Source organism: Schaedlerella arabinosiphila, from assembly GCF_003885045.1.
Taxonomy (GTDB): Bacteria; Bacillota; Clostridia; order Lachnospirales; family Lachnospiraceae; genus Schaedlerella; species Schaedlerella arabinosiphila.
Map to the genome: position 1 here is coordinate 2,708,736 of NZ_RHJS01000002.1, position 115,343 is coordinate 2,824,078.

Annotated in this window: 107 protein-coding genes and 4 pseudogenes (1 of these 111 only partly in view); 31 read left to right on the forward strand and 80 right to left on the reverse strand. The window is 47.4% G+C overall.

The features are described from left to right. Positions 1–293 precede the first annotated feature (293 nt). From EBB54_RS13145 to EBB54_RS13210, 14 genes are all read right to left on the reverse strand, one after another. Entirely contained in the window at positions 294–1,199 is a 906-nt protein-coding gene (locus tag EBB54_RS13145) for a DUF5688 family protein (protein WP_125127738.1), read from the reverse strand. 14 nt (positions 1,200–1,213) lie between these two features. Further along, entirely contained in the window at positions 1,214–1,579 is a 366-nt protein-coding gene (locus tag EBB54_RS13150; RefSeq protein WP_125127739.1) for a hypothetical protein, read from the reverse strand. Positions 1,580–1,922: 343 nt separating this feature from the next. Next, the gene (locus EBB54_RS13155) at positions 1,923–2,930 is read right to left on the reverse strand and encodes a hypothetical protein (protein ID WP_125127740.1); all 1,008 of its coding nucleotides are present in this window, start codon (positions 2,928–2,930) and stop codon (positions 1,923–1,925) included. A 67-nt stretch (positions 2,931–2,997) separates the two neighbouring features. Then, positions 2,998–3,924, reverse strand: coding sequence for a YqaJ viral recombinase family nuclease (locus tag EBB54_RS13160; RefSeq protein WP_125127741.1), 927 nt, complete (start codon positions 3,922–3,924; stop codon positions 2,998–3,000). After that, positions 3,921–4,322, reverse strand: a complete 402-nt coding sequence (locus tag EBB54_RS13165) for a DUF3848 domain-containing protein (protein WP_243127659.1) — start codon at positions 4,320–4,322, stop codon at positions 3,921–3,923. The genes EBB54_RS13160 and EBB54_RS13165 overlap by 4 nt, the downstream gene beginning before the upstream one ends. Then, complete coding sequence (locus tag EBB54_RS13170) at positions 4,310–5,242, reverse strand: DUF932 domain-containing protein (RefSeq protein WP_125127743.1); 933 nt, start codon at positions 5,240–5,242, stop codon at positions 4,310–4,312. Before EBB54_RS13170 ends, EBB54_RS13165 begins: the two co-directional genes overlap by 13 nt. A 336-nt stretch (positions 5,243–5,578) precedes the next feature. Continuing rightward, positions 5,579–6,598: a YARHG domain-containing protein gene (locus EBB54_RS13175; protein ID WP_125127744.1), complete on the reverse strand. Its 1,020-nt coding sequence runs from the start codon at positions 6,596–6,598 to the stop codon at positions 5,579–5,581. 54 nt (positions 6,599–6,652) lie between these two features. Next, the gene (locus EBB54_RS32490; RefSeq protein WP_125127745.1) at positions 6,653–6,853 is read right to left on the reverse strand and encodes a zinc-ribbon domain-containing protein; all 201 of its coding nucleotides are present in this window, start codon (positions 6,851–6,853) and stop codon (positions 6,653–6,655) included. A gap of 49 nt (positions 6,854–6,902) precedes the next feature. After that, complete coding sequence (locus EBB54_RS13185; protein ID WP_125127746.1) at positions 6,903–7,778, reverse strand: hypothetical protein; 876 nt, start codon at positions 7,776–7,778, stop codon at positions 6,903–6,905. A 71-nt stretch (positions 7,779–7,849) separates the two neighbouring features. Next, positions 7,850–8,674 carry a hypothetical protein gene (locus EBB54_RS13190; protein WP_125127747.1) on the reverse strand — a complete coding sequence of 275 codons (825 nt, stop codon included), beginning with the start codon at positions 8,672–8,674 and terminating at the stop codon, positions 7,850–7,852. Positions 8,675–8,766: 92 nt separating this feature from the next. Further along, positions 8,767–10,299 (reverse strand): hypothetical protein, encoded by a 1,533-nt coding sequence (locus EBB54_RS13195; protein ID WP_243127660.1) that lies wholly within the window; start codon positions 10,297–10,299, stop codon positions 8,767–8,769. A 20-nt stretch (positions 10,300–10,319) separates the two neighbouring features. Then, positions 10,320–11,852, reverse strand: a complete 1,533-nt coding sequence (locus EBB54_RS13200; RefSeq protein ID WP_125127749.1) for an AAA family ATPase — start codon at positions 11,850–11,852, stop codon at positions 10,320–10,322. 22 nt (positions 11,853–11,874) lie between these two features. Then, positions 11,875–12,528: a hypothetical protein gene (locus tag EBB54_RS13205; protein ID WP_125127750.1), complete on the reverse strand. Its 654-nt coding sequence runs from the start codon at positions 12,526–12,528 to the stop codon at positions 11,875–11,877. Beyond that, the gene (locus EBB54_RS13210; protein WP_243127661.1) at positions 12,528–13,226 is read right to left on the reverse strand and encodes a hypothetical protein; all 699 of its coding nucleotides are present in this window, start codon (positions 13,224–13,226) and stop codon (positions 12,528–12,530) included. The genes EBB54_RS13205 and EBB54_RS13210 overlap by 1 nt, the downstream gene beginning before the upstream one ends. A 356-nt stretch (positions 13,227–13,582) precedes the next feature. Between EBB54_RS13210 and EBB54_RS13215 the strand changes: the two genes are divergently transcribed. After that, on the forward strand, positions 13,583–13,930 hold the full coding sequence (locus EBB54_RS13215; RefSeq protein ID WP_125127752.1) for a helix-turn-helix domain-containing protein: 348 nt from the start codon (positions 13,583–13,585) through the stop codon (positions 13,928–13,930). Between the two features lie 159 nt (positions 13,931–14,089). Here EBB54_RS13215 and EBB54_RS13220 read toward each other — a convergent pair whose 3' ends face one another. The 6 genes from EBB54_RS13220 to EBB54_RS13245 form a co-directional block, all read right to left on the reverse strand. Further along, positions 14,090–14,365 (reverse strand): hypothetical protein, encoded by a 276-nt coding sequence (locus EBB54_RS13220; RefSeq protein ID WP_243127662.1) that lies wholly within the window; start codon positions 14,363–14,365, stop codon positions 14,090–14,092. A gap of 251 nt (positions 14,366–14,616) precedes the next feature. Further along, positions 14,617–15,534 (reverse strand): hypothetical protein, encoded by a 918-nt coding sequence (locus EBB54_RS13225; RefSeq protein WP_125127754.1) that lies wholly within the window; start codon positions 15,532–15,534, stop codon positions 14,617–14,619. Positions 15,535–15,751: 217 nt separating this feature from the next. Continuing rightward, complete coding sequence (locus EBB54_RS13230) at positions 15,752–16,021, reverse strand: hypothetical protein (RefSeq protein WP_125127755.1); 270 nt, start codon at positions 16,019–16,021, stop codon at positions 15,752–15,754. A gap of 15 nt (positions 16,022–16,036) precedes the next feature. After that, positions 16,037–16,369 (reverse strand): LPD28 domain-containing protein, encoded by a 333-nt coding sequence (locus EBB54_RS13235; protein WP_125127231.1) that lies wholly within the window; start codon positions 16,367–16,369, stop codon positions 16,037–16,039. A gap of 293 nt (positions 16,370–16,662) precedes the next feature. Further along, positions 16,663–17,277 (reverse strand): relaxase/mobilization nuclease domain-containing protein, encoded by a 615-nt coding sequence (locus tag EBB54_RS13240; protein ID WP_125127232.1) that lies wholly within the window; start codon positions 17,275–17,277, stop codon positions 16,663–16,665. Then, the gene (locus EBB54_RS13245; protein WP_125127756.1) at positions 17,259–17,591 is read right to left on the reverse strand and encodes a hypothetical protein; all 333 of its coding nucleotides are present in this window, start codon (positions 17,589–17,591) and stop codon (positions 17,259–17,261) included. Before EBB54_RS13245 ends, EBB54_RS13240 begins: the two co-directional genes overlap by 19 nt. A gap of 522 nt (positions 17,592–18,113) precedes the next feature. Here EBB54_RS13245 and EBB54_RS13250 point away from each other — a divergent pair. Continuing rightward, the gene (locus EBB54_RS13250) at positions 18,114–18,302 is read left to right on the forward strand and encodes a helix-turn-helix domain-containing protein (RefSeq protein WP_125127234.1); all 189 of its coding nucleotides are present in this window, start codon (positions 18,114–18,116) and stop codon (positions 18,300–18,302) included. Positions 18,303–18,507: 205 nt separating this feature from the next. On the opposite strand, the gene EBB54_RS30685 is transcribed toward EBB54_RS13250, so the two are convergent. The 10 genes and pseudogenes from EBB54_RS30685 to EBB54_RS13305 all read right to left on the reverse strand — a co-directional run. After that, positions 18,508–19,488, reverse strand: a complete 981-nt coding sequence (locus tag EBB54_RS30685; RefSeq protein ID WP_193554359.1) for a transposase — start codon at positions 19,486–19,488, stop codon at positions 18,508–18,510. Between the two features lie 605 nt (positions 19,489–20,093). Then, on the reverse strand, positions 20,094–20,372 hold the full coding sequence (locus EBB54_RS13260) for a hypothetical protein (protein WP_170178094.1): 279 nt from the start codon (positions 20,370–20,372) through the stop codon (positions 20,094–20,096). A 14-nt stretch (positions 20,373–20,386) separates the two neighbouring features. After that, on the reverse strand, positions 20,387–21,574 hold the full coding sequence (locus tag EBB54_RS13265; RefSeq protein WP_125127758.1) for a ParB/RepB/Spo0J family partition protein: 1,188 nt from the start codon (positions 21,572–21,574) through the stop codon (positions 20,387–20,389). A 5-nt stretch (positions 21,575–21,579) separates the two neighbouring features. Continuing rightward, a complete protein-coding gene (locus tag EBB54_RS13270) occupies positions 21,580–22,404 on the reverse strand; it encodes a ParA family protein (protein ID WP_125127759.1) in 825 nt (274 codons plus the stop codon). A 269-nt stretch (positions 22,405–22,673) separates the two neighbouring features. Next, positions 22,674–23,398: pseudogene (locus EBB54_RS32225) on the reverse strand (hypothetical protein). Positions 23,399–23,689: 291 nt separating this feature from the next. Next, positions 23,690–24,565: a hypothetical protein gene (locus tag EBB54_RS13285; protein WP_125127760.1), complete on the reverse strand. Its 876-nt coding sequence runs from the start codon at positions 24,563–24,565 to the stop codon at positions 23,690–23,692. Positions 24,566–24,876: 311 nt separating this feature from the next. Next, entirely contained in the window at positions 24,877–25,893 is a 1,017-nt protein-coding gene (locus EBB54_RS13290; protein ID WP_125127761.1) for a hypothetical protein, read from the reverse strand. Positions 25,894–26,066: 173 nt separating this feature from the next. Continuing rightward, entirely contained in the window at positions 26,067–27,830 is a 1,764-nt protein-coding gene (locus EBB54_RS13295) for an IS66 family transposase (protein ID WP_125126564.1), read from the reverse strand. A gap of 24 nt (positions 27,831–27,854) precedes the next feature. Further along, entirely contained in the window at positions 27,855–28,220 is a 366-nt protein-coding gene (locus tag EBB54_RS13300; protein ID WP_125126563.1) for a hypothetical protein, read from the reverse strand. 313 nt (positions 28,221–28,533) lie between these two features. Next, a pseudogene (locus EBB54_RS13305) lies at positions 28,534–28,809 on the reverse strand (DEAD/DEAH box helicase family protein); the annotation flags it as partial. Positions 28,810–29,453: 644 nt separating this feature from the next. On the opposite strand from EBB54_RS13305, the gene tnpB reads away from it, so the two are divergent. The 9 genes from tnpB to EBB54_RS13350 all read left to right on the forward strand — a co-directional run bounded on the left by tnpB (position 29,454) and on the right by EBB54_RS13350 (position 35,961). Then, positions 29,454–29,765, forward strand: a complete 312-nt coding sequence (gene tnpB, locus EBB54_RS13310) for an IS66 family insertion sequence element accessory protein TnpB (protein ID WP_125127763.1) — start codon at positions 29,454–29,456, stop codon at positions 29,763–29,765. Between the two features lie 424 nt (positions 29,766–30,189). Next, entirely contained in the window at positions 30,190–30,558 is a 369-nt protein-coding gene (locus EBB54_RS13315; protein WP_162307131.1) for a tyrosine-type recombinase/integrase, read from the forward strand. 369 nt (positions 30,559–30,927) lie between these two features. Then, complete coding sequence (locus EBB54_RS13320; protein ID WP_334295284.1) at positions 30,928–31,125, forward strand: helix-turn-helix domain-containing protein; 198 nt, start codon at positions 30,928–30,930, stop codon at positions 31,123–31,125. Next, positions 31,118–31,810 carry a response regulator transcription factor gene (locus EBB54_RS13325; RefSeq protein WP_125127765.1) on the forward strand — a complete coding sequence of 231 codons (693 nt, stop codon included), beginning with the start codon at positions 31,118–31,120 and terminating at the stop codon, positions 31,808–31,810. The genes EBB54_RS13320 and EBB54_RS13325 overlap by 8 nt, the downstream gene beginning before the upstream one ends. Positions 31,811–31,813: 3 nt before the next feature. Next, on the forward strand, positions 31,814–32,767 hold the full coding sequence (locus EBB54_RS13330) for a sensor histidine kinase (RefSeq protein WP_125127766.1): 954 nt from the start codon (positions 31,814–31,816) through the stop codon (positions 32,765–32,767). Between the two features lie 110 nt (positions 32,768–32,877). Further along, a complete protein-coding gene (locus EBB54_RS13335) occupies positions 32,878–33,801 on the forward strand; it encodes an ABC transporter ATP-binding protein (RefSeq protein ID WP_125127767.1) in 924 nt (307 codons plus the stop codon). After that, on the forward strand, positions 33,794–34,582 hold the full coding sequence (locus EBB54_RS13340) for an ABC transporter permease (RefSeq protein WP_125127768.1): 789 nt from the start codon (positions 33,794–33,796) through the stop codon (positions 34,580–34,582). The genes EBB54_RS13335 and EBB54_RS13340 overlap by 8 nt, the downstream gene beginning before the upstream one ends. A 1-nt stretch (position 34,583) precedes the next feature. Beyond that, complete coding sequence (locus EBB54_RS13345; protein ID WP_125130790.1) at positions 34,584–35,363, forward strand: ABC transporter permease; 780 nt, start codon at positions 34,584–34,586, stop codon at positions 35,361–35,363. Positions 35,364–35,487: 124 nt separating this feature from the next. Further along, positions 35,488–35,961 (forward strand): hypothetical protein, encoded by a 474-nt coding sequence (locus EBB54_RS13350; protein WP_125130792.1) that lies wholly within the window; start codon positions 35,488–35,490, stop codon positions 35,959–35,961. A 98-nt stretch (positions 35,962–36,059) separates the two neighbouring features. Here the strand turns inward: EBB54_RS13350 and EBB54_RS13355 are convergent, their stop codons facing one another. The 6 genes from EBB54_RS13355 to EBB54_RS13380 form a co-directional block, all read right to left on the reverse strand. Next, complete coding sequence (locus tag EBB54_RS13355; RefSeq protein ID WP_243127663.1) at positions 36,060–38,795, reverse strand: DegV family protein; 2,736 nt, start codon at positions 38,793–38,795, stop codon at positions 36,060–36,062. A 44-nt stretch (positions 38,796–38,839) separates the two neighbouring features. Further along, positions 38,840–41,437, reverse strand: coding sequence for a hybrid sensor histidine kinase/response regulator (locus tag EBB54_RS13360; RefSeq protein WP_125127770.1), 2,598 nt, complete (start codon positions 41,435–41,437; stop codon positions 38,840–38,842). A gap of 2 nt (positions 41,438–41,439) precedes the next feature. Then, positions 41,440–41,724, reverse strand: coding sequence for a hypothetical protein (locus EBB54_RS30690; RefSeq protein WP_044989968.1), 285 nt, complete (start codon positions 41,722–41,724; stop codon positions 41,440–41,442). Between the two features lie 75 nt (positions 41,725–41,799). Next, the gene (locus tag EBB54_RS13370) at positions 41,800–41,955 is read right to left on the reverse strand and encodes a maltose acetyltransferase domain-containing protein (RefSeq protein WP_125127771.1); all 156 of its coding nucleotides are present in this window, start codon (positions 41,953–41,955) and stop codon (positions 41,800–41,802) included. Positions 41,956–41,970: 15 nt separating this feature from the next. Continuing rightward, entirely contained in the window at positions 41,971–42,411 is a 441-nt protein-coding gene (locus tag EBB54_RS13375) for an FMN-binding protein (protein WP_125127772.1), read from the reverse strand. Beyond that, entirely contained in the window at positions 42,408–44,378 is a 1,971-nt protein-coding gene (locus EBB54_RS13380) for a methyl-accepting chemotaxis protein (protein ID WP_243127664.1), read from the reverse strand. The genes EBB54_RS13375 and EBB54_RS13380 overlap by 4 nt, the downstream gene beginning before the upstream one ends. Before the next feature lie 408 nt (positions 44,379–44,786). On the opposite strand from EBB54_RS13380, the gene EBB54_RS13385 reads away from it, so the two are divergent. From EBB54_RS13385 to EBB54_RS13395, 3 genes are all read left to right on the forward strand, one after another. After that, entirely contained in the window at positions 44,787–46,106 is a 1,320-nt protein-coding gene (locus EBB54_RS13385; RefSeq protein WP_004070972.1) for an ABC transporter substrate-binding protein, read from the forward strand. A 158-nt stretch (positions 46,107–46,264) separates the two neighbouring features. Continuing rightward, positions 46,265–47,146: a carbohydrate ABC transporter permease gene (locus tag EBB54_RS13390; RefSeq protein ID WP_125127774.1), complete on the forward strand. Its 882-nt coding sequence runs from the start codon at positions 46,265–46,267 to the stop codon at positions 47,144–47,146. Between the two features lies 1 nt (position 47,147). Next, positions 47,148–47,996 (forward strand): carbohydrate ABC transporter permease, encoded by an 849-nt coding sequence (locus EBB54_RS13395; RefSeq protein ID WP_125127775.1) that lies wholly within the window; start codon positions 47,148–47,150, stop codon positions 47,994–47,996. Positions 47,997–48,152: 156 nt separating this feature from the next. Here the strand turns inward: EBB54_RS13395 and EBB54_RS13400 are convergent, their stop codons facing one another. From EBB54_RS13400 to EBB54_RS13410, 3 genes are all read right to left on the reverse strand, one after another. Then, positions 48,153–49,448, reverse strand: coding sequence for a 4Fe-4S dicluster domain-containing protein (locus EBB54_RS13400; protein WP_004070975.1), 1,296 nt, complete (start codon positions 49,446–49,448; stop codon positions 48,153–48,155). 149 nt (positions 49,449–49,597) lie between these two features. Continuing rightward, positions 49,598–50,059 (reverse strand): hypothetical protein, encoded by a 462-nt coding sequence (locus EBB54_RS13405; protein WP_125127776.1) that lies wholly within the window; start codon positions 50,057–50,059, stop codon positions 49,598–49,600. Beyond that, a complete protein-coding gene (locus EBB54_RS13410) occupies positions 50,056–51,582 on the reverse strand; it encodes a Y-family DNA polymerase (RefSeq protein WP_004070977.1) in 1,527 nt (508 codons plus the stop codon). Before EBB54_RS13410 ends, EBB54_RS13405 begins: the two co-directional genes overlap by 4 nt. 349 nt (positions 51,583–51,931) lie before the next feature. On the opposite strand from EBB54_RS13410, the gene EBB54_RS13415 reads away from it, so the two are divergent. Next, a complete protein-coding gene (locus tag EBB54_RS13415) occupies positions 51,932–52,294 on the forward strand; it encodes a helix-turn-helix domain-containing protein (RefSeq protein WP_125127777.1) in 363 nt (120 codons plus the stop codon). Positions 52,295–52,325: 31 nt separating this feature from the next. On the opposite strand, the gene ytvI is transcribed toward EBB54_RS13415, so the two are convergent. From ytvI to EBB54_RS13480, 13 genes are all read right to left on the reverse strand, one after another. Next, positions 52,326–53,468, reverse strand: coding sequence for a sporulation integral membrane protein YtvI (ytvI, locus tag EBB54_RS13420; RefSeq protein ID WP_125127778.1), 1,143 nt, complete (start codon positions 53,466–53,468; stop codon positions 52,326–52,328). Positions 53,469–53,565: 97 nt separating this feature from the next. Further along, positions 53,566–54,165 (reverse strand): ribosome biogenesis GTP-binding protein YihA/YsxC, encoded by a 600-nt coding sequence (gene yihA / locus EBB54_RS13425; RefSeq protein ID WP_004070982.1) that lies wholly within the window; start codon positions 54,163–54,165, stop codon positions 53,566–53,568. A 16-nt stretch (positions 54,166–54,181) separates the two neighbouring features. Beyond that, positions 54,182–56,500: an endopeptidase La gene (gene lon, locus EBB54_RS13430; RefSeq protein ID WP_125127779.1), complete on the reverse strand. Its 2,319-nt coding sequence runs from the start codon at positions 56,498–56,500 to the stop codon at positions 54,182–54,184. A gap of 217 nt (positions 56,501–56,717) precedes the next feature. After that, positions 56,718–57,989 carry an ATP-dependent Clp protease ATP-binding subunit ClpX gene (gene clpX / locus EBB54_RS13435; RefSeq protein ID WP_004070984.1) on the reverse strand — a complete coding sequence of 424 codons (1,272 nt, stop codon included), beginning with the start codon at positions 57,987–57,989 and terminating at the stop codon, positions 56,718–56,720. Between the two features lie 73 nt (positions 57,990–58,062). Further along, positions 58,063–58,644, reverse strand: a complete 582-nt coding sequence (gene clpP / locus EBB54_RS13440; RefSeq protein ID WP_004070985.1) for an ATP-dependent Clp endopeptidase proteolytic subunit ClpP — start codon at positions 58,642–58,644, stop codon at positions 58,063–58,065. Between the two features lie 72 nt (positions 58,645–58,716). Further along, on the reverse strand, positions 58,717–60,003 hold the full coding sequence (tig, locus tag EBB54_RS13445; RefSeq protein WP_044989970.1) for a trigger factor: 1,287 nt from the start codon (positions 60,001–60,003) through the stop codon (positions 58,717–58,719). A gap of 220 nt (positions 60,004–60,223) precedes the next feature. Then, positions 60,224–60,772: a DJ-1 family glyoxalase III gene (locus EBB54_RS13450; protein ID WP_125127780.1), complete on the reverse strand. Its 549-nt coding sequence runs from the start codon at positions 60,770–60,772 to the stop codon at positions 60,224–60,226. Between the two features lie 98 nt (positions 60,773–60,870). Continuing rightward, on the reverse strand, positions 60,871–62,358 hold the full coding sequence (thrC, locus tag EBB54_RS13455) for a threonine synthase (RefSeq protein WP_004070989.1): 1,488 nt from the start codon (positions 62,356–62,358) through the stop codon (positions 60,871–60,873). 20 nt (positions 62,359–62,378) lie between these two features. Then, positions 62,379–62,867 carry a 3-isopropylmalate dehydratase small subunit gene (locus tag EBB54_RS13460; RefSeq protein WP_004070991.1) on the reverse strand — a complete coding sequence of 163 codons (489 nt, stop codon included), beginning with the start codon at positions 62,865–62,867 and terminating at the stop codon, positions 62,379–62,381. Continuing rightward, on the reverse strand, positions 62,864–64,141 hold the full coding sequence (leuC, locus tag EBB54_RS13465) for a 3-isopropylmalate dehydratase large subunit (protein ID WP_125127781.1): 1,278 nt from the start codon (positions 64,139–64,141) through the stop codon (positions 62,864–62,866). Before leuC ends, EBB54_RS13460 begins: the two co-directional genes overlap by 4 nt. 247 nt (positions 64,142–64,388) lie before the next feature. After that, entirely contained in the window at positions 64,389–65,672 is a 1,284-nt protein-coding gene (locus tag EBB54_RS13470) for a TRAP transporter large permease (RefSeq protein WP_125127782.1), read from the reverse strand. After that, a complete protein-coding gene (locus tag EBB54_RS13475; RefSeq protein ID WP_125127783.1) occupies positions 65,669–66,265 on the reverse strand; it encodes a TRAP transporter small permease in 597 nt (198 codons plus the stop codon). The genes EBB54_RS13470 and EBB54_RS13475 overlap by 4 nt, the downstream gene beginning before the upstream one ends. 10 nt (positions 66,266–66,275) lie before the next feature. Beyond that, entirely contained in the window at positions 66,276–67,283 is a 1,008-nt protein-coding gene (locus EBB54_RS13480; protein WP_125127784.1) for a TRAP transporter substrate-binding protein, read from the reverse strand. 289 nt (positions 67,284–67,572) lie between these two features. Between EBB54_RS13480 and EBB54_RS13485 the strand changes: the two genes are divergently transcribed. Both EBB54_RS13485 and EBB54_RS13490 read left to right on the forward strand, forming a co-directional pair. Then, on the forward strand, positions 67,573–68,595 hold the full coding sequence (locus tag EBB54_RS13485) for a zinc-binding alcohol dehydrogenase family protein (protein ID WP_125127785.1): 1,023 nt from the start codon (positions 67,573–67,575) through the stop codon (positions 68,593–68,595). 63 nt (positions 68,596–68,658) lie between these two features. Continuing rightward, positions 68,659–69,336 (forward strand): GntR family transcriptional regulator, encoded by a 678-nt coding sequence (locus EBB54_RS13490; protein ID WP_125127786.1) that lies wholly within the window; start codon positions 68,659–68,661, stop codon positions 69,334–69,336. 46 nt (positions 69,337–69,382) lie between these two features. Here EBB54_RS13490 and EBB54_RS13495 read toward each other — a convergent pair whose 3' ends face one another. The 13 genes from EBB54_RS13495 to EBB54_RS13560 all read right to left on the reverse strand — a co-directional run bounded on the left by EBB54_RS13495 (position 69,383) and on the right by EBB54_RS13560 (position 85,817). Then, positions 69,383–73,687 (reverse strand): VaFE repeat-containing surface-anchored protein, encoded by a 4,305-nt coding sequence (locus EBB54_RS13495; protein WP_125127787.1) that lies wholly within the window; start codon positions 73,685–73,687, stop codon positions 69,383–69,385. A gap of 876 nt (positions 73,688–74,563) precedes the next feature. Then, on the reverse strand, positions 74,564–75,817 hold the full coding sequence (locus EBB54_RS13505; RefSeq protein WP_408640797.1) for a TRAP transporter large permease: 1,254 nt from the start codon (positions 75,815–75,817) through the stop codon (positions 74,564–74,566). 25 nt (positions 75,818–75,842) lie between these two features. Then, positions 75,843–76,349, reverse strand: coding sequence for a TRAP transporter small permease (locus EBB54_RS13510; RefSeq protein ID WP_004071001.1), 507 nt, complete (start codon positions 76,347–76,349; stop codon positions 75,843–75,845). A gap of 17 nt (positions 76,350–76,366) precedes the next feature. Continuing rightward, positions 76,367–77,437 (reverse strand): C4-dicarboxylate TRAP transporter substrate-binding protein, encoded by a 1,071-nt coding sequence (locus tag EBB54_RS13515; RefSeq protein ID WP_125127789.1) that lies wholly within the window; start codon positions 77,435–77,437, stop codon positions 76,367–76,369. A 50-nt stretch (positions 77,438–77,487) separates the two neighbouring features. Further along, the gene (locus tag EBB54_RS13520; protein ID WP_125127790.1) at positions 77,488–78,510 is read right to left on the reverse strand and encodes a zinc-binding alcohol dehydrogenase family protein; all 1,023 of its coding nucleotides are present in this window, start codon (positions 78,508–78,510) and stop codon (positions 77,488–77,490) included. A gap of 36 nt (positions 78,511–78,546) precedes the next feature. Beyond that, positions 78,547–79,335, reverse strand: coding sequence for an SDR family NAD(P)-dependent oxidoreductase (locus EBB54_RS13525; RefSeq protein WP_044989974.1), 789 nt, complete (start codon positions 79,333–79,335; stop codon positions 78,547–78,549). Then, complete coding sequence (locus tag EBB54_RS13530; protein ID WP_125127791.1) at positions 79,326–80,546, reverse strand: UxaA family hydrolase; 1,221 nt, start codon at positions 80,544–80,546, stop codon at positions 79,326–79,328. Before EBB54_RS13530 ends, EBB54_RS13525 begins: the two co-directional genes overlap by 10 nt. Before the next feature lie 9 nt (positions 80,547–80,555). Continuing rightward, positions 80,556–80,888, reverse strand: coding sequence for a UxaA family hydrolase (locus EBB54_RS13535; RefSeq protein ID WP_125127792.1), 333 nt, complete (start codon positions 80,886–80,888; stop codon positions 80,556–80,558). Positions 80,889–80,900: 12 nt separating this feature from the next. Continuing rightward, positions 80,901–81,563, reverse strand: a complete 663-nt coding sequence (locus EBB54_RS13540; RefSeq protein WP_125127793.1) for an RraA family protein — start codon at positions 81,561–81,563, stop codon at positions 80,901–80,903. Positions 81,564–81,762: 199 nt separating this feature from the next. Further along, on the reverse strand, positions 81,763–82,404 hold the full coding sequence (locus tag EBB54_RS13545) for a GntR family transcriptional regulator (protein WP_125127794.1): 642 nt from the start codon (positions 82,402–82,404) through the stop codon (positions 81,763–81,765). Between the two features lie 98 nt (positions 82,405–82,502). Further along, positions 82,503–83,588: an aspartate-semialdehyde dehydrogenase gene (gene asd / locus EBB54_RS13550; protein ID WP_125127795.1), complete on the reverse strand. Its 1,086-nt coding sequence runs from the start codon at positions 83,586–83,588 to the stop codon at positions 82,503–82,505. A gap of 45 nt (positions 83,589–83,633) precedes the next feature. Further along, the gene (argH, locus tag EBB54_RS13555; RefSeq protein WP_125127796.1) at positions 83,634–85,013 is read right to left on the reverse strand and encodes an argininosuccinate lyase; all 1,380 of its coding nucleotides are present in this window, start codon (positions 85,011–85,013) and stop codon (positions 83,634–83,636) included. 171 nt (positions 85,014–85,184) lie between these two features. Further along, complete coding sequence (locus tag EBB54_RS13560) at positions 85,185–85,817, reverse strand: epoxyqueuosine reductase QueH (RefSeq protein WP_125127797.1); 633 nt, start codon at positions 85,815–85,817, stop codon at positions 85,185–85,187. A 311-nt stretch (positions 85,818–86,128) separates the two neighbouring features. On the opposite strand from EBB54_RS13560, the gene EBB54_RS13565 reads away from it, so the two are divergent. From EBB54_RS13565 to EBB54_RS32230, 6 genes and pseudogenes are all read left to right on the forward strand, one after another. Further along, positions 86,129–86,581, forward strand: coding sequence for a DUF2975 domain-containing protein (locus EBB54_RS13565; RefSeq protein WP_125127798.1), 453 nt, complete (start codon positions 86,129–86,131; stop codon positions 86,579–86,581). A 25-nt stretch (positions 86,582–86,606) separates the two neighbouring features. After that, a complete protein-coding gene (locus EBB54_RS13570; RefSeq protein ID WP_125127799.1) occupies positions 86,607–86,849 on the forward strand; it encodes a helix-turn-helix domain-containing protein in 243 nt (80 codons plus the stop codon). Positions 86,850–87,061: 212 nt separating this feature from the next. Next, on the forward strand, positions 87,062–88,756 hold the full coding sequence (locus EBB54_RS13580; RefSeq protein ID WP_125127800.1) for a DUF4153 domain-containing protein: 1,695 nt from the start codon (positions 87,062–87,064) through the stop codon (positions 88,754–88,756). Positions 88,757–88,970: 214 nt separating this feature from the next. Then, positions 88,971–89,501, forward strand: coding sequence for an RNA polymerase sigma factor (locus EBB54_RS13585; protein ID WP_125127801.1), 531 nt, complete (start codon positions 88,971–88,973; stop codon positions 89,499–89,501). A 112-nt stretch (positions 89,502–89,613) separates the two neighbouring features. Next, positions 89,614–91,098 (forward strand): DUF4367 domain-containing protein, encoded by a 1,485-nt coding sequence (locus tag EBB54_RS13590; RefSeq protein WP_125127802.1) that lies wholly within the window; start codon positions 89,614–89,616, stop codon positions 91,096–91,098. 161 nt (positions 91,099–91,259) lie between these two features. Further along, positions 91,260–91,406: pseudogene (locus EBB54_RS32230) on the forward strand (spermidine/putrescine ABC transporter ATP-binding protein); the annotation flags it as partial. 51 nt (positions 91,407–91,457) lie between these two features. Here EBB54_RS32230 and EBB54_RS13600 read toward each other — a convergent pair. From EBB54_RS13600 to EBB54_RS13655, 12 genes are all read right to left on the reverse strand, one after another. Then, positions 91,458–93,173, reverse strand: coding sequence for a recombinase family protein (locus EBB54_RS13600; RefSeq protein WP_125127803.1), 1,716 nt, complete (start codon positions 93,171–93,173; stop codon positions 91,458–91,460). An 85-nt stretch (positions 93,174–93,258) separates the two neighbouring features. Beyond that, entirely contained in the window at positions 93,259–93,462 is a 204-nt protein-coding gene (locus EBB54_RS13605) for a hypothetical protein (RefSeq protein WP_125127804.1), read from the reverse strand. A gap of 240 nt (positions 93,463–93,702) precedes the next feature. After that, positions 93,703–94,182, reverse strand: coding sequence for a hypothetical protein (locus EBB54_RS13610; protein ID WP_125127805.1), 480 nt, complete (start codon positions 94,180–94,182; stop codon positions 93,703–93,705). 90 nt (positions 94,183–94,272) lie between these two features. After that, complete coding sequence (locus EBB54_RS13615) at positions 94,273–94,929, reverse strand: DUF4125 family protein (RefSeq protein ID WP_125127806.1); 657 nt, start codon at positions 94,927–94,929, stop codon at positions 94,273–94,275. A 4-nt stretch (positions 94,930–94,933) separates the two neighbouring features. Further along, complete coding sequence (locus EBB54_RS13620; RefSeq protein ID WP_162307132.1) at positions 94,934–95,824, reverse strand: DMT family transporter; 891 nt, start codon at positions 95,822–95,824, stop codon at positions 94,934–94,936. 40 nt (positions 95,825–95,864) lie between these two features. Continuing rightward, entirely contained in the window at positions 95,865–96,800 is a 936-nt protein-coding gene (locus tag EBB54_RS13625; protein ID WP_125127808.1) for a DUF4037 domain-containing protein, read from the reverse strand. Further along, entirely contained in the window at positions 96,787–97,653 is an 867-nt protein-coding gene (locus tag EBB54_RS13630; RefSeq protein WP_125127809.1) for a tetratricopeptide repeat protein, read from the reverse strand. Before EBB54_RS13630 ends, EBB54_RS13625 begins: the two co-directional genes overlap by 14 nt. Further along, entirely contained in the window at positions 97,631–98,866 is a 1,236-nt protein-coding gene (locus EBB54_RS13635) for a MalY/PatB family protein (RefSeq protein WP_330554513.1), read from the reverse strand. The genes EBB54_RS13630 and EBB54_RS13635 overlap by 23 nt, the downstream gene beginning before the upstream one ends. Positions 98,867–98,898: 32 nt before the next feature. Then, entirely contained in the window at positions 98,899–100,110 is a 1,212-nt protein-coding gene (locus tag EBB54_RS13640) for an iron-containing alcohol dehydrogenase (RefSeq protein WP_125127810.1), read from the reverse strand. 88 nt (positions 100,111–100,198) lie between these two features. After that, complete coding sequence (locus tag EBB54_RS13645; protein ID WP_125127811.1) at positions 100,199–101,314, reverse strand: YkvI family membrane protein; 1,116 nt, start codon at positions 101,312–101,314, stop codon at positions 100,199–100,201. Positions 101,315–101,405: 91 nt separating this feature from the next. Beyond that, positions 101,406–103,775 (reverse strand): glycyl radical protein, encoded by a 2,370-nt coding sequence (locus EBB54_RS13650; RefSeq protein WP_125127812.1) that lies wholly within the window; start codon positions 103,773–103,775, stop codon positions 101,406–101,408. Between the two features lie 65 nt (positions 103,776–103,840). Further along, the gene (locus tag EBB54_RS13655; RefSeq protein WP_125127813.1) at positions 103,841–104,785 is read right to left on the reverse strand and encodes a glycyl-radical enzyme activating protein; all 945 of its coding nucleotides are present in this window, start codon (positions 104,783–104,785) and stop codon (positions 103,841–103,843) included. 322 nt (positions 104,786–105,107) lie between these two features. Here EBB54_RS13655 and EBB54_RS13660 point away from each other — a divergent pair, with 322 nt between their 5' ends. The 4 genes and pseudogenes from EBB54_RS13660 to EBB54_RS13675 all read left to right on the forward strand — a co-directional run bounded on the left by EBB54_RS13660 (position 105,108) and on the right by EBB54_RS13675 (position 108,182). Then, the gene (locus EBB54_RS13660; protein ID WP_125127814.1) at positions 105,108–106,001 is read left to right on the forward strand and encodes a LysR family transcriptional regulator; all 894 of its coding nucleotides are present in this window, start codon (positions 105,108–105,110) and stop codon (positions 105,999–106,001) included. 57 nt (positions 106,002–106,058) lie between these two features. Beyond that, entirely contained in the window at positions 106,059–106,703 is a 645-nt protein-coding gene (locus tag EBB54_RS13665; RefSeq protein ID WP_125127815.1) for a helix-turn-helix transcriptional regulator, read from the forward strand. A gap of 56 nt (positions 106,704–106,759) precedes the next feature. Continuing rightward, positions 106,760–107,392, forward strand: a pseudogene (locus EBB54_RS13670) (ABC transporter ATP-binding protein); the annotation flags it as partial. After that, positions 107,385–108,182, forward strand: a complete 798-nt coding sequence (locus tag EBB54_RS13675) for an ABC transporter permease (protein WP_125127816.1) — start codon at positions 107,385–107,387, stop codon at positions 108,180–108,182. The pseudogene EBB54_RS13670 and the gene EBB54_RS13675, both read left to right, overlap by 8 nt. Positions 108,183–108,432: 250 nt before the next feature. Here the strand turns inward: EBB54_RS13675 and EBB54_RS13680 are convergent, their stop codons facing one another. Next, positions 108,433–109,077: a hypothetical protein gene (locus EBB54_RS13680; protein ID WP_125127817.1), complete on the reverse strand. Its 645-nt coding sequence runs from the start codon at positions 109,075–109,077 to the stop codon at positions 108,433–108,435. A gap of 25 nt (positions 109,078–109,102) precedes the next feature. Continuing rightward, positions 109,103–110,848 (reverse strand): GBS Bsp-like repeat-containing protein, encoded by a 1,746-nt coding sequence (locus EBB54_RS13685; RefSeq protein WP_162307133.1) that lies wholly within the window; start codon positions 110,846–110,848, stop codon positions 109,103–109,105. 429 nt (positions 110,849–111,277) lie between these two features. On the opposite strand from EBB54_RS13685, the gene EBB54_RS13690 reads away from it, so the two are divergent. Continuing rightward, positions 111,278–111,607 carry a helix-turn-helix domain-containing protein gene (locus EBB54_RS13690; RefSeq protein WP_004073797.1) on the forward strand — a complete coding sequence of 110 codons (330 nt, stop codon included), beginning with the start codon at positions 111,278–111,280 and terminating at the stop codon, positions 111,605–111,607. Between the two features lie 69 nt (positions 111,608–111,676). Here the strand turns inward: EBB54_RS13690 and EBB54_RS13695 are convergent, their stop codons facing one another. Continuing rightward, entirely contained in the window at positions 111,677–112,237 is a 561-nt protein-coding gene (locus EBB54_RS13695) for a hypothetical protein (RefSeq protein WP_125127819.1), read from the reverse strand. A gap of 301 nt (positions 112,238–112,538) precedes the next feature. On the opposite strand from EBB54_RS13695, the gene aroB reads away from it, so the two are divergent. The 3 genes from aroB to EBB54_RS13710 form a co-directional block, all read left to right on the forward strand. Next, positions 112,539–113,594, forward strand: coding sequence for a 3-dehydroquinate synthase (aroB, locus tag EBB54_RS13700; protein ID WP_125127820.1), 1,056 nt, complete (start codon positions 112,539–112,541; stop codon positions 113,592–113,594). Positions 113,595–113,748: 154 nt separating this feature from the next. Then, positions 113,749–114,612 (forward strand): shikimate dehydrogenase, encoded by an 864-nt coding sequence (aroE, locus tag EBB54_RS13705; protein WP_125127821.1) that lies wholly within the window; start codon positions 113,749–113,751, stop codon positions 114,610–114,612. 109 nt (positions 114,613–114,721) lie between these two features. Continuing rightward, positions 114,722–115,343, forward strand: the 5' portion of a protein-coding gene (locus EBB54_RS13710) for a polysaccharide deacetylase family protein (protein ID WP_125127822.1). Its footprint extends 248 nt past the window's final position; only the first 622 of its 870 coding nucleotides appear in the window; its start codon is at positions 114,722–114,724; its stop codon lies beyond the right edge, outside the window.

Sequence of the window (115,343 nt, forward strand, 5' to 3'; positions counted from 1 at the left end):
CAGATCATCATAGCCCCATACCCTGAATCTATTCTGACCAGAGTATGGACTATTATTTGAAAGTAGTAAGAATACGTTTTATTTCTACAAGCATCAGGGCATTTTCCGTAGTTCGAATCGAACACACTTTATACTTTAAATCTATTCAGCAGAAAACATTAGTCCTACTTTGCCAGTTCCAATCTATTTGTGCTGTTTCTTCTATAATAAATATAATTTCTCTGATAGAAAATCCACGCTTTCTGTTTTCATTGATTCTGTGAATTTAGGCATTAACAAGACATTTCTTCCATCTATTCCGGGATTAATTCTACTGCTCCTGTGCTTCTCCTGAAATAGTATACTTCATCTGACAGCCGTTCCTCCTCTTGCACTTCCTTTTCATTGATATCCTGTACGATTCTGCGAAGCTCTGCTGCATCTTCATCATCCATGGTCGGAAGCAATATCACTTCATGGACTGATGATGGCAGAATGATCAGATCACTCTCCTGCGCTTTGGCGAACCGGTCTAGCAAATCGGTACGGAGCATTGCAGCAGCCCCTTTTATTCTGCTCCGATTGGTAAAGATATACATCCACTCATGAAATTCGCTCTCTTCCTTTACGTCTATGAGCTCTTCTATCATATCCTGGACTGCCTGGTACCCTCCTATGATCTCAAACTCCTCCTTCTGCAGATTGGCAAGCGCCGCCTCATACAGTTCTTCTTCGGTGATCTTCCAGTGCTCCATCATCTTATTTGTTACCGTTTGGACTGCATCTCCGGACTTGCATTCCCACATCTTAAGCCGGTAAATGACTGCCAGATCCAGAAATGCTCTATACGGGAGCTTCTCTAGCAGCTCCCGATTCCAGGCTTCCTTGACCAGTTCCACGACGATCCGTCCTTTTGCGCTTTCCCAGGAACCCATCAACTGATCTTCATGGATTCTTTTCACATTTTTCAAAACAGAAAACGCCTCCTCCACGCACCAGCCCATTCCGTATACCTGATACTCCTGATACAATTCTTTCAGCTGGATGGAGGGAAACAGGTTATAGTTTGGGTCTATATATGTCAGGTTCTCACTCTTGGTCTGGTTATTCTTTATGATCTGAACTATTTCGACTTTCATATCACTGTCCGACTTCTCCTGGACCAGATTTTTCAGGGCTTCTTTAAATTCTATATACTCCATTTTTTTCGTATTCTCCATTCATTGATCCTCTCTTAATCTTCAAAAAGTTCCATTATAAGATGTACCGCATCTTTAAATCCAAGACTGTATGCAATCCTGCCATACTGGGAATCGTAATAATTGCATATAGACAATGCCTCGTCTACTGCGTCTAACTGTTCCTGATCCAGTCCCATCCGGTTTATTTTTCTTAGAACTTCTTCTATTTTTCTTTCTGATTTCTGGTAGATCTCATCCTTCTTTAAACAATCTTCCAGCGCATGGTGTGACCTTGTTTTAAAAAGAATATCTAACATTGACTTTGTTCCTGATTTACTGGTGAAAGATTTCTTATGTACTTTATATTTTTTTAGAAGTGGACACTGCACATCCATATTCGTTTTTTTCTTCCTATCCATAGATTCCTCTTTTCGTGATAATAGTTATCTGCAAGCGATTGATTCCGTGATCCAGCTTCGATGCAAGAATCGGGGGATGTCACCTAGTGTAATTCAAAAATACTGTGTTCTTTGTATGAAGCATCAATTCCTATGGTGCTCCATGGTATTCGTTTCTAACACAAATAACGCCTTATTTTTTTATAGAAGGAACTGCCATAAAATCACGTTCATATTCTGACTTTCTGAATCCTTTTACAGCAGTTCCTGACTGGTTTTGTTTTCATCCAAAGATCTCTGTGAGCGTTCATGTAAGTTTTTATTACAATGATATTCCCATTGTGTTCGTTTCGAACCACTTACTTTATGCGGCATCTTTTGTCTTTTTCAGCCCGTTCATCGCCCTTGAATAAATATCCTCTGTCATCTGCTCCACACCTGTCAGGTGGTATCTGGATAATACTGCCTCCATGGAGATTCCGGTTCGTTTCAGTTCTTTTTCAAGCAGCATGAACTGTTTGTCTGAGGTCGTCTTCTCCTGCGTTTTTGGGTGCTCTTCCGGCTTTTGTTTCTTTCCTTCTGTTTTCCTATTCTTATCCTCCTGTGTCCGATTCTGTTCCTCTGATCTCTGGCTATTTTTCTCCGGTTTTTGATTTTTATTTTCTGTTTTCTGTCCTTGTTTTTGCTCTGGCTTCTGTTTCAGTTCAAATACCTTCTGCCCGTTTTGGTTGATGATCACAAGAGCGGATATCTCCCTCTGATGGTTGTAGCCTATGGAATGCACAAAGAACTTATTAGTAGTAGTATAACGGTCGCCTTGCCTCTGGATATTTACTTTTGTTGCCGGGACCCAGATAAACGGCGCTGTATAAAGCTCCCTTCCAAGCCCCCAATTAAAGCAGGCCCGCTTAAAGGAATCGGATGCCTGCCCCTTTTCTTTTTCGGAATAGCTGGTCGTGCCCACATCTTGCTTCGCAATCCACTGTCCTTTTTCTTCGTCCCAGATTTCTACGGTGCAGTACAGGTTACCGTCAATGCACTGGTGGGTCCTTTTCCATCCGAACGGCGTAAATGTCTCGTCCAGAATCCGTTGGTCTACACGGGCATCCTTGAAAAGAAACAGACTCAGCCCTTTTTCATTGATCGTGGATACCCGGCACTCGATCTCGTCCGCTCTCAGCAACCGGATGACTCTTTTATCACTATCTGAAATTATCATGGCATCTGAATCCGACTCCGATATCTGTACCTGTTTTTCTGGTTCCGGTGTCTGTTTCTCTGGTTCCGGTATCTGCACCTGTTCCTTCGGCTGTTCCCCTTTGATCGCTCCGGCTTTCTTTGCCAGTTCTTCTTTTATATTTTGCTTTGCCAACGTCTATTTCTCCTTCAACAAAGTTTTGATCGCCCAATATAAAAGCCGTTCTCTCCAGCTCATTTTTTTACGCCGCTTTTACCATGAGCCGCCTGCTCTGGATCACCTTCTGGTACTGTGCATAAATCTCAGGCTGTTCTTCTTTCAGACGTGATTCATCGACCCGGCTGCTGGAAACGGATTTCCAGGAGACTCTGTACTGTTCATTTTCTGCCTGCTCCGCTTCTCCGAGGTAGAGCTTCAATTCCTGCTCGATCTTCTTTTTCTCCCTCTCCATCTGTTCCATATCCTCTTTCAATTCCTGACGGCGTCTTAGTTTATCATCAAATCCTTTGAGCGGCAGGATCTCTGCCACGGAATTTTTATAATATTCCGCTATTACACTGTCCGCAAGTTTGGAACCATCCGGCTCAGGAAGGATTCTCTTCTGCACATGGTTCTCCCAAAAATCCTGTTCGATTCGAACCAGATCTGCCAGCATGGATTCATCCCGTTCCAGCTTATAGTACTTAAATTCCCGACCGTAAATGAGCACGGCGATATACCATGCATCTGCATTGCAGACTGTCATGTAATGATAGCATTGTATCTGATAGGAGAGCGGGATCTTTCCATCCTTCCAATGCTCTGCCATAAATGGGCTTGCAGTCTTGCATTCTAATCCCGCATTTTCACCGACTATCATCCGATCTACGTCGGCAAGCATGAACGGGTGGGCCTCACTGTAAAACATGCTGTTTGCCCTGCGCACCTTTTTTTCTGTGGCCTCCGTAAATCTTCTTGCAACATAATCTTCAAATTCCCGTCCCTGACGCATGGCTTCATTATCGATTTCCTCAATCGTGTCTGAGGTCTTGTCGCTGTATACCTGCATTGCAGTGCGGTAGGGATTCAGGCCGCATACGGCTCCGGCATCGCTCCCTCCGATCCCTTTCTTGCGGTATTTCAGCCATTCCTTTTTATCCAGGTTCAATGTCGATACTAATTTCTTCATGCGATTTCATCCATCCTTTCCGTCCTGTAATAATCTTTCAGGGATTTCAGTTCTTTATCAATGTTTTTCAGTGCTTCCAGCTCCTGATCAATACAGTCCTGTAGATCCTCCGCATAGGAATCCCCATATTCAAGCCACCTGCCATACAGGAAATGCAGAAGTTCCGGAATTGTGACGGCAATGATAAGGAGTTCCTCTTTCATTGTCCGGCACATTTCTATCAGCAGTTCATACAGATGAATCATGCTGTCAATCTGATAAGCGGCATGATAGATCTCCTCTTTCTCCTTTTGAAGGATGCCATACCGAAAGGCGCTTAACTCTGCGCTGATCTTAAAACGAAAAATCTCTTCCAGTTCTTTATGTTCCAGTTTCATCCCGTCACCTACGCTGCGCATACCATCTGGTATGCCTTGTCAATCATCGGATTCCCTTCCATTGTCCTTGCAAACAGGTTCTCCTTGTAATTCGCAGTCTTTCGAAGCGGTTCTGCATGGGTGGCAAAATCAGATACCGCATTCACGAAGCGGTACGCATTCTTTCCTACATGCTGCAGATCCGGCGCGTCAAAATAGCGCATCTTCATGTCCTCCCTCAGCTTCCGGATGTTCTTGGTCTGCTGCGGGGTGGAATTATCTTCCAGCGGGAGAAGGATTTCAATGTATTCCGTCACCTGCCTGTCCGAGAGTTTCTTCATGCGGAGGTTTTCAAACTCCTGCCCCAATTCCTGCATATAATTTTCTGCCCTGAGCAATGTGTCTCTGGCCTCCTGCATCTTTTCATGGATATCCCCGGTGTGGATCATGGACCAGCAGCGATTCGCCTTCGCCAATGCCAGATTCAGCGTGTTCTGACATACCACACGGATCGGCGTCAGAGCGACCTTGATCGCGCCGGAACCATCGTGGGTGTTAGAAAATACCAGATAGGGGCTGATCTGTTCCCCGGAAATAATGTACTCCTGGGGCATATGTGCCAGTAACCAGACTTTTTTTCCTCCCTGCAGGCTTCCGGCTGTCTCATACCGGACTCCTTCGCCTAATAATTCATCTGTGAAGGCAAAGGCTTCATTATTTTGGATGACCTTGTATCGGTCAGTCACCACGCCCAGGGCTTTCCTGTCCGAATCACGGATATTGACCTTGTAGCCCTCAATCGGTTCACTTGCGGCTGTGAAGATCGGCTCCTGGAGCACCTGCCAGTTTAAGCCGGCCAGGATCAGTGCGTCATTGGATGCGGGAGCCTCCTTTACCTTTGTTCCCAGGCCATGCCACGGTGTTTCCCTTACATAAAACATACTCTCAACGTTTGCTGCCATAATAAAATCCTCTCTTTCTTTTGTTTTGATCTGCATTGCGTAGTTGCAGATGCAGGAGATAAGCGGCTATACCTGATCATCTTCTATGATTTCCTCGAGTACGATAGCCGCAACAGCTATCAGTGCCTTTAAGATCTTTCCCATTAAATCCCTCCTTTTCCAGTACTAGAAAAGGGCAGAACCCGGTTGTTGGGTTCTGCCCTGTGTGTAGTGTGCATATCGCAGGTATCAATATTATAATATACAATTGTAATACTATATTTTTTCAGGGAGTCAGAATGACAATTCACAAGGGATGTTCTAAAAGAACACCCGTATTTCTGTAAAATAGTATCATTACCAACGGTTAAACTCCGTAGACCATATATATCCCATTCCAGTTGTTATTTCCATAATTGTCCCTGAGTCCATCCCTGTAAGCTCTCCTGCACTTGTCACATACATATTTTCTGCATCAGACCATGTGAATGTAATTTCATAACCATAAAGGTTGGCTTGGGCTGTGTTATTGCCCGTTATCAGAGCTTCCTCCGTTACGATTGCCTGTGGCATCTCCAACGCGCCTAATGAATACTGAATAGAACTGTCTCCAACAGATAAAATCTCTATTTTTCCAGTAAAGGATCTAGGGGTGGTACAAATATATACTCCTCTACTTCCAATAAATTGTCCTGGAACATTACTTGTCCCAGCCACTTCATCCTCAATCCTTTTAATCAACTCCGCATTCTTTTTCTCAAAATCATTAAAAACCGCATCTGCATTAAACTGTTCTGCCGTCACGGTTCCTGAGTACCATGGCATACTATTAAAATGCTGCTGCAGTCCCTCGTCCTGAAACAGGTATCCGTGCCTTGCGAATATTTCATTCCGTCCGATAAAAAGCCTGTCAGTTTCTACACCCCTTACCTCTTCTTCGGAAAGATACCGGCTGTTGCTGTCGGGGAAGATATACTGTGCCCGCATCTGTTCTTCCCTGGCCTGCCTGTAATTTCCGATTTCTTCATCCGACAGGAAACTGACATTGATATTGGCAACATTGTTCCCATTTAATCCGCAGACTACATTCCTCTTTGTATCAAGGTTCATAAACTGTATGCTTTCCCCGGAATCAACAATCTCAGGATAAGCGTCACTCATCTTACCTGCCGCTTCTTCCTTTGGCATTCCGATTCTGATTCCATGGAAGGACGGCCCTTCTTCTCCGCTGCTCTGGATCACAATGTTTACGAGATTCCCTTCCTGATACACGGCTTGTACACTGCCATCCAGTCCCGTATAAGCCGGATTCCCTTCTGAATTTTTCAGTCCGAGTTCTACCGCGTAGTCCTCTGGCTGTCCTAACAGCGTTTCCATATCAATACCGGAAAATCTGCTGCTTTTTCCTCTTTCTTTGGTTCCGTTCTATTTTCATCCTTTGTTCCTTTTTTGGACAGAATGCCTATGCCCCAGCACGATGGTTAAGAGCAGGATCGCCACCCAGAACCATCCGTTTTTATATATGGCTTTTTTCTTATGCTGGGCTGACTTTTGTACTCCGGTCGGTGATCCGCAATTTGGGCATATCTTCCAACTGCTTTCTAAGGAGGCTCCACATTTTTTACAATTCATTTATTGATTCTCCCTTCATACGATTGCCTGATAACCTCTTATAATTCTGCTAATCTGTTTTCAAATCAAGAGCAGGCAGGTTGTTAAACAGCGCTGACAGCTTTTCAATGTCCTTTTCCCAATCTTGCATATTTGCTTTGAAATCCGCAATATTCTGCGGTGTTAAATCATCGCAAAGATGTTTTTCGATAATATCCAGCAGATTCCTCATGCTTTCTATTTCTGCAATATTATATTTCAGACGTAATTTTTTAGTATTTTCATAATAGTTTTTTTCTTTACAATCCTCATATGCCTCTTGTATCCACCCAAGTACAACAGTTGAAGAACTCCCAAACAGTGACCGTGAGTTTGAATAATAAGTGTTATCATACTCTGATTTAATCACCTTTCTTTCGCTAATAATATCAGGTTCATTTACTCCCCTAAAAGATATATGAATCCAAAAGCAAAATTCCCAGTGTTTCAATTCCTTTTGAAGCATTTTAATATCTTCCTCATTAATCTTGTCCAGACGAGCTAATTTGGGCCAATATACTGTACAAAAATGGTATACAGCAATTTTTAGAAAAAACTTTGCTAAGGCTTTCAGCATTTCAACAGATGTATCGTCCAGATAACTCATAAAATGCGAACTCTTTCTTTGATTATCAATTTCTGCTATCCATTCCTCTGGAGCTTCTATCATGCCTAGCCTTTTCTCTTTCTTAGTTAAAACCCTTCTATTTCTTCTAATGTCTATTTCTTTTATAGACATAATTTTAGCGAGTACTTCTTCCGAATTTTCAAACATTTTCATCATCTTTTTTGTTTCTTCCACTTCTTCATAATGCCACTCTCCACTTACCACCATGCAAATATTTTCTAAAATTATTACTTCCTCTGGTTCCAGACTATTCATTTCAACGTATTTATAATAGGCCATCCTCATTTTTCTCCTTCGTTTTATCGCCAACTATATTTCTTTCTTCATAGAAGCTAACTTTTACAATGCCATCATTTGTCTAAGACTGCCTGTTTCAAATCAAGATCAGGCAGATTATTAAGCATCTCTGACAGCCTTTCAATATCCTTTTCCCAATCCTTCACATTTTCTTTTAAATTCGCAATATCCTGTAGTGTTAGTTTGTTAGAAAGATGCCTATTCATAATATCCAGCAGGTTCCTCATGTTATCTATTTCTTTCGTATTTTGTTCACCTTGCTCTTCTATCAATTCAATCACAAATTGGTCAAGTCGTCCAAAACCTGCCTTTTGTTCTTCATCAATAAGATTAATAATAGCTCTTATAACATCCTCTCCGATGATGATATTTTCTAAAATCACTTTATTGGCTTCTTTTTTGAGAATAATATACTCGTGATAAATTGTACTATATAATCCCATCCATTTTAGCATATATCTTAAGCCACTTTTTCTTTCTTCTTCCAACCTATTTCTATAATAGCTTTCCCACTTTTCACCATCAAGTGCTGCACCAAGAGAAGCGTACTTTTTAATTTTAGATGAACTCATTAAAAAATCGTCTACGTTAGTTGGATTAATTCCAACTTTTAGCATTGCTTCTGTACATAATAAAGATACCCTGCTTCCCTTTGTATTAGACTCATGCTCATATCTATACGGAAAATCAAAATTCATGAAAGTTTCCTTGTCAATGATACCATCTAAATCCCATTCCGGTTCTTTTTGTTTTTCTACTACCTGTCCAGTAACAATCGATTCCGTCGATGATTTTTGCTGATTATTCTCAGTATCAGTTCTAAAAGATACTCCTTTACTTTTTGCATATTCTAAATATGCATCCATCATCTTTACCATTTTTCACCTGTCCTTTCTTCCTCAATTCGCTTATTAATAGGTATCCAATATTTCCCATCTGCATCAGCCGCCATTTGTATAATCAAACTATATTACCACGGGAGCAATGACCTAACGCCAGATGCAAAACTTTTTACTCCTTCAACCGCCTTTGAAGCAACCTCCTTCACCTTTCCGGCAATCTTCTTTGCCCCATTGTAAACTTTCTCCCCAATCTTACTCCCTGCCGTATATCCTGCCATACCACCGATAAGCCCTCCAGCTATCGGGCCTGCAATGGGAATCCATCCAAGGGCTGCTATGCCTACCGCGGCTCCTACACCTGCACAGCATAATCCCGCAGTCATAGATGTACTCGTCCGTCCCATCTGTTCTAATGCTTCGCTCATAGTGATTTCACCCTTTGCTGCTTTCCATAGAACCTTCACATTCTCCACTCCTACACAGGCAATCTTCACAATCGTACCGGGCGGCGTACCAGGTGGAATAATGGGCAGGATGCCTTGCTGCGCCGCTACGGTCAATGCACCCCCTGCCGCCGCTTTCACGCCTGTATCTGCTCCGGTCATCAATGCGGTTTCTACTACCTCACCGCCGTCTATCTCTTCCCCGCTCATGGCACGCCCTGCCAGTTCAATCCCTGTTGACAGCAAGACCGCCTGTATCCCGGCTGCCCCGGCCTGCTTCCCAAGGTTGACCGCCAGCTCTTTCGTATTATAGATATTCCAGTCTGTCCTCGGAATTTTTCCGCTCTCCTGAACTTCCAACTGCAGTTTTTTGATCTCTCCCTTTGTCAGTGAATCTGACCGGATATCCACTTTATCCGTACCGCCAATATAATCTGTGACTGTTTTATTTGGGAATGCCGCCTGTACCTCTTCCACTTGGTCGCTGGGAACTACCAGTCTCTGGTTATCATAATCCCCTCTTCTTAACAACTGCTCCGTTGCCTTTGCATCCTTCCCGAATTTCAACTGATACTGGTGTACAATTCCCGGCTCGTTTCTTTTTCTAATCACCACGTCAAAAGAATTTTTTCCGAACGCTTCCCCTTGTTTTGGTATCTCCGCATAAAAATCCGATTTTTTCAGCGCCGCCTTTGCATTGAAACTATTTACATGGTACTGCTCCGCAATAAAGCCGTCCAGATTGATGCACTCCTTCACCCCGTTGTCCTGACGCAGGACAGTCCGCATCATTTGGCGGTTTGCTTCATCCATAACGGTATGGATCTGGTTCAGATAATCTCCATACGCATTGACAGCCACCCCTTTTGCAGCATCTTCCACCCTTTCAGCAAACCACCTTTCTTTTGTTTTCCCCTTTTCAACGTTTGCTGTAAGGTCTTGCAGGCTGGCATCATATTCACGGATGGAGTCAATAATCTCTTCTTTCATCCTACGGATTTCTTCCCCGGATTTTTCCGGGAGTTCTTCTCGAAGCTGTTTTTCTAACCAGAGAAATTCTTCCTGCTCTTCCCCGCTTTCCTGATATGACTTTATAAAACGCTTCCAGATTTCCCTGACTTTCCCAGCTTCTTCAACGGTCAACCCCTCTACAGTGATTTCCCCTTCTTCCAATTCCCTGCCAAGTTCCTTCTCTTCATACTTTCTATTTTCATCCATTCTGGTTTCCTCCTGTTCACTTACTTGCTTCTGGAAGCACATTTGAACTTCCTTTCCTTATATTCCTTTTCTAATTTTTCAATATCCTCCCTCATGACCTCATTCAATGAATGCGTCTCGCTGACAGCCGTTAAGATGTCCTCCGTATCGACGCAAGGCTTTCCTTTCACATAAGCGTTCTCAATCCCGTCCTTTACAACGCCCTCAATATCTGCCCCGCTGTATCCGTCCGTCTTTTCTACCAGTTTCCCTATATCGAGATTCTGCAAATCTCCCGGCCTGCGTTTTCTGATGTGGATTTCAAATATTTTTCTCCGCTCTTTCTTTTGCGGCAGCTTCACATAAAATATTTCATCGAACCTGCCTTTCCGTACCAATTCCGGCGGGAGCTTCATGATATCGTTTGCTGTCGCCACAACAAATACCGCACTTTTCTTTTCCTGCATCCACGTCAGGAACTGCCCGAAAAGCCTTGTTGTCACTTCCGCTCCGCCTCCGTTTCCCCCGATTCCCGCAAATGCTTTTTCCAATTCATCTACCCACAGGACACATGGCGCAATCGCCTCTGCAAGCAAGATTGCCTGCCGCAGGTTCGCCTCGGACTCCCCCACATATTTCCCCATGAGCCGCCCCATGTCCAGTTTCAGCAGGGGAACCTCAAACAGCTTTGCCGATGCTTTTGCATTCAGGGATTTTCCACACCCCGGAATCCCAGCGATCAATACTCCTTTGGGCAGTTCTACTCCATACTTCTTTGCCTTTGCCATATCCTTTAATATCACGGCCTTCTTTTCCAGCCATTCTTTCAGGTTATCAAGCCCGCCGATATCTTCGAGCCCCTCACTGACCGGGATCATTTCCAAAATCCCCGCTTTACGGATCATCTGCTGCTTCTGCTCCACGACAAGCTGGATCGTATCCCTGTCCACCTTCCCCCTGGAAGAAACATCCAGTGCAAGGATTGTTTCGATTTCTAACTCGGAAAGTCCTTTAAAGGCGACCACGATTTCATCCAGAAGCCTCTCATACAAGCTCCCCAAGTCATTCTCTGACATAAAGCTGGAAATTACCCTCCGTATCTCTCCCTCGTCCAGAAAATCCTCTCTTAAAAGCACCATATATTTTTCCAGTTCTTTCGGAACCCTGACAATAGGTGAAATAAAAATAAATGTGGTTTCCAATACCCCAGCCTCTATTCTTAAACAGGCATTTTTCAGCAGCGCAACCAATTTAGGGTCTTCCAGATATGTATGGATATCTTTTATGATCAATATTTTCCTGTCAAATTCCTCTTCTCTCACCCCATACCGAATCCACTCATACAAGTTTTTCTCAGCGTCAAGGCTGCTATGGATGCTGGTATATTTCCCATTTTCAACTTTCTTACGGTCTACACAGCCATCCATCTCATTCCATTCCCACACCCTGCGGCTCCCTGTCACCTGCAGGATTAATTCATCAATTTTATTGTCATCAAAGCTGTCAATATAAATAATGGGAACCTGCGCGTCAATATATTCCCTTAACCTCACCTCAAACCGGTCTTCCCTCATGGCGTTTTTCCTCCCTGTCCCTCTATTCCATTGATTTTTCTATCTTTGACAAATATAATTTAAAGGCATCCAGCATGTTATAGTAAACCGCTGTCTCTGCACTTCCCATTGCCGCCTTTTTCATCTCTTCCGTTGCAAATTCCACGTTCCGCAATTTTATTTTCTTCTTTTGAAACTCTTCCCTGCTGCAAAGCTCCAGATCAACCATTGGATTGTTGATTCCGATAAGTTCTATATTGCACATCCATTCCAATATGGAAAATGTTTTCCCGAATAAATATACACGACTGCCCCCTGACTGTACGATCCTCTCCAGTTCCTCCTGCGTATCTGCAATATGTTCCATTTTCTCTAATTTTTCTTCACTGACATAGGGCTTTAGCTGTTCCCTCAACTCTGTCCGCTTCATGATGCTTTGGAGGTTGATTTTTTCCATACCGTTCCATTCGGCTCCAAGCGCTTCTGCCAGAAGTTCGCCAAAATCATCCTCTTCTCCGGTCAGTTCTCGGACCGTTTCCAAAATATCGTCATAATAATTATTTTCCAGCCACCGCTCCAATTTTCCGTTTGAATAATATTCTGCGGCAGACTCAATGTCAAAATTTTCCCGGAGGGCTTCAATGTCCCTGGCCTCTTCTCCGTTTTTCATCACCAATGGAAATTTTATCTTCTTCATCAATCTTTTCTCCTTTGTTCTTCTAAGTTTTTCAAAAGTTCTTTCCCTTCCTGGTAACTGTATCTCGCCAAAATCTCCTTACCATATTTCTGTAAAGTCATCTGGAATGAATCAATCTCATCCAATTCAAATGCTACAAGTTCCTGTTCTTCTTCCGGTCGGTAACCCAAAAGGTAGAATCCTGAAAAATGATATTCTACTGCGACAGGAAAGAATTTGACCTGACTCTGCTTCTCACATCCTTCTTTGAGTTTTAGCCGGATGATATTCTGGTCAGTGATACATTTCAGCAAATCCCCGAGCAGCTTCATAAAAGCCTTCATCCCAGTTTTTTCTTCATACTGGCCCATCTCGTTCAGAACAAATTTCCTCGCCTCCTCCCTTTCCCCCTTTTCAGCTACAGACTGTAAACTCCTCATGAGTCCCTCATACTCCCCCTTTTCCAATACCTGATCACTTTTCAATATTTTAGCGATTATCTGCAGTTCCAGCAGAGACAGTGTCCCTCCTTCCCCGCTGCTGGGAATCTGGTAACTCCCCCGGTCAAAATGGTACTGTACATCCTCCCCGCTGTATTCCTCACTTAGGAACAGCCTGATTTTCTCAATATCCCTGTCAAATGTACGTCCGCTTATTCCATGCTCGGTGCAAAATGGGACTTTATGGATCTCCCGCCCCTTACGTAACGATTCATACATTTTTAATATCCGGATTGCCCGATCTTTATTTTCCATGCCACCACCCTTCCGTTTCAGCTATACCATACTACATTGGTTCGACATCTTCTGACGTTGCTGAAAAATTTGTTTAAAATTTTTCTATGTATAGTATCTGCAGCCGTATTAAGATCGCCCTGAATAGAAACGCTGGAAAATATAAAAAATAAAACCCAAAAATAAAAAAGTCGATTTTCCAATCATTATATCTGTAAATATATCTGTTGGCAACATATTTCTATTTATTATAGCAATTGGATAGTGTTTCTGTGTGGATAAAAGATATATTTTGTAACAAGTAAGAAAATTATTCTGAATAGCAGGAGAAAGAGGGCTATATGAATTTAGATGAAATCGGAACAAGAATCAAATCTGCACGGCATGAAGCCAGATTGACTCAGGAACAGTTGGCAGAGCTCATTGACGTCTCACCACACTATATCTATGAGATAGAACGAGGCTCTAAAGCCATGTCCATACAGACATTAGAAAAACTGTCTATCGCATTGCATCAGTCCATAGATTTCCTTTTCTGGGGAAATTCCATGCCTTACTCAAAAGACAGCCATTCTCGTGAAGATCGGTTATTCATGCTTACCAATAACTTACCGAAAGAGATCAGGGATGCGCTGGCTGATATTTTAACCGTCCTGATTCCCTACCTAAAGGCTAAAAAAGAGAAGTAGAATGGACAATCTACTTCTCTGTAAAAACAGCACTTGATCTTTTATTTAAGGAATGTCAGCAGACTTCGAATCCATCAGCAGAGTATGGAATGGTTATTTTAATCGCGGATTTTACTGGCTTCCTTTAACTTGCTCCTTTTATAATATGGACATCTGCGCTTAAACATTAGCATATAATGAACTCTCTGCTTTTTTATATTCCGCCTCTGTATATCCCATAGATAATAACTGCGCTCTTGTAATATTCGCTTTGATCATTCTCTTGATGGCATTTAAGCGCTCACGCCTTATACTTCTTTCTTCAATATTCTCTGACAAATTACACATAATCTGGATTCTCCCTTCTAACTCAGCAGTCATTATCATTCCATACTCATCTGCTAATATACGTTTCTTTTCTACAGCATCTTTCTCAGAAAGCAATTCTTCGACCATAGATATCAACACGTTTTGAGATTTCTTTTTGCCATCGCTGGGATTATCGTTCTCTCCATTCTGTATATTAACAATAATGCCTTTCATCAAATCCGTATGGTATTGATTTTCTTATTCCCGAAAACCGTTTTTCTTTCTAATCCAATTTCCTCAATGGAATCTTCTGTTTCATCATTATCCATACAAATTCCCAAGTTCTGCAGAAGGTATATCCAAAAAGTGCATGGCTGCCTGATCCAATTTAAGCTGTTCTACACTGTTTGAAGTCCTGCAAGCTGTTCTACTTCTGAAACACTAAGTTCTGTATCCTCTGCAATTTCTTCAACCGTTAGTTTTCCTCTTTTCAGCAATTTAAGCGCTGTTTTCTTTTTTGTTTCATTTTCTGCTTCATTCTTTAATCTTCTTGCACTTGTTTCAATCAATGCTCCGCCCATCATATCACCTACACCCTTCTGCACATTCTCATATTTTTGTGCTAGCTCTTTAACCACATCACCGGAAAGTTCTATAATTGTACGCTTGTCAAATGCCCCAATCACTCCCTGCTGTTCCAGTTCATCAAGCCTTTCTAAAATGATCCGATACTCTGCTTTTAATTCCGCAAGTTTCTGCTCATTACTATTATACTCCGGAAAACTTTTCTCATGTGAAAAAATGTAAAACGGAATCAGCATCAGCAGACCTTTTTCAAAAATATCATCCAGAGTATACGCCTGCACTTTCATAACCGGCACATCATATTGGACTGTCCCGCCCGGCGTGGCTATAACATACTTCATTTTATTCGGCGTCTTTTTATAAGTCCGAAGATACAAAACAGCCGTATTAGGAAATGTTACAGTCAGTGTTTCCTCTGTAACCTCGCCCTCGTCAAGCGCTATCTGTGCGTCATATTCAAAAAGCCTTATCATGATTTTCCCATCCGGCAGGCTGCTTTCACACTCAATATGATATTTCTTAGGTATCTTTCCAAAAACCGTGAAATTTGTGTCCGTAATCCGTTCTTTATCTGCTTCATCCTGCTGATCTAAAAAATGTTCGTTGGGGAAAAAACGGATTTCTTCTTCTCCTGTATACATTTCCCCGAAAAGCTCATTGATCACAGGGATGATCAGCTTCCGGCAGTCATTTAAGATTGTCCGGAACGCTCCGTCATATATAGTTGCCATATCTTATTCCTTTCCTTTTTGTGTCTTAATCGTATCATTTTTCTGCCTCAAATTCAAGAATTTCACAGCATTCACACTGTTTTTTCCTAAAGTCGTATAATAATATTCCAATAGGCATACATTGGCTTCAAGCCTGTACTGATGCTAAAGTGCATATTATACATCTTTCGGGGTTAGATATAATAAGTATAATTTTTACCGTCCCTTTCAATAACCATCATTGCTTTACAGCCATATCATCCGTCACAAAGCATTCTGCCATCAATAATACAGCATACCGGAACCCTTTCACAAAGCCTGCTTCTTCTGCAATCGAAACGGCCTCAAACAGCTTATTCCGGTATTGCTCATATTCCAGCGGTTCCATCTGGCTTTCCTCTTTTTTTAGTAATTCTTTGAGTTTCTTTTCCATTTCCCTGCTGGTTTCATCTGTAAACTTTGTACGCTGTATCATGGTATTGTAGATTTCTGTAATTTTTTCATTCATAGCTTTCTTCGGAACTTATAAATGTTCCTCTGTCTCCCTCCTCAATACTTCATCTAAAGTGATACTTCTATCTGACATCCAACTCCAGTCCTCTTCCGAAATATAGATAGTCCCCTGCGTTTCTACATCCTCCAATTTCTCTCTGCATAAAAGGCTCCCATAAAAATTCACCAGTATGCCCTCTGCAATCTGTACTGGATTGCCAAATCCATCATCATCATGACGGACTTCATATTGATATAGTCCCTCCGGTACAGAATCCTCTTGTATTCTGTCACAGGTAATAAATGCTTCTTTTTCAAATATCCTTACCCTCTCATAGCGTAATTCCTCTGCATGGTATCTCATTTATTTTCTACTCATAATCATTCCATCCATATAGAACTTCTCTTACATTAACCTGAAATTTATTTGCTCAACCTATCACATTTTTTCTATATATCCAAAAAGTGTTCGGTTTGAACACCTTCATACATAACCATTCAGCCTGACGGTTTGCTATAAGGAAACTCTTGTCTGCTTACTGAAATCTATCGATATCCACACTATTAGCCTATGATATTTCTCCAATTTCAATAAGCAGACAATCTCGTACTCTTTATATTTGAACAAGCCAGATTAAGCACTGTTATTCCGCCGCTTCATTCTTTTAAATATGGGATTCTATTTTCAATCCCAAGCATTTTAACCCATTTATCCTTATATAAATCCACTCCCGTCTCATTCCCGAATCTCACGATCCCATCATAATCCCGATATGTAAAACACTGCAGCGGAATATTATACATTTGCCCAAGTAATTCTGCTATCTTCCATCCTATCCCCTTCCAAGTATCCCTGCATAAACGTAATGTATTTATATTTACTGGATTGACAATCATATGGATATGATGATGGGACATATTGTCCAGATGTAAGAATAATATATTCTGGTATTCTCCAAATAAATAAAGATTTAGAAAACGCATAATTTCCATCATCGTACTTGGATCTACATCTTTCTCCCATCTTTGCGTATCAAAACTTAAGATATAATGTAATGCTCTTGTATTAAGCGACTTTACCCTTCTCCATTGCAGATACATCATTTGATTATAGATGCATTCCATAATCCCTTCTCCAATAGAATATAGATTTTCCATTATCGTATAGCTACTATGGTTATATGCATAAAATAATAAATTCCTCAGATCCTTTTCTGTCCGGTATACAGCCGTCTTTCCATTCTCTTCTGCTGCTATCTTGAATATCGCCATAACTCTTTTACCCCTTCCATGATATCTATAGTAAATGGACGTATCATACATTCCTTATCACATTGACACCTATAACAGTTCTCTGATAAACCTTCTGCTGCAGCAGATATTTTATTCAAAGCATCTGCTGCTTCTGAACACTGAAAATCGTCTTTATCATTTCTTATTAAATACGTAATATAATTTCTTGTGTCTAAATTTCTCTTTTCCTTTCTTTCCTCAAGCAAAGCATAAACCTCATCTGATAGTCTTACATGTATATCCTTCGTCTTTCTTTCCCTGGTCTTTTTCGTTTTATTAACTTGATTCTTCATAATTCTTTTCCTTCCTTTCATCTTTACTATATGATCCAGACATATTAATTTTTTATCTACTTTCCCAATCCAGAAGATAGATTTCTGACTGAATCTAAATTCAATCAACTAATAAGTTTTATAGCATATGACCTTCCTACTGTTCTCTAATAAACATTCAACTCCTCACTATATATTTTCACTTATTCCTCCATGATGCAAAAAAACGAATTACTCATTTCTATGCTTTTTTCTTAGATTAAATAAGGACTTTCATTTCTCATTTAGATTATTAGATTTCTCCTATTTAGACTATAGATTCGTTTTTTTGCATCATTCAGCCAGTATAGCAAAAGTGTACACTTGTGCTATACTGAATGCATTCTCATCGTTAACAGCTTATCCAAGCATCGATTAACTTAATGTTGATTATATTTGATTTTTTATGCGTTGCTAGTCCCTCCCAGTCCCTTTTCGTACTTTAAATTTATTGATATCACTATCAACATTAAGGAAATATATAATCCGAAGGAGGATTCAGTGATGAATGAAGAATCATACCAAGACTTAATAACTGTAGAAGAGCTTCGCGAAACACTTGCAGTCGGAAGGAATACTGCCTACAGACTGTTAAACAATGGAGAGATTCCTGCTTTTCGTATTGGACGAACGTGGAAAATTCCCAGGCAGTCCGTGACCACCTTTATCCAAAAAAGATGTCAGGCCAACTAAAAAAGGACTGTGGTTATCCAGTCCTTTTTCTTATCTGCTTAAAGCAGAATCAAAGTATGTTTCCTTTTTATCTTTCCGATTTCGAAAAGGTCAGAAACGAACACTTCCATATATACTCATGAGCATTAAACCCTGCCAAAATATCGCTGTACTGCATAATAAAATCTGACAGATTGACAAATCATACCGCCAGTCTGTTTAATAATTATACAGCCTGTTTCTTAAACATATTTAGATATTCCTGCGCCTGCTGTAAAGAGATATCCAGTTTTCTCTGCAGCCTTGCCAGAATATCACCTTCTGAAAAGTCAAATTCATATCCTGTTTCAACAATTTCTTTTGCTCTGCCCCTTGCTTCACCCTTTATTTCATTCTCTTTTGCAATCTCATCAAATAAAGAACACATACTCATCTCTCCTTTTTCAAAAGCATTATAATCAATCTTACTGTTCGTTGCGCCTGCAACAGTCATAACCACCGTTTTATCTACCTGATGTTCTTCCCCATATTGTATCGCTTTTTTCTTCGCTTCATTCTTAGGCATCTTTTTATCCAGGATGATCTCCAGCAGGTTAAATAAATCCACGTTGTTCATATTATGCAGCACCAAGTCATTCCGTCTTGCTTCTACCAACAGTATCTTATAATCATTTACATATTTGACGATCTTTTCCGGAATATCCAGCATCCCATGAAGGGTCGTTGCTCCATCCCAGACCTTATCACCATAGTAGATTACTACAGTAATAACAGGTATGAACCTGTCTGTTTTTTTCATACCCGACAGGTATTCATCTTCATCCATTCCGTCTGATGTCTTATATTTTTTTGAATTGCTGTCATACTGTTTTTTGTATGTACCATAATCATATCCCATGACACGCATCGGTATGGCATAGTGGATATGCTGCTGGGATTCATTTCCAAGCAGTACATATTCTACTCCATGGACCATGGATCTCTTTCTGATCTTGATATTGTCTCTGGATGCCTGAATGCTCTCGGCATATCCTTTATGCTCCAGTATAGATGATTCCTCTGTATCTGCGTCTTCCAGTTCCTCCGGCTTAATGACCTGCTCCCCATCAAATAAAACTGCGTTGAATAGATCTGCAAACTGCTCGTTATTGCGCCAGTAATTTTTCAATACTGTATCTGGTTTTAATCTCTGTATTTTATCAGACATTTTGTGATCCTTTCTTGTTTAGTATACTATATCAGTTACGGTTTTTTCAAGGTTTTTAAAAGTATTGATTCATCTGACTTTACTCAGCATACCGCCCCCTTCAAAAAATAATAATAACAGACCCCTTTCTTGTCCTTCTCCCTTTTTAGCAGACAGGACAATCCGTCCTGTCTGCCGCAACATAATATTTTTCAAATTTTTCTGTTTGTGCGTTTGAAATGATACATTGAAAATACAAACGAAACCTTTTTTAATGTTTCTGAAATGTGGATTCTGATTTTTTGCCAATAATCTGACAGAGAAAGGCAATCTGGTGATCCAATACTGAATGTAGATTTGAAATATCTTATGAACAATTATAATGCCCTTTGGCTGGAAATGTCAATTCCAAACGCACATATACGTGTCTGCTTTTACATTTTTTATATGGAGCGCATATCTCCTTCGATTTATTTTTTCTGAATGTTTTGCTGATTGCTGTCGTTATACTGCCCTCCTTTTTGCAGATCCATTTTACAGGAAATTTTTTCCTGCGCTAATCAGCTTGCTTCACATTTATAATATATCATTGAATTTTTGAAGTTTTACGCCACCTGCACAATCCGTCAGTCCATCGTGATCCTTTCGAAAAATGAGTGCGAGATTTCCGCTATTTCAGAGCACAGATCCGTAAAATCCATGCCTTCAGGCAGGTGGCTGTAAATATGGATATCCTTTGCAATTTCGATGATATCCTCCGTTGTGATATTCGGTTTCCTGCATTTGTTCAGCATCTTCCCCAGGCATTCCTCATCGCCCATCGTATACAAGTTTTTATCCGCACATAAATTTTTCAGGTCGTCTACAAAAATCAGACGTCTTTCAATAAATTTTATTCTCTCCATGGTTTCATCCATCCTTATTTCCCTTCGTTCTTTTTCTGACAGCGGCTCATGATATCATGCAGCAGGTACAGATCCTCTTCACTCACCTGGTCTGCCCGGTGCATGATTGCTTTCGTAAGGAATACGGTCCAGTCGATATCCTTCCAGTTTTTCTGCGGTGCGGTGTTCGATTCGGACACCTTTTTTATCGCATCAGCAACCCTTTTTGTTGCGCGGGCAATCACTGTACTCTGCTTCTCCCATTCACGCAGGATTTTCTTATGCTGGAATACTTTCTCCGTATGTGACATTTTTTCCACCGACTTTTCTTCTTCCTGCGGCTTCTGCACCGTGTTCGATTCGAACCCTTCCTTCTGCTTCTCCTTCTGAATTGTCTGTTCTTGGATTGCCTGTTCTGGAATTGACTGCTCTGAAATTGACTGCTCTGAAATTGACTGCTCTGAAATTGACTGCTCCGGTGTGTTCTCTTTTGAGCCGCCTTTATTCCCGCCGTCTTTTTTTGCTGTACGCTTCCCTGCAATCTCTTTCACGGAAATATTTTTACCCTCCGCTGTTTTCTCTGCGACTGCTTTCTGTTCCTCCGGTGACAGCTTTGCCGCCTCATATGCAGCGGATATTCCCATATTCCCGTTTTTAAACTGGTCTTGTATCTCCTGCACTGCGTTGTGGGTAATGCTCTCCATCTTTGCGATATTCGAGCTGCTCTCATTCATCAGGCCCGCGACCACATCCCTCAATTTTCCCGGTATTTCCAGGCCGTCCTCTTTCTTGGCCCTTATTAATGCCTCTTTCAGCCTTTTTGCCTGCTGGGTTTTCTCCCACGCCGTCAGTTCCCGGTTGTATGCGTTTCCCATCAACAGGGAAAGCTCCAGCATGGGCTGGGTCATGTCCTTATACAGATAGCGTACCTGCTGGTATTCCTGATGCCCCCTTTCTATATTCAGGATATTTGCACGGTTTCTCCGGTGGCCGCTTACGATCCAGAACTGGCCGTCCACCTTCCCAAGGACTGTCGGCTGCTGCTGTCCCACCGCAAGGAAGCTGTCCGCAAGCTCCTCGATATTTTCCTGGGCATAAAAGTTACTGTCAGATGGCTTCACCTCGTATGGGTTCAGCCAGATCTCTTTATAATCATTTGCCCCGTCTGCACCGGAAGTTTTGCTCTTGATATCCATAATGTCGTTGATTCCAAATTTTGCCATGTCTCTTACCTTCCTTTCCCTGTATAGTTTGTCACGAACCGCTTATAATCCTGTGCGGCGGCACAGCATGGACTGTACTCATAGATCGGCTTTCTCAGGAAGGAATTTTCCGCAACCTTCCGTGAATATCTGATAATTCCCAGAACCGGATATTTCCGATACAGGCGGCTGTCCGCATTATCCCATTCCCTTTCCAGCCATTCCAAGCCCGCTTTCTCTCCGTCTGTATTCTGGTATGCAGTGACTAAAACGCCACGCAGTTGGAGAGAAGGGTTCAGCGCCTTTGCATCTTCAATCTGCTCTGCAACGATATCCAGCCCTTCCAGAGCGTCCTCGTCAATTTTTACCGGCACAATGACCTCATCCGTAACCGCAAGGGCATTGATTACGTTCAGGCTGATATCCGGCGGGTTATCAATGATGCAATAATCATATCCTGCAGCAAAACCATGATCCGCAGCATTCCCTTCTTTCGGCTCTATGGCTTCCATGAGCTTCTTATATTTCCCTGCAAGATTTTCTGTCTCCTCTCTGATCAGGTTCCAGACCGCACCGAAGAGCGACATATTTGCCGCCACGATATCTATGCCGTTATAATCCGTGGGCTGTATCAGTTGCTTTGGATTCTGCCAGTTTCCGCAGAGAAGGTTTGTGATCGGAGCTATATTCTCAGGGTCATATCTCTGGTATGCCTTGCTTAAATTCCCCTGCTTATCGTTATCCAGAAGTAAGACCTTATAACCCCTGCGCCATAACTCATACGCAATATTCACTGTTGAAAAACTTTTTGCAACTCCGCCTTTTAAATTCAATAAACTGATTGTCTTCATTTTCTTTCCTTCTTTCTACTTTGTATTTGATAAATTTTTACTCCATGTTTTTAATTTTCCATACTAAATTTTAGCCGATGTTCGAAAATAGCACCTTTTTAAAGCATAAAAAAACCGGAGCATCTCTGCCCCGATTCTACTGGTATTCAATATCAATATGACCAATCCATGCTGCGTCCTCCTTTATGGCCAAAAATAGAGCATATAGATTTTCAATTTCTATATGCCTTAACGCTGTTACTATATTTGATTTTGATTGCTATGGTTGATTATGCTAACTGCATAACTTTCATTTCAATTTCTCTTAGTTCTTCAATTGATAATAGTGGGACACATTCCGCAATTTCATCAAGGGTCATTTTCCCTTTTTTTATCAATCTTTCTGCGGTTTCTCTTGCGTTGTTTAATGCCGCTTCATTCCTCATATCTTCCATAATTTTACACATGGTAGCAACTCCTCGTCTTGCTTAAAATATCGTACTTTTTTAGCAAGTATTCGAAATTCATATCATCGGGATTAGTGCATGAAAAATCGTGCATTAGCTTTCCGATTTCATTGTTGCCCCTATATTTCCCATTAACATATAGAATATGCGAACCGTCTCCAAACAATACCTTATTTTCCCCGATAGTGACATATCTCTCTACTGGATATATCGGTTGGTTTCCTTTCATTACATCATTTTCTGTTATGAAAATCACATAGCTGTCGGGAATATCCTCCGTATCATCACCAGACTTTAATATATGTGCATCCAATAAACTACTGTTATGCCTTGCCCTCTTTGCACCTGCTCCTGCGTCTTTCCTCTGAATTTCTACATCAAATTCCTTATCAGTGCTGTCAATCGCATGAACATCTAAAATAGCCGAGTATCAGTTCCACACCCTCAAAATTATCTGCAAGGCAGACAGCCATAAAATCATCGTCCATATATCGGAGTGATTTCAGACGCTCTAAGTCCTGTTGATGTGTCTGCTCCGTTGTATTCAAAAATATCACCTTCTTCCACTGCTTTTATTATACATCGGACAATCCCTTTTGAAAATTGATTTTTTCGTGATTTTTTTCTATAACTCTACATCATTCAGCATTTCACTGACCGCTGCGCTTGTAGGTGCCATGATGATTCCTCCAAACATTTTTTGAAATGTTTACCTCAATCGCTAATAACAGTATATCTGCTTTTTTTAATAAAATCAATGTAATATCCCTATGAAAAAACGTCTTTCAATGAAAAACCTTTTGCAGCTCCGCCTTTTAAATTTAACAAACTGATTGTCTTCATTTTCTTTCCTTCTTTCTACTTTGTATTTTACGGATATTTCGATTCCGATTTTCCTCTTTTGCAACAAAAATATACCTGCCATGCCACCCCTTTATCTCAGAAAAAGAGTATTCTTTATACGGCATCATATGATCGAGAGACTCCAAATCCTCACTGGATGCAAGTGCAGTAAAAACTGTTGAAAGCTCCGCCATAAAATAGTTTCCATCTGAACTGTTTGGCTTTTCAAGAGCTCTTATTTTTTCAACAATCCGCTTTGCTTCTGTCTCAATCCTGCCGATCCGCAGAGATACAATATGCTCCTGAAAATCCCCCTGTTTGAAACGGTCACGATCCTGTTTTTCTTCCCGCAGGATATGTCTGTGTGCATCCGATTCATTTGTCTGGTATTCAGAATACAGGTACTTTCCGAACAGCAGGTCCTCCTCACTGGAAACAGTTTTTGTTACAGGCTGTTTCCTGCTCCCATGATCATAAACTACTCTCACATAGTCCGTGGGAAGCGCTTTATCCTCCACATGCCTGCTATGCTGCCCAAAATCCAGTTCATACAGGTTTCCCAGGATTTTATCATCCTCATCGTGCGTAATCTCTGCCGCATAAGCAAGCACTCCGTTATGGTTTCGGTTTCCAAAGAACTGCCATACGCCATATGCGGGGGAACCTTTAAGAAACACCTCACATTCCCTGAGGCAATGCGTTCCGCAGGGGCGGGAAAGCCACAGGAACGTCCTATCCCTGCCTTCCGGTTCAGACGCCGCCCTCGCCAGGATCTGTCTGTCAATCTCAAAATCGCTCTGATAGAATCCTGTATTTTGCTGCAGGACAGCTTTCAGAGATTGGATCAGATCTACATCCATAAATTTTTTCATCAACTCCACCTTCTTTCTACTTTCTGTAATGCTTTTTGTTTTGTGTTCGAAAATAACACCTTTTCAAGGCATAAAAAAACCAGGACATCTCTGCCCCGGTTCTACTGGTATACCATAAATGATTGCTTCCATTATTTAGTTTTGCATAATAATTACTTATCCTTAAAGTTCCCCGCCATGACCTTAGACAGGACATCCTTATTGCGATATGTAATATCGTTCTTGCTCTTTCTAAAAGACCACGTTGATACAATCCCTTGATTTTTCTGGATTCCTTTAACTTATCTATATTACAACACCAGCATCTGCGTCTAAGCATTTGCAAATAGTTCACCCTCTGCTTTTTCATATTCCGCTTCCGTATATCCCATAGATAATATCTGCTCTCTTGTAATATTAACTCTGATCATTCTCTCAACAGCCTCTATTCTTGCCTCTGTTTTTCCTTCTATTCTTCCTTCTATTCTTCCTTCTATTCTTCCTTCTATTCTTCCCTCTCTTCTTGCCCGTTCTCTAATGCTCTCTGACCAATTACACATAATCTGGATTCTCCTTTCCAATTCAGTAGTCATTGTCATTCCATATTCATCCGCCAATATACGTTTCTTCTCTGATGCATTTTTCCTGGAAACTAACTCTTCCAACATAGCTATCAACACGTTCTTAGATTTTTTTATAACTTTTCCAGAAGGACTATCCGATCCGCTCCTGATATTGACAATTATGCCTTTCATTAGATCCGTATGATATGAATTTCTCTTATTCCCAAAAACTGTTTTACTGTCAAAACCGATTTCTTCAATAGAATCTTCTGTTTCCCCGCTATCCATACATATCCAGATACTTCGAACTTTTTTCAAATTATCAAAGTCACTGTGGAAAAATTCTGTCTGTTTCTGTGCTGAAATCATCCTTGCAAGATAGAATACGATCCTATTCTCCAAGTGGTATCCCAGCTTACCGGAATCTGTTGACTTCTGCGCCTCAATATTGATAAGAATCTTCATCTCTTTTTCCTTGAGGTACGCAGTAAAACGGATGTCATAATAGATAATGCCCTCTCCCGGAATATTATCTTCCGTTATTGTTCCTTTCACCCGTCCGAGATTGGATAGTCCTGCATCAACTGGTCTTGTTCCGATTTCAATATCATCACCAATACAGACAATGATATCTCCAATGTCCATCTCCCGGAACTCTCCAACGGTATACTTCAATATCCTTGACAGTATCTGCTTGTCCGCCAGCAAATATTTTACATTTGTATCATATGCAGAACCAGAGTCGTTCGTTGCATTGACTGTCTGCGCTAAATTTGTCTCTATCATTGTCTCTCCCTTTTTTTAATTATATGCGATATGTTTAATAAAATCAATCTCTTCTCGACGAATCATGGTTACTGGCATGCCCTGTTGTTACTATTCACAGTCCAAATGGCTTTTTTGCAACACAAATGGACCGGTATTTCGCCGGCCATTTGTTTCAAACAGGCTGAATGCTTTTATGGCTGGGATGTTTGAGAGAATATTTCTTCTATAGTATAAGGATTCCCGTTACACAACCTCGTCAATGCGCTCATCTCATTGATCCCATTCCTTCTGCATGTTTCTATATAAGTTCGGATTGCCGCATAATTGTCTGCTGTCCTAGCTGAAGCGAACTGGCCTGACACCTTCATTTTTGTCTTCACACCACGCAACGCCCTCTCACTCAAATTGTTGGTTGTGGGCAACGAAAAATCTTCCACCCATGCAAAAAAATTTTCCCGGTAATCTATAATCCTCGCAATAAGGGCACGCTCAAATGGCCCGGAATAATCGGATGTATTGGCTGCGGCCTCCCCCTCTGCTTTCCCCAGCAGTTCCGTCATCTTTTTGTTAAAGTTTTCTATATACGCCTCCCCAAAGCTTTCCTCCCCCGACAGGATCCGGTCATTTCTGTCCCTGATCGTGCCGGAGACCAGCTGTTTGATCTCAAGTAATACCTTATGCCCTGTTTCGTCCGCACTCTTTTGGAGGTCCCTCTGCAGGTGTGCATTGCATTCCAGATTCATGAATACAAACCTGCTGTTGTAATTGATGGAATTGTGGTCATGCATGACACTTGTCATTTCTGTGAGCGCCTCCAATATCCCGTCTGCCAGTATGCCATCCATGTCCTTTTTGTTATGGGCAACATAATAGGCGGCTGTCTCATCCCCGTAAAAGCGCAGGCATATCCTGGACTTGTCAGCCATCACCACAGTGTCATCCCAATAGAGGATGGGGCGTGTGACCAGGAGCCGGAAAAGATCCTCCCTGAATTGTTTTAAGCCCCTGGCCGCCCTTGGCTGGAGTTTCGCGATATACCCTTCACTGGGACATACCTCCCCATCCGTCAGGCCGCTGATCAGGAGGGGAACCTTGTTGATGGCCGCGTTTGTGGTGTTCATCAGCGAGAGGGACAGCGCCTGGAGAAACGCCCCATACTGGCACTCGGCCCGTAAGGCCGGGTCAATCCCAGTACGGACAATCTGCCCGCAGTTTCTGCACTGGTACACCCAAAATTTATGGAGCCGCTTTATGACTTTGACCTCGATATCAATCTCGTATTTTTCCTCACATTCACCGGTAAAGGTAAAATCCCCGCAGCCGCATTCCGGACAGAATTCCCCGTCGCCCACCGGATGGCTTACTTCCTCGTCCACCTCTTCCGGCCCAGGCTTTTCCAGGGTATGGCGCTCGTGTCCGCGCTGCCCGCCTTTCGGCTTCCCTGTATTCCTGCGGCTGTTCGGGATATGCCTGTCTTTCCACGGGGGTGTCTGGCCGGTTGGGGTGGAAGTATTTGTGCTATCCCTGCCGAGCAGGGCTGCCGCATGGGCGAGCTCTGCCGCCAGCCCATGGATCACGGCATCCTTTTCCGCAAGCTGCCCCTCATAATCCTGGATGATGGCGGCAATCTTATCATCGGATGCTTTCAGGATCTCCCAGTTTTTATCCATCAGTTTTTGGATCTTCTGTTCTTTCTTATTCAATTCGGCCTGGTATTTTTCCCAGTCTGAGTCACATTCCCCAAACCAGATGTTCCGGATGGTAACCGTGGCGGCATGGGCCTTTGCCAATTCTTTTTTTAACCGTTCAATCTCCTTGATATACCCGGCAACCACCTTGTGGTGGTCTGCCTGCAGCTTTTTATATCTTTCCCCGTTCCGGAAAGCTTCTAATTCCCGGCGCATGGCCTTATTCTGGTATTGGAGTGTGGTATATTCTGAAAACAGACGGTCCATGGCTGCCTCCTATAGGTATCCTGTTTACGCTTCCGGTATATGGGAAGCGATTTCTTTTATACGTTCCAAACTGGAACGCAGCAACTGGTTGCGGTGTTCTAAAACTTTGATCCTGGCATCTTTTTCCGCGCATTCCTTTTTTAATGTTTCAGCAAGGAACCGGTAGTCGGTTTCTGGTTTTTTCTTTTTGCTATGGCTGGAATTGTCATCCGGTTCCTTTTTTCTGCCGCGCTTTCCTGACGACGGGATCAGTTCACCTGTCTCCGGATCTTCTGTGCCAAGATATTTCCGGATCGGCCTGGATTGTTTTGTTTCCGGGTCATAATGGGAAGTTGATTCATAGAGGGCAACCCGACCTGTTTTTTTATTCACATATCTTACGATTGACATTTTATCTTCCCCTTTCTACATATTGGTACTATATATTATAACACATACCAATAAAAATATCAATATGTTATTGGTATGTTTTTCAAAAAATACCAATAAACTAACAGGGATGCTGGTTTAATAAGCCAAAGAGGGCCCCAAACCATAGATAAACACTAGGTTTGAGGCTCTCTATTATAATTGGATTTTATACTTTAACCAGACTGTGAATAGTAACGCCCTGTTCATACAGTTCTTACAATCCCCCAAGGCACTATATATATGATTTTGATTTTTAAACCAGTCTATATTTTGTATGTAAATAGTTTTAGTAATAGTAGGAGACAAAATACTCCACCGCATTCTCAGGGAACATCTCCTTGAATTCTCCGTAAAGCTGCGCCGCAAGCGTCTTGTTGTGGGCGATGACCAGCGTCGGCTTCTGCAATTCCTGAATGACATTTGCCATCGTAAATGTCTTGCCGGAACCCGTAACCCCTAGTAAAGTCTGGAATTGATTGCCCTCCTTGAAGCCCTTTACCAGTTCTGCAATGGCCTGCGGCTGGTCGCCTGTGGGCTTGTAGGGGGCATGTAATTTGAACTCTGGCATATGAAAACCTCCAATTTGTGACCGAAAAAAGTTTGCCTATTCGCCCGAAATTCGTGTAATTTGATTTTCGATTCGTGTAAAATGGGCTTGCAAAGCTGGCGAATAAGCGTTGAAATAGCAATTACACGAATGCAGGTCACAAAACTGTATTTTTGAAACGAAACAACACTGAATAACACCAACCAGTACAGATAGTAATATCCAGTCATTTGGTTTTTCATTATAACATATAAGTCAAAAAAAGTACAGACCAAAATCGAACTTTTGTTCTGTACTTTTTTATACCTTATCGGATGGTAGTCCGCCCGCCCCGTCAGGGGCATGTATTACGGGATGCCCGGATGGGTATATCTTTTTATTCGATTCAGTTAGTAAGCGACACAAAACATACCGTAGTGAATCTTCCCCAGTCAATTGATATACTTTCCTTATATCACAAGGATGTATTTCAAATGAACGGATCCGGAAAGAATAGTATCTCCTATGGATTTTGTGGAACCCCCACAGGCACTGCTTCCTCCGCTTTCACTTGAACAGAAGGAATCCTATCCTTTTGAACTATTCTTTCATGGATCGCATCTAAAGATTGCCAGTCATGCACAACTCTCACAGTTAGCAGGGATCCTTAAGATCCTGCAGTCCTCATGCTGAATCTGATCTACAGGGAGCGGAACACATCTATCTTGCCTGCGGGTCCTACAGATTTCCGCAAACAGATCGAAGGACTGGCTGCTCTGGTCAGCCTGAGATATCATCTGGATCCCTATTCCCCTGCCTGTGTGTTCCTATTCTGCAATCGGAAAAAGAACTGTCTCAAAGCCCTGCGTTTTGATAAAGATGGTTTTCTTCTTGCAACAAAAAAACTGCTTCCGGACATGGTCTTTCAATGGCCAAAGTCTAAAGAGGAGATCCGGGACATCACGTCCCAGCAGGTCAGATGGCTGCTGGCCTTGTAAAATCAGCATTTTCAAGCCTGTTTAGGATAGAAAAATGCTGATTTTTCAGAACAAAAAATGGTACCATAAAACCAGAGACCATCCTGAATTACTGGAAGCATATCTTCCCTGGTCTGAGACACTGCCAGAAAGCTGCCGACTCAGGGAACATAGAGCAAAAAAGAAGTGTATGTTTTGATAGAGTATATCACGACATGCACTTCTTTTCATTACGGTGTGTTTTGTATCGCTTACGGTGTATGCCTTGCTTCTGCCAATACCCAATAGCTTTTGAATGTCATCAGCGTCATAAACCTGTTTTTGCAAATTCTTCATGTACACAGTTAAGTCAGTCCCTTCGGACAAAGTGAGTTTTGAAAGCCTTGACAGTCAGGTGATCTCTGATTTTCTTGACTGGCTGGAATCAGTATGCGGATGCAGCATAATGACAAGGAATCAACGTCTGTCTGCACTTACTGCATTTGCGGTATATGCACAGAATCGGGATTTTGGTTCGGCCACTCTTTTCAGGAATAATCTATTAAAAATCCCCAGGAAAAGAGCACAACGCAAAGGAAGAAGTTCGTTCACAAGGGACGAAGTCAAGATCCTGTTTGATCTCCCCGATTCAAGGGCGGAGATTGGATTAAGGGATAAAACACTGTTATGTTTTATGTATGCAAGCGGAATGCGGGCGCAGGAAGTATGCGAACTTACTGTAGGTAACATCCACCCTGACAGATCTGGTATTAATGTCCATGGCAAAGGTCAGAAAATGCACCGTATTGGCATTCCTGCTGTGCAGGTATGCTGAAAAAATATAGAAAGCGCAGAGGTATATCTGGTAAGGATACACGGCATGTTTTTTCCAGCCAGACTCATGAAAAAATGACAGTGTCCTGTATTGAGGAAATATTTGCAACGTATGTAATCGAAGCAAGACATGATAATCCGGGACAGTTTAGGAATCATTACACCCCTCATTTCTGTCTGCAAAATGCTGTCAATGTTCTGCTTGATAATGTCATATTCCCGGACTTTCTTTATGGTTTCCTCTCTTTTTAGATATGTCTACACAGTTCTATCAATTAGCCAAAACAATTCCTATATCCAACAAAAATCGTCTTGAAGTTATTCGGCTGGACGCATATAATTATACTAATAGAGATTAGAGAAAGGGTGAATGAAGATGTTAGAATATATTTCTGCCCCGGAAGCGGCAAAGAAATGGGGCATTTCAGAAAGACGGGTGCAAAAGCTATGTGAGGAAAACCGCATACCGGGTGTAGCAAAATTTAGTCGGCTATGGCTGATACCAAAAGACGCAGAAAAACCAACAGATGCCCGGTTGAAAGCAGAAAGGAACAAAAAACATGAATAACGTTTTAATTATTGATGATGATAGAGCGCTTTGCGCACTAATCAAGCAAAGTATTTTACAAGAGTGTATAGAAGCTGACTGTTGCTATTCTGGGAAATCTGGCTTGCTGCAGCTAAAAGAAAAGGAATACCAGCTTGTCATACTGGACGTAATGATGCCCGGTTTCGATGGCTTTGAAACATTAGAACAGATTAGACAGGAAAGCAGTCTGCCTATTTTAATGTTCACATCAAAAAATGACAGTGCTTCAAAAGTGCGTGGCTTGCGGGCAGGAGCCGATGATTATTTAACAAAACCTTTTGATATGGACGAGCTGATTGCCCGTATTGTTTCATTGATTAGACGCTATACCCGTTTCAACCAAAAAGACGGACAGACACAGAGATTTGAGTTTGACGGGTTGACGATTGATTTTAATAGCCGTTCCATTGTCACAATCAATGGAGAATTTGAACTTCCCCCGAAAGAATTTGATCTTCTTCTGTTCCTTGCTAAAAATCAAGGAAAAATTCTGACAAAACAGCAAATATATGAAAAAGTATGGGGCGAGGAATATGTGTATGATGATAGTAATATTATGGCAATCATTAGCCGTTTGCGGAAAAAAATAGAAGAAAATCCTGGCAGTCCTAAATATATACAGACGGTAAAAGGGATTGGCTATCGTTTCAGTAAGGAGGTATGACCGTTGTATTCAGAAGCTATCATTGTGATTGGAATCGTGATTGTCCTTTTTTCTGTTTGCAGTTCGGCACTGGCCGTCCGACGTGTAAAAAAGCAGATTTCGGAAATATCTGACGCTTTGGAAGATATAAAAAATGGGAATGGAAACAGGCGTATTTTAGCAGAAACACATGAGCTTATTGCCCCCCTTGCTTATGCAATCAACGATATTATCCTGTCTTATGAAAAAAGGCTTTCTGCCTATCGCCAGGCGGACGAAACAAACCGGCAGCTTATGACGAGCCTTTCCCATGATGTAAGGACACCGCTTACCACACTGATTGGGTATTTGGACGCTGCACACAAAGGGATTGTAGACGGAAAAGAACGTGACGACTATATAGAAACTGCCCGCCTAAAAGCGCATGACTTGAAAGAATATATCGACGTGCTTTTTGATTGGTTTAAGTTAGGTTCTAATGAATTTTCCATGAACATAGCGGAGAGTGATTTGACAGAGCTGACACGCAATATACTAATTGACTGGATACCGATATTTGAAGATACACAGGTAGATTTCACGATTGACATTCCAGAACAGCCTTTCCGGGTGCAGATTGACCCGGACGGATATATGCGGATATTAAACAACCTTATACAAAATGTAATCTCCCATAGCCATGCAGATAAAATTGAAATAGCTTTATCGGAACAGAACAGAAATATAAAAATTCTCCTGTCTGATAATGGAATAGGGATTGGCAAGGAGGACTTAAAGCATATTTTTGACCGGCTGTATAAATGCGATAAAGGGCGGTCTGAAAAAGGCAGCGGTCTTGGTCTGTCTATCGTACATGAGCTTGTTGAAAAATTAAACGGAACAATAACGGCAGACAGCACACCGGGAAAAGGAACCATTTTCACCCTGTTTTTCCCTTTGATAGACGAATCAGCTCCCGTCCCCTTATGGCGGGAGTAATTATTTGTAAAAATCTGCCTTCTCCAAACTGCAAGGTTAATGCAAGGTTGGTGCAAGGTTAATGCAAGGTTGGCGTGATAGAATGGCAGACATGAAAAGGAGGTTTCGCAATGAGCAAATATGTTATTGAAACGAAAAATCTTACAAAGCAATACGGAACACAAAAAAGTGTTGCCAATCTGAATATTCATGTTCAAAAAGGGCGTATCTATGGTCTGCTTGGCAGAAATGGAGCCGGAAAGACAACGACCATGAAGATGCTGCTTGGACTTACACAGCCGACTTCCGGGGAAGTGACGATTTGGGGGAAGCCCTTACAAGCAAATGAAAAAAAGCTGTTGCCCCGTATTGGCAGTCTGATTGAATCCCCCGGCTTCTATCCTAATCTCACAGCTACCGAAAATCTGCGCATTTTTGCTACCCTGCGGGGAGTGCCGAACCGAGGCGCAATTAAAAACGCACTTGATTTAGTAGGCCTGCCTTACAAAGATAAAAAGCTGTTTTCCCAATATTCACTTGGCATGAAGCAGCGGCTGGCGATTGCACTTGCCATTATGCACGACCCGGAGCTTTTGATTTTAGACGAACCGATCAACGGTCTTGACCCGATTGGAATTGCAGAAGTCCGTTCCTTTATCCGTGATCTCTGCAATGAGCGTGGAAAAACAATATTGATTTCCAGCCATATCCTTTCCGAAATTGCACTTTTGGCAGACGATATAGGCATTATCGACCACGGTACATTGCTGGAAGAAGAAAGTCTTGCAGAACTGGAAGCAAAGAGCAGCAAGCATATCCGCTTTACTGTTTCGGATACGGCACAGGCAGCAAGAATTTTAGAACGTATCTTCCATGAGAGCCGGTTTACCATACAGGACAACCACAATATACAGGTGCATAATCTTGATTTACCAATAGGAAGAATTGTTACTGCCTTTGTGGAAAATGGTTTAGAAGTATCGGAAGCCGCAACTTCAGAAGAAAGCCTTGAAGATTATTTCAAACGTGTAACAGGGGGTGAGGGGATTGCTTAAACTGGTTATATGTGAATTTGCAAAATTAAAGCGCAAAAAATTTATATGGCTGGTTGTTCTTTCAGCGTTTTTATTTCCCGTGCCGCTGACAGTATTGATGACAATGCCGCAGACAGCAGAACGATATGACAGTAAGATAGCGATTTTCAATGATTACTTTCAGTCGGTTATGGGCTATGGAGTAGAATTGCTTTTACCGTGCATGATCGGGGTGATTGCAGCCATGCTCTTTTTTATGGAACGGGATAATGATACTTTCAAAAATCTACGCACAATTCCCATAACAAGCACACAGATGATTTTGGCAAAGATTATTGTCCTGTTCTCTTTTGGAATTATTTTCAGTCTGACATCGGCTCTTATAACAATCCTTTGCGGCGGACTGATTGCAGAAGTAAACAATATTGCTTACAGATTATTTTTTGCTCTGAAAATGGGGATTTTTATTACAGCCGGGACGCTGCCGTTAATCGTCCTTGTCGTTTTCTTTAGCAAGAACTATATATTTTCTGTTTTATTGTGTGTTTTTTACAGTGTTTTAAGTATGACAGCCGAATCATCTTTTGGCGCACTGCCTAAAGTGATGTGCTGGCTAATGCCAATTCCGCTTACAACCCTGTGGAGCGCAGGAAATTTAACCGCGCATGGCACTATGGACGGTGTGGGGATGTTGGAAAATTTAATTCCGACTACATTTCAGACAATCACTATTTTAGCCGTTATCGCTTTGCTTTCCGTTATAGTGATTGATTATATGTATAAAAAGAGAGGGGATGAATGATATGTTTCGCATGGTTAAGACCGAAATATGGAAATTAAAGCGGTATCATATGATATGGGCAGGTGTTTTCCTAATGCTGCTCTCTGTCGTATTAACGCTTTTTTCCACAACCGCATTGGACGGAACGGTTTGGACATTTGCCTTTTTTACAGAACAGGTAATCAAAAATAATGCCACAACGATTTTCCCCATGTGCATTGCCCTCATTGCCGGATATATCATAGCAAGGGAAGGAAAAGACGATACGCTGAAAAGTATTATGACTATTCCTGTTCCTTATAGCCGCCTTTTGTGTGGGAAACTGCTTGTATGTGCGCTGCTTTCTTTGTTTTTTGGGCTGGTAAGTGCGGCATTCACGGTAATTGCCGTTTTTGTGATGGGATTTTCGGGAATGTCTGCAACATCAGTATTACAGACATTTATTCAGATTATTCTCAACTGTCTGTTTTTGTATATTGCAGTCATGCCTGTAATTGCATTCGCTGCCCGTATACCAAACGGACATATGCTTGGAACAATTATTGCTTTTGTTTATGGCTATGGCGGTATGTTTGCCTCTGGAAATGCTACGTTAGCAAATGTTTATCCTGTTACTGCAAGTTTAGGCTTAATCAGTTACAGAAGCTACGATCCGGCTGTACATTGGAATGTGTTAATCTGTCTGTTTAGTATGATTGCCGTATTGATGATTACTGCTGTTTTCGTATTCACGGCAAAAGGAAACGTGCCAGTCAAGGCAGCAAAAAAACACAAAAAAACAATAACAAAAAAAGGGTGGTAAGCGGTGGATATAGGAATGAAGAAAGAATTTTCTATCGGGATTGCGGTAGTTGTAATTATACAGCACCAACGAGTGAATAAGGGAGGTTACAGGTTTGGAATTAAAAAATAGAAAGGCTGATGATATGTGCTATAAGAGAATACGTTTCCATTTCCTTTCAATAAGTGTTTTGATATTTAGTTTGACACTTGCAGGGTGTTCAAAAGATGAAATCTTAGATCAGTATAATAGTATTGTCCAAATAGCCGGAAATGCAGCACTCACAAGCGATTTTTCACTTAAAGGAAATCGGACATATGGGGAAGATTGCTATACCGGGACGTATACGGCAGATTATAAAGATTTTTCTAAAATAGAATATCTCTTTGGCGGAACTTCTATTAAGCGCGAAAATGGCAAAGATATTTCTGTTTCCTGTGACTTGGAAATTACCGAGGGAACAGCGCAAGTGTTTTGGGTTTCTGGCAGTGATGATCCGATAATCCTGCTTGAAGCAACTGGCAGCTATTCCGAAACAATAACATTGCCGGAAGGCGGAAACTATATTGGCGTTATTGGAAACAACTTTACAGGGCATTTAGAAATGAATATAGAATAGTAATCTGCCGGACGACGGCAAAAAAAGCCCTGAAGCATACCTGCCTCAGAGCTTTCTTTTACTTCTATTCTATTTTATAAGCTTTCCGCCGCATAACCTTACTCCGCTTTTTCTTCGGTCTGCGAATCTGCCTTTGAAGCCTGTGAAAAAGAGATCTCCACATCGTTTTTCTTCATAAACAGCAGGCCGAAGGAGCCCGGGCCGCAGTTGCTGGCAACCGCGGAGGATGCCTTCTGCAGGTAAACCCGCTCGAACGGGCAGTACTGCCGCACCAGTTCCTGAATATACTCCAGTCTCTTCTCATCCATCCCGGAATAGGTGATAAAGAGGACGCGCCGGTCCACGCTTCTGGAATCCCGGAAGACCCTTCGGACGTAGCTTTTCGCGACCCGCGCAAAGTCTCCCACTCCCAGTCCGCCCACCGTCATCTTGCTCTTGCGGAGCACGATGATCGGATGCAACAGCAGCGCGTCGCAGAGAACATGAATCCTTTTCGGCAGCCTCCCTGACTGGCTCATCATATCCGTACTGTCGATGATAAATGCCGAAGAAATATAGTTTCTGAGCCTTTTCACAGTCCTCACGATCTCAGACTTCGGCACATGGTTCTCCGCCAGATGGGCGGCATAAAGCACCGCCAATCCCATACTGCTGGAAAGATGTCCGGAATCAATCACCGTAACATTTTCAAAGGACTTGGCAGCTTCCAGGGCATTATTGTAACCCTCGCTGACATGCTTGGCCATTGTGATATGTATGATGTTCTGGGCTTCGGTCAGTTTTTCAGCAAAGAACCGCTCATAATCCTCCACATCCGGCGGCTGGGAAAATCCTTTCTGCCCCTCTGCCATATACATCAGCAGTTCATCCGCCCTCAGTTCCAGCTCATCCAGAAACCGTCCCTGATCCGTGCAGACGTAGTAGGGGCATACGGCAATGCCGAACTCCTTGAGCAGAGATTCCGGAAGGTCGCATACGCTGTCCGTCGTGATCATGACTGAAAGCCGCTTTGCGTGTTCAAAGATCAGAACGTCCTTCCCGATCTCCGACTCCTTGGCATCTTCGCTCAACTTTACCAGTTCCTTGGGCAGGATACTCAACACAGCCGCCTCAAGCAGCGCGCCGCTGACAGGCTTTGCCAGGTAGCCGCTGAACCCTTCTTTCCTGTATAGAAGCTGATTGTCGCTGCCTGCGTTGGCCGTCAGCGCGATCACCGGCACATCCTGGCACAGTCCCCCAGGCTGCGTGCGCAGCGCATGGAAACACTGGATTCCATCCATCTCCGGCATCAGATGGTCCATCAAAATTCCGTCGTAATACTGATTCTGTGTCAGACTCAGACATTCCGCACCGCTTGACGCCGTATGGATCTGAATCTTTGTCGCAGAGAGCAGCTTACGCACCACAACAAGGTTCATGTCGTTATCATCCACCACGAGTATATGGGCGTCCGGTGCCTCGAAACTCTGCCGGTACTGCTCCGTATCATGGCTTTTTACACGGGAGTCCAACGTAAATGTCCCCAGCTCCTCATTGTCAATGATGTCCTGCTCCAGCATGACGATAAATGTGGAGCCCTTGGTATACACGCTGTTGACGCTGATCTCGCCGCCCATTAGCTGCACCAGCTGCTGGACGATACTGAGCCCCAGCCCTGTTCCTTCAATATGGCGGTTCTTTTCTTCATCCACCCTCCGGAACGCATTGAAAATATATGGGATATTTTCTTTTTTCACCCCCTGCCCGGTATCCTCCACGGAATACCAGACACGCACCCGGTTCAGCCCCATGCGCTCACACCGGATGGATAGTGTGACGGAGCCCTCGCCCGTATACTTCACGGCATTGTTCAGCAGGTTGATCAGAACCTGCTTGATGCGCACCTCGTCGCCGCAAAGCATGCTTGGAATCGAAGGATCCACGTGGAGACGGAAATCCAGCCCTTTTTCCTTGGCCTTGATCCATATCATGTTGACGATTTCTGACAAAAGCTTCCCTGTCTCATAGGAAACATTTACAATCTCCATTTTTCCGGATTTGATCTTGGACAGATCCAGAATATCGTTGATCAGCGTAAGCAGCATTTTGCTGGCCCCCTGGATATTCCTTGCGTTCTCGGCAACCTCGTCCGAAATGTCTCCCCGCAGGATGATCTCATTCAATCCGATGATCGAGTTGATGGGGGTACGGATCTCATGGCTCATGCTGGAGAAAAAGTGGTTCTCCGCCCTGTTCAATTCCTCAATCTCTTTTTTCTGCTGCTTAGCCAGTTCATTTTCCTCTTCATACATCCGGTTCAGAAACATCAGCAGCACGCTGGTCAGCAGCCCCACCATGATCACGGAATTGGCTGAATCAAAAAACGAATGCCTCGGCGTATTGCGCGCCACAGTGTGTGGAAAATAAAATGCAATATAGTAGCACAAAAGCGTCTCTGCCGTACAAAAGAGGAAAAACGCTGCCTTCCGCCTTCCCTCCAGGGTAATGCTTATATAAATGAAGCAGAGCACGAACCATTCCGGCATGCCGCTGTAAAACCCGCCTGCCGTGAAAAAACTAACCGGGAACAGTATTAGGAGCATCACCGCAATGGCTGTTGCCCCCCCATTGATGCATTCCTTCCGGATGCTGTACTTCACGATCATTGCCATAATGACGAGACTGACCGCCAGCAGCAGCCAATTTACAATATTCCTGCCCATGGGCAGTATAAAAAACAATGCAAGCATACTAATGCCTGAAACCACACGGAACATGCGCTCCCGCAGGCTGATCCTGTGGTCAAAGATGAGTTCAAACCATTTTTTGATCACGCAGTGTTTCCTCCTTTTCATAAGCTTGCGGCCGCATCCGCAGGGCACAAAACATCTTCAAAATTCTATAATCCGGCAATACTTTCGCAGACCTCCTCATACATGCGCAGAAGCCCCGGGTGATTCTGCCGGATATATTCTATGTCTTCCTTCTTCCCTGCATGTTCCAGCTTCTTCGCATATTCCGAGAGCTCCTCCGCACCGATGGTCAGCGACGTACTTTTCAGCGCATGCACTTTGACCGCATAGTCCGTCCAGTTTTCTGCCTCATACAATGCAATGATCTCGTCCCTCTTCTCTTCACTCTGCCCGGAAAACATCCGCAGCATTTCCAGATAAAACTCTTCCTCTCCGCAGCAGTAATCCAGCCCCATCCCTACGTTAATGCCGGCCTCCGCAAGACGGGCCAAAGGCAGGGAGGATTCCCCTGATGGTACGGTCACTTCCGGTTCGGCTTCTGCCGGTATAAATTCTGCCGATCCGTCTGCCGCCGGTACTCCGGTATCTGAAAATACCTCCTCTTCGGGCCGCTTCTCTTCATCCTTTGAAACCTCTTCCTGATGTTTTATCCCTTCCGGCAATCCTTCCTGTTTTGCCGGCTCCGAGCCGTAGTGTATGCAGTGCTTGGGCAGCACCCTGCGCAGCACCCGCTCCAGAACCGCCCGTTCGATAGGCTTTGGAATAAATTCTGTGAAGCCCTCGTTTCGGAACATCTCCCGGGCGCCGCTGATGGTGTTGGCAGTCAGGGCAATCACCGGAAGATCCTGATAGATCCCATTGTTGATCTCACGGATGCGGCGCAGTGTCTCCACCCCGTCAAATCCGGGCATCATATGATCCAGAAATACGATGTTGTAGGAATTTGCGGCGCACCGTCCCACCGCTTCTTTTCCGCTGAGGCAGGTATCCACCTGTATCCCATAACTGCCCAGAACGCCCTTTGCCACCACAAGGTTCATCTCCTCGTCGTCGACAGCCAGGGCCCGGACTCCTGAACAGGTAAAGGGTCTGCGGCCTGCGGCCTGGGCTTCCTCAAATCCATATTCCTTCACTTCGCCGTTGAGCAGGTTTACGACAGAGAGCGCGGAAAATGGTTTGTGGATTACAAGCAGTCTGCTCTCCCTGCTCAGAACAAATTCCCTCTCCGCGATCACCACTACCCGGTACGTATCTGCCAGCTCTTCATAATAAGAACGGTTCTCCTCATATTCGGCCTGGGCGATGAATATGTGAGTCAGCTTAAAGGAGCGCTGCAGCTTGAGCAGCCCTTCAAAATTGTGGGCCTGATAACCCTCAATGCCAAGCCCTCCCACCAGATGCAGGATCAGCTTGTCATAAAAGCGCCGTACTTCATCGCAGCTATATTTTTCCGGTCTGAAATAGCAGGCGATGCAAAACTGGTCCGCATTATCCAGCACGATGCAGGGTGTGTCAGACGCTACCCCCTGGGGAATGGTGATGTGTGCCTGAAGCCCCTGCTGTCCCTTGCTCTCAAAATGGACAAACCCGCCCATCGACTGAAGAAGTCCCCGCGCAATGGGAATCCCCAATCCAAGGCCGCCCGCAAACCGACTGCTTCCGGAGTCTGCCTGGTAAAAATCATCATACATCTGGGAAAGCTGGGAAACGGTCATGCCGATGCCTGTATCGTATATGTCGATCAGCATGTTGATGCCGTAATCCTCCTTCCGGTATTCGATACAGACATTGATTCCGCCTTCTTCCGTAAACTTAATAGAGTTTTCCAGCAATATTTTCAGTACATGCGAAATCTTTTCGGCGTCCCCGATCAGCACCGCCGGCATATCGGGATTGATATCAAACACCATTTCCAACTGGTGCCTGCTGTTCTGCATTGCCGCCATCGTGATCACGTCGTTGAGCACGGAAGTGATCATATATTCTTCCTTTGCCGGTGTCAGCGTCCCTTCTACGATCTCCGTGTAGTCCAGCATATTATTGATCTGGTTGGACAGCCGCTTGCCCGCCATCTGTATGGACTGCATATCCGTCCGGATCTCAGGGGAAATGTCCTTCTCCATGGCCACCTCGCTGATTCCGAGCACCATGTTGATGGGCGTACGCAGCTCATGAGACACATTGGATAAAAAAACTGCGTTCTGCCGCCCCGATATCTCCAACTGCGCAAATGCGCTGTCAAATTTTTGCCTCTCCATCCGCCTTCTGTAGATCCGGTATCTCGCAATCTCCACCGCGCCGGCCGTCACTGCGACACCGATCCCCAGGCGCATCATTTCCCGGAATCCCATGTTATAATGGATGGTGTGAAGAACCAGGAAATGGTACAGCAATACTATGGAATACAAGCCGGCTGTCATATACAGCAGCCGGTTTCTGTCCAGCAGTGAAAAAATAAAGATCATGATGCAGGCCACGGCAGGTATATCAAAAAGACTCTCTGTATGTACTCCAAAGAAAAAAAATTCAACCAGCATCAGACTTGCACAGAGATATTCGTATAACATCCCCCTGCTAAATCTTCCGATATGAAGGCACCACACGCCGAAACTTCCGAACGCGATCACCGGAACCATCCACTGTTCCCATGACATCACAATTGTAACCAATATCAGCATGACGCTGAACGCGCTGACAATGCCTGCCAGAAGCAGGTGTATACTTGTCTGCCCTTCTTCCCTCATACTCAACCAAGCTCCTTTGCAATTCGTCTCAATAATTCCCGCGGGTAAAACGGTTTTTTCAGATAGTTGACTGCTCCCAGCCGGATCGCGCTCATTACATTGTCGTCGTCTACTACTAAAATCCGTCTTTCCATACCGCAGTCTTCGGTTCCGCTTTTGGAGATCCTCCCGATCCCCGTAAGCTTTATTTTAAAACAGGATGCAGATAAAATCAAGTAAAACGGCGCTGTACGGCATGTTTTTACTTCTTTTTTTCTGCTGTCCTGGGTTCCTTTAAATAGTGTCATTGAGCGTGTAGCGAAATAAAAGGGCCGTCGGAAAACAAGCTGTTCAGCAGTTCAGCTATTTTCCGACAGCCCTTTTTATATCATTTTCAAAAGCTCTGCGCGCTCATCCATGGCCTCCGGCGGCAGGCTGTTAAACTGATTCACAAGGCTTTTGGCGCGGGCCTGCAGAGCCATATTTTCTTCTTCGTTGCCCCAGAGATATCCTTTTTTCATTTTTTCCTGTTCTGTCATTTCGTACCTCCGTTCTTAATGTAACGTATCCACTAACGCAATACCGGAATCTCCCTTCCTGGCCTGTTCCAGCACGGCTGCGGACAGCTTCTGGAAAGACCCGTACGAGGAGGATGCGCCGGAAATGGCGTCAATCCCGTCCGCATTCTGATCCTCCAAAAGCTGGCCGGCATAGTAGCGTGTATATGCATTGGGATAGGTCCCGTTGGAGTGAAGCATCGTCTGCATATAGGCGTTATCCCAGCTTTTGATGAATCCGCTGGCATTCTCGGCGTTGTACTCCACTGAGACAATGCTCCCTTCTTTGACCATGATCGTGATATATTCTTTCCAGCCATGACTGAACTCGGCCGCCTGAGCCGTATAGTAGCCGTCCTGGAGCTCCGTTTTATCTCCGCAGGCTGTCAAAAGCGCCATCATCAGGCCAACCAGAATCAGACTTCTTATCCGTTTCATCTATCACGTTCCTCCTTCAAAACAAATTTTCTCACCTGGGCCTGGAGGGCCTCCGCCTCCTTCGCCAGCATTCCGCTGGACTGCTCCGTTCCGCCGGCGTTCTGCAGATTCCGGTCCGCAATGGCTGAGATGGTCTCAATCCGCTCTTCCATCGTCGTCAGCGCGCTCTCCTGACCGTGCACTGCCGCAACCAGCCGATCCGAGATCTCATTGATCTGGTCAGAAACAGCGGAAATGGCATGGAGGGAGCCGGCAGTATCCGCGGTCAGCTCCACACCGTTCTGAATGATCGTCCTGGTGCTGCTTACCATGTTTGTAGCGTTCTGGGCGGCCTCGGCGCTTCTGGACGCCAACTGCTTGACCTCATCCGCTACCACTGCGAATCCTTTTCCTGCCTCTCCTACCCGGGCAGCCTCTATGGATGCATTGATGGACAGGATGCTGGTCTGGAATGCGATGTCCTCAATGTCCTTGGCAATCTTTGTGATCTCCTGGGCATTGGCGCTGATATTGTCCATCGCACCGGAAAGCGTGGACATCCTCGTGTTGGCCTCCTGGACGCACTGCGCGATTTCTTCTGTTTTTGCACGGGTCTGCCCGCTGCTCTCGGCAACGCTGGACAGCCGCTCCTTCACATTGGATACCTCCTGAACCAGCGCCTCCGCAGAAAGGTTCTGCTCCATGGACGCCTGGTGAAGCTGTCCGGACTGTCCGCTCAGTTCCTCGGACATATCCGCCAGCCGGGAAGCGGCAGCGCGGAAACCAAGGATCGTATCATTCAGCGACCGGATGATCGTATGAAGGCTTGACTGAATCAGCGTAAAATCTCCTTTATAATCCACCTGGGGCCAAACCTGCAGATTGCCGCCCGCAATCTGGGTCAGTACCTGCTGGATATCGGATATGTAACGGTTGACGCTCCCTACGGTGGCATCCAGTGTCTGGGTCAGCACTTCCAGTTCATCTCCTGTAGAAACCTGGGCCACCTCGGTATGAAGATCCCCGTCGGACAATGAGATCATCCTGTCCGTCACCCCCTTCACCGGACGCGAAATCGAACGCGCCAGGCGCAGTACTACCAAAATGGAAATCACAAGCACCGCCAGGGTAGAAAGGATTGCAACCAGCATCGCCCCGTTGATAAAATGGTTATAATCCGACTTCGGAATCTGGATGACAAGGGACCACTGGGTTCCCCGGACCGGAGAAAATGCTACCAGCATATCCTCACCGTCAACCGGAAATTCTACGGCCCCCGTCTCACCGGTGGTTACACGGCTGATAGCCTCTTCATTGCCGCCGCTGAGCTGGGAAAGCGTACTCCCCGCCAGAACCAGCGACTGATCCGTATGTCCCGTGATGATCCCCTCCCGGTTCGTCATACATGCTTTTCCATGCCTGCCCAGATTGATACCGCTGATCACATCGTTCAGTGTGTCATATTTGTAAACGCCCGCCACATACAGAATGGTCTCCCCCTCTTCCTTCACCGGCATTCCCATCATTATGCCCAGCTTCTCCTGGAAGATGGTAGAGGAACTGGTGGTCAGGTTGTCTGTCTCCTGAAGCAGGGCAAAAAAACTTTCCTCCAGACTCTCCGGTGCGCCGTCAATCCCCTGAATGAGCCTGCCCTTCAGGTCATACAGGGCGATTGTATGGAGCTCATAGATCTCCGCGGCCTCCGTCAGGACTTCCATACGGCTTGCCCTGATCTTTTCTTCATCGCTCCCGGCTGCCTCAGCCCCGCCGTCGTCACCGGCAGCGGGATTCATACGCGGGTCTCCTGCGATTGTCATCATCCGGTCCGCCAGCATATGGATGTTAGCCTCCACGGTTTTGGCGGACTGCCGCGCCATAGGCTGCAGGCTGTCCAGCAGAATATTATTTGCCAGAGACTGCAGGGAAAGTGCCATAATCACGCCGCATATGATAACCAATGTCAAAATATTCAGTATGGTGTTTTTCAATATCCTCCTATTAAGACTCCGTCCGATCCTCCGGCTATGGGAATCTGATTTCTTTCCGGTCACGTTTTTCTCTCTCCTTTTCCTTTTAAATTCTAAAAATATACTATGAATGCCGCCTCCTCTTCCGATATAATTACAGCCTCATTTTATCGGCAGATGAAACGCGCTTTATTGTTTAGTATATCACAAATTTTATGGGAACGAAAGTGATTTTTGTGAAACGATCCGAGAAGTACCGCGGAAATTCTTAACCCCTCCTGACGAGTGTTTCAGGACTCGATTTTTAGTAAAAATGCACAATTTTTTCAAGTTTTCTTTTTTCGCTGCATAAATATTGACCAATTTCATTTTACATGATATACTTCTAACTAACTTCACAGCTAAACCACAAAAAGGAGGATTTCGATTATGAAAAAGTTTGTAGCATTGTTTTTGGCCCTTACCCTGACATGCGGGCTGGCTGCCTGCGGAGGAGGCGGCAACAGCGGCGGCGGAGACAGCAATGATACCGGCGGCAGCGGCGCTTCTACTGAGGAGAGCACCGACGGGGACGAGAAGGAGGACAGCGGGTCCGGCGAAAAGGTTGCCATCAATGTCATTGCTGCCCAGTATGGCCAGAACACCACAAAATGGTGGTCGGATTTTGTAAAAGATTTTACAACCGAATATCCGAACATCGACCTGACCGTAGAAGTGGAATCCTGGAATGATATCTATACCGTAGTGAATACCCGGATCTCCAACAATGACGCGCCTGACATCCTGAACATTGACGTATTTGCCAATTATCAGGCGGACGACCTTCTCCTTCCGGCAGAAGACTTTGTTTCCGATGAGACTTACAAAAAGATGTATCCTGCATTCCTGGAGCAGTCCAATGTGGACGGCACCATCTGGGCGATCCCGGATCTGGCTTCCGCACGTGCCCTGTATGTGAATAAGGACATTCTGGATGCGGCAAAGGTAGAGATCCCGACTACATGGGATGAACTGAAAAAAGCCTGCGAGGCAATCAAAGCTTATGATTCCAAGATTTATCCGTGGGGCATTGACATGACCACTGACGAAGGCCAGGCGGCATTTGCTTATTACACCTGGAACAACGGCGGCGGATTCGTGGATGAAGACAACAACTGGGCGCTGAACAGCGATGAGAACGTAGAAGCGGTTGAGTTCGCGATCAGCCTGGTAAAGGACGGCTATACCAACAGCGATCCTTCCAACGATACCCGTTATGACCTTCAGGATATGTTCGGAGCAGGCCAGGTTGCTATGATGATCGGACCGAACAGCATTCCGACTTACATCGCGGACGGAGGATACAGCGTGAACTATGAGGTAGCCCCGATCCCGACAAACGGCGACAATGAATCTGTCTCCGCAGGCGTTATGGACCGTTTCATGTGCTTCGACAACGGCTATTCCGACGCAGAGCTGGAAGCCATCAAGACTTTCTTTGATTACTTCTACGAGGATACCCGTTATTCTGACTGGGTTCTGATGGAAGGCTTCCTGCCTGCGACTTCCACCGGAGGAGAGATCCTGGCTGAGGCAGATGAAAGTATGGCAAGCTGGGTTGATATCGTAGGAAGCTGTAACTTCTATCCGACCGCTAAGACGGAATGGGATGATGTAAAACAGGGCGTTATCAATGTAGAACAGCAGGCATTGCTGGACGGCAATGTAAAGGAACTCTTAGACGAGCTCCAGGCTGAGATCGCAGAATAGTCTGCTTTTAACAGCTTTTTTGCAATACAACGTATACATAGTGGGCCCGGCTGGCTGCGGCCGGGTCCACTTTTCTATTTATTTATAATAGTAAAACGAGGGCTTTTCAAGCATTACAAGTTTTAACCGGTTTGAGAAAAAATAGGGAGGTGTCCCCCGTGAAAAATAAATCTTTTCGTAAGATAGAACCTTATATCTGGATTCTACCCAGTATTATTCTAATGGCGGTCTTTATTTTGATCCCCATCGTTTTCGTCTTTCGGATGTCGCTCAGCGACGTCAGCAAGGCGGGTATCATCAAGGGCTTTTCCGGCTTCGCCAATTTTACCAAGGTCATGCACAGTTCCGCTTTCAAGCTGGTTCTGAAGAATACCATCGTCTGGACGGTGGCGGTGGTGGTACTGTCCACCCTGCTGGGATTTATACTGGCCCTGATCCTGAACAATGAGTTCCGGGGCCGGAAGATCGCCCGGGCCATCATAGTCTTCCCGTGGGCAACTACACTGGTGATCCAGGCCAGCGCATGGAAGTTCATCATTGACACGGACTACGGTACTCTCAATACCCTGCTGCTCCGCCTTGGGATCATTGAACAGTCCATTAACTGGACGCCGACGGCGGAAGCATACTTTACATGGGAGATCGCCTGCGGTATCTTTGTCACAATCCCGTTTGTCACGTTCTGCGTCCTCTCCGGCCTGCAGAGCATTGATTCCACCTATTACGAGGCGGCTACCGTGGACGGCGCGAACTACTGGCAGAAGCTTTTCCAGATCACCATGCCCCTGGTCCGTTCTTCCCTGACGGTCAGTACGGTACTGAATATCATTTATGTATTCAACTCCTTCCCGATCATCTGGACGATCACCAAAGGAGATCCTGCCAACCATACGGACACCCTGGTTACCTACCTCTACAAGCTGGCGTTCTATAACGGGAAGCAGGGACAGGCGGCTGCAGTTTCCGTGATCGGTTTCATGATCCTGCTGTTGTGCTCCAGTGTATACATGGTCTATACCTTGAAGAAAGGAGATGAATGATATGGCAAAAAAGCAGCTTACTTTAAAAGGAACCCTTCTGCGTGTCCTGCTCTATCTTGTCGTGATCGTGGTCTGCATCGTCACGCTGTATCCGTATTTTGCCATGTTCTGTACCGCCCTGAAGAGCAGGGCCGAGATTTTCTCCATGAACGGCACGATCCTTCCGATCAATGCGCTTTGGTCCAACTTCATTGATATCTGGAGCCGGGCGCCGATGGCAAACTATATGCTGAACTCGCTTCTGATCGCAGGCGGCTCCACACTCATCGCCATGCTCTGCGGCATCCCTGCCGCTTACGCCCTGGCGCGTATGAAGTTCAAGGGACAGACCGCCTTTCTGGGATTTGTCATCGTTTCCCAGATGTTCGCTCCGGTAGTCCTGCTGATCGGTATTTACAAGGTAATGTCGATCTTAAGCCTGACAGACAGCATTCTCGGGCTGGTCTTCATCAATGCCGCGTTTAACCAGGCGTTTACCATCTGGCTGCTGCGCGGAACCTTTATGGGGATCTCCGCGGAGATGGAACAGGCGGCCACCATCGACGGCTGCAACCGCATCCAGGGCATGACAAAGGTCCTGCTTCCGGTAGCGGCTCCCGGGATCGTAACCACACTGATCTTTATCTTCATCAATGCGTGGAATGAATATACCGTTGCCCTGTGCCTGATCTCCACCAGCGAGAAGGAGCCCCTGACAGTCGGTATCAATGTCTTCAACGGTTACAACATGATTGAATGGCAGTATCTGTTTGCCGCATCGCTGTTTGCGATCATTCCTGTCGTGATCCTGTTCATGGGCATTGAAAAGAACCTGGTCAGCGGACTCGCTTCCGGCGGTGTAAAGGGCTGATCCGGCAGACTGCTAAGCTTTACCGGCTGTTTTCGCCTATGTGCGTGAAATGACTGTAAGCAGCAACACATACGATGATAGATTAAGGAGCCTTGCGGCTCCTTTTTTTAATACTATCGTATGCAGAAACACTGCCAGCGGCAGGTTTTCTGTATGTCACTGCTTCTTCTGCATGGACAAAAGCTTATCCAGATAGACCGATTTAAACTGCCTGCTTGCCAGCGCCTGCTTCATGGGCGGAAGCTTTAAGATGGCTCCGAATACGGCTGCCATGGCCCTGTGGTTGGCAAATGCCTGGTTATCGAAGATGAGGTTCTGCAAGGTTCCTTTTTCGATGGCCTGGAGGACAAACCGGTGGGTGCTGTTTACCGGCGTGATCACCTGCACCGGACGCCTGTTCAGCCGGATCGCCTTGGTGGGGCAGTTCCGCGCACAGACACCGCAGCCAAGGCAGATCTCGGTATCGATCACAGGCTGTTTTCCGGCTTTTTCTTCCCCATCCTGCTCCCGCTCTTCCAATTTGACAGCCAGGATTGGGCAGACCTTCGCACATTTCCCGCATCCGATGCATGTTTCCAGAGATACTTCCGGAATATAGTTGGTGGTGGCCACCGGCTGCATGGGACTGAAACGCCTTGCCGCCTGCAGCGCCTCACAGCAGCAGCCGCAGCAGTTGCAGATAAATGCCGGGTGTTCTCTGACATTTTCCCCGATCTGAACCAGATTGCCGGCATAGGAACGCTCCAGGGCATCCTTCGCCTCTTCTTTGGAGATCAGCCGTGCATACTCCCCATGTTCGGCCAGGGAACGGGCCACGTTGTCAAAGGTCAGGCATACGTCCCAAGGCGCGTCGATCTCGCAGGGATGTCCGGCATGGTACATCTTGTGCCTGCAGTAGCAGGTGCCAAGCCCTATATACTCTGCCTCCTCTACGATATGCGCGGCGCGTTCGTAGTCCAGGATGTGGTTGGTCTTTTCGTTGGTCAGCACCGGCTCCTGGACGAACACCCGCCCCAGCCTTGTCTCTGTCGCAAAAAACAGATCCTTGACAAAATCCTCCTCCACATTCATATACTGGTAATACAGTTCGCTCAGATACTTCTGGTCAATATCGCCCCTCGTACGCATCAGCGCGAACTCTATAAATCCTGCCATCGGCGGCGGCATCACGAACTGACGCTGTCCGTGGTAATCCGAATCCACCAGCAGCGCCTTTTCGCAGAGGTGGTCCAGCAGCTTTTCCGCCTTCGCTTCCGTCGTCCCCCAGATCTTCGCCGCCTTTTTCAGGGTGAAGGGTCGGACCGGGAGCAGCGCCACCCACTTTGCCTCCTTCTCCGTGTATAATACCTGCAGGATCTTATATAATGTATCCGACGCCGGGGCTCCCTGGGTAAACCAGTTGATCCTCTCCTCCAGATTCCTGTAGGCATCTCTCGTTGTCAAATGTCCCATCTTTGATTCGCCTCCTGTATTGTGAAGCCTGCCGTCCTGCTTTCGGACAGCCCTGTTGTCCTGTTACTCTGGTAGTATAGCACAGTTTGGCCCTGAAAGGTTACTTTTTTCTCAGTCCCATTCTTTTTGGATCCCAGGCAGGCTCCTGGTCAAGTGCGTCCTGCAGCCTTGGACAGGCTGTGAATTGCGGCGATCTCTTCTATGGGGATCAAGGTTCCGTCCTCCAGCACCAGGATCCTTTCATGCTCCCTGATCCCTTTCACATGTCCAAAGGCATTCACATAGACGCCTCCGGACTTTTTCAGATCCGGTACGAAATAGGTGACGGAAACAGCCGGCCCACTGCCAAGCTGACTTCGGATCTCCTGCAGCTTTCGGTCCAGAATGGCCTTTTGCTCCTCGTCCAGCTCAATCCGCTCTTCTGTCAGGCGGGCGGCTTCCTGTACCGCCTCATGGTGTCCCGTAAGCGCCGCGAAGGGTGCGAACTGCGCCGCCCGGTCCGCCACGGGCATAGGAGGGTGTGTCCTGGATACCGGATGGGGAAGATCGATCATATCCTGGTATTTGTACATCTCCTTCTGGTTCATCATGCCCCGCGCAGCTTCCTTCATGCCCTGTGCCCTCCGATCTGATTATTTCTGTCCATAGCGGTGGCTCCTTCCACCAGGCTGACCCCTTTGAGGAGCGCATTTTTCCCATATCTTTTTTTGATGTCCAGCATGGCCTTCTGCAGCTTCCTCTCCCGCCCCAGCTCCGCCTCCTCTTCCTCCCGTTCCCTCTCCAGGCTGGCATAATCCGTAAACAGGTCAAGCTGTTCAAAGACGGGCGCATGGGACGCAAGGCTTTCCTCTTCCACATGGTTTGCGCTGACTGCAATCCTTCTGACAAGATAGATGGGATTGATGATCCTGTCATACAGCTCTAAGACCGCTTTCACGAGATATCTGGCAGATGAAGTGCTCCGCTTCAGATTCGCGGATCCGTGGGCGTGCTTTGGGAGCTTCCGTCCGTACCGGTCCGTCGTCACCCCGCCGGCTCCCCGATCCTGCGCCATGGGATTGGAGAGGTTCCCGATATCATAGCCCACAGTAAGGATCACCTGGTCTGTCACCAGCCCCTTGTCCACCAGGTCCAGCGCAAGCTGCTCCGTCATCTCCCGGACGACCAGCCTTGCCTTTTCCGCGGAATAGGGACAGTGCAGGACCTGGCCGGAGCCGATACTGCTGTTAGAAGGCTTGTATGCCTTGATGTCTGCCATGGTACAGGGCTCCCACCCCCAGGCATGGTCGATGAGCAATTCGGCATTGATCCCAAACAGCTTATACAGCAGATCTTCGCTGTAGTACTCCCCGGGCTTTCCGATGGAGCATCTGGCCACGTCTCCCATGGTAAACATGCCGTACTCCTCCAGCTTTTTCGCGTAGCCTCTGCCGATGCGCCAGAAATCCGTGATGGGGCGGTGGGCCCACAGAATCCGGCGGTAGCTCTTCTCATTCAGGCTGGCGATCCGTACCCCGCTGCTGTCCGGCGGTATATGCTTTGCCACAATATCCATGGCCACCTTGCACAGATACAGATTGGTGCCGATCCCCGCCGTGGCTGTGATCCCTGTCTCCTCCTGGATCTCCCGTATGATCTTCCCTGCCAGTTCCCGGGCCGACAGGCGGTAGGTGCCCAGGTAATGGGTCACATCCATCATAATCTCGTCGATGGAGTATACGTGGCAGTCCTCCGGCGCAACATACCTCAGATAGATCTGATAGATCCTGGTGCTGTACTCAATATAATGGGCCATCCTCGGCACAGCGACCATATAATCAAGAGCCAACCCGGGGGACGCCCTGAGTTCGGTATCGTCACAGGAAGAACCCTCCAGACGGCGGCCTGGAGCCTGCATCTGACGCTCTGCATTCACCTCCCCGACCCTCCGGATAACCTCGAAAAGCCTTGCCCTTCCGGCAATCCCGTAAGCCTTCAGGGAAGGGGATACCGCCAGACAGATCGTCTTCTCGGTGCGGCTCAGGTCCGCCACCACCAGGTTCGTGGTCATCGGATCCAGACCTCTCTCCACACATTCTACTGAAGCATAAAATGACTTCAGATCAATCGCGATATAGATATGTTCCCCGGACACTGCAGCATGCACCTCCCTGCCGTATATTCGCACCTCTCACTCAAACATCTGTTCTTTTTGTATTATATCAGAACTTATGTTTGTTTTCAATAGGATAAAAATGTATTTTTTTATGAAATTCAGTAAAATATCCTTCCCATTCCCCGTCGTTTCATACATTTCACAATATCAACCTTTATAGTTCTTATATATAGATATACAATCTCGTTTTAAGAAACCTGCTATACCGGTACAATAGAAAGTGCAGAAGCGGTACAATCTGCTTTGGGGCAGGGGAGACCCGGCAGGCCGGAAGGTGTCTGGGTCAGCAACAGACAATGCTCTCATTCAGGACAGGCGGTGAATACTTATGAAAGAAAACAACAGTACCTATACGTTTGACTTCGCTCCCATCGGGCTGGAGATCAAAAAGGCCCGGGAAGCCAGGAAGATCACACGTGAAAAGTTAGTGGAAACGCTTGATATTTCCACACGGCATCTGCAGGCAATCGAAATTGAAGGACGATATCCCAGCTTTGGTCTTCTGGTTCGTCTCATCACAATGTTTGACATTCCCATAGACCAATATATATTTCCCGACCAGGAAGGTCTCAAAAGCGTGGAACGCAAGCGGCTGGATCTGCTTCTCGACAAATTAGACGAGAACGATCTCTCGATTATCGAGGCAACCGCCACGGGACTTTTTCAGGCAAGAAAAAAAACAGAGGACTGACTCCTCTGTTCTTTTTTTGCAGCCGCAGGCTTTACTTGTCTTCATTCTCCCCCGGCTCTTCCCTGAGCCTGAGCACGCCGTCGATCAGAATCCGGGCATCATCAAAAATGTAGTCAAAGGCGCCCGCCTGGTACATGTTGATGATGACCATCCCCACCGGCACGGACAGGATCAGTCCCAGCACACTGCTGACCCGGTAGCCGATATAGAGCAGAACCAGCGTCACCAGAGGGTTCATCCCTATACTGTCCGCCACCAGCTTGGGCTGCAGGATCTGCCGGAGGAGCTGGGTCAATGCGTAGATCACGATCAGCATAAAGGCAGTCTTGTAATCCCCCACCAGAATTTTATACAGCGCCCACGGGATCATGGCGGTCCCGGTTCCAAAAAACGGGAGGAAGTCCAGAAACGCGATGAGAAACGCGATCAATGCGAAATAATGGATCTTTAACAGGGCAAAGCCTGCCATCAGAATCAAAAACACGACTCCCATGATCTTGAACTGCGCTTTAAAATATCCTCCCACCGCATACCGCAGGTTGTCCATCACAAGCGTCATCCGTTTTACAACGGCCTGAGGCATCACTTTTTTGGCCCAGCACAGGATCTCATCCCGCTCCACTGTGAAGAAGTAGGCAGATATAACCGAGACCAGGATGGAGACCAGATAGAATGGCAGGCGCATGGCCAAATTTCCTGCCGCCGTCACCGTAGGCTCCCCGATCTTTGAGATCAGGTCCCCCATATATTCATTCAGGTTGGACATCATGGTCTGGAAGGCGCTGCGAACCTCCTCGGGAAGACGGGCAAACAGTCCGGACATGGAGCTGCCGATCTTCTGCAGCCCGGTGGAGAGCTGGCCGTACAGATCCGGAATATTTTTCAGCAGATCGCCCACCTCCGTCACAAGCCGGCTGAATGCCAGGTAAAACAGCAACACGATCAGCCCGATGACCAGCACCACGATCAGGGCCGACCCCAGCTTTTTCACAATTTTAAAATGCTTTTCCAGCCAGTTTACGACCGGCGCCGCAATGGCCGAAATACACCATCCGATTACAAACGGCATAAAGAAAACGATTGCCTTCACTCCTATGATGATAAATGCAGCAGTAGCCAGAAGACTGAACACCAGACTCACCGCCACCTGCCAGTATGGCCGCTTATTTTCCATGAATCTACACACCTCTGTCCTGTTTAACGTCCGGATTGCTCCGCCTGATTTTCCCTACCTGTGCCGCTCTTTGGAATCCTCCGGCTGCGGCTAAAGTTCACTCCTCCTGTCCCAGTTCCGTACATGCCTCGATGACTTCCCATATCTCATCCCGTCCCTGTTTTGTGACGGAAGAAAATGGGATCACCTTTGTTCCGGGAACCAGATCCAGCCCTTCCTTGACCACCTTGATCTGCTTCTGTACCTGGCTGCGCTTCAGCTTGTCCAGCTTGGTCAGGATCATGATCGGCTGAAATCCCTTGTCCAGAATCCATTCATACATCATCCTGTCGTTTGCCGACGGCACATGCCGGATATCAATCAACAGAAAGACGGCTTTCAGCCGGGGCGAGCCGTGGAGGTAGCGTTCCACCAGCTTTCCCCACTGGATCTTTTCTTTTTCCGAAACCTTCGCATAACCATATCCTGGAAGGTCTACCAGGTACATGGCATCGTTGATATTGTAAAAATTGATGGTCTGGGTTTTTCCCGGGGTTGCCGAGATCCGGGCATAGGATTTCCGGTTCATCAGCCCATTGATCAAAGAGGATTTTCCCACGTTGGATTTTCCCGCAAAGGCCACCTCCGGCTTCTCATGCTCCGGAAGCCTGCTGGTAATTCCGCATACGGTTTCCAGATTTACACTTTTGATTACCATACGTTCCTCCTGTCTGTTATTGGACAAGCGCTTTCTTTAGCACCTCGTCCATATGTTCCACCGGAAGGATCTCCAGCCCTTTTGTAATCTTTGCCGAAAGTTCTTCCACATCCACTTTATTTTTCTCCGGAACCAGGACCGTCCTGATTCCCGCATTTTTGGCGGCCAGGAGCTTTTCCTTGAGGCCGCCGATGGGGAGCACGCGTCCCCGCAGCGTCACTTCTCCTGTCATGGCAAGATCCGAGCGCACCTTCCGGCCCGTGATGGCGGAAAGCATTGCCGTAGCCATGGTAATTCCGGCTGACGGCCCGTCCTTGGGAACCGCACCCTCCGGAATATGTACATGGATATCATGTTTTTCAAAAAAATCTTCCCCGATGTCATAGCGGCTGCTGATTGAACGGATGTAGCTGATTCCTGTCCTGGCAGATTCCTTCATCACATCGCCGAGCTGTCCGGTCAGCATGATCTCGCCCTTTCCGGGCATAACGTTCACTTCGATCTGCAGGGTATCCCCTCCCACGCTTGTCCACGCCAGCCCCCGGACAATCCCGACCTCGTCCGACGCATTTGCCATCTGAAAAGAATACTTCTCTTTTCCCAGATATTTCCCCAGGTTTTTCTCTGTGACCGCAATCTTTTTCTTGTCCTTTGTCAGAATCTCCTTTGCGGATTTCCGGCAGATATTTCCGATCTCCCGTTCCAACTGCCGGACTCCGGCTTCCTTTGTATAGTTCTTCGCCATTTTCCAGATCGCCTGCCTGCTGAATGTGAGACGATCCTGGGTCAGCCCGTGCTTCTCAAGCTGCTTCGGGATCAGGTGCTCCACGGCGATATGAAGCTTTTCGTTTTCCGTGTAGCTGCTGACCTCCACCACCTCCATACGGTCTAAGAGCGGCCGCGGGATCGTCTGCAGCGAATTGGCCGTGGCCACGAACAGCACCTCCGACAGATCCAGAGGTACTTCCAGGTAATGATCCCTGAAACGGCTGTTCTGTTCGCTGTCCAGAACCTCCAGAAGGGCGGAAAAGGTATCTCCCTTATAGTCTGTACTGATCTTATCAATTTCATCCAAAAGCAGCAAAGGATTTTTTACACCCGCCATGCGGATGCCGTTGGCGATTCTTCCCGGCATGGCTCCCACATAGGTTTTCCGATGCCCCCGGATCTCCGCCTCGTCCCGCACGCCCCCCAGAGAAATCCGGACATAAGGCTTTTTCAGCGCCCTGGCCAGCGACTTCGCGATGGAGGTCTTGCCTGTTCCAGGCGGCCCTACCAGGCAGAGTATGGGGCTTTCCCCCTTCTTTGTCAGGGTACGCACGGCAAGAAATTCCAGCACCCTCTCCTTCACCTGCTCCAGCCCGTAGTGGTCCTCCTCCAGAACCCGCTCTGCAAAGGCTATGTCCTGGCTGTCCTTGGCCGCCTTGTTCCAGGGCATCTCCAAAAGCGTCTCGATATACGTGCGGATAACGCCGCTCTCCGCCGGAGAGTTCAGGGAGCTTTTAAAGCGGCTGATCTCTTTTGCCAGCTTGTCCTTGACCTCCTTCGATGCCTTCAGTTTTTTTGCCGCCTGTTCAAACTCTTCCGCATCGGTCAGTGTGGTGTCGTCCCCCAGCTCCTCCCGGATCAGTTTTAGCTGTTCCCGAAGAATATATTCCCGCTGGTGCTTATCCACACGTTCCTTGACCTTTGCCCGGATATCATCCTTGATATCCATAATCTGCACTTCATTGACCAGCTTAAATGCCAGCATCTCATACCGCTTCCAGAAATCCGTCTGGTTGAGGATCTCCTGCTGGTCGGTATAATAGAGCGGAATATTGGCTGAGATCTCGTCCACCAGTTCCTTGAGATCCTTGATCTCCAGGATGCGTCCCACCCCTTCCTTGGACATTTTCCCGTTTTTTGCGGCATAGTCCACGAAAATGTCCTTCAGGCCGCGTATCATGGCCTGGCCGTTCAAGTCCTCCGGCGACTGGAAATCCGATTCATCCAGGATCTCCACCTCCGTCCGCAGATAGGGCGTCTTATATTCGATACTTTTCAATATCCCTCTCGTCTCTCCGGCGACTAAGACCCGGAGGATCTTCTTCGGCAGCTTGATGATCTGCCTGACGGAAGCCACCGTTCCGACCTCATACATCTCCTCCAGCCCCGGATCCTCCGCGTCCTGATCCCTCTGCAGTACAAGAAAGATTTTCTGATCCTCCACCATGGCCTCCTGCACCGCGGCAATCGACCGTTCCCGGCTGATGTCGAAATGCACGACCATCTCCGGCATGATCGTCATGCCCCGGAGGGCAACCGTGGGGAGACTTTTTATTTCACTTTTCATGTATTCCTTCTCCTCGCTTAAACCTGTTGGCACAGTCAGCACCCAGTCCTGTCTCTGACCGCTGCTGATACTCTGCAAGATTGTACTCCATATGAAAAAGGCAGGTACATGGTTCATCCATAATACCCGCCCCAATCTTATACCTTATTAAACGGCCGAATGGCCATAACGGGATGCCCTTGGGTATACCTTATCAAACGGCCGAATGGCCATAAAGTCATGCACTCTGGGAGGTCAGAAACGACCTGCGTTCCTCTCCGTCGCATTCATAGAGCGGCTCTCCGGTTCCCGTCACCACATCCTTTGTGATCCTGCATTCCTTGATCGTCTCATCCGAAGGCACCCGGAACATGGTATCCATCATGATTCCTTCCATGATCGCCCGCAGCCCTCTTGCGCCGGTCTTTCTTGAGAGTGTTGTCTCCGCAATGGCAGTCAATGCTTCCCTGTCGAATACAAGGCGGACGCCGTCCAGCTCCAGAAGCTTCTGGTACTGCTTCACGATGGCGCTCTTCGGCTCCGTCAGAATCCGGATCAACGCCTTTTTATCCAGCATTTCCAGGGATACCGTCACCGGAAGTCGGCCTACCAGCTCGGGGATCAGGCCGAATTTGACCAGATCCTGAGGCAGCACCTCCTTGAGCAATACATCCACGTTATACTCATGCTTCGTCATGATCTCCGCATTGAAACCGATGGACTTTCTGTCCAGACGGGTCTCGATGATCTTGTCAATTCCCTCAAACGCACCGCCGCAGATAAACAGGATATTGGTCGTGTCGATCTGGATCAGCTCCTGATGGGGATGCTTTCTCCCTCCCTGGGGGGGAACTGAAGCAATGGTTCCCTCTATGATCTTCAGAAGCGCCTGCTGTACGCCTTCCCCTGACACGTCCCGGGTGATCGACGGATTTTCCGACTTTCTTGTGATCTTGTCGATCTCATCGATGTAGATGATGCCGTGCTCCGCACGCTCAATATCCCCGTCCGCCGCCTGGATCACCTTCAGAAGGATGTTCTCCACATCCTCCCCTACATATCCCGCCTCCGTCAGAGCCGTAGCGTCAGCAATGGCAAACGGAACGTTCAGAACCTTCGCAAGGGTCTGCGCAAGAAGGGTCTTTCCGCAGCCCGTAGGACCCAGCATCAGGATATTGCTCTTCTGCAGCTCCACGCCCAGATCCTGTTCCGCCAGGATTCTTTTATAATGGTTATATACCGCAACCGAAAGTACTTTTTTTGCTTCCTCCTGGCCGATCACATAATCATCCAGAAATGCTTTCATCTCTTCCGGTGTAAGCAGATTGATGTCAGCAAAAGGATTTCTCTCATCGTATTCCAGCTCTTCCTCAATAATCTCGGAGCAGACGTCCACGCACTCGTCGCATATATACGCCCCGTTGGGTCCCGCGATCAGCTTGCGGACCTGGTTCTGCGATTTATTGCAGAAAGAACATCTTACAATTTCCTCCATTACTTTTCCTGCCATTCTATTTTCACCTCATACTATAATTGGGCATTCGTAACTGTTCGGTCTCCTTACAGATACGACCTGTCTTTTATTAATGTTTTGCGATGACCTCATCCACCAGCCCGTATTCCTTCGCTTCCTGCGCGGACATGAAATTATCCCGCTCCGTATCCACCTGGATCACCTCAATGGGCTGCCCCGTATTGGCCGCCAGGATCTCATTCAATCTCTTCCGCGTGCGCAGAATGTGTTCCGCCGCGATCTGGATCTCCGTCGCCTGCCCTCTGGCCCCGCCGGATGGCTGGTGGATCATGATCTCCGCGTTGGGCAGGGCGAAACGCTTGCCCTTTGCGCCGCCGGACAGCAGGAAGGAGCCCATGCTTGCGGCCATGCCGATACATACGGTGGACACGTCGCACTTGATATACTGCATCGTATCATAGATTGCCAGGCCGGCGGTCACAGAACCGCCCGGGCTGTTGATATAGAGCTGGATATCCTTGTTGGGATCATCCGCTTCCAGAAATAAAAGCTGTGCAACGACGATGTTCGCCGACACGTCGCTTACTTCCTCTCCCAGAAATATGATCCTGTCCTTTAATAATCTGGAATAAATATCGTAGGAGCGTTCCCCTCGGCTTGTCTGTTCAATGACATAAGGTACTAAACTCATTTGAAATTCTCCTTTTTTGAATTGGCCGCCGATCTCCGGGATCAACGGCCTGCGCTTAAGCGCGCATCCTTTTTATGCTTCTACTGCTGCATCCGCGATCAGGGTGATGGCATCCTGCACCGCAATGCTTTCTTTCATCTCTTCGATCCGCTTCTCGCCCATCTGTTCCTTAAGCGCTTCCACCTCACGTCCATAGGTTTCCGCCATCTTTTTCAGTTCTTCTTCCAGACGTTCCTCTGAAACGACGATATTCTCCGCTTTTGCAACTGCTTCCAGAACCAGCCTTGTCCGGATGGTCTTTACTGCCTGTGCTTCCATATCCTGCTTCATCCGATCTTCGGTCAGCCCGGTCATCTGGAAGTACATCTCCTTTGTCATGCCCTGCATCTGGAGACGGTAACCCATATCATCCTCCATCTGCCGTACCTGCAGATCAATCATCGGCTGGGGAATATCCATCTGAGCATTCTCCGCCGCCTGATCTACAGCCTGGTCTTCGATCTGCTCCCGGGCCTGGGTCTGCTTTCTCTCCGTCAGCTTCTTCTCCACTTCCTGTCTGTACTCCGCCAGAGTCTCGCACTCGGATACGTCGGATGCAAATTCATCATCCAGTTCCGGCAGTTCCTTCTCCTTGATCGTGTGTACAGTACACTTAAATACAGCTTCCTTTCCTGCCAGTTCCTTGGAGTGGTACTGCTCCGGGAAGGTCACGTTCACTTCCATTTCCTGGCCGATCTCAGCGCCGATCAGCTGATCTTCGAATCCCGGGATAAATGCGCCGGAACCAATGGTCAGCGGGTAATCTGTCCCCTTGCCGCCTTCGAACGCCTCTCCGTCCACGAATCCTTCATAGTCCAGAGTAACCATATCATCCTTTTGCACGCTCCGGTCTGTCACCTCTACGGTTCTTGCGTTGCGCTCAAGCTCCCGTTTAATCTCCGCGTCTACATCCTCTGCGGTCACTTCCACAGGAACCTTATCTACTTTCAGCCCTTTGTATTCTCCCAGTGTCACTTCCGGCTTTGTAGCCACTTCCGCCGTAAAAATAAAGGGCTTGCCCTTCTCCATCTGTACTACGTCTACTTCCGGCTGGGATACGATATCCAGCCCGCACTCATCGTAAGCCTGGCTGTAAGCCGTCGGGATCATACGGTTGATGGCATCCTCATAAAAGATCTCCACGCCGTACATCTTCTCAATCATCTGCCGCGGTACCTTCCCCTTACGGAAGCCTGGGATGGAGAGCTTCCCGCGCTGCTTGAGATATGCAGCCTGGATCGCCTTCTCCACTTCATCCGCGCCGACCTCGATTGTAAGCTTTGCCATATTATGCTCTAACTTTTCTACCTGTAGACTCATTTTCATTTCCTCCTTAATTTGTAGTTGCCCGGCCATGTGCGGCCTCTATATTTTTCTATATGATCCGCCTGCCGAAACGATGAAAATGGCCGTTTGTCGTAAAGATCATATATCTGCAGTTCCTGTTGATACCTCATGGGTGTTCACAGTCATTAAACAAGTATAGCATAAGAATCCCCTGATTTCCAGCACTTTTTATACGAATCCTTTCCTTTATCCATCAGGAAAATAGGATGGACCGGCTGATCTCATCTGCCTTCTCTTCGCCGCACAGCAGCGCGGTCAGCTTCAGCGCAAACGGAATGGCTGTTCCCATCCCCCGGCTCGTGATGATATGTCCGTCCACGCTGACCGGCTCCTGTACCACCTCCGCGCCCTCCAGCTTTTCTTCAAACGAGGGATAGCAGCAGGCCCTGCGCCCCTTTAAAAAGCCAAGCCTGCCGAACACGCTGGGGGCCGCGCAGATCGCCGCAATGTACCGGCCCTTTTCATGATATGCCCGGAGAAGCTCCTGCAGTCCCTTATGGTTCATCAGATTCCGGGTCCCGGGCATTCCTCCCGGAAGCACCAGCATATCAGTCTCTGAAAAATCCATTTCCTCGAACAGGCAGTCCGCCTGCACGTCAATCTGGTGGGAGCCGCGGATGGTCCGCTCTCCGGTAATAGACACCGTATCTACCCGAAGTCCCGCCCTGCGCAGGATATCCACAACGGTAAGCCCTTCGATCTCTTCAAATCCGTCTGCCAGAAATACACTGATCTGTTTCATGCTCTGTCCATACTCCTTTCCAGGGGCAGAAGTCCTTCCTGACGATCCCCGGCCGGATCTCTGCCCTCTGCCATACATCCACTGCCGCCTGTCCGGGATCAGATCCCCAGCAGCTCCTTTACCGTCTCTTTCATTTTGTCCGCTCCGCACTCCCTTGTATGCAGGATCTGTGCGCTGCGGATCTCCTCGATGGCTTTGGGAACAGGCGTGCCGGAAACCTTTTCCAGTTCCTCAATCAGCGCAAATTCCTCCATGCCGCCGTATTTTTCATCAATGGCCGTCATCACGCTTTTTACAAATTTGTATGGGCTTGCGGTGGACGCCAGCAGATGCTTCCGGCCATCCCCGCTGTCCTCCCGGTACTTCCGGCACACATGGGCCGCAACAGCCGTGTGTGTATCCATCACATAGCCTGTGGAACGGTAAGTATCTCGAATGGCAGCCCGGGTCTCCTCTTCGGTGGCAAAGCCGCCGGCAAAATCCGAAAGCTGGGCTTTCATCTCCGGGGTAATCTCATATCTACCCTCGGTTCTCAGCCCATCCATCAGTTCCTGGTCCTTCTCTGCGTCCGCTCCCGCGATGGTGTAGATCAGACGTTCCAGATTGCTGGAGATCAGGATATCCATGGAGGGGGAAGACGTCAGGACGAATTCCCGGTTCCGGTCATAAGTCCCGGTCTGAAAAAAGTCAAACAGCACTTTATTCTCATTGGACGCGCAGATCAGCTTTGCGATGGGCACTCCCATCTGCTTCGCATAATAAGCCGCCAGGATATTTCCAAAATTCCCGGTGGGCACGGTTACGTTGATCTCCTCTCCGGACGCGATCTCTTCATTCTGCAGAAGCTTCGCGTAGGCGTATACATAATAAACCACCTGTGGAACAAGGCGTCCGATGTTGATGGAATTTGCAGAAGAAAACTGGAATCCCTTTTCCGCCAGTTCCCGCTCCAGCTCCTTGTCCTCAAACAGAGCCTTCACGCCGTTCTGCGCATTGTCAAAGTTTCCGTGGATGGCTACGACAGCCGTATTGTCCCCCTTCTGGGTCACCATCTGGAGCTCCTGCACCCGGCTCACCCCGTTTTTCGGATAAAACACGATGATCCTTGTCCCCGGCACATCCGCGAAACCGGCCAGCGCGGCCTTTCCCGTGTCTCCGGAGGTAGCCGTGAGGATGACGATCTCCCGGGTCACCTGGTTCTTCTTCGCCGATGTGGTCAGAAGGTGTGGCAGGATGGACAGCGCCATATCTTTAAACGCGATGGTGGCCCCGTGGAACAGCTCCAGGTGGTAGGTATCCCCCACCTTCACCAGCGGCGCGATCACCTCCGTGTCAAATTTGGAATCGTAGGCGCATGCAATACAGTGCTTTAACTCTTCCTCTGTAAAGTCTGTCAGGAACTGCTTCATAACGGCATAGGCCGTCTCCTGGTAGGACATATCCTTGAGTTCCTCCATGGTGACATCCAGCTTCGGCACGGAAACCGGAACGAATAATCCGCCGTCCGGGGCCAGCCCTTTGAGGATCGCCTCGGAAGCCGTAACCGTATGCTCTGCGTCCCGTGTACTTTTATATAGTAGATTCATCTCTTCAGCCCTCTTCTTTTTCACTTTCTGCTGTTGGTGTACTTCACCAGCCCGCCTGCGGCGATCAGCTTCTGCATAAATTCCGGGAACGCCTGCCCCTGAAATTCGGTGCCTTTCGTGCGGTTGTAGATCTTTCCGCTGTCAAAATCTACCTCCACCTCGTCTCCTGCCTCGATCCCTCTTGCCGCCTCCGGGCATTCGATGATGGGCAGTCCGATATTGATCGCATTTCTATAGAAGATACGGGCAAAGGTCTCCGCGATGACGCAGCTCACCCCCGCCGTCTTCAGGCAGAGCGGCGCGTGCTCCCTGGAGGAACCGCAGCCGAAGTTTTTATTTGCCACGATCAGGTCTCCCGGCTGCACCTTGTGCGCAAATTCCGGATCAATATCCACCATCGCATGGCTTGCCAGCTCCTGCGCGTCAAAAGAATTGAGATATCTTGCCGGAATGATCACATCCGTATCTACATTATCCCCATATTTAAAAACGTGTCCCAGTGCTTTCATGATCTTTCACCCACTTTCTCCGGATTTGCGATGCATCCTGCAATCGCGCTGGCCGCCGCCACTTCCGGGGAAGCCAGATAGATCAGGGAATCTACGTGTCCCATCCGTCCCACAAAATTGCGGTTGGTGGTGGAGACGCACTTCTCCCCTGCTGCCATTACGCCCATATGTCCGCCCATGCAGGGGCCACAGCTCGGCGTATTCACCGCGCAGCCCGCGTCGATGAAGATATCCACCAGTCCCTCCGCGATGCACTGCTTATAGATCTTCTGGGTCGCCGGAACTACCATCACCCGCACGTCCCTGTGTACGGTATGCCCTTTCAGGATGGCCGCGGCTTTGCGCATATCCTCCATCCGTCCGTTGGTACAGGAGCCGATCACCACCTGGTCGATCCAGATGGGCTCCATCGCCTCTATCTCATCGATGGTCTTTGCATTGCCCGGCAGGTGGGGAAACGCAACGGTGGGGCGGACCTCGTCTAAACGGATCTCCACCACCTGGTCATATTCTGCGTCCGCATCCGCGGTATAAATCTGATATTCCTTTTTGGAATGCTCCCTGATGTAAGCCTCCGCCTGTTCGTCTACCGGGAAGATCCCGTTCTTGGCTCCTGCCTCAATGGCCATGTTGGCCATGGTGAAGCGGTCGTCCATGGACAGGTTCCCAATCCCGTCCCCGGTAAATTCCATGGACTTGTACAGAGCGCCGTCCACACCGATCTTTCCTATAATATGGATGATGATGTCCTTGCCGCTGACATACGGCCCCGGTTTCCCGGTGAGCACAAACTTGATGGCCGAGGGCACCTTGAACCACAGTTCCCCGGTTGCCATCCCGGTAGCAATGTCGGTTGTCCCCACGCCGGTAGAAAATGCCCCCAGCGCCCCGTATGTACAGGTGTGGGAATCCGCTCCGATGATGCACTCTCCGGCAGTGACTACCCCCGCCTCAGGCAGAATGGCATGCTCGACTCCGGACTTGCCCTGTTCGAAGAACCAGCTTAAGCCCTGCTCCTTTGCGAACTCCCGGATCGCTTTGGAGTTTTCGGCCGACTTGATATCCTTATTCGGTGTAAAATGATCCGGAACCAGAACCACCTTGTCTTTATCATATACTGTTTCTGCCATCTCACGGAAAATCGGCAGCGCCATGGGGCCGGTAATATCATTTGCCATGACCACGTCCAGCTTCGCTTCAATCAGCTGGCCGGCCGAGACAGAATCCAGTCCCGCATGAGCCGCCAATATCTTCTGCGTCATTGTCATTCCCATTGTGACAACCTCCTTCAATTTGCTTTCTGCGGATCTGTTCAGCGCCTTCCAGTGTTCTGAACAATCGCTTTCTGACTGCTATTCTAACACACAATATCTCGAAAGAAAAGATGTAATTTTATTGACCGGACGCTCCGTATCCAAAAAAGGAGCCCCAAACTCTGCAGCCCCTTTTGCTTCTATATAAATATGTATCTGCCCTGGAAGCAGCGGACCTCCCTCTGATCCGCTGCGGAAATCCACTTCGTCAGCCTCCCATAAAGAACTGCATGGGAATGGTCACGATTGCCGGACAAAGCACCATCAAAAGCAGGATAATTGCCTCTGCCAGAAGGAACGGCCACACGGATTTTACGATCCGTTCCATGTTGATCTTTCCCGCGCTGCAGGCCACGTTTAATACGGTTCCTACAGGCGGCGTCAGAAGTCCCATCACCGTCATCAGGATAAATGTCACGCCAAAGTATGCCACGTCAATCCCCGCCGCTTTGATGGCCGGCAGAAGCACCGGCGTCAGGATCATGATGGTAGGCGTAACATCCATGGAGGTGCCCACCATGAGGACGATCAGGCTGATCACCAGCATCAGGATCGTCGGATGTTCAATAAACGGCGCCAGTATCCTGGTCACAATCGCAGGTACGTTGGCAACGGTCATCATCCAGGAGGATACCATGGCCGCAGACGCCAGGAACATAATAACAGATGAAGATTTCGCAGCGGATACCATGCAGTCCATCAGCATGCCGATCTTTAATTCTTTATAGACAAACATCCCTACAAACAGCGCATAGACCGCCGCGATCACCCCGGCCTCCGTAGGTGTAAACTTACCGCTCCTCAGGCCGAAGAGGATAAACAATGGAAGCAGCAGCGCCCAGAGCCCGTCTGTCAGAGCCTTTGCCACTTCGCGCAGGCTCTGGCGCTCCGCCTTCGGAAGCTGGTCTTTTTTTGCCACAAAAAACCAGAGCACGCACAAGGATACGGACATATACACCGCCGGAGCGATACCACCCATGAATAATTTTGTTACGGAAACCCCGGCCTGTACGCCGAAGATGATCATAGGCACGGAAGGAGGCATGATGGGCGACAAAATATTTCCCGCCGCGATCAGCCCGGTACAGGTGTCCCTCTTATACCCCGCCTTCACCATCATCGGGATCAGGATCGCCCCGAGAAATGCCGTGGAAGCTACCGCGGAGCCTACCATGCTGGCAAATACCAGGATAGCCAGGATGGACACATACCCAAGCCCTCCGCGGACATGTCCCACCAGCGCGTTGGCAGATCTTACGATCCGCTTTGTAATGCCTCCCCGGTTCATAAATTCGCCTGCCATGATAAAGAATGGAACCGCCATCATGGAAAAGGAATCCGCGCCGGAAAACAGGTTCTGGGATAAGATCTGCGCGTTGAACCCATCCAGGTACAGCATCATACAGACGCCGCTGAACAACAATGAAAAACAGATCGGCAGTCCGATGAGCATTCCTCCGATCAGAGCCGCCAAAAATACCACTAATGTCATGTCACTTTCCTCCCTCTCAAACGTCTTGCATATTCCTCATCGGAGAGATTTTCAGCTCCCTCTTTCGCATCTGCCGCAATATCGTCATCATCCGACGTGCTCATCGTCACAATGTCCGCGATCTCCGACGGATGCGTCAGCGCATAGATGATATTCGCTGCGGCCATCACCGCAATGGAAACCCCGGTGATGATCCCCGCAAAATACAGGATGGAATAAGAAATTCCCAGGGCGGCTGTTTTGGAAGCCGTATTCTGAATCACCATCCGAAAGCTTCCGTACACCAGAATCCCCATAAGCGCCGCAATGATCCCCTGTGAAACCACATACAGAGTCATCTGCAGCCCCGGCTTCACCCTGGAAATCAGCGTATCCACGCCCAGATGCGCGTTGGCCCTCATTGCGCTGACCGCCCCGATGTAGGTCACATAGACAAACAGGTATCGCGACAGCTCTTCAGACCATGTAAGCCCGGAGTTAAAAAAGGTACGCAGCACCACGTTCAAAAACACAAACAGAACCATAAGCCCTGTGAGAATACCTGTCAGGCAGTCTATCCCTCTAAACAGTTTATCCATTATCTTATTTCCCATCTCATTCTCCTTACTCAATCTCCTCGATCAATTGTCTTGCTTCCGGAGCCCAGTCATACTCAGAATCCAAGTAATCATATACCGGTTGTATTTTTTCTTTCATTTCCTCCCGCTCTTCTGCGGAAAGCTCGGTGACTGTCAGGCCCTTTTCCCTCATAAATTCCTTATCCGACTCCAACTGGTCTATGTACAGGTCCCAGGCGTAATCAGAAGCATCCTCTGCCGCCTCTTCAAAGATCTGCTGCTCCTCCTCTGTCAGCGTCTTCCAGAACTCCTCTCCCGCGAAAATTTCCAGGGATGCCACGATGTGGTTCGTGTCATAGATATAATCCTGCACCTCATACCAGCCTTCTGTCTTGACCGTGGCAAGCGGATTGTCCTGGCCGTCTGCCACTCCCTGTTCCAGAGCCGTGAACACTTCGCCCATGTCCATGATCACCACATTAGCCCCCAGGCTTTCCGCCAGCTTTACATGGATGGGATTGTTGGGCATTCTCAGCTTCTGCCCTTTGAAGTCGCCTAAGCCCTCCAGCTTCTTATTTGATGTGAACACCCTGGCTCCGTTGGGCAGCCAGGAGAGAAGCTGTACCGGCTGGGAGGACTCGATATCTTCTGTGATATAGTCCCCCAGTTCTCCCTGATAGCATTTCCTGGCGTGTTCCACGTCCCGGAATACAAATGGGAAATCCGGAATCGACATCTTCGGCGTCTCGGACCACATAGGGGTTCCCAGTACGCACATTTCAATGATTCCGCTCCGGGTATAGTCATAGACCACTTTTTCACTCCCCAGGACTCCGGAGTAGTAGATCTGAATGTTGTACTTCCCATTCGTCTTTTCTTCTATTGCAGGTTTCAAAACTTCTTCCAGAGCCTGCGCCGCCGGTGTCTGATTGGATACGCCCACGGAAACCTTTACCAGCTTCCCTTCCCCCTCCTGATCCGAGCACCCGCTCAGCAGTCCAACTGCCATGGCAGATACAGCAAAGGCGCACAGTCCTCTTTTTCTAAACTTCATAATGATTCATTCCCTCCTGATTCTTTTGATTATTTTGTTTTCTCATCACATTGCCTCATAACTAGTATGGTAGTTCATTCTCCTATTTTTATCAATATGTAATAATAGACAATATTTTCAGTCTATTTTTGTGCATTTTTGCCATTTTTGTATTTTCTTTCTATATTATATTGACTTTTTGCATCCTCACTAGTAGTATACTTGTATGTAAGTTATCTCACACATCGTTTCACTAACTGTCATTGTGTCTATTATAAAAAAAGTGAATCAACATGAAAAAGGAGAAACCATGAAAGCAGTACAAATTGTAAAACCAAACCAATTAGAAGTAATTGAAGTCGAAAAACCAGGCATCGACGAAAAAAATAATGTTCTGATCAGAATGACAGCAGCAGGCATCTGTGGTTCTGATATCGGAATCTATCACGGAACCAACGCAGCCGCTACTTATCCCAGGATCATCGGTCATGAAATCGTAGGCCGGGTGGAAGAAACAGGAACCGGCGTTCAGAATTTAAAGCCCGGGGACAGAGTCATCGTCAATCAGGTAACAAGCTGCGGAGAGTGCTACCCCTGCAGAAAGGGCAGAGGAAATGTGTGCGACCATCTGGCTGTGAGAGGGGTACATATAGACGGCGGATACAGGGAATACCTGGCCGTACCGGAAAGCGACTGCTATCTTCTGCCGGATTTTATCTCTGACAGGGACGCCGTCATGATCGAGCCCACCACCATCGCCATCCAGTCCTGCACAAGGGCGGAGCTGGAAAGGGATGACATGCTCCTGCTCTACGGTGCGGGCGCTCTGGGAAGTTCAATCTTAAGAGTCGCAAGGCAGCTCTGCGATCACATCATCGTAGCGGATGTTGTAAACGAAAAGCTGGAAGAGGCAAAGAAAGCCGGTGCAAGCTATACGATCAATGTTCTGGAAGAGGATTTTCAGGCAAAGGTATTGGAATACACCCACGGAAGGGGTTCCACCGTATCCATTGATGCAGCCTGCGTAAAAAGTTCTCTGCTGATGCTCCTTGAGGCGACCGGAAATGCCGGGCGTGTCATCACCATGGGCTTTTCCACTGCGGGCACGGAGGTAAACCAGTTCCTCATCACCTCCAAAGAGCTGGATGTGAGGGGCTCCAGGCTTCAGAACAAGATGTTCGGAAAAGCGATCGACATGCTTCGGGAAGGAAAGCTGGACCTGACCGGCTCCGTCTCCCACGCCTTTCCTCTGATCAAGGCACAGGAAGCCTTTGATTTTGTGGACAGCAAAGATCCTTCGATTCGAAAAATCGTTTTGACTTTTGACTTTTAAAGGTTTATACTGATTGCAAAAGAGTGGGGAGAATACCCCATTTGGAAATGCGGGGATCATAGTATGATAATCTTAGAAAGAACCTCCTCAGAAAAGGCCAGAGCCTATGCAATCAGAGTCCTTTTATATAACATTATCCACCTGGAGCTGCCTCCCGGCAGCGCGGTGAGTGAAAACGAATTATCCGAAGCTTTATCCCTCTCCCGCACACCCGTGCGGGAGGCTTTAATTGAACTGAACCGTACCAGGCTGGTGGAGATCTTTCCCCAGAAAGGAAGCTACATCACTAAGATTGACTATGATCTGGTGGAAGAATGCCGCTTCATACGCCTTGCCATGGAAAACGCGGTATTGCATCTCGTCTGCCAGGGTATTCCCGATACCTATGCGGAGGCGCTCTCCCAAAATATCGAAGAGCAGAGGCAGGCAGAGGCAGAAAAAAAACAGGATAAGCTGTTTGAGCTGGACAACCATTTCCACAGACTGATCTTTGAATCCGTAAACAAGGTCTGGTCTTATCAGATCATCACGGAGCAGATGTTCCACTTTGACCGTCTGCGCGCCCTGTCCTTCAAGTCGGATTACGAGAACTATACGGTTCGGGACCATGAGGATATCTTCTACGCCATCACACGTCACGACAGTGAGATGGCGCAGATGCTCATGAGCCGCCACTTAAACAGGCACCGCCTGAAAAAGTCCGAACTCCTGGAACGATACCCGGAATATTTTGTGGCGTAGGGTTTGATCTTGTATCGTCTGGTCTTGTATCGTTTGATCTTGTATATCAGCCCAGTTTTCTGCGGGCCGCGGCGATCAGCACGGCCGCCGATGCGATCATGAGAAGCACATACGGCAGAAGGTCGGCGCCGTCGCCTGTCTTGACTGATTTTATCTGATCCAAAGGCGGGGAAGGCTCCTTCGGCGTTTCTTCCCCGGGTGTTTCGGCCATGTTGATCCGGACGGTCTGGCCTTCATCGCGGATATCTTCATGGGCGGCAAGTTCTGCCCCTCCAATGTAGAGCTTTTCGAATACCACGGTTTCCGTATTCTGAAGGGAGCCTGCCTGGAATGTAAATTCGACCTCTGCGGTTCCGGTTTCTTTTTCCGGGGCAAAGGTTTTCTCGGCGGTGATCTCCTTCTCTCCGATGAGGAGCGGGCTGCCTGTCCCCTTATCCATCAAAATTCCCTTGATCGTATACGTTTCTCCCGGAATCAGATTTTGATATGTTACCCGGTCCACAATCGTAATTTCCCCGTCTGCGGTGATCTTCTGGCTGCCGCTTTCTTTTTCCGCTGCCCGGGTTTCCAGTTTTGGAAAACGCAAGGTCTGCCCTTCATAATGGAGGTCCTTGTGGGCGGCCACCTCCTCTCCTTCCCTGCTCACGCTCTCAAATGCCACGACGGTTTTTCCTGCAAGGTCTGAAGCATTGAACCCAAAGGTTACGTCCACTGTCCCCGAATCTGCTTCCGGTGTAAATGTAGTTTCCGCCGTGATCTTTTCCCCGGTTTCCAGAAGTGGTTCCCCGGTTTCCCGGTCCATCAGGGTTCCTTCCACCGTATATTCCCTGCCTGCGGTCAGATTGGAGTAAAAAATTGTGTCCACAATCTCCACGTCCTCTTCTGCCCGGGCGCTGCGGCTGTTGGTGCCGACATCTCTTGCGGATGTCCTGACTTTTGGGAAGTAGATGGTCTGCTCCCGGCTTTCCAGATCTGCATGGACGGCATAGATTTTATTGTCTTTTTCCAGCGTCTCGAACGCTACCAGCGTTTTTCCCTCCAGATTGGACCCGTCGAAGGTGAATACAACCTCCGCTTTTCCGTCTTTTTCCTTTGGGGTGAATTTTACTTCCGAAGTGACCTCCCCTCCGGCGGCGTCCCTGACGATGATTCCGGTATCCTTGTCCACCAGCTTTCCCTTAAGCGTATACTTCTGCCCCGGCTTTAGATTTTTGTAGGACACCGTGTCAACGATGGTGATCTCTTTCCCGGCCACCGCCGTATCGGTTCCGGTGGCCTTGTCCTCTGCTTTTGTTTTGATTTCCGGAAAATGGATGGTCTGGCCCTGGTCGTCTATATCCTGATGGACCGCGATCTGTTTTCCCTTGTAATACAGTTCTTCATAGAGGACGATGTCCCTGCCCTGCAGCTTCGCTGCGTCAAAGCTGCACTCCACTTCCGTTATACCTGCGGAGGCAGGCGGGGTAAATGCCTGTTCTGCCCTGACCGGGTTTCCCTCCGGATCTTCCAGCGGTTTCTGCGTTTCTCTGTCCATGACCGTGCATCTTAAGAGATATTCCTGCTGTTCCTTCAATCCGCTGTAGAGCACAGAATCAATGACCGTCACAAAACCGGCCTGGGCGTAGTGATTTCCTGTTGCTTCGTTTCTGGCGGTGGTGGAGATCGCAGGTTTCTCCACTTCCAGATCTTTATTTTCCAGGTTGCCCAGATCCACGCTCACTTTGTCCCTGTAGATGACCAGAGGGATCTGCAGCATTTCCTTTCCCTCGTTTTCCTCTGAGGGGATCTCTTCCAGAATGTAGGTGTCATAGGGAAGGGCCCCCAGTCCGTTGTCCACAGGCGCGCCCCGGCCTTCGCCGTCCAGCCCGAACCACAGGCCGTCTTCTGCTCCCCCCTGGTTGGTATTCTTTGTGTGCGGGTTCCAGTCCGAAGAGGAGGAATAATAGCCGTTGCCGTCCGTCGTGATCTGATGAGACTCCCCGGTTGTGGTGCTTGTCAGGCTGAATTTGACGCCGGGCATCACCTTCTGGGTATTGGAGTCGATCTTCCGCAGCGCAAAATCCCCCCGCTTCACCCGGTTCTGAATAGAATGGTCCGCATCCGTCAGATCTACAAGCTCCCCGTGCCTGGAAATAAAAAACTCCTGTCTCCAAAGGCCGGTTTCCAGATAGCCCTCAGGTGCGCCTGTCTCCAGAATCCGGTACTTCCCATAGGGGAGCAGCCCTTCTGGTGTCTGCGCAACTCCGTTCTCATCGGTCTTGATGGTGGTAATGGTTTCATTGCGGCCGTAGGCTTTTCCGTCTGCAAATATGGTGTTTTCATTTAGATTTATAACTGCAAATACGGCATTTTCCAGAGAAGCGCCGCCCTGGGGCACCTGATCCTTTGTGTCAAAATCGCGTTTCCGTATCCTTACGCCCCCGCGGGCCGTCTGATTGTATACCGTATACTGATTGCCGCCCTGCAAAGCGACTTTCGTACCGACATAGCGGATCTGCGACGTATAGAGGCCGGTCACTTTTTCCCCGCTTCCTTCTGCCTGCAGGTATCCGCCTTCCAGCAGATATCCGTCGGGAGCCTTTGTCTCTTCTATGGAGATTGTGCCAAGAGGCAGCACCGGGATTCCATCCAGCTTATAAAATTCATCCCCGGATACTTTGTATTCCTCACGCAGCAGGGCCTGGTATTTTACAAAGCCTGCTCCGTCCGGCACTGCCTTTGTCTCCAGCACCCAGGTTCTTGCGGGAGCCTGGGGGAGATTCTCCTTTTCGTAGTAGCCATTGTAGTATCTGACCGTAAACTGCGCGCCTGCCAGGGATGCGCAGTCCTGGACCGCACCGTCCGGGGCGTCCTGGTCCCGCTTGACCAGCTCCAGCCCTGCCGTGTCGCATTTCGGGACATCGCTTACATCCAACTGCGCCGTTTCCCCAGCTTTTACACGGACCATGTACGGCTTTTCATCTTTATGATATCCGGACGGCTGAACAGTCTCCCGTACCCAGTAGTCTCCCTCCGGCAGTTCCACGGGATCGCTTGCCCCGGATTCCCGGATTGTCAGCGTATCTGTCAGGGTCGTACAGGATGCATCCGCATAGATCCCATATCTCGCATTGAAAAGAGAATAACATCCATTCCCATCGGTGATGTGGGGAGCGGAGGAGCTCTTGCGCAATATGACCGCGCCGTCAGTGGGGCCTTCGTATTCCAGCCAAACGATATCCTGGTCTTTGTTGTAGGCGACATAGGCTTTATATTCTTTGAATACAGACAACTGCGCCTTGCCGCTGTTCATCTGCTCATTCAGCGCGTTTCGCATGGCCAGGATCTGCTGCTCTGTCAGCCCGTCGGTCTCACCGGTATACTCAATGCCGATCATTGCATGGACATACGGGTAAGGCTGTGCTATCCCGCCGAACATTGCGGAAGCCTCCCCTGCCCATGGCCCGTCCGCACCAAACATCAATGCCATCTTGATCCTGGGATTGTCCAGCTCGGAAATCTGGTAGGTTCCCGACGGGGTCGGTTTGTTGGGCTGGGCGCAGTATCCCATGTAATGGCCCTTGTCCGTCACCACCCGAAACTCCGTAGTTGCCCAGTTTCCATAACTGTGGGCGGTTCCCGGTGTGATCGTACAGTTGGAATTGACCGCGGAGCGCAGCATCCTGCCGCTGCTGCCGATCACATAAGCCGTGCCGTAATCCCCGATCGTTTTTCTTCCGATCGGAACTCTGCCGGAAGCAGAAGCTTCCGAGCCGTCCTCCTGATCTGCTTCTTGTTCCTGATCTATTTTCTCTTTCTGATCTGCTTCCGTTTTCCGATCTGCTTCCCCTTTCTGTCCTGCTTCTGTTTTCTGACCTGTTTCCGTTTTCCGGTCTGCTTCCTCTTTCTGATCCGTTTCCCCTTTCTGTTCTGTTTCTTCCTTCCGGCCTGCTTCCTCTTTCTGAGCCTCTTCCCATTTCTGTCCTGTTTCCTCCCTGTCCCCAGGCTTCGGATCATTTTTCTCCTCGCCGCCCAGGTTCTTCGGCGGGTTCGAAAGGCTGCCGGAGTTTTCGCCTTCTTCCGCTGTTCCTGCGGATTCTGCCTGCCCTTCTCCTGCGCTTTTCTGATTGGGGATTCCTGTTGCTGCCATTGCCTGTTCTATCACTTTCTGTTTTATTTGTTCATTTGCACCTCCCGCGGTTCCTGCCATTGTTTCCGCCGTTGTTCCTTCCGCTTCCAGCGCGGCAAGGCTTTCCATCCGTTCCTCTGCCCGCACGGAAGCGGCGCTTGCCGAGACCATGCAGCTAAAGATCAGCAGAAAGGCCGTCGCTGTACGCAGCACGCCCGGCATGTTATAAAAAAATCTTCTCATACTTCTTTTCCCTCCATAATGCAGTCAAAACGTAACTGTTCGGAATGCCTGTACGGAAAAAGCGCCACTAAAAATAGAAAAATCCTCCTTTCTGCATCAAATGTTGGTAAAACTACATAGCTATGTCCTCGCTTTTGGATTATGGGACGATACTCCCCATGAAAAAAAGAAATGTCCTAAGACGAGTAACTTGATCATAAACGATTCGCCTGGATTTGTCAATACGATTTTTATAAAAATAATTGTGATATAATTTAAACAGAAGATAAGACTGTCCGCATCACCTAATGCCGATAATCACTTTAATCAAGCCATTTTCCCTGCGTTCAATCAGCCGATTCAAATACAAATCCCTCTTAATCGTCTCCCTTTATCGCTGCCCAGATATTTTCTGGAATGTGGGATTTTCCGGATCAGATAGCGGCCCTCACAAATCGTTTCGAAAAGATGGAAGGTTTCAGGGCACCATACATTATATCCACTGTAAGTTTTTCCCTTTACTGTCTTTTTCTGGCAGACATGATTGATTTCCTCTTCCATGCTTTTTTGAGGAATTACATGACACATGGAATCTAAAAACCTTTTGTTTGCAGTTTTTGAAATCTCTGCATACCGATAGAGGTTTACAATGGATTTTCCCATGGAAACCCACTGCCTGGAAGCCGCCCCGTCCTTATGATGGACCTCCTTATAAACCTTAAATTCCTTTGGGGCATTGTATTACAATCTTTTTACTGAAATGTACGGGCATCCGAAGGGAGACTTCAAAATTGAATTGCCATTAGTCTCCCTTCTCAACTGATCTTCTCCTTCCCCTTTAGCCACATTTCGGATTCTATTTCACACAGTTACAGCTTTACTCCTGACCAGCTTCGTTCAATAAATCAAATTGACGATAAATGTCGTAAATGGTTCAAACCAGGTTAAGAGTAATAAGTTTACGATTAATAAAATATAAAATGGTAAGGCTTCTTTAATAAACTTTGCTGTTTTACAACCGGTTATCGAACATGTCACGAACATCAACGTCCCCATTGGAGGTGATAATGCGCCAATTGCATTATTAAAAATATACATCATAGCAAAATGAATTTCATTGATGCCGTAAGAGCTTGCGATTGGAGCTAATAACGGAACAAGTATGATCATTGATGCATTTCCTTCAATAAACATTCCGACTAATAAAAGAAATATATTAACGATCAAAAGAAACATATATTTATTATCAATGGTTTTTAACATCCATTCTGCAAGTGTCTGTGGAATACGTTCTTTTGTGAGTATCCATGAAAATACGGATGCAGCTGCCACAATTAACATGATTGACGACGAGGTTACTACTGTATCTTTTAGCCCCTGGAGTATATTTTTAATCTTCATCTCCCGATAAATGATTCCCAGAACTACTGCATAGATAATCGCAACCGCTCCGGCTTCCGTAGCGGTAAAGATACCGATCCGAATCCCCCCTATAATAATAATGGGTAATAAAAGCGGGAGAATCGCAGCCTTAAGAGCTTTAAAAAACTCTTCTTTACTGATTTTATTTTCACGTATGGTACCATAGCCTCTCTTTTTCGATATCACTCCTACCAGGATCATCATGGTAATGCATAAAAGCGCTCCGACACCAAGTCCTGAAACAAACAGCTTGCCGATTGATACATTGGCAATACTGCCATAAAGAATCATCGCAATCCCTGGCGGTATCAGCGGGGTGATCATTGATGAGGTGGCTGTTACAACGGAAGAAAATTCCAGCGAAAAACCTTTTTTCGTCATTTCCGGAACCAACATTTTTGACTGCATGGCTGCATCTGCAATATTTGACCCAGACAGCCCGCCCATAATCGTTGAAAGAAGAACATTAACCTGTGCTAAACCTCCTGCCAGACGTCCCGTTATCACTTCACAAAAATCCATGATCCTTTTTGTTACTCCGGTGTAGTTCATAAACACTCCGGCACAGACAAAAAACGGAATTGCCAGCAGTGATATTTTTTCCGTACCTACAATAGCCTGCTGCGCAAATATGATCGGATTCGCATTCGGAACCAGTAAAAAGTAGACCATTGATCCACCCAGAACAGCAATATAAACCGGTACTTTAAGGAAAAGCAATATCAGCATTACGACAGCTGCCAATAATAATACATCACTCAATCTCCGCCGCCCCCTTCACCTCTGATTTAATCCCTTTTACAAGACTATAAAAGTAACTGATGATCATGTCTACATACGAAAAGAGTGCTATTCCATAAATAAATGTATATGGAATTTTTAACATACTTGTTGCTCGTCCGCTTTCGGCAAATATCTGAATATAGCCAATCGTATTTTTACAAAGATATCCGATAACAGCAACGACGACCACAGAAATAAAAACGGACAAACTTTTCTGAAATTTTGCCGGAATGATATCTGCAACCATCTCAATCGCAACATGATTTCCTGTTCTAAAAGCAGCACCTGCTGCCGCAAAAACAATCCATACGATGCAGGCCAGCTGAACTTCCTCCAGCCAGGTAAACGGTGCTTTCAGTACATAACGCCAAACAACTCCTGCAAAAGTAAGAATTATCAAAATCGTCAATGTCATTCCTGCAATAATAATGTCTAAATTAGCCAGCACATGTAAAACACCATTTTTTTGTTTCTGCATTTATATACCCTGCCTTTCTATTCTCCCATTGCTTCCCTGACTGTTTTGTATAGCCCGTCAGACCATCCGAACTTATCGCCCATTTCGTAAAACGGCGCTGCTTTTTCTTTAAATGCTTCCAACTGTTCCTCCGTCGGTTCCACTACCGTTACACCCTCACTCTTCATCAAATCAAGATATTCTGCATCGGCCTTTTCATATACTCCATTATTAAATTCGCCTGCCTCCACCATAGTCTCCGTAAGCCAATCCTGCTGATCTTTGGTCAGTGAATCAAACCATTCTGCAGAGCATACCAACGTAGTAAAATTTTTAACATGCCCGTCGAGAATCAGATATTTTGCAATTTCATGAAGCTTTCTTCCGTATAACGTTCCTAATGGATTTTCCGCTCCGTCAATCGTCTTTGTCTGCAGAGCCTGATACACATCGCCCAAAGCCATCCCTGTGGAGGCCGCTCCTAAAACGTCAAAACCAATTGACTGGATCTCATTTGACGGTACCCTGATTTTCATACCCGCCAAATCTTCCACACTATTTACAGGTTCCGTTGTCAGTGTATGTCTTTCTCCATAAATCCAATTAGACGCAAGAATCTTAAGGCCTTTTTCCTCTAACTTAGCACATTGTTCCTGATACCAGTCAGACTCAATCAGGGTCCAGCACTGTTCCCATGAGTCAAATAAAAACGGTCCAAAAACAATTCCAAAATCCGGCACACCATAATCCGCATAAAATGCACCGTCGGCAAGAACGCAAACATTTTCTCCCAACAGCATGGAATCAATCAGGGAAGATTTGTCTCCAAGCTGTGAATCCGGATACAGTTCTATAGCAACTTCGCCATTCGATTTTTCGTCAATCAATTCCTGCGCTTTTTTAAATCCCTGGCCAACCGGTTCACTGGCTGAATTTTCAATCGCAACTTGTAAAACCACCTCTGCATTTTCCTTATCGGCACTGCTTTCATTCGTAATACTCTCGCCTGTTTTCTCTGTACTTTCAGCAACCGGTTTACTCTCTCCTGAACATGCTGTCAAACAAACCGCCAGACCTATACCTGCAACGAAAAGAATCATTTTTTTCATACCCATATCCTCCTGCTTATTTTATTATTTTGACAACTTTACTAATTTTATTATGAAAATCGTAACATGATTTTCAACATATCAGCGGCATTTTCATCTAATGTTTTAAACGCTTCTGCAGCATCAAGATAGTTGAATTCGCCTGTAACAATTTTATCTATATTCTTTATCCTTTTTTCTGTTAAAATTTGAATTACCTCTTCAAAATCTGTTTTCACAGCATTTCTCGATCCCATAATATTCATTTCTTTTTTTTGGATATCTGTAAAGTTAAAATCAACATTTGATTTCCCAACTCCAATAATAATGGTTCTCCCATGGAAAGCAACTGCATCTACGCAATTTTGAAATGTTGACGGCAAACCAACTGCTTCCACTGTCACGTCAAACAAATTACCGTCTGTAACCGTCTTCACCTGATCCAGAAATGTGACATTATTATCATTGTGTATAAATCCATCAATTCCAAAATTTTTAGCATAATTCAATTTACTTTCGGCAATATCACACATATAGACCTGCGCTCCGGCAAGTTTTGCGGAAATTGCAGCAAAAACACCGATTGTTCCGGCACCTACCACCAATACCCGCTCACCTTTTTGTACTTTTGCTCGTTTAATCCCATGATAGCTGATGCAAAAAGGTTCCACTAATGCTACTTCCTTAGCAGAAAGTCCTTGTCCACTGTACACTCTCTCAATCGGCATCGTCAAATATTCTCTAAATCCGCCGTCCCTTTGCACCCCCATTGTCTGGTTGCCTGTACAGCAATTGACAAACCCGCGCTGACAAGAATAGCATTCTTTGCAATTAAAATATGGATTCGCAGTAACTATCATTCCCGCCCGTAATCCGTTCTCATTTTCATCAATCTCTACTATTTCTGCTGAAAATTCATGTCCCGGAATCAGCGGATATTTTGCATAGGGGAGCTTCCCCCGGTAAGTATTCAGATCACTTCCGCAGATTCCTCCATAGAGAAGCTTTAACAATGCCTCTCCTTTTTTCCTTATCGGTCTTTCCATTTCTTTGATCCCAACCTGATACGGCTGATCCAATCCGATATATTTCACTTCTATCTCCTCCTTCATTAGAGAACTGGACACAGCTCAGAATCCAATCAAGGCTCCGCCGTCTACAGGCAGGCAGATACCGGTAATAAATTTCGCTGCATCTGATGATAAAAATACTGCTGCCATACCGATATCATTTGGTTCTCCCACCTTATTCATTGGAGTTCTCCCTAAAATTTTTGCTTTTCGCTCCGGATCATTATCCGTTGCTTTTCTGAACATTGGCGTATCAATCCAGCCCGGAGCAATCGCATTCACTCTCACTCCGTCTTTACTGACTTCAGAGGCCAGTGTATGAACCATTCCGAGGTAACCTGCCTTTGCTGTAGAATATCCCATTACATATGGCTGTCCGATAAAGCTCGTCATGCTGGCCTGGAAAATGATGCTGGTGCTTTTTTGTTTTCTCATATGCGGAACAAAAGCCTTTGTCATTGCAAATGCACCCACTAAATGCACATTCAGTACGCTTTCATAATCCGCAACCGTCATCTCTTCAATTGGCTTCTTACAATGATTTCCCGCATTATTCACTAAAATATCAATATTGCCATGTTCCGCAATAATCTGATCTGCTAATGCCTGCGTGTGATCTGTGTCCGTAATATTAAACTGATAATAGGCTGCTTTGTCACCATATTTGCCCAGATTCTCATCGAAAACCTCCTGTGGGTCCATACTCACTACTACTGCCCTGGCCCCCGCTTCAATCATGCATTCAGCAATCGAAAGTCCTAATCCGGTTGTTCCTCCTGTAATGACTGCGTTCTTCCCTTCCAATGAAAATTTGTCTCTGCTCACTATTGTTTCCTTTCTTAAATACATGTTTTGCATTTTCGTATAGTTACTTCTTTATCCTGATACTTATAGGGAATAAAATATTCTTTATGTCCCCACCTCTCGCTCTTTGACATTTCACCCATGGCTATATTAAAAACCATCTGTGCCAGATCATCTCTGATTTCTTCCTGAGTCATCATCCCGCTTAACACCCGGCTGGCGTCGAAGTCCATGTCCTCCTTCATTCTTTCATAAATCCCGCTGTTTCCGGTAATTTTGATTACCGGAGCAACTGCTGAACCAACAACATTTCCTCTCCCGGTTACCAGAAGGACCATATGGCTGCCACAGGAAATCAAATCCATGATCCCTTCATTGTCATTAGGATTTGTAATGCCAAATTGCATCCAATAGGGATCAGGAGTGGTATCCAATAAATACAGCCCTTTCGTCTTTACCTGTTCCGACACCTTTAAAACTCCTTGAATTGTTCTTGAACCGCTCTTTACAACCGCCCCCATACTTTTTTCTTCAATCGTAGTCAGCCCTCCTGCAAAGTTTCCCGGACTGACAGAATACTGTCTGACTGACTTGCAGTAATCAAGGGCCTTATTATAGGTATAACGGATATCTTCACGGACCTTCTCGTTTACCGCCCGTTCACACAATAGGCTGTAAAGTCCAATCGTCTCAACGATTTCTTCAAAAATTGCAGTTCCTCCCTGATCAATCAGCCAGTCAAAAAAATGTCCGACCACCACATTGCCGGCTAATCCGCTGGTATAATCACTTCCACCGCATTCTGCACCAATCACAAGTTCCTCAAATCCCATCTCAACTTTCGGCACTCTGTCTAACTGTGCTTTCATGTTTTTAACAATTTTTACACCTTCTTCAATACTTTTACCGGTTCCACCCAGATCCTGAATAAAAAAACTGGCATTTGCCTTTCCTTCATCTTCTGCAATTTTGGCCAATCTATCCGGCTGTATATATTCACAACCAAGTCCGACTGCTAATATCCCACCTACATTCGGATGGCGAATCAGAGAGATCAAAAGCCGAATCGCATATTCATTGTCTGTACAGCCGCTGAATCCAATCACTTCTATCTCCGAATCATTCATCCGCTTCACGATTTCCTGTGCTACGAAATGTGAACATTCCACCGTATAGATCACAAGAATTTTATTTCGGATTCCCTTTTTGCCATTTTTACGTGCAAACGCTTCCCATTTTAAATTTGATAATTCCATTGTATCCTCCTATTCATATTTAATATCCGTTGGTTTTCCAGTAACAGAATCTAAATGGGAGGAACGTTTATCATAAATACTTTCCATACAATGCAGACTGATCCAGGCGCCTTTCTTTATATTCTCTGTCGAACGGCCGATTGGAACATTATACTTAATGATGTTTTCTCCTTTTTTAATATCTTTAGTCGCTATTTTATGTCCTTCTGGAATCCTTTCCAATGCCATGATGATACCACCTTCCGCCCCGCGCAATTGCACTTCTTCACAATACAGCTCTGTCAGTGCTGTTGCCACATTGTCCTGAGGCTCGATCTTAAAAGCAATTTTTGAATTACTCATTTCTTATGCTCCTTATAAAATTCCGTATTTCGCAAATGCTTCTGTAGAAGACATCCCGTTTTCGATTGCTTTTCGTACCACTTTTTCTCCAGTAGCTTTTGTCAATGCTTTTTCAACTACTTCCGTGGCTATCCTTTGGGGAATCACGATTGCACCATCAATGTCTCCAAAAATACAGTCTCCGTTATGAATCGTCACCTGTCCTATTTCAATATCACAGCGATAATCTACGACTTGTGTTCGAACACTGGAATCCTGTGCATAACATCCACAGGAAAACACCGGAAAATCTTGTTCTAAAATCTGCGGAGTATCTCTGTGCCAACCGTTGACCAATGCGCCTGCAGATCTCCGCGCTTTGGCTGTTGCAGTCAACAGTTCTCCCCAATATGCACATCTCTTCGCGCCGCCCGTCGCAACATAGATTTCATTTTCTTCCAGCTGGTCAAGAGCTTCTGTCAGATATCCGAAAGGTTTTTCTTGTGGTTGAAATACATCAATCATTAAAACCGTACACGCTTTTCCAACAATCTTCATATCCCTGGTGATGCCATGAATCTCCTGCGGTAGAAACTGGTGGTAATAACCCAGTTCATCAAGTATGTCTCCGACAACAGGCGTATACAGATTCTCCTTCATTATTTCAAACATCTCTTTTTCATTTTTCCATAACATTCTCCTACTCCTTTCATTTTCTTGTTGTATATTATGTTGTATACATCAATGTATATATTAACTCTACCACTAAAAACATAATTTTTCAATCAATTTTTACTTCACTCAAGAATTTTTTATACTTTTAACAATTTCAGACATTTTTTTTATATAAATTGCACAAAAAAAAGCAGGGAGTATTTTCTCTGCTTTTCATCAGCTATATTAATGTGAACATGGATATTTTAGACTTTACTATATGCTCTCTCATTTCATCAGCAGCTCCGTGCACGTCGCCTTGCCGTAAGCATTTTATGATCGCTCTTTTCTCAATAATCGTTTCTGTCAACCGCTGTTTCACCGTTTTACTGACGAGTATCCGCAATCTGCGATCCTGATTATACAGTGCCGTATAGGTAGAAACCAGATAATGATTGCTGCATTTGGAAATGATACACTGGTGAAAATCGTTGTCCAATCCATAATAAGCTTCGGAATCCTCGCTTTCGATTGCCTTTTCATAGATATCAACAATTTTTTCCATATTATCAATCTCTTTTGAAGTCAATTCATGTGCATATTTCTCAACAAAATATGGCTCTAATAACAAACGACCTTCAAAAACCATTTCAATTTCTTCTTTGGTAATTGCCGAAACAAAAAAACCTTTTTTAGGTAAAATAGATACTAAACGTTCCTGCTCAAGGCGTCCCAATGCATCGCGAATGGGTGTCCTGCTCATGCCAAGCTCTTCGCTCAGGAATTCTTCATTCAAAAAACTTGACGGTTTATACTCACATGTTATTATTTTCTCTTTGATAACATGATAGGCTGTTTGCTTTAACGGTATTTTTTTCGTCATTCCTCCCACTCCTGTTCTCTCACCTTAACTTATAGGCAGTATGTAAGAATACACCAGACACAGGATGCTCTCCGTGACCGGTGTATTTTTTCCAAACTCTATTTTTTCGCAATATATCCCTTCGCCGTCAGTGCCTCTGCGCACAGCACCGCGCCGCCTGCCGCGCCGCGGACGGTATTGTGGGAAAGTCCGACAAATTTATAATCAAACATGCTGTCCTCCCGCAGACGTCCGATGGACACGCCCATCCCGTTCTCATAGTCCACATCCAGCTTCACCTGGGGACGGTTGTCCTCCTCCTGGTAGCGGATAAACTGCTTCGGAGCGCTGGGAAGCTCTGCCTCCTGGGGATAGCCTTTGAAATTCACCAGCTTTTCGATCAACTGCTCTTTGGTCGGCTTTTTCTCAAAATTCACAAACACCGCCGCCGTGTGGCCGTTCAGAACCGGTACACGGATGCACTGGCAGGTGATCTTCGGAAGCTCTGCCTTGAGGATCTGTCCATCTTCCACTTTGCCGAGAATCCGCAAAGGCTCCTGCTCGCTCTTCTCCTCTTCCCCGCCGATATAGGGAATGACATTTTCTACCATTTCCGGCCAGTCCCTGAAGGTCTTTCCAGCCCCGGAAATCGCCTGATATGTAGTAGCCACAACCTCCTTAGGGCCAAATTCCTTCCATGCGGCAAGGCAGGGCGCATAGCTCTGGATGGAGCAGTTGGGCTTTACAGCAATGAATCCGCGGCTCGTCCCAAGACGTTTTCTCTGGTCTGCGATCACATCAAAATGCTCAACATTGATCTCCGGCACGACCATGGGTACGTCCGGGGTCCACCGGTGCGCGCTGTTGTTGGATACCACCGGAGTTTCGGTCTTTGCATAAGCCTCCTCGATGGCACGGATTTCATCCTTTGACATATCTACCGCGCTGAATACGAAGTCCACGGTGGAAGCAACCTTTTCCACTTCGTTGACGTTGAGCACAACCAGCTTCCTGACTGCCTCCGGCATGGGGGTGTCCATTTTCCATCTGTCCCCTACCGCCTCTTCGTAAGTTTTTCCGGCGGAGCGGGGGCTTGCCGCCACCGTAACCACCTCAAACCAAGGGTGGTTCTCCAACAGAGAAATAAATCTCTGGCCCACCATGCCTGTTGCGCCTAATATCCCAACCTTTAACTTCTGTTCCATCCTGATCCTCTCCTTTATCCTTTAAAAATATTTCCTGCGAAAAAACTATTCCGCAATCAAATACGCTTCTTCCTGCGCGATCACCTTGTCCATGGCCGCTTTTCCCGGCGCGCCGATGGTATTGCGCATCTCCACGCAGGTTTTCATGCTGACCGCCTCATAGATATCATCTTCAAATACCGGGGAAATGGCTTTGTATTCCTCCAGCGCCAGGTCATCCAGCGCCTTCCCCTTCTCGATACAGTACAGCACAAGCTGTCCGACGATCCCATGTGCATCCCGAAACGGCACGCCGTGGTTTACCAGGTAGTCCGCCGCATCCGTGGCGTTGGTAAATCCATGCTTTGCGCTGTCCGCCATCCGGTCCTTACGGAACTTCATGGTGGCAAGCATTCCGGTAAACAGCGCAAGACACCCCTTGGTCGTATCCATGGCGTCAAAGGCCAGCTCCTTGTCCTCCTGCATATCCTTGTTGTATGCCAGAGGAATCCCCTTCATCGTGGTCAGCAGCGACATCAGCGCCCCGTATACCCGGCCGGTCTTTCCGCGGACCAGCTCCGCGATGTCGGGATTCTTCTTCTGGGGCATGATGCTGCTCCCGGTACTGAAGGCATCATCCAGCTCCACAAACTGATATTCATTGCTGTTCCAGATGATCACCTCCTCGGAAAAACGGCTTAAATGCATCATCACCGTGGACATAGCAGAAAGCAGCTCGATCAGATAATCCCGGTCCGCAACGGAATCCATGCTATTTAGAGTAGGTCCGTCAAATTCCAGCAGACTGGCCGTGTACTCCCGGTCCAGCGGGTAAGTCGTACCCGCCAGCGCCCCGGCTCCCAAAGGACAGGTATTCATCCTGCGGTAAATGTCCTTCATCCGGGAACGGTCCCGCTTGAACATCTCAAAATAAGCGCCGAGATGATGCGAGAGCGTAACCGGCTGCGCCTTCTGCAGATGGGTAAATCCCGGCATGTACGTCTCCGTATGCTCCTTCATCATATGCAGAAGGGTCTCCAGAAGACTTTTCAGCAGTCTGTCCAACTCAAGGATCTCATCCCTTGTATATAATTTCATATCCAGCGCCACCTGGTCATTCCGGCTGCGCCCGGTGTGAAGCTTCTTCCCCACATCCCCGATCCGGTCGATCAGATTGGCCTCCACGAAGCTGTGGATATCCTCATATTCCTCTGTGATCAAAAGCTCTCCGTTCTCCACATCCCTGCGGATGTCCTCCAGACCTTCTATGATCTGATCCCGCTCCTCTTCCGTCAATATGTTCTGCCCGGCGAGCATCGTCACATGGGCGATGCTGCCCCGGATATCCTGCGCGTAAAACCTCTTGTCAAACGAGATGGACGCGTTGAAATCATATACCAGCTTGTCCGTCTCCTTCGTAAAACGACCGCCCCATAACTGTGCCATTCCTATTCCCTCTCTTCTTCCTCAAGTACTGAAAACTTGCTGCAGGCAGACCTTCGTATACAAAACAGAGCCTTCTGCAGCATGTTTTATTTTGATTCTGCTGTTTTGATATAATTATAAAACATCTTATCACAGGTACGTTCCTCTGTCTATAAGGAACTTCTTACAGTTTCACCCCTGCATTCTGCGATTTTCCAGTGAAAACTGACAACCGCAGTAATCCTGACGGTACAGTCCGTACTCCTGGGACAGTTCCACCGACCGCTTATACCCGTTTTTCTTTTTGAAATCCGATACCAGATAGGGCACCCCCAGTTCCTTCCCAAGGGCGATGCCGATCTCGTTCAATTTCTGCGCATTTTTCAGAGGGCTGATGCTCAGCGTCGTAGTAAAATAATCAAAACCGCCCTTAGCCGCCTGCTCTGCCGTCTCCCTCAGCCGCAGGGCGTAGCACCGGAAACACCGCTCTTTGCCTTCTTCTGCCCGCTCCAGCCCGGCGGCCATCCGGTAAAACCGTTCCCGGTCGTAAGTCCCTTCCACATAGGAAATGGGGTTGGCCGGCTGGAATTTTTCAATCAGCATCTGCTGCTCCTCTGTGCGCTTGGCATACTCCTCCTCGGGATAAATATTCGGATTGTAATAAAATACCGTAATTGCAAAGTACTCGGACAGATATTCCAGCACATAACTGCTGCAGGGGGCGCAGCAGCTATGAAGCAGAAGCCGGGGCACCTGGTTCCCCTCCTGCAGCGTTTTCAATATACGGTCCAGTTCCTTTTGATAGTTTATTTTCTGTACCTGCATCCTTTTTCCTCGCTTTATCATCCAGATCATCTATAACAAGTCCTGGCTTTCGGACACTATTTTATCATATCCTTCCCTGGTTTACAATGGATCCTCCCCTCTGTTCATACGATACAGAACGGTTCATTTCCTCTTTTGCTTTTCCAAAATTGATTTTCAATAATATTTTATTGTTTTTCAATAAATATATATTGATTTTCAATTTCCTGTGTGCTATAATCTGGAAAAAGATCCAGAAAAAGTATGAAAGAAAATACGGGATTTTTCCGTTGTCTGCGAAGCAGATGGATTACAAAACAGGAGGCAGAACGATGTATGGAGAAAAACTGATCCGAATGACGAAGCTGATGTTGGATGGGATGTTTTATTGCGGGATTGCGGTCATTGTGACCCTTCCGCTGTCCCTGCGGTATGCCGGAAGACATTATTCCAGGGCATTTCAGGAGTATTATGTGCTGATGCTGCTGATTTTTGCCGCGGCGGGCGCATGCGGGATCGTGATCGTCGGGGAGCTGAGGAAGATGATGCGCACCGTGGAACAGAAGAATTGTTTTGTATCTGAAAATGTAAAGAGCCTGGAGGTCATGGGGATCACCAGCGCCGTGATTGTGGCGCTGTTCTTTGTAAAGTGCTTCTTCCTGCCCACCCCGGCTACCTTTATCATAGTTCTGACCTTTTTTATAGCCGGGCTGTTCAGCGGGGTATTGTCCTTTGTATTCCGGGAAGCCATCCGTTATAAGGAAGAAAATGACCTGACAATATGAGTCACATACAGGAGGCAGGATCACTATGGGAATCATGATAAATCTGGACGTGATGATGGCAAAGAGGAAGATCGGCGTCACAGAACTGGCCAAGGAGATCGACATTACGATGGCGAACCTTTCTATTTTAAAAAACAACAAAGCCAAAGCCGTGCGCTTCACAACCCTGGATGCCCTCTGCAAGGCGCTCCACTGCCAGCCGGGAGACATTCTGGAATATGTGGAGGATGAAGCATGTGAAGAGGGTGCCAAGAACACAGATGGCTGAAGCACTTATTCCCGCGGAGCAACGAGCCAAGCAGCCATGCTTGCATGGATATTTGGCGACTGCCGCGAGGGTTGCTAAGTGCCAGTGGCACTTGTTCAGCAACGACCGAAACGGAGTGTAGACCAAAGACCCCGCAGCTTGCTGCGCTAGAATTTTGATGCCCCGTCAGCTTGCTGCGGGTTCTTTGACTTTCGATCAGAAGGAGGCAAATCATGGAAAGCTTAAACACCAATCTCGAACAAAATCAGAATCTAAACAGATATGAGGCGGTTCCGGAAGGAAACCCGGAAATCGAAAAGGCGAAAGCCCCGGACAGCCCGCTGCTCCAGAACATGAAAGAGCATTTTTCCTGGTTCGGCGGGACGGCCTGCCTGTACGGGCTGATCTACACATTCTGCCTCTTTGACAATCCGGCAGGCATCACCTTTCCGGCTGCCGCTGCCGCAGTGATCCTGTTCTCTGTCCTTTGGCTTCATAAATCCGGCATCACCTTGAAGCGGGGGCTGATCTTCTATTTTGCGGGAATGATGCTTCTGAGTGTCTCTACCTGCATGACGGCAAACGGCTGGATCCGCCTGTTCAACCGGGCCGGCATCCTGCTCCTGTTCTGCACGGCAATGCTGCATCAGATGTACGAAGACAAGCGCTGGAGCTTTTCTTCCTATCTAAAGCAGCTTCTGTTTTTCGGTGGAACCTGTTTCGCGTCTTTGTTCAAACCATTCGAACATTTGCTGTTCTTTCTTTCCCATTTGAAAGCCCATAGAGCAGAGAAAGCGTCAAAGGATTGCGCACCGGGTTCCGCACAGGAAAAAGAGGCTCCCAAACAGCAGGCTCCGGCCGTGCTCACTGGGATTGCAGTCGCCTCGGCTTTCCTGCTGTGCGTGATGCCGCTGCTGATCGCATCCGACCCGGTATTTGCCAGATACTTCCGAATCGCTGTTTCGATCCCGGATTTCAGTACCGCGATCCGGATATGCTTCTGCTTCCTGTTGGGATCTTTCATGCTCTATGTCTTTTTTGCGGCTTTGTTCCGGCAAAACCTGAAAAGCACGGCGCAGCAGAAAAGCCGCGGGGCAAATGCCCTGACCGGGATCACATTTGCATCCATACTGGCTTTGATCTATGTGATCTATTCCGGAATCCAGATCCTGTTTTTATTCCTGCGCCATGGACTTCCCGACGGAATGACTTACTCCCAGTATGCCCACCAGGGATTCTGGCAGCTTCTGGCGGTGAGCCTGATCAACATTGTGACCGTGATGGCCTGCATCCAGATCTTTGAAAACCACCGCGCCCTGAACCTTCTGCTGCTGGTCATCTCCGTCTGTACGTGCATCATGACATTGTCGGCAGCGTACCGGATGCTGCTCTATGTGGGCGTCTACCATCTCACCTTCCTGCGGGTTCTGGTGCTCTGGTTTCTGGGAGTGCTCACTCTGCTCATGGGCGGCGTGATGGTCAGCATCTTTTGCCGGAAATTTCATCTCTTCCACTATACCGCCGCAGTCGTGACATGCTGCTACATTCCATTTTCCTTTGCAGGGGTGGACGGTCGGATCGCTTCTTATAATCTGGAGCATATGGAGAAAGTCAGCCGGCAGGATGTGAACTACCTCCTGTACGACCTGTCAGAGGACGCGGCGCCCTATGTGGAACAGATGGCGGACATGAGCATCGAAAGGTATGTCCTCACCGATGCAGATTCCTGCTATTACAGGGATCAACCCTATGAATACCAGGAGCAGGAGGATCTGTCGGAATTTGAGACTGTAGGCGAATATCTGGAAACGGAGTTCCAGGCTTATATGGGCGGAATCGTAAACCGTGAAACACCCTCCCTTCGGAAATGGAATTTTTCCGAGGCGCAGGCGCAAAAAGCGGCGGAGAAGTATTTTACAGAGCATTAATACAGCCTGTAATTCCAACCGCACTGCTGGAAATTTTTTTCAAATCGTGTGAAACCTTTTTGCCTCTTCATCTGTCTAATAAGTAAGGCGCCAGATAAAAGGAAACCGAAAAGCCTGCGGCGGCAGGATTCTCGGATACAAAAGAATATGTGCTCCCGGAATGTATGTTTGCCTGAACCTGTGAGTGCATGGAAATAGTGAGGAGGTTTTATTCTTGAAGTTTTTAGTAAAAAGAGCAAAACGACATGACAACAATGCATTTGTGGAATTGATGGAAAGCCAGAAGCTTACCATGTATAAGATTGCAAGAAGCTATCTGCGGTCCGAAGACGATATTGCAGATGCGATCCAGGATACGATCCTGACCTGTTATGAAAAATTGGACAGCCTGGAGAACGAACAGTTTTTCAAAACCTGGCTGATCCGAATCCTGATGAACAAGTGTATTGATATATTAAACGCCGGCCGAAGGGAATGCCCCACGGAACAACTGCCGGAGCAGGGAGGTAGCTGCGTGTCGCTGGAAAATTATGAATTTTATGAGCTGTTAAATTCCCTGGATGAAAAATACCGGCTCATCCTGATCCTGTATTATGTGGAAGGCTTTAAGATCCGTGAGATCGCACAGATACTGGATCTGGAAGAAAATACGGTAAAGACCCGGCTTTCCAGAGGCCGCAGGGAGGCCGCCAAAGAGTACCGGTTTGAACCGCCTGCCAGATATTTGAAGCAGGCCATACGGTAAGCATTCTGCAGAAATAGTGCGTAAGAACAAGACTTTAAGGAAGGGACGCAGATCCACGGGCAAACAAGGCATTTACTTTGAGAATGAGTCATCATAAAACAGGAGGTAACACATGAAGAGAACATATACAGATCAGGAAATGATAAGGATTTTGAAGCAGGAGCTGGTCATTCCCGACAAGGTAGACCAGGGAATGCAGGACGCATACAAAAAACTGGGCATCAAGAGGAGCGGCAAAATTTCCTTTGCCAGAAAGCATAGAATGTGGCATGTGCTGGCAGCGGCGGCCGTCATTGCCGCAGGTTCCTCCATCGTAGTGGTAGCCGCGAATAAGTTTTTATCCGCAAATTTGGTGAAAGAGAAGGATTCTGTGGCATACGAACTTGCCATCGACCGCGGGCAGACCGCCCACAAGATCGAGGTAACCCCCACCTATATCCCCGCCGGCTATGAATTAGGCGCGGAAAATACCCCCTATGCCGGGAAATGGCATAACCAGGAGACCGGGGGAACCCTTGTGATCTCCTCCATGAATGCGGCCGAGCTGGATGAGCAGATCCGTCTGGGAAACGCAAAGCAGCTTACTCATGGAATGAAGGAGAAAAATCTGGTGGAGGAGCTTGAACTCAACGGCACGAAAGCGGCTTTATTTATGCCTGACAGCGCCTTTGTAGACAGCACAGAGGAACGTCTGGATATGATGCTGTTCAACGAGGACGAGGGATACCTTGTCACCATCTACAACAGCAGCCTTCCCAAAGACGAAGTCATGAAAATCGCCAGGGGGCTGGACATCCAGGTTCTGGATTCTACGGTTTCATACAAAACAGATGCAGAAATCAACAGCATACTCGCAGAGCAGGAAGCTTCCCAAAAACAGCTTCAGGCAGAGATGGCGCCGCATGCCCTGGCAGAGAATAATTTCTTTTCCGTAGGCACTGAATTAAAGGTACCGTTTCTCCCGGCAGAGGACGGCACAAAGCCGGAGGATATCCGTTACACGGTGGAGTCCGTCGAGGTGAAGGACCGGCTGCCCGCTTCTGAGTATCCGGCAGAAAATTTTCATGATTATGACGGGGAAATGGCGGCATGGCTCAATGAGGACGGCACCTTAAAGCCCCATGAGCGCTACAAATACACCCTGAATCCTGACGGAAGCGAGTCCGGTGATCCGGTGGTTGAGACCGTCAATTCCAAATTTGTCGTGGTCAATATGAAACTGAAAAACAACAATGAGGTCAACCAGTTCGGCGATGACGTGATGGTATGCCCGCTCATAGAATACCTGACGGTAGACGGCAATGCATATTCCAAGAGTTATACCAAGGAGTACCGGCGCGCAAATGAGGATTATCATCTGCAGATAGACGGATTCCCTGTCTATTTTGACAAGATGTACAATACGGAGGGAACCAAACGCGCAAAAAGCTTCCATTTTGTTCCCATGCAGCCGGGTGAGGAATTGGAGTATACCCTGGTCTACGTGGTAGATGAAGACCGTCTGGACAACGCATTTTTCCATTTCTATTCCGGGTACGGCGGATGGCCGGTTCCGGAAGGCGGAAACGAGTTTGTCTATGTAAAGGTACAGCAGTAGCTGCACGATAAAGCCCCCCTGCCAAAAGTAGAAGCTCTGCTGAGGGCAGGGGGGTTTTTGCAGAGCTTCCCCGGTTGCAGGGATGGATGCAGGAACGTTTCCATGCACGAATCGAACATTTTCTCATAATGTAATATATATCTTATGAATGGAGTGTCTGCATGGAACCAATATTGGAACTTAAAAATATCAATTATGCATACCACAGCCTGGAAGGGGAAACCAAAGCACTGACAGATATCTCGTTTTCCGTGTGCCCCGGGGAGTTCGTCTCCATTGTCGGGCCTTCGGGGTGCGGCAATGCGACGGGCATGCGGCGGCAACAATGGATTCGGCACATGCCCGTCATTTTCCGACACTTATTCTCCTGTTTCTTCGGAAGGCAAAGGGGGGCTTTCATCGTCGGTTTCCGCAGCCCGGCATTCCCGGCCGGTACTCCTGCTGCCGCAGATAAAAATATGCGCCCTCTCACCGTCCCACAGGACCCGGTCCAGTATGATCCGCAGGTACTCCCTTTTTTCCGGGACGGAAAGCGTATGATACAATGCCCGAAAGGAAGAGATCCGGTCTTTCAGAAATTCCAGCTGTTCCTTCCCTCCCCGCATCACCCGGCACGCCTTCTCTGATTCCTGTTTTTCCTGCTCCAGAGCGGTGCATTCTGCATTCAGTTTTCTGACTTCCCCTTCGATCCGACGGATAAACTCCTCATCCCCGCCTGTTCTTGCAAGTACTGAAATCAGATTTCCCACTTCCTTCTTCCGCTTTTGAATCTCCTGCTCCAGAAGGTCTGCGGCGCTTACCTTCTCTTCCTTCGATTCCCGGATCTGTTCCCATGCAGTTTCAAGCATCCGGCCAAAATCGGAATTTTCTTCCGTACAGCGGAGCACTTCTTCGCACACCAGGGCGTCCAGAGTATTTCCCTGGACATTGGACACGGAACACTTTTTCCCGTTGGTCATATCCTTCCACGTACATAAATATGAAAATTTCCGTTCCCCCTGCTCCGTCAGCTGATTTGAAGCATAATTTTTCGGCCGCATCCGATGTCCACAGGAGCAGTAAATCAGCCCCGGCAGCAATGCCGCCTGATTCTGGGGCTTATGCCAACTGTCCCCTCCGGCGCGGTTTCGTTCCAGCAGTTTCTGTACTTTCGCAAACTCCTTTCCCGACACGATGCCCTGGTGCTTTCCCAGCGAAATGATCCATTTTTCCGGCGCATTCTCCTTATTTTTGTATTGGGCGGACGTGGTTTTCGCATAGCTGATCAGTCCGTATCTGCCGTCCGCCTCTTCCGCATCCATGCACACCTGGCACCCCAGGTTCCAGAAATACTCATATGCCTCGCGGTCCGCAGTACAGTATACCGGATTCGTCAGAATGTCTTTGATCGTATTTGTTTTATACTCCTTTCCTCTTTTCGTCAAAATCCCATGGCTCAAAAAATACTTTACAATCCCCACCAGCGACTGCTTCTGCAAATATTCCTGAAAAATAAAACGGACAATTTTTATCTCTTCCTCATCCGTCACCAGGCAAAATGACTTTTTTCTTTTTCCGTTTATGGATACATTTTCTTCCGACTCTGCCCGAAAGCCCAGCGGAGTGTTTCCGCCGAGCCACCTCCCCTTCCTTGCCAGCATGATCATATTGTCCCTTACACGCTCGGCAATCTGCTCCCGCTCCATCTGAGCCAGAACCCCGGCAAAGTAGATCATGGCCTTGCCGATGGGCGTGGATGTGTCAAACTGCTCTTTGATGCTGATAAAGGCCACATCCCATTGATTCAGCATTTCAATCAGATTTGCCAGATCTGCGATATTTCTTCCCAGCCTGTCCAGCTTATAGCAGACAAGATAGTCGCACCGCCCCTTTTTGACAGACTGCATCATACTTTGAAACTGTGGACGGTTGGTATTCCTGCCGGAGTATCCCTCGTCCTCATACTCCACAATTTCAGCCTGATCCGCCCCCTCGATATGGCACTGTATGTATTCCCGGCACATGGCGATCTGATTTTCTATACTTTCCCCTCTGCCTGTCCATTTTGATTTCCTGCTGTAAATGAAAATGACCATACTGGAATCCTCTCCGCAGCATTTCGATGCATGCGCCGCCTGCCCCGCACATAACCGGATCTATGCCGCACAGTACAGCTTTGCTTCACTTGAAACCGCCGCTCCTTAAAAATCCCCGTTCCATTTCTGCTTCAAAATCTTGCAGTTCCTCTTTTGTCAATCTGCACGACTTTATTTCCGCTGTGATTTTTTCAATCCAGAAGTCTTTGACCCGGAAGGAATGGAACATGGCTTCCATATCAGAAGGCGTATGTACGGCAATCCGGATTTTTTGTTTTTTTCTTGCCATAACAACATGCTCTCACGGTCGGGGATCACCATCATCTTATGAGGATTATGCCTGTTTTATTCCTCTCAAACCGGCAGATGTATTTGTTATGGCAGGGAATGATGAGGTAACTTTAGTTTCAAGATAAAGAGCATACTGACATCTTACATCAGGAAGATTCTGAAATGCTGCGAAAATCCATGAATGGCAGATTATAAACCGGAAATACAGATGAGTTCGTGATATTCGCAACAATAGGCCTCATATATAAGACATAAGACGTTTTATAGAGTCTTCATACTGAACAGAATTATATTCTAAGTGTATCTCTAAAGCAGCAGATTCTTTATCCATAAGGTACTGATTTGCAGATTCGGTATCGCATTTCAGAAACGTTCCTGTCATGGGCAGATCCAGCGGGTCTACGTCATAGGTATTGATCATACAGCTTTTTTCGTGTCCCTGCAGATCCCGGGTTACTAAAATTACATGTTCCGGAATACACAGCGCAGAGGGCATATCAATGGTTTCTGTAATCAGCAGACGCAGTATTCCTAAAGTACACTCAGAAACAACCCATTTCTGCCCGCCACGTATCTCGGAACACAGACACAGATAAAGTTTATCATGGTTGTCAACACAGGTGAAGAAAGCAGGTTCCGTCTCAAATTCCAAAAAAATATATTCTAAATATAAATTCCCGATCGTTATAATACGCTCAAAATATAATTCATTTTTCATGCTTATTTACCTCTTTAAAATACTTTTGGGGCTCGGCATTCTCATAAATTTAAGTACATAGTTTGAGTATACCAAAGTTGTGAAGGTAAATCAAATGCCTTCAGCCGCTATTTTACTGGCCGAATGCACTCCCTCTCTTTCTGCAGTATCAAGATCCCGATACCCATATTTTTTCGCTGTATTTTCAAAAGTCTCACGGATAAGATTGCTCCCTGCCTTCTCCTTTTTCTTCACCATCTCCAGATATCGGTTCAACGTCTCCGTTGAATATGTATACAGTTCCCCGCGCAGGTATACAAAGACTGATGTCATCCGTCCATCCTCCGACTCCTGTTCCGGCCGTCCCAAACCTGTAAAATACGGATATTTTTCCCGCACTTTATGATACCATGCCATTTCATATTCTATGATCTGTTCCGCAATTCTCTTTGTCTCTTCTTCAATTACCGGCAGAAAAGGAGCCAGTTCCCTCTCAAAATACTCCGGGGAGGTTTCTTGCATCATGTATGCATATTTCAATTCCACCGGATTGCGTCCCGCCGCTTCTGCCTGCTTTAGATCACGCTCATAGCTTAGCAGTACCTCCTCATCCCATGTTTCGAACTGACTGGACCTCATGATCCGAAACGTCATAAAATCATCCTGGCAGGAAGCCCTTCCACCGATATTGTTTACCTGGCCGAAAAAAATCCATTCTTTGTCAATCAAACGTCCAACTATATCCTGTTTCACATCATTTTGCAGCATACCTCTATTCCACTTTCCCTTTCCCTGGTTTCCTTTCTGATAATATCAAACCCGCTATTGTAAAAATAATTCCGCAGAATCCTGCCGCTGATACCCGTTCTTTCAATATCAGCGCGGCAAATAAAAATGTAACCAGCGGCAGTGCATATAAATAAACGTTTGTTTTGACTACCCCCAGGATTCCTGAAACATGATTCCACACCGCATAGCAAAAAGCAGATGCAAAAATTCCCAGATACAGCAAATTTACTGCAATAAAAATCCAACTGCTTCCAGCAGGGCGGATGGAGCAGTCCACAAATGGAAGTATCGGGAACATGGTGAGCAGTCCGTAAAAGAAAATCCGTCTGGTACAGCAAAGCATATCGTAATTTTTCTTTGCGATTTTCCGAAGGGTAAATGAATAAATCCCCCAGCTTAACGCCGCGCAGCCGACCAGCAGATCTCCCTTTAGTTCCAGAGACATTCCCCGGCCGTTTGTACTGACCAGGACAATTCCCGTCATGGACAGGATAAATCCAATCACAAAATTTCTGTGCAGTTGTTTTTCCTCTGTAAACAAATGTACAAGGACAGCCGTAACCATCGGGGCAGAAGCAATGATCACACTTGCGTTCGTTGCTTTCGTATACTGCAAAGCCATATTTTGAAATACCAGATTGAACGTTATCCCTACACTCCCGCATATAAAAAAGTATAATTCATCCTTTTTGTCCACCAGAACCAGCTTTTGCGGATAGCAGATCCGCAATGTCAAATATGCGATAAGGAACCGCAAAAATAATTGCAGGACCGGTGAAACACTTCCCAACAGGATTTTTGTGGATACCATCGTACCGCCCCATAAAAGTAAACAAAGCCATGCTTCGGCATGCGCAGCCATGGTTCTCTTCATGTCTGATTCCTCTTCTTCCTTTTGTATTCCTACCTCTGATCTACTCCCCCGCCATGATCGGCAGCATCCGAAGCCTGGGTTCTTTGATCTGTTCCGTGATATGCTCTGCGTGAATCTGCATAAAGCAGTCTTCCCCATAAGACCATCCCCCGCGGACAATGGCAGACTTTACCCGAATGCAGAGCCGTTCTATCAACAGCATCTTCGCCGCATAATCATGGATATCGGACAGCCCCATCAGCTTTTTTAATTCCTCCACTTCACTTCCCCAGTCAGCAAATTCTTCCGCTCCCCGGAATGCCCATTTATAAAACGGCATATAGGTTCTTTTCAGCAGATAGATCGCCCCCAGCGCTGCCATAACAAACCGGCTGCAGGAAAGCCCCGCTGTCTCATACATACCGCGGCGTATGCATCTTCCGTAATTATACTGGCCTGCCTGCCCCATCACCGCACACTTTGCCGCCAGTTTTTTCCGGATCACATCCTCCGGATAAAATTCCTGCAGTTTCCGGCGAATCCCTGAGAACTCCCCCAAAGGATCACAAAACAGTTCTCCATTGACCGCCATTGCCAAAAACCTTTCCGGGATACAAAACCATTCCATCTCTGTCTTAGGCGCATCCTCCCTGCCGATCAGCGTACGGTAAAATGACTCAATCGAATGAACGCCTATCCTTTCTCTGCGTCCCGGAGCACAATCCGAAACTTCATATCCTTCAAAATACAACGGCAGCAGTTCATAGGATCGCTGCAGTTTTTCTCCTATCACTGATTCATAGCGTTCCGGAATCCAGATACAAAACCCGGGACCAAAATCATGATCCCGGGAATATTCATCGTCAAATCCAAGGCACTCTGAACCGTGTCCGGCTAAACCGGCCGCGATGATCCCTGTATATTGCCCGTACTCTCTTTCCAGCATCGGCCTTCCATATGTCTCAAAATATCTCCTTGAAAGCTCAAGCCCTTTCATATCTCTGTTCCTTTTCTATTTTTTCTGCTTCCGCCTGATATTGTTCCCCGCACGCAGTCTCCTGCAGCTCCCTGCAGCAGACCGCCAGATTTCTCAGACAGGACGCATACGACAGATTCTTTCCAAAATGGCGCCGGATGAGCGGAAGGGAACTTTCATAACACAACCGCGCCTCTTCCCATTGTCCAGACATAGAAAGCATCTGGCCTTTTGCAGAAAGAAGTACTGCATAGTGCATTGGGTTGGGAGAATCCAGCTTTGAGAATGCCGCTTCCGCCTGTGCAATATGCACCCCTGCTTTTTCAAAATCTCTCTGCGCCGTACAAATCTGTGCGAGAAGTGTATTCGTCACGCCCAGCTCATCTTCATTGTTAATAGTACCGCTGATCGAGGAAAGCGCTGCCTTAGCATTTTCCATCGCCAGGTCATACCGCTTCTCTTTCAGATACAGAGACGCCCTGTTATTCTGCAGTGCCGCCAGCCGATAATCCCGAATATGCTGTTTTTCATAGATCCATGCAGCTTGTTCATATTCAGAGTCTGCCTGTTCGTTCTGCCCGGAGGCCACATATAACGTTGCCAGGTTCATACGGATGGTGGCCTCCTGCTCTGAAACTCTCAGTCCCAGACGGAGCGTGATCTCCAGCGCATTTTTAAATGCTTCAATCCCCTCTTTATATCTCGTCTGGACGCGGAAGAAGCCTCCCAGTTCATTCCACATTGACAGGGCCGAAGGCAGATCCTCTTCTCTGAGCGCCTCCCTGATCCGGAACCGTAAGAATGCCTCTGCCTCCCCATATCTGCCCTCTGCAAACAACCCGTCTAATTCCTCATACACTGTCCCAAGTTCCATCTGTTTCCCTTCTTTTCGTCAGCAGGCCGCATATTCTCTTCATCCCCTCCTCCAAAACGGAACGAGGACAAGCTGCATTCAGCCGTATGTAAGTGTCTGAATTTTGGACGAACATATTTCCTCCTTCTAAAAGCACACCTGCCCCCTGCGCAAAAAGCAGCGGAAGGTCTTCCCCCTTTTCTACATAGGCTCCGATATCTACCCATCCAAGGTATGTGGCATCCGGAATCCGAAATACAGCATCCGGCAAATGCTCAGCCAGATAACCGCGCACAAATTCAAAGTTGGCATCCAGATATTTTCTCAGCTCCATGAGCCAGTCATATCCGCCTTTATATGCGCCAATGGCTCCGGCCAGAGACAGCGGGTTTTCGTCAAAATTGTGCCATTTATGCCAGCATTTCCGGATATCCTCATTGGGGATGATGATATTGGAAAACTGCAGCCCGGCCGTGTTAAAGGTCTTGCTCGGCGCCATGCAGGTAATGATCTGGTCACTGTCCGGATAGAGCTTCGCAAGCGGGATATGGGTACGTCCTGTCCGGATCAGATCGCAATGGATCTCATCGGAAATAATGATCACATGATTTTCAAAACAGATTTCCGCAATTCTGCGCAGCTCCTCCTCCGTCCAGATCCGTCCGGACGGATTATGGGGATTGCAGAGTATAAACAATTTTACCGCCGGGTCCTCTGCTTTTCTTTGGAAATCTTCAAAGTCAATTTCATAATATCCGTCTTTCTTTCGATTGCACAGGTCCGAACACACATACCCCACTCCATTGTGCTCCGCGGCATATTTAAAATACGCATAGGAGGGCGTCATCATCAGCACCTTGTCTTTTGGCCTGCAGATGTATCCTGTCAGTTCATAGAGTGCAGGAATCACACCGTGGGAAGTGTATAAGTCCTTCCGCGGAAATGTCCATCCATAGAGTTTCCTGGTCCAGGATGAAAATGCCTGATAATACTCATCTCCAAAAATCCTGGTATATCCAAAGATCTTCCGGTCCAGCCTTTCCCGGATCGCATCCGTGATACAGTCCGGTGACGCAAACTCCATATCCGCGATCCACATACGGATAAATTCATCATCCGCAAACGGAAATTTCATCGTTTCATCCGCATGAAAAATATACTGTCTGAATCCATCCGTGTTCATGCAGCTTGTGTGTTTCCTGTCAATGATTTCATCAAAGTTATATTTCATCATTTAAGCTCCTTCAATATGATGCGGAAAATGCTCTACTTTTTCAGAGTCATCACCTTCCTGTATAATTGAATAAAATCTTCCTTTGTCGTCATCCTTGGGTTGTTCGGCCGGTCACCGCCCAGCATGGCATCATCGGCAAGGCGTTCCAGGCTGCCCTCTGTTACCCCAAATGACTCCAGCGGCCTGATCGGCATATCCTCCAGCAGCTCATATACGCACCGTACCCCTGTCTTTGCAGCCTCCCGCACGGACATGCCGCAGGTATCTTCACCGAAAAATCCGGCAATATCCGCATAACGCTCCGGCCATGCCCCCATATTAAATTCCATGACAACCGGCAGGCACAAGGCATTTGCCACACCATGAGGCACCTGGTATTGAGCGCCCAGAGGATGCGCCATACAGTGCGAGATCCCCAGGCTTGCGCTGGTAAACGCATAGCCCGCCAGCATGGCGCCCATCATCATATCATATCTTGCATCCCGGTCAATATCCCCCCGATACACCGCAGGACGGATCGCATGTGCAATCAGCCGGATCGCCTGCATGGCCAATGCATCCGAGATCGGCTCCGTACAGCGGGACGTGTACGCTTCAATGGCGTGTGTCAGGGCGTCCATCCCGGTCGCCGCGGTAACGCCTGCCGGAAGTGAATAGGTCAGCTCCGGGTCGCAGATTGCCAGAGCCGGCATGATTCCGGTCCCGCCGATGGGCATTTTCCACGCCCGCTGCCGGTCTGCGATCACCGCAAACGGCGTACATTCGCTTCCGGTCCCTGCTGCCGTAGGAATCGCCACAATCGGAAGGGGAGCCTTCGTGAATTTATCGCAGCCCTGGTAATCCCTGATGCTGCCCCCATTGGCAACAAGGATCGCAGCAGCTTTCGCCGGGTCCATGGAGCTGCCTCCTCCAAGTCCGATCAATACATCGGAATCCTGGGCAAGGCCGGCAATCCTTTCAACGGTTTCTACAGAAGAATCCGGTTCACACTTGTCATACACATCCAGCGCGATCCCGGCTTCCCTGACCGACTGTATGATACGCTCTGCAATCCCGAATTTCACAAGCCCCTGGTCAGTGACAAGAGTCGCCTTTTTCACTCCCAGTTTTTTTAATTCCTCCCCGGTCCTGACAGATGCACCGTTTCCAAAAAGGACCGCGCCTGAAGGCGCCCACGAAAAAACAGACTTTTTATCTTTGAATACGCTGTAATCCAGCGGTAGCTGCGCTACTGGTCGAAACATATGAAAAACCTCCTTCTTATGAAAAAATCTGCCGATATACGGTTCTGCAAAACAGCTCTCCTCCTTCTATCGGCAGACTTTCTTTTACTTAAGCTTCAATGCCTTCATTTTTATCCTTTGATTTCACCATAATATATCTTGCTACGATCACAACAAAAACGATTGCTCCTGAGTAACCGCAATATGTCATGATAAATCCAAGCAGTTGCTGATACGGCACAAAAAGACATACAAAATATGTAACCACACCAAATCCAACCACTGCAAATTTGTAGTTTCTTGACTTGTCATCTTTGATAAAAAAGCTGACTGTATTCCAAAGGGACGGACAGATCGTAGAATAAATCGCCAAAATAATAATCACTGCAAACAACGTACCTACAGATCCCATAATGTCCGAAGCCAATGCCAGATTCGGAATCGCGACAGTGGATGCTTCTTCAATATTTCCAAGATGGTTCAGCCCCATCAGCACGGAAACCGTGGAGATAAAAAACGCACCTGTGAAAAGAACCAGTTTAAAAGGCGCAAACTTATATTCACGATTCTGATGTGCCATAGTGGCAACAAAATTCGAAACCAGCAAAAGCGAGCATCCGCCGAAGGACAGCCCCGCCGTCAGCCAGTGGTTTGTTCCCCTCGTAATCGAAACCGCGCCGCTGTCTAAAAGTGCCATTCCCTCCGGAATCCGCGGGAAGAATGTGAATGCGGAAATCAGTCCAACGATCAAGGTAAAGCACACAATGACCGGCCCGATAAAGCCAATGATATCTACAACACGGTTCAGACCAAAGATTGCGGTTGCCACCGATGCCGCGACCATGATCGCAATCGCGGCCGGCATTGCCAGGCCCCACTGCTGGTTAAATGTAGACGCTCCGCCTGAGCACATGAATATATAGCAGCATGCAACAAACAGCCATGCGAATATTTCAAACAGCTTCCCCCAGATTTTTCCTGCGTAAAACGTGGTAACCTCTTTCAGATCCGTAAGTCCCCTGGTGCGCCCCGCATAAGCGTAGGCAACATATGTGGCATACATCATGATAAAGTTGATCAGGCCTACTCCGACCGCCATATAGCCGTAACCCGAAAAGTATTGGATCGTCTCCTGCCCGGACGCGAATCCGGAACCGATCAGGAACGCCAGAAGCGCTCCCGCCAGTTTAAAAAATGTCATTCCGCTCATATTCTTTTTTTCCATGAAAACCCTCCTTCAATTTATCTAATCTGTATTCCTCGCCTGATTCCTCTCTTTGATAACTTCCTTCCCAAGCCTTTTCTAACTTCTGCGGTCAGCAGCAGCTTGTATGCTCTGTTCGTCCGATGATATTTTCCTGAACCCTCGGGTCTAACTCCACGAAGAACGCGGAATATCCTGCCACACGTACCATCAGGTTCTTATAATTTTCCGGATGCTCCTGCGCGTCACGCAAGGTTTTCGTATCCACCACATTGATCTGCACATGCTGTCCCCCGGCTTCACAGTAACCCTTTACAAATGCTTCCAGCATCTCAAGTCCCTTTTCCCCCTTTGCAACTGCCGGGTCAAACTTATGATTCACCAGAACTCCCTTCGGAACCATCACCGTATCCATCTTTCCAATGGAATTGCCAACCGCGGTAGGGCCGTTCCGATCCATGCCGTTCGATGGAGAAGCATTATTGGCAAGGGGCTCTCCGTCCTTTCGTCCGTCCGGCGTCGCTCCTACAACACGTCCCTGCCAGATGTTGTATGTCTGGTTCAGAAGGATCAGCTCGTACTGTCCGAATCTGGAATCCTGATGCGCCCGGTTTTCCTCCGCGCAGAAGGTCACTACCTGGCGGCAGTAGTCGTCAACCAGATCTTCGTCATTTCCAAAATGGACATATTTATTCAGCAGCATCTGGTGCCATTCTTCATGATCCTCGTAATTGTGATCCAGAATGTCCGTCAGTTCCGGAAGCGTCAAAAGCTTCTGACGGAATACGACCTGGTCGATCGCCGCCAGGGAATCCGCCGCATTCGCGACGCCGCTGATGAACGTACCGGTACTGCTGTATTTGGCACCGTTCTTTTGGAGGATACGTCCCTTTTCGATGCATCCGTCCACCAGGGTTGATGCAAAGACCGTGGGGCAGATCTGGGAATGCAGCGCGGAGCAGATGCCGTATGCCTGCAGATGGTAATCAATGATATATGCAAGCTGTTCCCTGTATGCCTTCATAAACCGCTCCATGCTGTCCATCTCTTCCATGGCGCCGGTCTTCGGTCCGAACTGACGGCCGGTTTTCGGGTCAACCCCGTTGTGCATGGTCAGCTCCAGCACCTTTAAGATATTGATAAATCCGGCTACCGGACGGAAGTCTGTTTTTCCCGGTACCTGCGCCTCTACACAGCCTTCGATGGCATAATCCCGTGCCTCCCGGATGTCGTTGCAGCCATTGGCTAATACACGCGGGATATTGATATCGTCATTAAAGAATGCCGGCTGTCCAAGACCTTTTTGGGTCAGTTTCAACGCCCTCTTAAAAGTCTCCTCGTCGATTTTCTTATTGTAGCGGAAAGAGATTGCCGGCTGTGTCGTCTGTGCCCCGTCCGCAGCTTCCAGGAACAGATAGGTCAGACGGTTGCATGCATTTTTACCTTCCGAATTGATACCTCCGATGGTAATGTTTGTCCACATGGGGAACCCTGCATATGCCTCTGCCTCAATGTGGTCACGCAGTTCAAAAATCTCCGTCCACTTGATCAGCATGCACTCGATCATCTCTACAATCTCATCCTCTGTGGCCACTCCGTTGTCCATATCGTGCTGGAAATATGGATACATAAACTGGTCAAAACGGCCTACAGAATGGTTATGTCCTGCATTTTCAATCTGATAGATCAGATGGATGAACCAGAAAAACTGCATTGCCTCATAAAAGGTTCTCGGCGGCAGCTCGGGTACGCGTTCACAGGTTTCTGCAATACGCAGCAGCTCCCCTTTCCGTTTTTCATCCTGTTCCTCTGCCGCCATTTCACGCGCCAGGTCCGCATACCGATGGGCAAATTTGACTGCGGCATTTAATGTGATAAGCATCCCCTCCCAGGTGTCCTTCTGCTCCTGCGTGACAAAATCATAATGCTCAATGTGATCCAGCTTGTCCTGAATCTCTTCCATCATCCTGCGGAAACCTTTTTCAAAAATCACGCCGTACTGCGGCATATGGCTTGCGGTGGAAACGATACGGGAACCGATGGTGATCAGCCCGTCCAGAGAAGCCTGCTTCATGTCCTCCGGGAGACGGCTGTCGATCACCTCGCGGAATCCATGCCCCTTCCACTCTGTACAGATTTTAATCAGCTCCTCTTTGTCTTCCGGCTTCACCCAGCACATATTGTCTGTAGAACGGGTATCAAACGTATCAATATCCTCCAAAATCCAGTTCGCGCCCCACTCCGGATACGCCGGTACCGAACGGTACCTCTCCCCATGGTCCCCCACGAAAATAGACTCAGGATTGATAAAAATGGTCATCCGTTCCAGCAGATACTCCAAAAGATGTGCCTTTCTGGACACCGGAGATTCCACGGACGGAATGCGGTAAAATTCCGTGACTAATCTCGCCCTTTCCACGGAAATAGACGGATGCGTGTTGCGAAGCCGTGCTTTCAGAAATTCAACCTTCTTGCTGCTCATAGTATTGCCTCCTTTTGTTTTTTATAAACCCCCCCTGATTCAGCGGGATGTTTTCCATAGTTCTTCTACTCATCAGCGCTGTTTTCACTGTTGTAAAAACATTTTTTCCCGACCGGAAGAAGAATTTCATTCGCCGTATCTACCAGATGCCGCATATGAACTATATCCGGTTCCTCTACATCATCCAACTGATACTGCCTGTCCAAAATCTTGTATTTGTTGATTCCCAGCTTGTGATAAGCCAAAAGCTCATATCGCCTGATACTTCCATGCAACGTGATAAATTCCGCCGTAGCCCGGATGTTTTCATCGGAATCGTTCCAGCCGGGAACCACAGGTGTGCGTACGCAGATTTCATTGCCGTGTTCGCTGATCCTCTTTAGGTTTTCCAAAATATGTACATTGGATTGCCCCGTAATCTTCTGATGCATCTTCTCGTCCATATGCTTGATATCAAAATAAATAAAATCAATGTAATCCAGGCAGGGTGCGAATCTTTCATAATTGCCGCATCCGCATGTCTCAATCGCTACATGGATCTTATACTCTCTGCACTTCTTGCAGACCGCCAGTAAAAATTCAGGCTGCATCAGCGCCTCGCCTCCGGAAAAGGTAACCCCTCCTTTGGAATGCTCAAAATAAAAACGGTCCTGATAAATACGGCGGAACAAGCCCTCCACTGTATATTCCTTTCCAAACTGTTTCCTTGCCTCCGTGGGACATAATTGGGCGCACAGGCCGCATGCATTACACTTGGAACGGTCATATTGCATGGCCCCTTTGTCGTCTAGCCGGACCGCGCCTGCCGGACATTTTTTCAGGCAGAACCCGCAGCCCATACAGTTCACCGGATTCAAAGAGATCTCCGGTGCAAAAGAAATTCCTTCTGGATTGGCGCACCACAGGCAGCGCAGTCCGCATCCTTTGAAAAATACGGTCGTCCGCATCCCCCTTCCGTCCCTGATGGAGCATTTTTGAATATTAAAAATTCTTCCGGTCAGCTCACTCATGTTGTCCCTCCTGGATTAATAATTTATTATCAAATCTTCATTTCCCGCTCATTTGTTTCTTTTGATCGGCACAATCAAATCTCTTAATTTTCTGATTATTTTATATTTGATTTTGAATTGCCTGTTATTAGTTAAAGCATATCAGCAAATGCGCAAATCGTCTAACAAATAAAATTCATAGGAATATTAATCATCCTCATACATAATTCTGATAAAAAAATATTATTATATATATAAAGCCAGAGGCACAAATGAAACAGACAACGCTGGTGCGCTGACGGATGATCCTGCAGCCAGTCCACCAGAATTAAAGGAGGAGCTTATGGATACTGTAAAATACGAAATTTTTCTCAAAGTCCTGGAATGCCGTAATTTTTCAAAAGCCGCGGAAGAACTCGGCTATACGCAGTCCGCTGTCAGCCATTCTGTCTCTAACCTTGAAAAATCCTTTGGATTTAAACTGCTGAATCGGGAAAACAATAACATCAGCCTTACCAGGGCCGGAATTGATATCCTTCCTTATATCCGCAATATCGTAGACGCCCAGAATGCGTTGGACTTCAGTCTCGCCTCCTATCACGATCCAGGGACCGGTACGCTCTGCATCGCCACAATTCCAAGCCTGGCCATCCATTATTTTCCAAAACTGCTGTCTGCGTTTAAGGAGCAGTACCCACAAATACATATTGTTGTAATTGATGGAAATTACGAAGAAATAGAAGAAATGCTGGCTGGCGGAAGGGTTGATTTCGGGATCACTTCCATTACGCCGTCCCTTCCCTTCAAGACGATTGAATTTTTTCGGGAAGACCTGTGCGCCATCCTGTCCTGCAAGCATCCGCTCGCCCGCAAAGAAACGGTTTCTCTGCGCGATCTGGAGACTGATTCTTTTATCATGCCCGGGGAGGGGCCGAATCATCAGGTAGGGCAGCTCATTCAGAAATATCATTTAAACTACAATATCGTCTATTCTGTTTCCGACGATAATCTGACGGTCTCCATGGTCGCGCAAAATCTGGGAGTCAGTATTCTTCCTGAAATGTCCTTTAAAGATTATCTGAACCTTCCGATCACTTCCAGAAAGATTGCGGAAGAGCCTTTCCGGGATCTCGGAATCATCTATAATGACATCAATTCGGTTTCACCGATCAGTAAAACTTTTATTAAATTTACTCAAAATTATTTTCTTGCTCATCGGAAAGACGGACAGACTTAGGGAACATTCGAAGCTAGTGCATGAAAGGATCTATATCAAATCGGGAGGTTTTTCTAAATGGACGAAATCATGGATTATTACAAAAGACTGGTTCCTTTTCTGGGAACCGCACTCGGAGAGCACTGCGAAGTCGCACTTTTGGACTGCAGGCTCCAGAAGATTGTCGCGATCACCAACGGCCATATCAGCGGGCGCAGTATCGGCGCGCCTATGACAGATCTGGCAGAACGCATGATTAAAAATGAAGAATGGAAGCACCGGGATTTTATCGCAAATTATTCCGGATATACAAGGGATCAGAAGCTGCTGAAGTCATCCACATATTTTATCAAATCCCGCAGCACCTTGTTCGGTATGCTCTGTATCAATATGGATACGACCTGCTTTCAGCTTATCAGCGACACGGCTCTGCTGTTGGGCGGACTCGTCCGCGGCAGTGCGAGGCTCGAAGGCAGCAGCGGTTCAAACAGCGAAACCTTTCAGGACAACGCAGCAAACACAATCAATCAGGTACTCCACAGTCTCTATAAGGAAAAGGTACCGGAGCATTTCACGAGAGATGACCGGATCTTGATTCTCTCCATGCTCCAGGAGAAAAAATTGTTTTTAGTGAAGGGGGCTGTCCATCGGATCGCTGAAATCCTCAACTGCAGCGTCCCCACCGTATATCGGGAACTGGCCCAATTAAAAGAAAGGCAATAGGGTTTCTCCGTCTCTGTGCAGGCTGCTTACATAAAAGTTGCCGCTGCCGCCCCATCGGCAAATCTACCCTGCTGTCCATTATCTGCGGCCTCATCGCCCCGGAGGACGGACAGGTAAATCTGAACGGGAAGGCGCTCCGGGACAGCACCACCAACATCGGATATATGCTGCAGCATGACCACCTTTTCGAGTGGCGGACGGTTTATCACAATGTCCTTTTAGGGCTGGAGATCCGGCATATGCTCACCGACCGTTCCCGGGAGTATGCCCATGAGCTTCTGGAGCTGTACGGGCTGAAGCAATTTGAAAACGCAAAGCCCTCCGAGCTCTCCGGCGGAATGCGCCAGCGGGCGGCGCTCATTCGAACCCTGGTATTGGACCCGGATATCCTGCTCCTGGATGAACCCTTTTCCGCCCTGGATTACCAGACCCGGCTGTCGGTCTGCGACGACATCGGCCAGATACTCCGGGATGCACATAAGACCGCAGTCCTTGTGACCCACGACCTTTCCGAGGCGGTCAGCATGGCAGACCGGGTCATCATACTGACCGCCCGGCCGGCCGCCGTAGCCAAAGTCGTTCCCATCACATTCGAACTGGAAGAGGACACTCCCATGAACCGGCGGAATGCGCCGGAATTTAAGCATTATTTCAATATCATCTGGAAGGAGCTGAATACCAATGCCTGATCTCTCTACCGGACAGAAAAACTTCCTGCACGGCAGGAAAAGACACCGGCGTATTGTGTGCATCTCACGTACCGCGATCCTGCTGTGTTTTCTTTTTTTGTGGGAATTATCCGCCCATGCCGGAATCATTGATTCCTTTATTTTCAGCAGTCCCTCGCATGTCGCCGTCTGTTTTTGGGAAATGGTGACGGACAGAAGTATTTTCCTGCATCTTTGGACCACGCTCTATGAGACCATTGCCAGCTTCCTGCTGACCACCGCCGTCAGTATCCTCACCGCTGTACTGCTCTGGTGCAGCAGCGGGCTATCAGAGGTTCTGGACCCTTATCTGGTGGTGCTCAACAGCCTTCCCAAGTCCGCCCTCGCCCCGCTTCTGATCGTATGGCTGGGCGCCACCCAGACCACCATCATCGCAGCCGGAATGTCTGTGGCGATCTTCGGAAGCATCCTGAACCTGTATACCAGCTTTACCGGCGTGGATCTGGAAAAGATCAAGCTGATCTACACGCTGCGCGGGAACAAGTGGCATGCTCTTACCAAGGTCGTCCTTCCCAGCTCGATCCCTGCCATCATCAGCAATATGAAGGTCAATATCGGACTCTGCCTGGTGGGGGTCGTGATCGGGGAATTTCTGGCGGCGCGGAGCGGGCTGGGATATCTGATTATTTATTCCAGTCAGGTATTTAAGATGGATTGGCTGCTGATGAGCATCATCCTCCTCTGCATCATGGCAATGCTTTTGTACTCCCTGATCAACCTGCTGGAAACATGGTGCCGGCGGCGTTACTGATCCCGCTGCCCAAGATGCAAAAACAAATACAGAGCAGTTCCCAGCAGCTTTTTCAAAGAAGCCGATATTCAAAACAGCGTGGAAGAGGCAGCCTTTCTGCCAGCGGCATACGCAAAAACAGGAGATGCATTTCGCACCTCCTGCCTACATAACGCGCCTTTGAAGCTTCTCCGGCGCTTTCAATCACCATACAAGCATGTCTGCCCGGCCCGCAGCTTCGCAGGAATCATGCGTATTCTGCGCCGGTTTCTTACTGGGCCTGCATGGACAGCGCCATTTCCTTGGTGCTGATCTCCTCTCCGGAGTCAACACTGACATATTTGATAAATCCGACTTCATCCTCGAAGCAGAGCTCTGCCGCTTCTATATCGTCGAAGATCAGCCCGGCAATCCGGACCTCCTGGCCGCTCTCGTTGGAAATGCTGAATTCATAGGTGGTTCTGAGCATCTTCCCGGTGCCGGTCCCCTGACCCTCTGCCTGGGACGGCGCGTAATAGAGACAGACCGTCTCATCCTGTTCCACCTTCATATCCGCGTCCATCAAATTGTCAGGAAACGCTTCATCCGTGGAAGCCTTCACCGTAAACCCTGTGATCGCTTCACCTGTATGATTGGTGAGCATGATCTTATGGGCATCGGCAGACTCGGTTCCGATGACCTTCTGCCCGGCCTCTGTCTCAGCCTCGTCCGGCTTTGCATCTTCCGCCTGCGCATCCTCTTCTGAGCCGTCCTTTTCCTCATTCGGCTCTTTCTCGTTCTCCTCTTCGTCTTCGGATTCCCCGGAAGCCTCCGTGTTTGCCTTGTCCTGTTTCTCAGCGCCTTCCTTCTTAGAGCAGCCCAGGATCAGGCATGCCGCCCCGATGACCAGAAGCCCTGTTATGATCGCACGTTTCATAAATCATCCTTTACCTTTTTTCAAACTATTTCCGATATGCATAGGGAGCCGTTGCATAGGTTGTCATATAAAATCCGTAGCCGGGATATTCATACTGGGATTCCGGATCGCAGATATAAGTTGCGCCGTTCATATAAATCTCAACCCAGGCATGGGGTCCCCATCCGCCGGAGTACAGCGGCACGGAACCGCTGATCATGGTTGCGCTGTATCCAAGCTGACGCGCCATTGCCGCGAACGCCGCCGCATAACAGTAGCAGTCCCCTCTTCTCTGTTCCAGTCCGTAGATGGCATACCACTCTTCCTGTGAATAGCCCGCTTCCGGCTGCAGAGGGATGGGCAGCGTCTGGTAGGAAATGTTGTTGACTACCCAGTTGTAACAGGTACGCAGCTTTGTCCCTGAATCCATGGAACCATTGGTAATGCTTCCGATCACTGCATTGGCATCTCCTGCCACTCTCGTCTGCACGGCGAAATCCAGCGTATAGCTGACTCTGATATTCGCCGTGGTGCCGCAGACACAGCTCATGGCCCCGCCGTTGGCTGTAACATACACATGGATATTGTAATTACCTGAATTATAGTTGTGATTCGCCACATTGGCCGTCACCGCATAAGTGCCGTTGCTCTGAAGCTGGGCGGTATACCACCGGATGTCGCTCTGATCCGCCGCATGCCATACCGGCACCTGAACCGTCTGTACGCCCCCCGGAGCGCTGACATTGGAAATGAAAATGTCAAATGTTCCTGTATTTTCATTTATATTCGCAACCTGTACATTTGCAGACAGATTGTTTTCCACATAAAACGTAGCTGCTCTGAGCATCTGTACGGAGCCGTTCGAAAGCACGGCATAGGCATGGACATTGTAGTTCCCCGCCTGTCCGTGGTTGCTGATGGGAACCGTACAGGAAAAGCTGCCGTCCGTATAGGGGGTAGCCTGATACCACACCAGGTCGTCCTGTCCGCCCTGTTCCGCCCACACCGCAAACTGGACACCGCTCAATCCCGGAATACTGGCGCCGTACAGGTCGATCTGATAAGACGACCCACCGCCCCGTTCTGCCACTGTCAGATTGCCGTTGGATACACTGAAACCGGAACTCACGTCCTGAGTCGTGCTCCCTACAAAGGTCAGGGTCCCGTTATTCTCAAGGACATACGCGTGAACCTGGTATCTGCCTGTATGGTATCCATGGTTGGCCGCCGAAACCTCTGCCATAAAGCTTCCGTCTGACATCCGATCGGCAATGTACCACTGAATGTCGCTCTGGTCCGCAGAGCACCATACCGGGATCTGTACCTGACTGACCCCGGAAGCCGCCTGGACTCCCTGAACCCAGACCTGGAAGCTGCCTCCTGAAGCGCTGTAATTTGCCGCGGTTACATTTCTTGCGTATGCCTCATAAGAGGGCTGCTGCATCTCTGCCACCTGGAATCCGGTGTCCCCCATCATATACAGGTAACCATCCGTGCTCTCCACATAGGCATGCACCGTGTAGCTTCCCGTCTCTCCGTGATTGCTCACCGGCACATCGCAGAGATAGCTTCCGTCCATCATCTCATCGGCCCGATACCATTTAAGGTCGTTCTGGCCGCCCTGGTCTCCCCACACCGCGAAAAGTGTCTGGTACACGTTGGGTATTTCCGACTGGTTCATTGCAATCCGGAAGATCCTCTGAGTCCCGTCAACGTCCGATGCGCTCAGGGAGAAATTCGCCGCGGAAGCTTTCATTGGAATGCATACGCACAGCAGCATCCAAAAAAGCACAGGGAAAAATCTCCTCCATTTTCTGTTCATTTCCTCACTCCTTTTATATTGTATTCGATTTCCCCTATTAACTATTTTCAGCTGTGCGGTTGCGATTCAACAGGTTATTTGCATGCAGTTTATTGCAGTGCAAATGACCTGTTGAATCAGCAACCCACCGCACAGATGGAACTATTTTTCTATATCGGTTACTGCAGACCTTTCATTTCCCCTCCGTACATCTAAGATCTGCATTCCGCCTTCTATTAAAAATAGCACTATCCGTGGAAATTGTCAAGATTTGCCGCTTTCCCGGCAGCTCCGAAAAAATTCCTGTAATCCCAGATTCTAATATGATATAAAATATCTTAAGCGGGCACGAATATGATTTTTAAAATCTGATATTTGGAACAAAGATGAAATACAATAGCTTACGAGGTGATAAAGAAGATGTATGAAGATTTTTTTGCCGATCGGATGGCCTCACTGCGAATGAAAAGGAGTGTGTCTGCACGTGAAATGAGCCTTACCATCGGTCAGAACGAAAGCTATATCAATCGCATTGAGAACAGGCAGACTTTCCCGTCCATGCAGGCTTTCTTTTATATATGTGAATATTTTCAGATCACTCCAAAAGACTTTTTTGACTCCGAAAATCCAAATCCTGCCAAAATCAACGACATCGTCAATATACTTTATACGCTGGACGATGACCAGCTTGATATTATATTTAATGTCGCAAATGGCTTGTCACACAGGAAGAGGGAACACATACGATAATCGAATACCGTGTATACAGAAAACCTGCCGCCGGCAGGTTTTCTGTATTGCCAAGAACTCTTCTTCCCATTATTTTTGTGATTCCGCATTGTCCGGAAGCTCTGCCGGAACCGCAAATTCCATTTTTGTGTCCTTTTTTACGGTATCCCCCATCAGATCCTCTATATATTGGAAATACCCGTCCTGCCCTCTTGCCTTTAACCACATCTCCACTGACTTTTCCAGCCGCAGCAGGCACTTAACCGGCTCCTCAAAATAGGATTCCATGGCATCAGCCGAACCAAACCGCTCCTCCCCCAGCGCATGTTTGATTTCTTCATTTGTAAACGGGTCGAAGCTCATCAGAAGGCCGCGGGCCATTGCCTTGTTTTCCTCGGACAAAAAAGCGTCCATGTCGTATGTGGTATCTGTCAGATAGCCGTCGATCGTCAGAAGGCAGATATGGATGGCCTCCACCGCGCGCCTGCTGTCTCTTTTTTTATCCTCACGATGCAGCTTTAAGAGGTTGGATTCCATGCAGAACAAAGTCAAGGTATGTGCGTCCTCCTCCCCCCGCCTGATGGAACCGAATTTCTGTGCCATCCTGCCGCTGATCCTGTCAAAATCATATCTTTTTATCTTCTTTTCCATTGTATACCGCTCCTTCTTTTCGAATGCATTTTCATACTGTGTTTTTTTCAACAGACAGTGTAACATTTTCCCGGGTTCGAATCAAGTAATTTCGTTACGGTTTGCACGGAATCCGGCTTATGCGTTACTGCTTACCCCTTCATCTGGTATAACCAGTAATGTTTATACTTTCGTGTAATTTCATAACCGGATTTGACATTCTGCCGTGGATGATTTATGATGATAGAAAATTGCGCGAAAGCACAGGCTGCAAATCAAGGTGCGCCTGAAAGCGCAAATCGAATTACAGGAGAATCATGTCATGAAATTAATCGTGGATTTAAAAGAGAACAGTTATCCGATCTATATTGAAAACAGAATCTTGAAACATGCGGCAGACTATATTTCCCAGGTATTTACCGGGAAGCGGATCATGATCCTGTCCGATGACCAGGTCTATCCGCTGTACGGCCATGGCTTAAAAGAGTCCCTCTCCTCCTATGAGTGCCATACCCTGGTGCTGCCCCACGGGGAGCAGACCAAGAGTTTCCAGACGCTGCCGCTGATCTATTCCGCCATGCTGGAGGCCAAAATCTCCCGCAGTGATCTGGTCATTGCCCTGGGCGGCGGGGTCATCGGCGACCTTGCGGGATTTGCGGCATCCAGCTTCCTGCGGGGCGTCAGGCTGGTACAGATCCCCACCTCCCTGCTGGCGCAGGTGGATTCTTCCGTAGGCGGGAAGACCGCCGTAGACCTGCCCCAGGGCAAAAACCTGGTGGGCGCGTTCTACCATCCCAGGCTGGTGCTGATCGACCCGGATGTACTGGACACCCTGCCCCGGCGCTTCATCCATGACGGCATGGGGGAAGTCATCAAATACGGCTGCATCAAAGATCCGCTCCTCTTCCATACCCTGAAGAAGCATGGTTCCTTTGAGAACCTCAAAGGGCAGCTTGCGTCTGTCATCTGCCGCTGTGTAGATATCAAACGGGCGGTGGTGGAAGCAGACCAGTTTGATACCGGCGAGCGGATGCTGCTCAACTTCGGGCATACCCTTGCCCACACCATCGAACAGTACTTTCATTACGGACGTGAAAGCCACGGGGAAGCGGTTGCCATAGGCATGTACCAGATCACGAAGCTTGCCGAAGAAAAGGGGCTGACTCCTGCCGGCTGTGCCGAATCCATCCGGGAGGTGCTGGAAGCTTACGGACTGCCCTGTGAATGCGGCGTCTCTCTTTCTGACCTGACTGCCGCCATCACGCTGGACAAAAAGAACCTGAACAACCGGCTCAATGTTGTCCTGCTGCATGAGATCGGGGACAGCTATGTCTATCCGACGGATGCGGGATTTTTTGAAGGGGAGTTTTTGGTGTAGATCTTGCGGCAAAAATATTGACAAACGCCCTTTTTCACTTTAAAGTATAGAAGTACGGTTCATTTACATTCCACTTCCCGGCCTTGCTTTGGCTTTTGTCCGCCGGACATGCCGGGTCTGCCGTATAGATGCATGAAAAAAGGAGTTCAAGATTATGAAACAGATCACAGGCCACACCGGATTGACCGGGCTGTTGGGAAGCCCGGTTGCACACAGCATCTCTCCGATGATGCACAATGAAGCCTTTGAACAGCTCGGGCTGGATTATGTCTACCTGGCCTTCGACGTCGGGACAGACCGGCTGGAAACTGCTGTGGAAGGGCTGCGCGCCCTGAATGTCCGGGGCTTCAACCTGACTATGCCGGACAAGAACCTGATGTGTACGCTCTGCGACAAATTGTCCCCTGCCGCTGAGATCTCCGGCGCGGTCAACACCGTTGTCAATGATGGGGGCGTATTTACCGGATATACCACCGACGGGATCGGATACATGCAGGCAGCCAAAGATGCCGGGCATGACCTGATCGGGAAGAAAATGACTCTGATGGGGGCAGGCGGGGCCGCCACCGCCATCCTGGTTCAGGCCGCGCTGGACGGGCTTTCCGAGATTTCCGTATTCAGCATCCGGGATGCCTTTTTCCCCCGTGCCGAAAAAATCGTCGGGCAGTTAAATGAGCGTACCAAATGCCGGGTCCGCCTCTTTGATTTTGACGATGAATCCATTCTGCGCAGGGAGATTGGGGAGAGCTGCATCCTGACCAACGGAACCTCTGTGGGCATGGCGCCGAACACAGACCGCTCTGTCATCACGAACCCTTCCATGTTCCATCAGGATCTGGTGGTATCCGACGTCATTTACAATCCAAAGGAAACACTGCTCCTTCGTACCGCCCGTGAGGCCGGATGCAGGACCTTCAACGGGCTGTATATGCTGATGTACCAGGGGGCAGAGGCATTCCGCCTGTGGACCGGGCAGGAGATGCCGATTCCGCTGATCAAGGAGAAGTATTTTTCCTAGAAATACCTAGGCAGACATGGTTGCTGCCGGCGCGGCCGTCCGGAAATCTCAACATACTTTTCTCCTCCCCGGAATACAATAAATTGAAAAATAAATTCAGGGGATCTCTATGAATACTAGTAATGAACATGCCGATGATCTGAAAAGCAAAGCATTGTTTCTTTACATCGGAAAGCTGTTTCTCTTCTTTGCGGCCGCTTTCCTTGCAGGACATTTTGCCGCCCGGCTGCAGGAGCATTTCACACAGGGGGGCGTACAGGAAACCGTTTCCGGAAACCATGTGATCGAATCTTCCGAAGGGAACTGGGGACTCAGCTTTCAGGAGGAGGGCCAGCCGCCCGTGGCCAACGCCAGCGCGGAGGAATTGAAAAAATACAATGCCTATTATGCGGATGTCACCGGGGAGAAGGTTCTCTATCTGACCTTTGATGCCGGGTTTGAAAACGGGAATACTCCGGCCATACTGGACGCACTGAAAAAACACAGCGCCCCGGCCGCATTTTTTGTGGTGGGAACCTATGTCACGTCCAACCAGGAGCTGATCCAGAGGATGCTCGCGGAAGGGCACACGGTCGGAAACCATACATATCACCATCCCGACATGTCCCAGATCGCGTCAAAGGAAGCATTTCAGAAGGAGCTGCAGGATGTGGAGAAGGTCTACAAGGAGACTACCGGACAAGACATGGTAAAATTCTACCGCCCGCCTCAGGGAAAATACAGCGTGAGCA

Excerpts from the sequence above, each read along its gene's own strand:
- EBB54_RS13295 (WP_125126564.1), bottom strand. The coding sequence starts at position 27,830 with ATGGACCGTCTGTTTTCAGAATATACCACACTCCAATACCAGAATAAG.
- EBB54_RS13415 (WP_125127777.1), top strand. The coding sequence starts at position 51,932 with ATGAAAGAAAACAACAGTACCTATACGTTTGACTTCGCTCCCATCGGG.
- EBB54_RS13695 (WP_125127819.1), bottom strand. The coding sequence starts at position 112,237 with ATGGAAAAGAAGATAAAAAGATATGATTTTGACAGGATCAGCGGCAGG.
- EBB54_RS30685 (WP_193554359.1), bottom strand. The coding sequence starts at position 19,488 with ATGTCTGATAAAATACAGAGATTAAAACCAGATACAGTATTGAAAAAT.
- EBB54_RS13355 (WP_243127663.1), bottom strand. The coding sequence starts at position 38,795 with ATGAAAAGGAGGAAACACTGCGTGATCAAAAAATGGTTTGAACTCATC.
- EBB54_RS13615 (WP_125127806.1), bottom strand. The coding sequence starts at position 94,929 with ATGCTGCAAAATGATGTGAAACAGGATATAGTTGGACGTTTGATTGAC.
- EBB54_RS13480 (WP_125127784.1), bottom strand. The coding sequence starts at position 67,283 with ATGAAGTTTAGAAAAAGAGGACTGTGCGCCTTTGCTGTATCTGCCATG.
- EBB54_RS13470 (WP_125127782.1), bottom strand. The coding sequence starts at position 65,672 with ATGACATTAGTGGTATTTTTGGCGGCTCTGATCGGAGGAATGCTCATC.
- EBB54_RS13580 (WP_125127800.1), top strand. The coding sequence starts at position 87,062 with ATGGAAAGCTTAAACACCAATCTCGAACAAAATCAGAATCTAAACAGA.
- EBB54_RS13145 (WP_125127738.1), bottom strand. The coding sequence starts at position 1,199 with ATGGAGAATACGAAAAAAATGGAGTATATAGAATTTAAAGAAGCCCTG.
- EBB54_RS13245 (WP_125127756.1), bottom strand. The coding sequence starts at position 17,591 with ATGAAGAATCAAGTTAATAAAACGAAAAAGACCAGGGAAAGAAAGACG.
- EBB54_RS13565 (WP_125127798.1), top strand. The coding sequence starts at position 86,129 with ATGTATGGAGAAAAACTGATCCGAATGACGAAGCTGATGTTGGATGGG.
- EBB54_RS13260 (WP_170178094.1), bottom strand. The coding sequence starts at position 20,372 with ATGGAGAGAATAAAATTTATTGAAAGACGTCTGATTTTTGTAGACGAC.
- EBB54_RS13690 (WP_004073797.1), top strand. The coding sequence starts at position 111,278 with ATGTATGAAGATTTTTTTGCCGATCGGATGGCCTCACTGCGAATGAAA.
- EBB54_RS13285 (WP_125127760.1), bottom strand. The coding sequence starts at position 24,565 with ATGAAAAAATTTATGGATGTAGATCTGATCCAATCTCTGAAAGCTGTC.
- EBB54_RS13335 (WP_125127767.1), top strand. The coding sequence starts at position 32,878 with ATGAGCAAATATGTTATTGAAACGAAAAATCTTACAAAGCAATACGGA.
- EBB54_RS13395 (WP_125127775.1), top strand. The coding sequence starts at position 47,148 with ATGGCAAAAAAGCAGCTTACTTTAAAAGGAACCCTTCTGCGTGTCCTG.
- EBB54_RS13600 (WP_125127803.1), bottom strand. The coding sequence starts at position 93,173 with ATGGTCATTTTCATTTACAGCAGGAAATCAAAATGGACAGGCAGAGGG.
- EBB54_RS13665 (WP_125127815.1), top strand. The coding sequence starts at position 106,059 with ATGGACGAAATCATGGATTATTACAAAAGACTGGTTCCTTTTCTGGGA.
- EBB54_RS13190 (WP_125127747.1), bottom strand. The coding sequence starts at position 8,674 with ATGGTAAAGATGATGGATGCATATTTAGAATATGCAAAAAGTAAAGGA.
- EBB54_RS13610 (WP_125127805.1), bottom strand. The coding sequence starts at position 94,182 with ATGAAAAATGAATTATATTTTGAGCGTATTATAACGATCGGGAATTTA.
- EBB54_RS13640 (WP_125127810.1), bottom strand. The coding sequence starts at position 100,110 with ATGTTTCGACCAGTAGCGCAGCTACCGCTGGATTACAGCGTATTCAAA.
- EBB54_RS13650 (WP_125127812.1), bottom strand. The coding sequence starts at position 103,775 with ATGAGCAGCAAGAAGGTTGAATTTCTGAAAGCACGGCTTCGCAACACG.
- EBB54_RS13495 (WP_125127787.1), bottom strand. The coding sequence starts at position 73,687 with ATGAGAAGATTTTTTTATAACATGCCGGGCGTGCTGCGTACAGCGACG.
- leuC (WP_125127781.1), bottom strand. The coding sequence starts at position 64,141 with ATGGGAATGACAATGACGCAGAAGATATTGGCGGCTCATGCGGGACTG.
- EBB54_RS13175 (WP_125127744.1), bottom strand. The coding sequence starts at position 6,598 with ATGGAAACGCTGTTAGGACAGCCAGAGGACTACGCGGTAGAACTCGGA.
- EBB54_RS32490 (WP_125127745.1), bottom strand. The coding sequence starts at position 6,853 with ATGAATTGTAAAAAATGTGGAGCCTCCTTAGAAAGCAGTTGGAAGATA.
- EBB54_RS13545 (WP_125127794.1), bottom strand. The coding sequence starts at position 82,404 with ATGACGAAAAAAATACCGTTAAAGCAAACAGCCTATCATGTTATCAAA.
- EBB54_RS13490 (WP_125127786.1), top strand. The coding sequence starts at position 68,659 with ATGATAATCTTAGAAAGAACCTCCTCAGAAAAGGCCAGAGCCTATGCA.
- lon (WP_125127779.1), bottom strand. The coding sequence starts at position 56,500 with ATGAAAAGTGAAATAAAAAGTCTCCCCACGGTTGCCCTCCGGGGCATG.
- EBB54_RS13215 (WP_125127752.1), top strand. The coding sequence starts at position 13,583 with ATGAATTTAGATGAAATCGGAACAAGAATCAAATCTGCACGGCATGAA.
- EBB54_RS13385 (WP_004070972.1), top strand. The coding sequence starts at position 44,787 with ATGAAAAAGTTTGTAGCATTGTTTTTGGCCCTTACCCTGACATGCGGG.
- EBB54_RS13325 (WP_125127765.1), top strand. The coding sequence starts at position 31,118 with ATGAATAACGTTTTAATTATTGATGATGATAGAGCGCTTTGCGCACTA.
- EBB54_RS13300 (WP_125126563.1), bottom strand. The coding sequence starts at position 28,220 with ATGTCAATCGTAAGATATGTGAATAAAAAAACAGGTCGGGTTGCCCTC.
- EBB54_RS13150 (WP_125127739.1), bottom strand. The coding sequence starts at position 1,579 with ATGGATAGGAAGAAAAAAACGAATATGGATGTGCAGTGTCCACTTCTA.
- EBB54_RS13530 (WP_125127791.1), bottom strand. The coding sequence starts at position 80,546 with ATGGAATTATCAAATTTAAAATGGGAAGCGTTTGCACGTAAAAATGGC.
- EBB54_RS13635 (WP_330554513.1), bottom strand. The coding sequence starts at position 98,866 with ATGATGAAATATAACTTTGATGAAATCATTGACAGGAAACACACAAGC.
- EBB54_RS13505 (WP_408640797.1), bottom strand. The coding sequence starts at position 75,817 with ATGCTGATATTGCTTTTCCTTAAAGTACCGGTTTATATTGCTGTTCTG.
- asd (WP_125127795.1), bottom strand. The coding sequence starts at position 83,588 with ATGGAACAGAAGTTAAAGGTTGGGATATTAGGCGCAACAGGCATGGTG.
- EBB54_RS13220 (WP_243127662.1), bottom strand. The coding sequence starts at position 14,365 with ATGGTCGAAGAATTGCTTTCTGAGAAAGATGCTGTAGAAAAGAAACGT.
- EBB54_RS13560 (WP_125127797.1), bottom strand. The coding sequence starts at position 85,817 with ATGCAGGTACAGAAAATAAACTATCAAAAGGAACTGGACCGTATATTG.
- EBB54_RS13535 (WP_125127792.1), bottom strand. The coding sequence starts at position 80,888 with ATGAGTAATTCAAAAATTGCTTTTAAGATCGAGCCTCAGGACAATGTG.
- EBB54_RS13510 (WP_004071001.1), bottom strand. The coding sequence starts at position 76,349 with ATGCAGAAACAAAAAAATGGTGTTTTACATGTGCTGGCTAATTTAGAC.
- EBB54_RS13230 (WP_125127755.1), bottom strand. The coding sequence starts at position 16,021 with ATGAATGAAAAAATTACAGAAATCTACAATACCATGATACAGCGTACA.
- EBB54_RS13625 (WP_125127808.1), bottom strand. The coding sequence starts at position 96,800 with ATGAAAGGGCTTGAGCTTTCAAGGAGATATTTTGAGACATATGGAAGG.
- EBB54_RS13645 (WP_125127811.1), bottom strand. The coding sequence starts at position 101,314 with ATGGAAAAAAAGAATATGAGCGGAATGACATTTTTTAAACTGGCGGGA.
- EBB54_RS13240 (WP_125127232.1), bottom strand. The coding sequence starts at position 17,277 with ATGGCGATATTCAAGATAGCAGCAGAAGAGAATGGAAAGACGGCTGTA.
- EBB54_RS13315 (WP_162307131.1), top strand. The coding sequence starts at position 30,190 with ATGACAAGGAATCAACGTCTGTCTGCACTTACTGCATTTGCGGTATAT.
- EBB54_RS13570 (WP_125127799.1), top strand. The coding sequence starts at position 86,607 with ATGGGAATCATGATAAATCTGGACGTGATGATGGCAAAGAGGAAGATC.
- ytvI (WP_125127778.1), bottom strand. The coding sequence starts at position 53,468 with ATGGAAAATAAGCGGCCATACTGGCAGGTGGCGGTGAGTCTGGTGTTC.
- yihA (WP_004070982.1), bottom strand. The coding sequence starts at position 54,165 with ATGGTAATCAAAAGTGTAAATCTGGAAACCGTATGCGGAATTACCAGC.
- EBB54_RS13265 (WP_125127758.1), bottom strand. The coding sequence starts at position 21,574 with ATGGCAAAATTTGGAATCAACGACATTATGGATATCAAGAGCAAAACT.
- EBB54_RS13680 (WP_125127817.1), bottom strand. The coding sequence starts at position 109,077 with ATGAAACGTGCGATCATAACAGGGCTTCTGGTCATCGGGGCGGCATGC.
- EBB54_RS13320 (WP_334295284.1), top strand. The coding sequence starts at position 30,928 with ATGAAGATGTTAGAATATATTTCTGCCCCGGAAGCGGCAAAGAAATGG.
- EBB54_RS13170 (WP_125127743.1), bottom strand. The coding sequence starts at position 5,242 with ATGGCAGCAAACGTTGAGAGTATGTTTTATGTAAGGGAAACACCGTGG.
- clpP (WP_004070985.1), bottom strand. The coding sequence starts at position 58,644 with ATGAGTTTAGTACCTTATGTCATTGAACAGACAAGCCGAGGGGAACGC.
- EBB54_RS13270 (WP_125127759.1), bottom strand. The coding sequence starts at position 22,404 with ATGAAGACAATCAGTTTATTGAATTTAAAAGGCGGAGTTGCAAAAAGT.
- EBB54_RS13525 (WP_044989974.1), bottom strand. The coding sequence starts at position 79,335 with ATGTATTTAAGAAAGGAAACAATAGTGAGCAGAGACAAATTTTCATTG.
- EBB54_RS13225 (WP_125127754.1), bottom strand. The coding sequence starts at position 15,534 with ATGGCAACTATATATGACGGAGCGTTCCGGACAATCTTAAATGACTGC.
- EBB54_RS13400 (WP_004070975.1), bottom strand. The coding sequence starts at position 49,448 with ATGGGACATTTGACAACGAGAGATGCCTACAGGAATCTGGAGGAGAGG.
- EBB54_RS13250 (WP_125127234.1), top strand. The coding sequence starts at position 18,114 with ATGAATGAAGAATCATACCAAGACTTAATAACTGTAGAAGAGCTTCGC.
- EBB54_RS13675 (WP_125127816.1), top strand. The coding sequence starts at position 107,385 with ATGCCTGATCTCTCTACCGGACAGAAAAACTTCCTGCACGGCAGGAAA.
- EBB54_RS13210 (WP_243127661.1), bottom strand. The coding sequence starts at position 13,226 with ATGTATGAATCGTTACGTAAGGGGCGGGAGATCCATAAAGTCCCATTT.
- EBB54_RS13290 (WP_125127761.1), bottom strand. The coding sequence starts at position 25,893 with ATGATAGAGACAAATTTAGCGCAGACAGTCAATGCAACGAACGACTCT.
- argH (WP_125127796.1), bottom strand. The coding sequence starts at position 85,013 with ATGGCACAGTTATGGGGCGGTCGTTTTACGAAGGAGACGGACAAGCTG.
- EBB54_RS13630 (WP_125127809.1), bottom strand. The coding sequence starts at position 97,653 with ATGGAACTTGGGACAGTGTATGAGGAATTAGACGGGTTGTTTGCAGAG.
- tig (WP_044989970.1), bottom strand. The coding sequence starts at position 60,003 with ATGAGTCTACAGGTAGAAAAGTTAGAGCATAATATGGCAAAGCTTACA.
- EBB54_RS30690 (WP_044989968.1), bottom strand. The coding sequence starts at position 41,724 with ATGACACTATTTAAAGGAACCCAGGACAGCAGAAAAAAAGAAGTAAAA.
- EBB54_RS13450 (WP_125127780.1), bottom strand. The coding sequence starts at position 60,772 with ATGAAACAGATCAGTGTATTTCTGGCAGACGGATTTGAAGAGATCGAA.
- EBB54_RS13360 (WP_125127770.1), bottom strand. The coding sequence starts at position 41,437 with ATGAGGGAAGAAGGGCAGACAAGTATACACCTGCTTCTGGCAGGCATT.
- EBB54_RS13605 (WP_125127804.1), bottom strand. The coding sequence starts at position 93,462 with ATGGCAAGAAAAAAACAAAAAATCCGGATTGCCGTACATACGCCTTCT.
- EBB54_RS13515 (WP_125127789.1), bottom strand. The coding sequence starts at position 77,437 with ATGAAAAAAATGATTCTTTTCGTTGCAGGTATAGGTCTGGCGGTTTGT.
- aroE (WP_125127821.1), top strand. The coding sequence starts at position 113,749 with ATGAAACAGATCACAGGCCACACCGGATTGACCGGGCTGTTGGGAAGC.
- EBB54_RS13475 (WP_125127783.1), bottom strand. The coding sequence starts at position 66,265 with ATGGGAAATAAGATAATGGATAAACTGTTTAGAGGGATAGACTGCCTG.
- EBB54_RS13540 (WP_125127793.1), bottom strand. The coding sequence starts at position 81,563 with ATGTTATGGAAAAATGAAAAAGAGATGTTTGAAATAATGAAGGAGAAT.
- EBB54_RS13235 (WP_125127231.1), bottom strand. The coding sequence starts at position 16,369 with ATGAGATACCATGCAGAGGAATTACGCTATGAGAGGGTAAGGATATTT.
- EBB54_RS13160 (WP_125127741.1), bottom strand. The coding sequence starts at position 3,924 with ATGAAGAAATTAGTATCGACATTGAACCTGGATAAAAAGGAATGGCTG.
- EBB54_RS13590 (WP_125127802.1), top strand. The coding sequence starts at position 89,614 with ATGAAGAGAACATATACAGATCAGGAAATGATAAGGATTTTGAAGCAG.
- EBB54_RS13660 (WP_125127814.1), top strand. The coding sequence starts at position 105,108 with ATGGATACTGTAAAATACGAAATTTTTCTCAAAGTCCTGGAATGCCGT.
- aroB (WP_125127820.1), top strand. The coding sequence starts at position 112,539 with ATGAAATTAATCGTGGATTTAAAAGAGAACAGTTATCCGATCTATATT.
- clpX (WP_004070984.1), bottom strand. The coding sequence starts at position 57,989 with ATGGCAGGAAAAGTAATGGAGGAAATTGTAAGATGTTCTTTCTGCAAT.
- EBB54_RS13185 (WP_125127746.1), bottom strand. The coding sequence starts at position 7,778 with ATGGCCTATTATAAATACGTTGAAATGAATAGTCTGGAACCAGAGGAA.
- EBB54_RS13655 (WP_125127813.1), bottom strand. The coding sequence starts at position 104,785 with ATGAGTGAGCTGACCGGAAGAATTTTTAATATTCAAAAATGCTCCATC.
- EBB54_RS13620 (WP_162307132.1), bottom strand. The coding sequence starts at position 95,824 with ATGAAGAGAACCATGGCTGCGCATGCCGAAGCATGGCTTTGTTTACTT.
- EBB54_RS13370 (WP_125127771.1), bottom strand. The coding sequence starts at position 41,955 with ATGACAGAACAGGAAAAAATGAAAAAAGGATATCTCTGGGGCAACGAA.
- EBB54_RS13345 (WP_125130790.1), top strand. The coding sequence starts at position 34,584 with ATGTTTCGCATGGTTAAGACCGAAATATGGAAATTAAAGCGGTATCAT.
- EBB54_RS13165 (WP_243127659.1), bottom strand. The coding sequence starts at position 4,322 with ATGCGCAGCGTAGGTGACGGGATGAAACTGGAACATAAAGAACTGGAA.
- EBB54_RS13350 (WP_125130792.1), top strand. The coding sequence starts at position 35,488 with ATGTGCTATAAGAGAATACGTTTCCATTTCCTTTCAATAAGTGTTTTG.
- EBB54_RS13205 (WP_125127750.1), bottom strand. The coding sequence starts at position 12,528 with ATGAAGAAGATAAAATTTCCATTGGTGATGAAAAACGGAGAAGAGGCC.
- EBB54_RS13405 (WP_125127776.1), bottom strand. The coding sequence starts at position 50,059 with ATGAAGGAAGCTGCGCGGGGCATGATGAACCAGAAGGAGATGTACAAA.
- EBB54_RS13195 (WP_243127660.1), bottom strand. The coding sequence starts at position 10,299 with ATGGATGAAAATAGAAAGTATGAAGAGAAGGAACTTGGCAGGGAATTG.
- EBB54_RS13460 (WP_004070991.1), bottom strand. The coding sequence starts at position 62,867 with ATGAAAGCACTGGGACACGTTTTTAAATATGGGGATAATGTAGATACG.
- EBB54_RS13485 (WP_125127785.1), top strand. The coding sequence starts at position 67,573 with ATGAAAGCAGTACAAATTGTAAAACCAAACCAATTAGAAGTAATTGAA.
- tnpB (WP_125127763.1), top strand. The coding sequence starts at position 29,454 with ATGCTGAATCTGATCTACAGGGAGCGGAACACATCTATCTTGCCTGCG.
- thrC (WP_004070989.1), bottom strand. The coding sequence starts at position 62,358 with ATGAATCTACTATATAAAAGTACACGGGACGCAGAGCATACGGTTACG.
- EBB54_RS13200 (WP_125127749.1), bottom strand. The coding sequence starts at position 11,852 with ATGAGGGAAGACCGGTTTGAGGTGAGGTTAAGGGAATATATTGACGCG.
- EBB54_RS13375 (WP_125127772.1), bottom strand. The coding sequence starts at position 42,411 with ATGAAACGGATAAGAAGTCTGATTCTGGTTGGCCTGATGATGGCGCTT.